The organism is Micromonospora sp. NPDC092111 (assembly GCF_044755745.1).
Classification (GTDB): domain Bacteria; phylum Actinomycetota; class Actinomycetes; order Mycobacteriales; family Micromonosporaceae; genus Micromonospora.
On sequence record NZ_JBIVRQ010000009.1, the window covers coordinates 115,343 to 230,685 of the forward strand.

The following is a 115,343-nucleotide window of genomic DNA, read 5'->3' on the forward strand; positions in this document are numbered from 1 at the left end:
AAGACCGATGGGGCCGCCCGGCGCGGCCGTTGCGGTGCCTACGGCCTGCCGGGCGGCATCAACTGGGGAACTGACCGGGCCCTCGGGGCGGCGGCTACGCCGTCGACGGCGGTCGCCCGAGCGGGCCCGGTCGGCGGGGAGGGGCGATCTCAGAACATCCCGTTGGGCACCCTCGCCCGGTCGGGCACCGGCTGCTCCACGTCCCAGTGCTCGACGATCTTCCCGTTCTCCAGCCGCCACAGGTCCACCACCGCGAGGCCCTCCTCGTCGCCGCCCGGCAGGGTCATCTGGTGGTGCACCGCCACGTAGTCGCCGTCGGCGAGGAGATGCTTGATGGAGCTGGTGCCGCCGGCGAACGGGGCCTCCGCCAGGTGCTCCAGGTATGCCGTGCGCCCCGAGGGCGCGTCCGGGCTGTGCTGGACGAAGTCCTCCGCGATGACCCCGGCCAGGAAGGTCAGGTCCCGCCTCGTGAAGTACGAGTCGTAGCTGTCCTTGATGATCTGCTTGTTCCGGCTGGTCAGGTCGCGTACCGAGTCAGTCATGCCGTTCCCTCCGCTCACCAGGACACCGGAAAAGTCCGGATCCCGTGGAAATCCATTGATTCCTTGAAGTGCAGTTCGTCGACGGGTACGGCCGGCCGTAGCCCGGGCAGCCGTCGGAGCAGTCTCGGCAGCGCCGACGCCAGCGTCTCCCGCGCCACCAGGTGACCGATGCAGTGGTGCGCGCCGGAGCCGAAGGCGAGGTGCTGGTGGGCGTTGCCGCGTCGCAGGTCGAGCGCGTCCGGCCCGGCGAACCGGTCGGGATCGTGATTGGCGGCCGGCAGGCTGAGCACCACTCCCTCACCGGCTCTGATGACCTGCCCGCCGACGGCGATGTCGGCCGTCGCCACCCGGGCCACCCCGAGCTGGATGATGCTGTGGAAGCGCAGCAACTCGTCGACCGCGGCCCGGTCCAGCACCCCGCCGGTGGCCAACCGGTGCCGTTCCCGCTCGTCACCGAGCAGGCTGAGCGCGCCCAGGCCCAGCATGCTCGCCGAGGTGTCGTGCCCGGCGCCGAGCAACAGCGCGAGGTTGTCCACGGCCTCCCGTTCGGTCAGGTCGCCGGTCGCCACGTGACCCACCATCAGCCTGCTGACCAGGTCGTCGCGCGGGTCCGCGGCCCGGTCGCGGGCCAGGTCCCGCAGCATGGTGGTGACCGCGACGGCGGCCCGCCGCTTCTCCGCTGCCCCCTGTCTCCCGTCGGTCAGCACCTCGGTCAGGTGCTCGAACTCGTCGTGCAGGTCGTACGGCACCCCGAGGACGTGGCAGATCACCCGGGAGGCGACCGGCAGGGCGTACGCGCCGACCAGGTCGGCGGGCCTGGGACCGCGCCCCATCCGGTCGGCGCACTCGTCGGCGATCGCGTCGATCGCGGGCCGCATGCGGCGTACCGCGGCGGCCGAGAACTCGGCCGCGAGCATGCGGCGCAGCCGCGCGTGCGCCGCGCCGTCCAACCCGATGAACGTCCGGTTCAGCGGCTCGGTCTCGACGGCCGCCCCGAACCGCGGGTAGCCGTCGCGGGTGGAGTCGGAGCTCAACCTCGGGTCACGCAGGAGCTGTCGCACGTCCTCGTACCGGGTGACCAGCCAGGCGGGCAGGCCGCTGGGCAGCACGATGGACGTGACCGGCCCTTCCGTGCGCCACCTCGCGTACTCGGCGGGCGGTTGCAGCGGCTCGGCGCGGACCGCCGGGTACGGCCTCAGCATGCCGGCACCGCCGGGACGACCGGCAGGGCCGGTGCCGAGTCGCGGATCAGCTCCACGTCCCGGCCGGTCCGCAGCAGGGCGAAGTCGCGGTACGGGGCGCCGATGAGTTGCAGGCCCACCGGGTCCCCGGCCGCCGTCCGGCCGCACGGCACGGTCAGCGCCGGACAGCCGGCCATCGTGGCCAGCGTCGTCAGCGGCCACTGGGCGGCGACGCCGGCCAGGTCCTCCCCCGCCGGCAGCGGGTCGAGGTCCCGCCGGACCGGCCACGCCGCCTGGCCGAACGTCGGAGTGATCAGCACGTCGTGTTCGGCGAACATGGCCTCGATCCGGCCGGCGAAGCCGGCGCGCACCCGTTCGGCGTCCGCCACCTGCTGCGGGGCGCAGGCCCGGCCGGCCGCCACCTCGGCGCGCAGGGCCGACCCCAGGCGCTCGCCGTACCGGTCGACCCGTGCGCCGTGCAGGACGGCGGCGCGGTACGCGAGCAACGTCAGGCACGCCTCGTGCACCCCGGAGACCGACGGCGCGTACGGCACCACCCGGTAGCCGAGCCCCTCCATCGCCGCCACCGTGCGGGTGCAGATCGCGGCGATCTCCGGGGTGACCGGGACCCGCCCGCCGAGGTCGGCGGTGAAGGCGATCCGCCGCAACGGCCCCGGCTCGACACCCGGCGTCGGCTCACGCGGCACCATCGCCCGCAGGAACAGCGCCGCGTCGGCGACGTCCCGGGCGATCGGCCCGTGCACGGTGAAGCCGGGGACCGGCTCGCCGGTCCCGCCGGCGGTGACCAGCCCGGGTGTCGGGCGCAACCCCACCACACCGCAGAGCGCCGCCGGAATCCTGATCGAGCCGGCGGTGTCCCCGCCGTGGGCACACCAGGAGGTGCCGGTGGCCACCGAGACGGCCGCGCCGCCGCTGGACGCGCCACAGGACACCGTGGGATCCCACGGGTTGCGGGTCCGACCGAACAGGGTGTTGACGGTGTCGGCGCCGGAGAGGAACTCCGGCACGTTGGTCTTGCCGATCACCACCGCGCCGCGTCTCTCCAGACGCCGTACCAGGGGATCCGACCGCTCGGCCACCGCGTCACGACGCAGTGGCGAGCCGTGGGTGGTGGGCAGTCCCGCGACGTCGACGACGTCCTTGACCGTGATCGGCAGCCCGGCGAGGGGTCCGGCCGGTCGCCGCCGGTGGCCGCCGCGCGTCCGCTCCACCACCACCGTGGGTACGGCGTTGACGAGCGGTTCGACCCGCCGCAGCCGGTCCGACACCGCGTTGAGCACACTCGACCGGTCGACCTCGGCGCGTCGGATCGCGGTGACGAGTTCACGGGCGGACAGCTCGATCAGGTCGCTCATGCCGCGTCCCCGGCCGGCGGCCAGCTCGCCCGGGCGGCCAGCCGGTCGAACTGGCGCACCTCGGTACGGAAGCCGTCCGGCCCGAGCCGGACCGAGACGTGCGCCGGAGCATCAAGCTCGACGAACCGGAAGAACTGGACGGACAGCGCCAGCGGCGTGTAGTGCGGGTCACCGGACGCGACCACCACCGCCTGACGCATCGCCTCGGTGAGCAGCATGCCGGGCGCGTGGTCGGTCGGGTTGTCGAAGAAGTTGGGGTGCTCCGGGTCGACCCGCAGGTGGTAGTGGCCGGTGCCGGTGCCCGGTGAGATCACCACGTCGCGTTCCAGCAGCCGGCCGGCCTGCTCGGGCTCCACGCCCGGCCCCATCCCGGCCCGCGAGAGGACGACCTCCTGGGGGTCGCGGCCACGGACCCGCAGATACCGGTCGCCGGGCGGCACGATCGCCTGCCCGTGACCACGCGCGATCAGGTCGTCGCCACGGTACAGCTCCAGGCTGATGCCGGTCTGCAGGATGCTCTGCCGATCGCCGCCCTGCCGTTCGGTGGTCAGCACCGCGGTCACCTCGGTGGGGTCCGCGGTGACCGCCAGCGCGGGCCGGGTGGTGGTGAACTCGACCGACCGCATGATCTGCATGGTGGCGAGCGGGACGTCGTCCACCACGTGCGCGATCAGCAGGGCCGCCTGACGGAAGGTCTCCAGCACCAGCAGCGGATCGTGGGTGCCGTGGTCGAGCAGGGTGTAGTAACCGCCGAGCCGGGACCAGACCGCGCCGGCGGTCAGCCGGTTGCCGCTGGTGTGCCAGTCGGTGATCAGGACGGTGGTGGTGTCCCCGCGGTCGACCAGGGCCCGCGGCACGAGCCGGTCGAACCTGATCTCCGGGGCCGCTAGCTGGGCCAGGTCCATTGCGTCTCCTCCGAGAGGACGGACAAGGCGATGGCCGCGCTTGTCGGGGGGAAGGGTGGGAGGTCGACCTCGCTCGTCTCGGTGACGACCTCGAAGGTGTCGCCGACAGCGCACAGGTAGGCGGCGCCGGCGCGGGGCAGCTCGACCGACACCGACTGGCCGCGTACGGTGCGGCGGACGGTCACGGCGCGGTCGGTGACGTTGAAGGCGAAGATCCCCACCGGCGTGCCGGCGCTGTCCTCGTGCACGAACACCACGCCCGGATCGCTGCCGGGGTGGGCGTAGCGCGGGGCCGGTAGCAGCCGGGGAAGGGTCTCGTGGGCGACCGTCATCGGCACCAGCACGTCGCCGATCTCCGGCCACCCGGGCCGGGCCCGTTCGGCCAGCACGATCACCGTGCCGCCATCGGCGCGGTGCCGGCGCAGCAGGGCGAGCAGCTCGTCGTCGGGTCCCTGCGCGCCGAGCGGGACCAGCCACAGGTCGGTCGGCTGGCTGAGACCCGCGGTCTGCTCGGTGATGACGTCGACGCGGTACTGGTGGTCGGTCATCAGGGTGAAGGCCACGTCGACCGCCCCGCGCAGGATCGTGCCGGCCGGTCCGTCGGTCTCGTTCCAGGCGGCGGCTTCGGCGAGCACCTTGGGCACCAGCAGGGCGACGTCCGCGCCGAACCTGCCACCGTGTGGCGTGTCCGGCCGGCGGAGCAGGTCCCGCAGGGTGTGCAGGGCCCAGAGGTTGGGCCCGGTGCGGCCGTCCTCGTGCAGCGGCGCACCCGGGCAGTAGGGCGGCCCGTAGTCCACCGGGTCCAGGCCCTCCGACCGCAGCCCGGCGGGGTCGAGGTCGATCTCCGGACCCCAGTAGGCGGTGCCGCAGGCGGTGTAGACACTGCAGGTCCGTGAGCCGAGGCCGAGCGCCAGCAGGGCGTGGAACAGGGCGGTGGTGGGCCGGGCGAAGGACTCGTCCGTCCAGGTGAAGCCCCAGTTGTCCTCGACGTTGCTGGAGCGCCGGGCGCGCACACCGAACCAGTGCGAGGCGAATGCCGACCTCGACCGGGTCGCGTTGCCCACCCAGCTCGTGTAGCCCTCGTGCAGCCCCAGCCGGTCGACCTGTGCGGTCCGCAGCAGCCAGGAAGCGGTGCTGCCCGGCGTGTCGAGGTTCGGCAACGGCAGGTTGACCATCGCGACCGCCCGCACCGCCGGGGAGAGCTCGGCGGCCAACTCCTCGTACTGCTCCCGCAGCACGGTGCCGGCGTGCCGGGCCCAGGCCAGGCGCCACGTGCTCGGCCAGCGCCGGGGCGCGATCCGGGCGGCGTCGGCGAGCGCCGGATCGCCGTCGCCCAGCCGGTCGGCGAACGCGCGCACGGCGGGTGGTGAGAAGTCGTGGGCGCTGGCGGGGTGGTTCGCGTCGCTGTAGATCCCCTCGTTGCCCAGTTGCACGGCCACGATCGGGCCGTGCGGGGCGAGGTTCGGCGTGAGCACCTGCTGGTCGACCGCGCGCAGCCAGTGCCGGACCTGTTCCCGGTAGCCGCTGCCGAAGGTGCTGGGCAGCGCCAGCCCCTGCGAGGTGACCGGCTCGCCGGCCGCGTCAAGCACCGGCGGATGGACCGGGTCGATGCTGGGACTGACCCGGTCGGGCAGGCCGCCCAGTTGCACCTCCCCGTGCACGAACGGGCCGGGCTTGAGGACGGCGCGGAGCCCGTGCTCGCCGATCAGTCGCAGCAGGCGTCGCAGGTCCCGCTGGGGACCGGTGGTGCCGGTGAAGTCGTAGCCGTTCGGCGTCTCGTGGAACCGCCACGGCACGTAGCAGGTGACGACGTCGATGCCGGCGTCGGCGAGCGCGGCCAGGTTGCCGTCCCAGTGCTCCGGCAGGGCCCGGTAGTACGGGTACTCGCCGTAGATGACCGGACGGTCGATGCCGTACGGGAAGGAGGTGTCGGTCATGCCTCGGCTCCCGGCGTCAGCACGACCTTCATCCCGGCGTACTCGGCGTCCGGTCCGATGCCGAGCGCGGTCAGCGCCGCGTCGACCTGGTCGAGACGGAAGTGATGGGAGACGATGCCCTCCAGCGGCAGGTGTCGCGCCGTCTGGACGGCCCGGGCGAACAGCAGGCTGTTGTAGTCGCCGGCACCGATGACCCGCAGGCCCCGTTGCAGCAGCTCCAGCGGGCGGATGGTGGCGGTGGCCTGTTCGTCGAAGCCCATCACGACGATCCGGCCCAGGTCGGCGGCGATCGTCAGGGACTCGGTCAGCAGGGAGCCGACGGTGTCGATGACGAGGTCTGCGGAGCGGGCCGGGGCATCCCGGGGTTCGCAGACGGACACCGCGCCGCAGGACAGGTTCCGGAAGAACGCCTCGGCGGTACGCCGGCGGAACGGGTCCCGCTCGATCAGCCGTACGGTGGCCCGGTAGTGATCGGCCAGCAGGGCCGCCACCATGCCGATCGGCCCGGCGCCGAGCACCGCGACCCGCTCGCCGGGACGGGTTCCCGCCGCCTCCAGGTTGTTCATCACGCAGGCCAGCGGCTCCACGAGTACGGCCCGGTCGTACGGCATGTCGTCCGGGATGGCGTACAGGAAGCGTTCCTCCAGCCGCAGGTACTCGGCGAACGCGCCGTCGCGGTCGATGCCGATCTCGGTGCCGGCCTTGTTGACGCAGAAGTTCAGCAGGCCCCGCCGGCAGCGGTCGCACAGACCGCAGTAGAGGGTCGGGTTGACGATGACCCGGTCACCGGGCTTCACCGTCGTGACGCCGGTGCCGATTTCGCGCACCTCGCCCACCGCCTCGTGCCCCATGACGACGCCGGGCTCGGCGGAGAACTTTCCCAGCAGGACCCCCCGGTCGGTGCCGCAGAAGCCGGTCTGTTCCACCTTGAGCACCACGTCGTCGGGTGCGACGCACGAGGGTTCGGGCCGTTCGACCAGGTCGAGGGTGCGGTCGGGGCCGAGTACCAGAGCCTTCATCGATGACCTCCTGTGGTCGCCTGGTTCCGCAGGTCCCAGCGGATGGTGTCGAGCAGCGCGCGGTGCAGGTCGGGCGTCGACGCCGCGACGCAGGAGCGTTGGCTGGCCGGATCGATCGCCAGCAGGGGCATCGGGTCGAGCGGGGCGCCGTACGCGTCGGTGACCACCACGCCGGCCCGGTCGGCGAGGTAGACGCTCGCCGCGATGTCGTACGGGAAGAGGTGCAGGATGCCGCCCCGGCCGGCGCGGCGGAACTCCGCCTCGGTCTGCGGGTGGTCCCGCAGGATCCGGTTGCCGACGTCGACGTACGCGTCGAGTTGTCCGGTGACGATCCGGGTCAGCGAGAAGGACGCGCTGTTGAAGACGAAGACGCCGCCGGTGTTGGCGGAGGCGTCCACCAGGTGTTCGTACGCGTCGGTCATCAGCCGCATCGGGTGCCCGTTGAACTCGATGGACCAGAACATCCGGGTCAGGTCGCGGGTGGTGCTCAGCCGGGGCAGCGGCCAGTCGTAGCCGTGGTGGTGCAGCGGCTCCGGCAGGGTGTCGTCGGCGTACATCCAGCCGCCGCTGCGCAGTTCCAGCACGTGGGCGGCGGTCACGTCGCCGAGCGTGGGCGTCCGCCCGGTGAGCGGGGCGACCGCGATCGAGACGGTGGCCATCTCCAAGGCCGCCGACATGGGCCGGGTGCCGTCGATCGGGTCGACCACGAGCAGCACCTCGGGGTCCGCACCGGTGTGGCGCAGTCCGTGGTGTTCGGTGTAGACGGCCAGCGGCTGGTCGGTGTGCGCGGTGAGGTGGTCCCACACCGCGCGCTCGGCCACCTCGTCGACGTCGAACTGGGCGTCCCCGCCCGGTGAGTCGCCGTGGACCCGCCGCTGTCGGCCCTCCCGGGTGTGTCGCGTCACGGCCGCCCGCACGGCCTGCGCACAGCCCATCACCAGGTCTCGGGTCGCCGGCCCGCTCGTCACCGGGTCACCGCCGCGAGCAGTGCGTCCAGCCGGTCGACGATCTCGTCGGCCTGCGCCAGGGTCAGGATCAGCGGCGGCCGGATCTTCACCACGTTGCCGTGGCCGTAGCGGGAGGTCCGCAGGATGAGGCCGTGGTCCATCGCCCGCCGGGCGATCTCGTTCGTGAGCCCGACGGCCGGGCGGCCGTCCGGTTCCACGATCTCCACCCCGATCATCAGCCCGAGGCCGCGGACGTCCCCGATGCACCCGTACCGGGACTGCAGGTCGGTCAGCCGGTCCAGGATGCGCCGCCCGGTCACCCGCACGTTGGCCAGGAAGTCCGGTTGGTCGATGATCTCGAGGGTGACGTTGGCCGCGGCTGCGGCGAGCACGTTGGCGCCGTACGTGAAGGAGTGGTGGTGTGACGGCAGCCCGGCGAGCCGATCGTTGGTGAGGATCGCCGCGACCTGCGCACCGCTGCCGCCGAGGCCCTTGCCGACCGTGATGGCGTCCGGCTGGACCCCGTAGTGCTGGGCCGCGAACATGTGCCCGGTACGGCCGACACCGGTCTGGATCTCGTCGAGAATGAGTGCGATTCCGTGCCGGTCACAGAATTCCCTCAGCTTCGTCAGGTATCCGTCCGGGGCGACGATGTTGCCACCGTTTCCGGAGATCGGCTCCAGGATCACCGCCGCGACCTGGCCGCCGCTCGCATACTCCATGAAGTCGTCCAGCCGGTCGACGCACATCAGCCCGCAGGTGCTTCGATTCTGACCGTAGAAGCACCGGTAGCAGTACGGGTCGGGCACCTGGATGGAGCCCGGATACAACAGCGGGAACGGCGCCTTCCGGAAGGCGTTGCCTGACATCGACGTCATCATCATGGTCTGCCCGAGATGACTGCGGAACAGTGTTATCACCTCCCGTCGGCCGGTCGCCACCTGCGCCATCTTGATCGCGCCCTCGTTGGCCTCGGACCCGCCTCCGACCTTGAGGTGGACTTTAACCAGGTTGTCCGGGGAACAGGCCACGAGCCTGCGGACGAGCTGCTCCACCGGCTCGCTGCGAAACGACGACGTGAGGTGGATCAGGGATTCCGCCTGCTTCTGCACCGCGCCGACCACGGCGGGGTGCGAATATCCCAGGCTGAGATTGAACGTGGCCGACGCGCAGTCGAGGTACCGCCCACCCGCGTCGTCGTATAGATATACACCCTCACCTCGCACCATTCTTTGATCGCTGATCTCGTAATAGAAGTGTTCCGCGACAGAGGCTTGCATCAAGGCCCTTATTGACGTCGTTCGGTTGACTCCTCCGATGATTGTGCGCATCCACAGAGGAGTCAACATTTCCTACGGTCCGCAAAAGCACGTCCCGCAGGGACGAAAACCTGTACCTGATTCCAGGCTACGGAAGATTGTCAAGATCGATCGTGACCAGCCAATTTCCGGTCGGCCCGGATGACACCGGCCCGGCGGCCCGGCCGACAACGGGCACCGCCGGGATCGACGCGGTCGTCCCACCCCCCGATCGGGGCCCCGGCCTGCCGCTCCACGGCTGCGCCGGCCGGCTCCCGACAGTGGACCGGAACGCCCCGGACGTGAAGACGACCACCGGCTCGTCCGGGCACGTCGTCCGTCCGTGTACCTGCCGGCCCGGATGCGCCGTCGCGGCGTACCCGCAGGTGCCCGTCAACCCGACGAGGCGCGACCGTGACCGGCTCTTCGTGGACCGGCGCCGGTCGTTCGGGTGACTCGGCCATCCGCCGGTCCGCGTGATCTTGACGCAGCCGGCCCAGGACCTGGTGAGGGCGCCGGACGTGAGGCACTATGACTTTCACTCTGCGCAGCTCAAGCCCGGATTGGTACGTGAATCATGCCGCTGTCTCGTCGCGTGGTCATTTCCGCCGTGGTCGCCACGGTCGCCGTCGGCTCGGGGGTGGGGGTGGCCGTCTGGGCGAACCGCGACGATCCGACCTACCGTCCGCCGAGCTCGCACGTGGTGCAGCCGGGGGCACCCGGCCAACCGGGCAGGTCACTGGCCGGCACCGACCTGTCGCAGGTCTCGCCGCCGGGGTTCACCGCGGCCGACAGCCTGTTCATCCAGGGGATGATCCCGCACCATGCGCAGGCCCTGGAGATGACCGCGCTCCTGCCCGGGCGGACCACCAACCCGGACGTGACGCTGCTCGCCAAGCGGATCGACGTGTCGCAGGTTGACGAGGTCGCGCGGATGCAGCGGTGGCTCACCGAGCGGGGCATGCCGAGCACCGGGCCGAACGCCGGCCACACCGGCCACGACAAGCTCATGCCGGGCATGCTCACCGCCGAGCAGCTCGACCAGCTCAGGCAGGCGCGCGGCGCGGCGTTCGACCGGCTGTTCCTCACCTCCATGATCCGCCACCACCAGGGCGCGCTGGCCATGGTGGAGGAGCTGTACGCCTCGGGCGGCGGGCTCGAACCGGCGAGCGACCAGTTCGCCCGGGAGGTCAACGCCGACCAGAGCATCGAGATCCAGCGGATGCAGGAGATGCTGGCCAAGATGGGCTGACGGCCGTGGAACCGGCCACGCCGGGTGCCGGTCCCGGCGTGGCCGGATCCGGGCCGGGCGACCCGCCCGCGGGAGAACGGAAAAGTGCCGGGGCCCGCTCAGCAGTGCTGAGCGGGCCCCTTCATCGATCACCCACCGGTCCACGGACCGGACGGGTCAGCCGCCGATCTGGCCGATCAGCGCCTGGGCGTCCCGGACCAGCAGGGTACGCGCGCCAGCGGCGTTGAGCGTGCCAGCCTGGTTGAGGAAGGCGGTGAGGTGCTCGACCGCCTCCGCCGACTGGCCGCTGGTGGCCGCCGCGCTGGCCTTGCCGAGGCTGGTGGTCAGCTTGTCGGCGTTGCTCGCGGAGACGGTGCCGGCGGACCGGTAGCCGTCGACGAGCGCCCGCAGGTCGGCGAAGGACGTCGTGGTGGTGAAGGCGATGGACTTGGTGGTCGTGTTGCCGGCCTTGTCCTTCGCGGTCACCACGAACGTGTGGCCGCCCAGCGGGAGGCTGGACAGTGCGATCGTCGTTCCCCGGGTGACCCGCTTGCCGTCCAGCAGCCCGCTGTCCGGGTTGATGCCGGGGCCGGAGGCGGCATCGGCGATCGCCCAGTCCACGGTCACCGTGCCGGAGTCACCGTACGACGCCCCGTCGGTCAGCCCGGACACGTCCACGCCAGGCGCGGTCTTGTCGACCTTCAGCCAGAGGCTGCTCTCCTTAGAGGTGTTGCCGGCGCCGTCGATCGCCCGGTACCGCACCGAGCCCTTGACCTCGGAGCTGATCGTCGCGACGCCGTTGCCGGGCACGTCGATCCAGGTGGCCCCCTCGTCGAGGGAGTACTGACCGGTCCACAGACCGGCGATCAGGCCGGTGAAGGTCAGCGTGACGTCGCTGGTGTACCAGCCGTTGCTGCCGGTCGGCTCGGCCGGGCCCACCGTGGCGGAGACCTTCGGGTTGAAGGTGCCCGCCAGGTCCAGGACCGCCGCCTGGAGCTTCTGGTGCGGTGCCGCGTCCAGCCTGTTGGCGATCGCCCGCAACTGCGCCTCAGCGGCGAACCGCTTGCCGCCGGCCGCGAACTCCTCGGCCCGCAGGAGGAACTTGTCGACCTCGGCGGCCAACGGCTGGTCGATGGCGTTGGCCCGGACGAGCTGGTCGTAGTACGCACGGGCAACCGCGAAGGTCGGCGTCCAGGTGATCTTCGGCTGGCCCTGCGCGTTGAACCCGCCCAGCTTCACCTGGCCGGCGGCGGCGATCTCGGCCGCCGACAGGTGCGCGCTCGGGGTCAGCGCGAACACGTCGAACCCGCGGGCGATCTCGTTGCCGTAGAGGTTGCCGTTGTACCAGTACGCCGACCAGAAGCCACCGAGCACGAGCGACGTCGGGTTGACCGGGCCGCGGTCGAAGTACGCGATCTCGCGCGGGTTCTTGGAGTCGGTGAAGTCGAACACCGAGATGCCGCCCTGGTACCAGGCCTGCATCATGATGTCACGACCGGGCACCGGGATCAGCGAACCGTTGTGCGCGACGCAGTTCTCCTGCAACGCCTGGGGCACCGGCAGCTTGTAGTAGCTGGCGAACTTCATCTTCCGGTCGACGATGTCGAAGATCGCGTTGGCACCCCACTCCGGCAGGTCGGTGTCGCGGCAACGGGCACCGCTGCCACCGCCCCACTCGTCGGTGAAGATCACCTTGGTGCCGTCGTTGTTGAACGTCGCCGAGTGCCAGTACGCGAAGTTGGGGTCGGACACCTCGTGGATCCGCTGCGGGTTCGCCGGGTCCGAGATGTCGATCAGGATGCCGTTGCCCTGGCAGGCGCCGGCGGCCAGCCCGATCTCCGGGTACGCGGTGATGTCGTGGCAGGCGTTGGTGTTCGGCGTGGGCGACCAGGTCGCCCCGGACGGGTGCCGGGGCGTCAGCGGCCCGTTCTGCAGACCGTCGATCCGGCCCGTGTTCGGGTCCCTGAACAGCCGCGGCTGGTTCACCACGGCGGCGTCCTGGGGCGCCGCCAGCGGCACCTTGATGACGTCGATCCGCCACCGCGACGGGTTCTCGCCGTCCGCGGCGTTGTTGTTGCACCCCTCCATCGTGGTCACCGGGCGCACCGAGGTCGTGCCCGAGACGTAGACGTAGACGTTGTTGGCGTCGTTGGGGTCGGTCACCACCGTGTGCGTGTGCGAGCCTCGGCAGAGCTGCACGCCCGCGACCTGCACCGGGTTGCGCACGTCGCTGATGTCGAAGACCCGGACGCCCTGGAACCGGGTGCCGACGTTGGGGTTCGTGCCACAGTCGACCCGCCCGCGCGTCTCCTCCACCGACATGAAGAGCAGGTTGCCGTAGACGGAGAGGTCGCCCTGCCCGCCGGGGCACACCACGCTGGTGACCAGCGTCGGGTCGCCGGGGGTGGAGACGTCGAGGATGTTGAAACCGCTGTAGTTGCCCGAGAACGCGTACTTGCCGCCGAACGCGAGGTCCGAGTTGTAGTACGCGCCGTTACCCGGGTTCGCCGGGTCGACGAAGCCCGCCGGCTTGTCCCGGTGTGCCACCTGCTCCAGGTTGCTGATCGCGGACTGTGCGTCGAGCCAACCGGCGCCGAGACCGACGCGCGGGTCGGGCTCCGCCGCCGAGGCCGTACCGGGGATCGTGCCGACCAGGAGCAGCCCTGCGGCTATGAGGCCGAGCGCTTGCCGGCCCCTGCGTACCTTGGTAGTTGGTTGGTGTGTCATGTATCGCCTTCCGATCGAAGGACCTGCGCGACGTCCAGATGCGGGGAGTAACGTGTCGCGTGAGTAAGGACCGTACCGTCGATCAGTCGTTGGTCAAGAAGCCGTTGCGGGGTATGCACTCATTTGCGCAAACGACTTTGAGTCTTTACCTTCGCGTGATCGCAGGTCACGACAGGCGTAGGACCCGCCGGTCCAATCTTTCGCCACTCGTCGGATGCCCGGTCCGCGCGGGACACCGTAGCGTCGATGCCGTTCCCCTCGCCCGGGTTGGTCACCGAACGTCAAGGCTGGGCGAGTGCTACGGGCGTGACCCGGGGCCGACCTGCCGGCCCGGGACCGACGCCGTGGCAGGGTGACCACCGCGCCAGCAACGCCACCGGTCGGAGTCGCCGAGTGGCACCGGATCCACCCGCCCGCCGCCCGCCGCTGTGCGGCACCGGTCCGAACGGCTGTTCGGCGGCTGCGAACAGGGCGAACGCTCCTACGGTGAGCTGATCCTGACGGCAACGACCTGGTCGTCGCCGCTCCCGGACCGGAAAGGCTCCCGATGACCCCACCGATCGGCCCGCGCCACCCCACCTCCGCACGGCAGCTCCGACGGCTGCTCGGCATGGTGCTGGCTGTCCTGCTCGCCAGCACCCTCGCACCCCTCGTCCGCTCCGCGCCGGCCTCCGCCGCGCCGGGCAACCTGATCCTCAACGGCACGTTCGACAACGGCAGCACCGCGCCCTGGTGGACCCGGCTCGCCGCGACCAGCACGACGGTCGACGCGGGGCAGCTACGCATCCGCACCGCCGGACCGGCCAGCAAACCCACCTGGGACGACCTGGTCGGCCACTTCGAGTTCGGGGTGACCGCCGGCCAGCCGTACCGGTTGCAGTTCGACGCCTCCGCCGACGTCAGCCGCACCCTCCGCGCCTCGGTCTCCCGGGTGAACACGCCCTTCACCTCGGCCGTCGACCAGACCGTCGCGCTCACCACCACGATGCGCCGGTTCACCTTCGACTTCACCTCCCCGTTCGGTGACCCGCAGGCGGTGCTCCTGTTCCACCTCGGCGCGCACGCGGCCTCGACCGTCCGGCTGGACAACATCGCGCTCACCCCGCTGCCCATCGACCCGGCCACCGACCCGATCCTGTACTGGAACGGCATCCTGCTCGACACCTACCGGGCGCTGGACCTGCCGCCGACCGCCTCGTCCCGCGAGGCGGCCATCCTGCACGGGGCGATGCACGACGCGGTCGTCTCGGTCACCGGCGTCGGCAACCCCTACCGGGTGCGGGTGCCCGTCAGCTATCCGGGCACCATGGACAACGTCGTGGCGCCGTCGCTGCACGCGGCCGTCGACCGGGCCGCGTTCGACGTGCTGACCGCCCTGTACGCCGACGACGGCCTCTCCTTCGACCAGCCGCTGGCTCGCGCCGGCACCCGCCGACCCTCCGGGGTGAACGCCGCCGAGGTGGCGCGGGGCGAGACGGTCGGCGCCGCGGCCGCCGCCGCCAACCTCCAGGCCCGCGCCAACGACGGATCCGGCGGCGGCGGCCCGTACCTGCCGGACGGGGTGGACGGGTCGTGGCGGCCGACCAACGGAAAGCCGGCGGTCACCCCGCACTGGGGGCTGGTCACCCCGTTCGCGCTGACCACCGGCCGGCAGTTCCGGCCCGGCCCGCCGGCGGGCGCCGCCGACTACGGCAGCCTGCTCGGCAAGCAGGAGTACCGCGACCAGGTCCAGGAGGTACGGGACTACGGTGGCAGGACGTCGTCGCTGCGCACCGCCGACCAGACCCAGATCGCGTTCTTCTGGGCCAACGACCTGAAGGGCACCTACAAGCCGCCAGGGCAACTGTTCGCGCACACCCGAATCGTGGCGGAGCAGCGGAAACTCGACATCCTGGCCAACGCCCGACTCTTCGGGCTCGTCGCGCTGGCCCTCGCCGACGCCGCCATCGCCGCCTGGGACGCCAAGTACCAGACCCCGATCGACCTGTGGCGACCGGAGAGCGCGATCGGCGGCGGTTGGGAGCCGCTGTCGCAGGATGAACTCGGCGTGTCGTTCTCACCGGCCTTCCCGGCCTACATCTCCGGACACGCCACCTTCGCCGGGGCCTGGGCGGCGGTGATGCGCAGGTTCTTCGGCACCGACACGATCAGCTTCGACGCCACCACCGACGATCCCCATGCCAGGGGCGTGGTCCGGCACCTGACCGGCTTCGACCACGCCGCCCGGGAGAACGCGCTGAGCCGGATCTACCTGGGCGTGCACTACCGCTTCGACGCCGACACCGGCCTCGCCACCGGCGATTCCGTGGGTGCGTACGTCTACGCCAACCGACTGCGACCGTAGGTCGTCGCCGGTTGTACGGGGGGCTCCCTGCCCGGTCCACGACCGGGCAGGGAGCAGCGTGGTGCCCTACACCAGCACGCAGCGCCAGTGGTCGAAGTCGCTGGTACGCGACCAGACGTCCCGCGCCGCCCCGATGCTCCAGCCCGGATCCAACGCGGTCCGGCCGTCGACGCCGAGCCGGGACAACTCCATGTCGCTGAACTGGAACAGCCCCCAGCGCCGCGATCCGTCCGCGAGAACCTCGATATGGTACGGGTCCAGCCCGGACAGGCACCGCGCCAACCGCACCGCGCCGGCCGGGTCCTCCGGGAAGGTCTCCCGCAGTCGCTTGCTGATCCGGTCCTCCGACCAACCGGCCGGCACCACCGGATCGCCCGACAGCCCGTCGAGCAACCGCCCGTCCACGGTGCCGCTGACCGGCAGGCCACCGAGCGCCTGGACGGCCATCACCCGGCTGGCGGTGTCGGCGCCGAACCAGCCGTCCACCGGGACGCGCAGCCCGCCGGCCACCAGCCGCTCCTGGAGATCCAGCACGCAGGGGCCGTACATGCCCTGCCGCAGGACCAGCGGGCAGCCCTCGGTCGGCGCGGCGTGCTCGCCGCCACCGGCCACGTACGACAGCAGCGCCCCGGACCCGCCGACGGCCAGCGCGCCCGCCAGCGCGAGCACCGCCAGCCGCAGCCGTTTACGGGCCGGCCGGATGGCGCGGTGCGGCTCGGCCGGTGCCGGCCACGGCTCGACCGGGTCGACGCTCGCGGGCCCCGGCTCGGGAGATGTCGGGTCGGGAGATGTCGGGTCGGCAGAGGTCGGGTCGGCAGAGGTCGGCTCGGGGGGTGTCGGCGGGCCCTCCCAGCGTGCTGGCTCGCTCAGGCGCGCCTCGATGTCGCGCCGCATCCCGATCCACCGCTCGATGTCCGCTGCCGGCGTCCCGCACGCGGTTAGCAGCGCCACGACGGTCCGCTCCCGGGGCAGGGTGGTCCGCCCCAGCATCGTGGCGAGGGTGCTCGGCGGCAGCCAGTGCCCGACCGCCGAGGCCCGCCGGGAAAGCTCCCGGTAGGTCAGGCCGGAACACCGGCGCACCTGCCGGAGCAGCACGACGTACTCCCCCGCCGTGGTGGCCTGCGGCACCGGATCCCGAGCAGCGTCATCCATCGGATCTCCCCGTGTCGTTGATGTGGTCGGGCTCGGCCCGATACCGGACCGAGCCCGTCGGCCGTCCGCCGGCCAGCGGCGCGGCCATCGAAAAACGACGCTAGACAACCGGGTCGGCGAGGACAATCTCCTGGTCGGGCCGAAGCGGTGTCCGGGCAGGTCAGGGCGGCATGTCCGGGTCCTTGTCCGACCATCTCGGACAGTCGCCCGGCGGCGACTTGCCCCGATACCTCGGGTGTCTGGAGAATCGGGCGATGAACACGCGGGACCTTCGACCGGACGAGGCGGCCGACCCGGCCGAGTTCGTCGACCTGCTGCGCCGGCTCAAGGACCGGTCCCGCCTCACCTACCGACAGTTGGAGCAGCGCGCGGCCGCGGCCGGTGACCTGCTGGCCCGCAGCACCGCCGCCGATGTCCTGCGCCGGTCCACCCTGCCGCGACCCGAGGTGCTGGCCGCGTTCGTCCGCGCCTGCGGCGCAGAGGACCAGGTCGAGGTGTGGCTGCGGGCGCGGGACCGGCTCGCCGCCAGCGCATTCGCCCCGTACGAGCCGATCCCGCCCGCACCCGCGCCGGAACCGCCGCCGACCGGTGCCACCACGGGCGACGCGAGCCCGGTGGTACGACGATCCGGCGCGGCCCGGCGGCGCTGGTTCGCGCGACCCGCGCCGCTGGCCCTGCTCCTCGTCGGCATCCTGCTGGCCGCGCTCGCCGTCGGTGCCTGGATCCGCCGCCCCGACGACGGGCAGCCGGCGGCGGCCGGGCGCGCCGGTGCGACCACCTCGGCGAGCGGCAGCGCCCCGGCCGCGCCGAGCGGCGGACGGAGTCAGATCCGCCCCGCCCGATCCCCGCAACTCTGCCTCTCCGAGGGGCGGGACCGCACCGGCCGGTACCGCAGCGAGGTGGCGGTCCAGCGGCCCTGCGTCGGGGCCACCCCACCGGAGACCTACCTACAGCCGGTGGCCGACGGCCTGTACTTCATCAAGTGGGACCACCCGGCGCACGGGCCGGGCTGCCTCACCGTCCGCCGGGGGGATCCCGGCCGGCACCTGATCGAGCCCCGGATGGAGTGCCGCAGCGACTCCTGGGACCAACTGTTCCGCTTCGAGCCGACCGGGTCCACGCCGACCGCGTACCGCCTCCGGCCGGCGGGCAGCGACCTGTGCCTGGGCATCCGGGACGACGACAGCGAGGTGCCGGCCGAGGCGGCGGCCGAGCCGTGCACCGGTGGAGCGGACCAGGTGTTCCTGGTCGATCCGCTGCCCGAACGCTGACGGCCCACCCGGCCCACCACCACCGGGGGGTCAGTCGACGTCGGGTCCGCGCTCGTCGCGTCGCCGGGCCGCGTTCCGCGCCGCCGCCACCGCCGCGTTCACCGAGTCGGCGTCGATCGACCCCTCGTAGCGCAGGTTGTCGATGAAGTACGTCGGTGCCTGGTGCAGGTGCATCGCTTCCGCGTCGACAAGGTCCTCGTCGACCCGCTGGGCCCCGGTCGCGTCGCCCCAGTCACGTTCGAATCGCCGCAGGTTCAACCCGGCGCCGGCGGCAGCTCGGCGGATCTGTCGCTCGCTCTCGATCGGTGCTTCGCGGATGAGTTCGTCGCGCATCTCCCAGAATCGGCCCTGTCGGGCCGCCGCCTCGTTGGCGATGGCGGCGGACCGACCCAGCGGCTGATCGAGCGGGAGATGACGGAACGCGTACACGACCTCGCTGCCGAAGCGGCCTTCCATCTCGCGCCGCATCTCTCCAGCGGCAGGCGAGTACGGTGTGGCGTAGTTGCCGTACTCGACAACTGCCACCACGGCGCCGCCCAGGTCACCCAGCACGGGGTCGCGTGCCGGGTCGAGCGCCCTCACGAGGCGGTTCCGGTGCGGCGAGCGCCGCCGCTCGCGGGCGCTCATGATCGCGAAGGCGACGGCACCGAGGGCGGCGGCCAGCACGGTGGCGGCGATCACGCCGATCTGTCCCCGGCTGACGTCGACGGCGTCGTCGAACGCCAGCTCCGTGACGAAGAGCGAGATGGTGAAGCCCATTCCGGCGAGCATGCTCACGCCGACGATGTGGGACATCCGTACCGCCGGTCCGAGCGCGTCGGGCCGAACCCGGGTGACGATCCAGGTCGACACCGAGATGGCGACGATCTTGCCGACGACCAGACCAGCGATGATGCCCCAGGTGAGCCGTGAGGTGAACGCGTCGGCCAGCGACTCCCCGGTGACTCTCACGCCGGCGTTGGCGAGGGCGAAGATCGGCAGAATCAGCCAGGTGACGTACGGCGTCAGGGCCCGGTGGGCGCGCTCGTTGATCGAGACGGCTCGCGCGAGCGAGTTCTTGGCCGTCCGCGCGTAGCTGGCGGTCGGCGACATCTGGAACGCGCGGACGTGCCCCTGTGCTCTGCGCAGGTCGTCGAATCGGGTGGGGAAGATCGGCAGCAGTAGCGCGATGGCGACGCCGGCCAGGGTGGCGTGCACGCCCGAGAGGAAGAAGCCCACCCAGACGACGATCGACGGCAGCAGGTACAGCGTGCCGCGCCACACCCCGACGTACCGCATTCCGGCGATCATCGCGAGACCGCCCACCGTGATGAGCAACGGCAGCGGGCTGAAGTGGTCGGTGTAGGCAAACGCGATGACCCCGAGCGCACCGACGTCGTCGGCGACGGCGAGCGTGACGAGGAAGATCCGTAGCTGGGGCGGCATCACCCGTCCGATGAGGGCGAGCATGCCCAGCACGAAGGCCGTGTCCGTGGAGACCACGACCCCCCACCCGGCGACCGCGTCGGTGCCCCAGGTGACACCGACGTAGATCAGGGCCGGGACGACGAGGCCGGCGACGGCCGCGATGACCGGGACGCTCGCCCTCCGCCAGTCACGCAACTCACCCAGCTCGAGTTCGCGGCGGACCTCCAGCGTGACCTGCGCGAAGAATACGGCCATCAGCGCGTCGTTGACCCAGTGCCGCAGGTCGAGCTCGAACCTGGCACCCCCGAGTTCGAGGCCGAGCGGCAGATGCCAGAAGGATCCGTAGCTGTCTCCCGGAAGATTCGCCCAGACCAGCGCGACGACGGTGCCGGCGATCAGGATGACGGCGCCGCGCAGGGCCTCCGGGCTGCGCAGCAGACGGGAGATGGGGTCACGACGAGCCACCTCCGGGGAGTCGATCGTCGAGGCGGTCCTGGCCACGTGCGTCACACCGTCTCGGTGGGCAGGAGGAGCACTTCGGCAAGGTTCGCGCTCTGCGGCAGCGCCGCCGCGAGCGCGACCACCGCGGCGATCGCCGCTGGCTTCACCGCGGACGCGGCCCGTGCCTGCTGCTGGTCATGCGCGGGAGCGGACCCGTCGGGCTGCCCGTCGGACCGGTCGACCCCGAAAGCCGGCTCGATGATGTGGACCCGCATGCCCCGTGGCCCGTACTCGCGGCGCAGGGCGCGTGCGAGCTGCTTGATAGCCGCCGACAGGGCGTTGAACACCGCGAAACGCGGGGCGCGGACATCGGTGCTGACGGCGCCGATCAGCACGATGTCGGCGGGCGCCCCACGGTCCGCACTGTGCAGGAGCGGCTCGGCGAACGTCTGGGAGGCGTGCAACAGCCCACGGAGGTTCACGTCGATCATCTCGGCCCAGTCCGCCGGGATGCCCTCGCTGAAGGCGGAGCCGGTGATCACGCCCGAGGACACCACCAGAAGATCGATGTGGCCGAACCGCGTGACCGCCGCCGCCCGCACGTCGTCGACCTCAAGTTGGGAGGTGACGTCGGCGATCCTCGGCAACACTCGATCGCCCCCGCCGAGTTCGCGCTGGAGGGCGTCCAGGCGGTTGGCGTCCCGGCCGACCATGACGATGCTCGCGCCGGCCCGGACCAGTTCGTGGCAGATGGCTCGGCCGATCCATCCGGTCGCGCCGAAGACGACGGCGACCCGACCGGTGAGCAGGCCGGTGGTCGCGCTGCGCTCGCTCATCGGCCGCGTCCCGCGACCGCGAAGCGCAGGAGTCGCTCCCAGTAGAGGGTGGTGAGCTGCTCCCGGTTCGCGGGATCGGTGGCGTCCGCGCTGGGCAATACGACGCGGTCGTCTTCGAGGTAGGAGCCGGACGGGACGTCGGCGACCGTGGCGTAGAAGACCCGGGCCGCGCCCTGCCTGGGCGGACCGCCGATCCGGCCCATCATCGCCGCGCTGAGCGGAGTGTCGTTGAGCCCGGGGCAGAGGGCGACGACACTGACCGGCATCGACCGCAGTTCCTCCGCGAGCAGCGACGACCAGGTCACCATCGCGAGCTTCGCTCGGGCGTACGCGGCCACCGGCGAGTAACCGTGCGCCAGGTCGATGTCGTCGAAGTGGAACCGCTCGACGTGGTGCGCGGACGACCCCACGTTGACGATCCGTGCGCCGTCCGCCAGCGAGGGAACGAGCAGCCGGGTCAGCAGCGCCGGGGCGAGTGCGTTGACCTGTAGCGTCCGCTCGAATCCGTCGGTGGTGACGATCCGCTGGGGCGCGCCCGGGACGCCGGCATCGTTGATCAACAGGTCGATCGTCGACACCAGCGACCGGATCGAGCGGGCTGCCTCGACGACGTCGGAGAGCTGGGTGAAATCGGCGCCGACGTAGTGCACCTCGGCGGGGCCGGCCCCGCGGATCTGCGCGAGAACCCGCCCCACCGCTTCTTCCGGCTCCGGCCCGAGCACGATGAGCGTCTCGGAGATCGCCGCCAGCCGGTGGGCTGTCGCCTCGCCGATGCCGCTGGTGGCGCCGGTGAGCACCACCGTGCCGAACCGGTCGCTGGGCGTCTTCACAGCGCGTAGCCCCCGGCGACCTGGATGTCCTGCCCGGTGATCCACGCGGAGTCGTCCGAGGCGAGGAACGCGATGACCTTGCCGATATCCTCCGGCTCGCCGACCCGACCGAGCGCGGTCTTGGCAGCGATGCCGTCGATGATCTCCGGGTACTTCTCGAACGCGTCGTCGCTGATGCGGGTGCGGGTCGGTCCGGGGGCGATCGAGTTGACCCGGATGCCCCGGGGGCTCAGCTCCTTCGCGAGGAACCGGGTAGCGACCACCAGGCCGCCCTTCATCGCCGCGTATCCCGAGTAGCCGGCCTCGGTGTCACCGGGCCGTACCGAGCTGCTCGACGTGTTGATGATCGAGCCGCCGTCGTGGATCAGTGGCAGCAGCGTCTGGGTGAGGAAGTACGGCCCGCGAAAGAGTACGCGGTAGTACTGGTCGAACAGTTCCTCGCTCATCTCGGCGAACCCGCGGCCACCGCCGAAGCCGGCGTTGTTGACCAGCGAGTGGATCTTGTCGGTGCCCCACTCGTCGCTGAGGAGCCGCGCGAGCTGGCTCTTGAACGCGGGAAAGGTATCGCTCTGTCCGATGTCGAGAGGCAGTGCGACTGCGTGGCCGCCGTTGTCCCGAATGATGGAGACGGTCTGCTCCGCACCCTCGGGGCGGGAGTTGTAGGTCACCACCACTCCCATTCCGCGTGCGGCGATCTCGATTGCGGCGCTGCGTCCGATGCCGGCGCTCGCGCCGGTCACCACTGCTACTGCTGGGTTGGCTGTCTGCGTGTTCACCCCTTCAGACAACCCGATGGCGTTCTGGTGTGTTAGAGAAATTCCCCCGACTTCTTGCCTATTCCTCGCCTCCCACGCCCGCAGCGAAGTTGGCTACTCGGCATACCGGATACTCGTACCACGCGACGGCGGCCAGCGCGACCGCCAGGGGTCGGCGAGGTATCCCTTGGTACCGACGTCGGGGACCGGCGGACGTGGGCGTCCACCGGTCCCCGACGGGGTGGGTCAGAAGGCGCGGAAGCTGAGCCAGCGTCCGGCTTCGTAGTTGCGGAGCGTCCCCACCCCGGTCGCTTGACCGGTGCAGTCCGCAGTGAGGTAGAAGATGACGTCGCGGAAGCCGCTCCAACCGATGTGGCTGTCCGCCGTCGGAGGTAGCGCCGCGCAGGCGATGGGGGCTGGCGGGAAGTTCTTGACCTCGGTGGTGAACGTTCCGCTGTAGAAGGTGAGGCCCGATGACTGGGCCGAAGCGGGCGAAGCGACCAGGCCGAGCCCGGTTGCCGTGATGACGGACACGAGCAGCGTCGCACCGATCCTCATTGACGCTCTGGTCATGGACAACCTCCACTGCATCGACGTCGGACGAAGTGATGCACCACGTTTAGTTGATTGTGCAACCACCCTGACCCTGGAGGTACGGGTGCCGTGCAACGCAGCAGGAATGGGCAAGATACCGCCGCTTCTGGGCAAGGGATTCGCCGCTCGGACCGGCTACCTGTCGCACCCATGGCATCCCGGTGGACGTGGACCGTCACCGGACCGGCCGCCCCGTCGTCGCCGACTCCCAACCGGAGCAGGATCAGGCAAGAGCAGAGGAGTACTTCTATACCAATTCCTGCCACCCGGATGATTTCCTGGTTCTGTCGACAGCTCACGAAGCGCTCAGAACATCACCGCCACGAATGTCACCCGAAGAGTGGGGATCCACCACATGCTTGAGATCTTCGCTGCGCTGGGCGCCCGCCCGAGCGGCGCGCGGGCACTGCGCCTGCGGCAGTCGCCGCACTTTCGCGACGGCGCCTTCCGCAACACCACCCACACCCGTACCCTGCTGCCCCGCGAGGCCGTGGCCGCACTGCGCCGTTTCCTCACGCAACGCCACCAGCGCCGACTGTCCGGCGTGATCCCCGTGGACCGACCACCGACGCTCGGCGCCGCCTCCGATGGGCTGCATCTGACCTGGTACGGACACGCCACGGTGCTGATCGAGCTCGCCGGTCGCCGGGTACTGCTCGACCCGCTGTGGAGCGACCGGGGATCACCGGCCCCCGGCATCGGTCCGAAGCGGCTGCATCCGATGCCGGTGGCCTTGACCGACCTGCCCAGGCTGGACGCGATCGTCATCTCACACGACCACTACGACCACCTCGACATGCCGACGATCCGGGCGCTCGACCGCACCCAGGACGCGATGTTCCTGGTCCCCTTGGGCGTCGGGGCCCACCTGGAACGCTGGGGTGTGTCCGGTGCCCGCATCGTCGAGCTGGACTGGGACGAGAGCGCCGTGGTGGCCGGCCTCCGGTTCACCGCCACCGAGTCGCGCCACTTCTCCGGCCGCACGCTCGTCGGCAGCAACGACACCCTGTGGAGTTCGTGGGTGATCGCCGACGGGCAGCGGCGGGTCTTCTACACCGGCGATTCCGGCTATTTCGACGGTTACACCGACATCGGCGAACGGCACGGCCCCTTCGATGTGACGCTGATGCAGATCGGCGCCTACGACAATGCCTGGCCGGACATCCACCTGCTGCCCGAGCAGGCGGTCGAGGCGCACGTCCGGCTGCGGGGCAGCCTGCTGATCCCCGTACACTGGGGCACTTTCCACCTCGCGCCGCATCCCTGGGCGGAACCGGTCGAGCGGCTGTGGGCCGAAGCCAAGGCGCGGGATGTCGTGATCGCGGTGCCCCGCCCCGGCGAACGGGTCGACGTCGACGCCCCGCCCGAGGTCGACCCCTGGTGGCAGGCCCTGGCCTGACCGGGCAGCCGGGCTCCGGCCCCCGGGAAGACCGCGGCGGCCGGGGTGAGCGCCGGCGGTCAGACGACCGCCGGCACAGCGGCGCGGGTGAAGCCGCGCAGGCGGGCGGCGTCCTGACTGGGAGGCGCGCCGAACTGGCGACGATACTCACGGCTGAACTGCGAGGGGCTCTCGTAGCCGACGCGGATGCCCACCCCGGTGATGTCGTTGGGGTGGGTGGCGAGAAGGAGCCGCGCCTCCTGCAACCGGATCTGCTTCTGGAACTGGATCGGGCTCATCGCGGTCACGGCCTGGAAGTTGCGATAGAACGCCGACACGCTCATCCCGGACAGCCGCGCCAGATTCTCCACCCGGAACGACTGCGCGTAATGGTCGCGGATCCACCGCACCGCCCGGGCGATGTGGCTGAGGCTGCTGTCGCCCAGGCCGAGCTGCCGGACGGCGGCGCCCTGCTCCCCGGTGAGCAGCAGCCACAGGATCTCCCGTTTGATCAGGGGCGCGAGCACCGTCGCGTTCCGGGGCCGGTCCAGCAGCCGAAGCAGGCGGATCACCGCGTCACCGAGTTCGTCGGAAGCGTCGCTGACCACCATCCCCGACGGTGTCCCGCCGGCCAGCGGCGGGAGGTCGCCCGGCGCCGCCTGCAACAGCAACTCCGCGACCGTGGCCGGGTGCAGCACCAGCCCGAACCCCAGCGCTGGCGAGGCGGCACTGGCCTGGGTGAAGCGGCCGGTGACCGGCAGATCGACGGACGCGACAAGGTATTGGCCGGCCCGGTACTCGTACACGCGGTCGCCCAGCGCCATCTGCTTCGCGCCCTGGGCGATGAGTGCCAGCACGGTGCCCGACATCGAGGTGGTCGGCGCGGTCTCCCGCTCGACCTTCGAGATCAGCACCCCGTCGATGGCGGTGCTCATGTCCGGCCGGGCGTGGCGGGCCAGCAACGCCCGCAGCTCGTCAAGGTCCATGGCCCGATTGAAGCACGAAACTGATCCTCCCCACAATAGTAGGATCAGGCAAGTGGATGGGAACATCGATCTACTATTCCTGCTGGTAGCGGTGCTTTGATGGGTTCATCAATTCCCAGCGAGCCCATCACGGCTCGACGAATGAGGAGGCACCCCGATGACTGTCCGCCACGGCTTCCACGCCACCATGACCACCCAGCCGGGTAAGGCCGACGAGCTGATCGACCTGTTGCTCAACGCGCCGTCCCTGCCCCACGAGGACTGCATCGTCTTCCTGGTGTCCCGCTCGGCCTCCGACCGCGACGTCGTCCACGTGATCGAAGGCTGGACCAGCGCCGAGGCGCACAGCACGTTCTTCGCCAGCGAGCAGGCCCAGGCCCTGGTCGCGAAGCTCCAGCCGCTACTGGCCGGCGAGTCGACGTACACCGACGCGGTGCCGGTCGGCGGCAAGGCGACCTTCTGAGCCGACCGCCCCGATCACCCCGACCCGTGTCACCGAAAGGATCCCGATGAACTCCCCCCGACCGGGCATCGACCCCGAACTGCTCGTACCGCTGGCCGAACTGCCGCCCATGCCGCCCCTCGGCCCCGAGGCGATCGAACAGCTACGCCACTACCCACAACCGTCGATCGAGACCCACCTGGAAGGCCGCGCGGTCGAGCGGCGCGAGGTCACCGTCCCCGCCGCCGACGGAACCCCGATCCCGCTGTCCATCCTCAGCCCCACCGACCGTGCCGCCGGGGCGCCCTGCGTCTACTGGATCCACGGCGGCGGGATGATGTGGGGCGACCGCTTCTCGAACATCGACATCCCACTGGAATGGCTCGACCTATTCGGCGCCGTGGTGATCTCCGTGGAGTACCGGCTGGCCCCGGAAGCAACCGGTACGACCCTGGTCGACGACTGCTACCACGGCCTGCTCTGGGTGGCCGAGAACGCCGCGGACCTCGGCATCGACCCCGCCCGCATCGTCGTAGCCGGCGCCAGCGCCGGAGGGGGCCTGGCGGCGGGAGTCACCCTCATGGCTCGCGACCGTGGCACCCCGGCCATCGCCGCCCAGTTGCTGTCGTGCCCCATGCTCGACCACCGCAACACCACCACCTCCAGCCGTCAGTACAGCGGGCTAGACGGCGTGTGGACCCGGGAGATGAACGAATTCGGCTGGCGCAGCGTCCTCGGCGAGCACACCGGGGAGAACGTCTCCGCCTACGTCTCACCCGCGCTGGCGGACGACCTTTCCGACCTGCCGACCACCTACGTCGACGCCGGGACCGCCGAGGTCTTCCGCGACGAGGACGTCAGCTACGCGACCCGGATCTGGGCCGCCGGCGGCCAGGCCGAGTTGCACCTGTGGGCCGGCGGCTTCCACGGATTCGCGGCACTGTTCCCGCACGTCCGCGTCTCGGCCGCCGCCCGACGCACCCAGACCGACTGGCTCGCCCGAGTCCTGAACCCCAGCCCCGACACCAAGGACTGAGCCGGACCCCCGGCCGGCGCCCCACCGGCGTCGCGCCGGCCGAGGGCACCCGCGCCGGTCGCGGCATCCCGTCCGTGACCACTGGGCTGAGATCGCCGCGAACGATGACTGCCGGCCAGCGCGCGTCTCCGGTGCCGCCGCCCGGTAGGCGAGCAGGTTTGTGCAACACATCGCGAGCTTTGGACAACATCTTCGGCGCCGGGCGGTGGTTTCATGATCCTGAGCTGCGGAGGAAGGTCACATGCTGCGCGAGATCTGGCAGTTCGTCGACGCCCACCCCACCTGGCCCGCATCGCGCCCGGGGATCATCTGATGCCGTGGGAGGAGGCGATCGCCTGCGCCGGCGACCTGGACCGCCTGAGCGGCCCGGCCGGTCTCGACCTCGGCGGTGGCTCCGTCGCCGACACCGGTTCCGGGGTGGGACCCGTTCATGTCCCTTGACGAGTTACGCGACCTGCTCGTCCGGCACGCCCGACCGGACGTGCGGACGCCGATCGAGGACGTGCTGGTCTTCAAGGCTGAGCAGCCCTACCCGCCGACGCCGACGACGTACGGCAAGGTGCTGGCGCTGGTCGCCCAGGGGGCCAAACGGTTCGCCCTCGGCGACCAGGTCCACGAGTACCGGGCCGGGCAGTACCTCGTCGCGTCCATCGACCTGCCGGTGGCCAGCCATTTCAGCGAGGCGAGTCCGGACCTGCCGGGACTGGGGGTCGGGCTGACCCTGGACCCGTCCACCGTCGCCGACCTGCTCCTGCATGCGCCTCGGGCCGAGCTGCCGGACATCGGCACCGGGACGCCACCCGGCCTCGCCATCAGCACCGCTTCCCCTGAGCTGCTCGACGCCGTCATCCGGCTCCTGCGGCTGCTCGACACACCCCGCGACATCGCCGTGCTCGCCCCCTTGATCAAACGCGAGATCCTCTGGCGGCTCATCGTCGGCGACCAGGGTGCCGTCGTCCGCCAACTCGGCCTGGCCGACAGCAGCCTGATCCACATCGCCCGGGCCATCCGGTGGATCCGCGACAACTACCGGCAGCCGTTCCGCGTCGAGGTAGCGGCGCAGCTCGCCAGCATGAGCGTCTCGGCCTTCTACCGCAACTTCCAGGCGGTCACCGGGATGAGTCCCATCCAGTACCAGAAGCAGATCCGGCTCCATCAAGCCCGGTTGCTGCTCGCCCACTTCCCCAGCGACATCGCCGGCGTCAGCCGCCGCGTCGGCTACGAGAGCCCGTCACAGTTCAGCCGCGAATACCGTCGCCAGTTCGGCGCGCCGCCCAGCCGGGACGCCGACCGTCTCCACACAGTCTCCACCCTCCCACGCTGACCAGGCCGGGCTCACCAGCGCGCCGGATCGGCGAACCTCATCGCTCGCCGATCCTGCCCTATCGCCACCTGACGGTCCGCTTCCCGTGGGTCCAGGCGCGTAGCACCCCTTCGACGGGGCCGTACCGGAACCGCCGCAGCCACCACGAGCTGGCCAGCATCTGCGTCACGAAGATCAGCAGTGCGATCAGCAGCGTCTGTGCCGGTGCGGTGCGGCCGACCAGGCCCAGCCCGACGCCGGTGAAGACGAGCACGCACACGAGTGACTGGCCAAGATAGTTCGTCAGGGCCATCCGCCCGGCAGGCGCGAACGCGTCCGCGACGCGTGACCATCGCGTGAACAGGCGCAGCAGGGTCGCGGCGTAGGCCGCGGCCAGGAACGGCGCGGTGACGATGCTGACCATCAGCCCGGTCAGGTTCGCCGTGCCACCGCCGACCGCGAACACGATGGCACCGGCCAGACCGACCGGATACCCCACCCGCTCGCACCGACGCAGCAGGGTCCCGTGGGCGGGCACGGCGGCGAGGAGCTGATGCCTGCCGGCGGCGAGACCGACGAGGAACGCGGCGAAGGCGAGCGGCCCCTGCACGGCGAGGCCGCCGAGCATCGCCGGCATCGAGCGCAGGTGCTCCAGGACGACAGCACCGGGGCCGCCGCGCAGGGCAAGCGTCGAACGCGCGCCGTCGGTGAGCGCGGCAGCCTCGTCCGGGACCAGCGTGGCACCGAGGACCGCGGCGAGCCCGACCACGAATGCGATCACGCCCACGATGGCCGCCGCGGCGAGCAGCGCGGTGCGGGTCTCGATCCGCCGGACGGCGAACAGCACGAGACCGAGCAGCGCGTACGTGGTGAGGATGTCGCCGTGGAACAGCAGCACCGCGTGCAGCACGCCGAGGACGAACAACCCGGACAGCCGGCGCAGGAACGCCGGACCGAAGGCCACCCCACGTCGGGCCGCGGAGTCGAGTTGCAGGGTGAAGCTGTAGCCGAACAGGAACGAGAACAGCAGGTACGCCTTCATCGCGAACAACAGCTCCACCAGGCCGGCGACCAGCAGGTCGAGCGCGCCGCGCGCCGGATCGTCGACCAGGTGGAAGTCGAACCCGGAGCTGAAGAACGCGACGTTCACCAGCAGGATGAGCAGCAGCGCGCTCCCCCGCAACGCGTCCACCACGTTGATCCGGGCGCCGTCGGTCCCGGTGTCCTCGGACGACGATCCCGGTCGGCGGTGGCCCTGCCGGTCAGATCGGATCACATTCATGGCGGTAAGCCTCCGACCGCCGCCGTCCGCCGTGAAGTATTTTCGTCACACGTCCTGTCGTGACGAAAATGGCCGGGGGTCCACCATGAGCTGCGCCGAGTGCGGGTCCGACCTGCCCGTCGCCGTCGGCCGAGGACGGCCACGCCGGTACTGTTCACGCCGCTGCCAGGCACGCGCATACCGCAGACGTCGGGACGACGGACCAGCCACCTCCTCCCGTAAGGCCCCGGTGCTTCCCCGGTACGACGGCGTCGGCCTGGTGGCCCTCGCGGTCGACCTCGCCGACGAGCTGGGCCTGGACGCCATCTCCGTCCGGCTCCTCGCCGATCGCGCCGGTATCCCCGTCCATCTTCTGTACCGGCAGGTACGCAACCGCGCCGACCTGCTCGGCGCCATGGCCGAGCAGGTCATCGACGCGCACCGCCCTCGCCACGCCCCACGGCCGGACGGCGCACGGGCCGAGCTGGCACAACTCGCCCGGGACGAGTGGGCCATGTACCGGCGCCACCCGTGGCTGCTGAGGGTGCTCGCCACCGACCGGCCACCCACCGGCCCGGCCGTCCTGGCCATGGTCGACCGCGTCGTGGCGGTACTCGTCGATGCCGGATTCAGTCCCGCCGACGCCTACCGGGCCTACCTCGTCCTCAGCGGCTACGTGCAGGGCATGGCCCTGCTCATCGGACCCGGTTCGGCCGACACCGACTCCCGCGCCTGGCGCTCGGCAACCCGCCGCCGACTGGAACGGACCGGCCGCCTCCAACGGCGGCCATGGCTGACCGCGGCCAGCCAGACCGATCCCGACACCGACCTCGACACCTGGTTCGAGTTCGGGCTCCGCGGAATGCTCGCCGGCCTCCTCCCATCCCCCGGCGGCACACCGCCCGGGTAGCCCCAGACCGGGCACGGCACCCCATACTGCCCAGAACGCCGACGTCGTCGGCCTGGGTCGGGAGGTGTGACCGTGCGGGCTCCGGGGTGTGCCGAGGATCTTGCCGAGCTGCTGCGGGTGGTACGACGGCAGGGGACGCTCGGTGAGGTGCTGCACTGGCTGGGGCGGCGAATCGGGGCAGAGGTCGCCTGGGTCGGTGGCACGTCCACGGTCGAGGCGGCGACGGCCGGGTTCCGCCGGCCCATCCTCGACGCCTTGGACGAGCAGTTGCGGCGGCTGGCTGCGGGACGGTTGGCCGCGGTCACGGCGCAGGTCGCACAGCAGTCTCCCCAGCGGTCTCCCGCCGAACCCGGGCGACACCCCGCAGGCCACGCCGACCCTGGGCGGGCTGCTCCGCACCCGGCCCGCGACGACGTGGGCGGAAACCTTCCTCCGACCCCTCGTTGAGGCGGAGCATCGTGGCCTGCACCGCACCGTGCGGACCTGGATCGAGGCCAACACCGACGCCCAGCGGACCGCCGCGCTGCTGGGCGTGAGCCGGAACACCGTCCGGGCCCGCCTGCGGGTCGCCGAGCGCCTGCTCAACCGCGACCTGCTGACGACCGGGTCGGGCATCCATGACGTCGTCCACGCCCTGCGCGCGGTGAGTGGGCACCGTGCACCACCCGGTGCGGAATCTGCGCATCGTGCACGGTAGCTCCGGCAGGATGTCGCGGCATAGCGTGCTCCTTGTCCGAATGATTATCGAACTGAAGCCAGCGGGTGCAGTTCATCCAGCTCCCCGATCTGGCGCCGGACGACAATCGAGGCACGGAACCAGAAGTGTCCGATAAGGACGCGGGGGAACTCATTTCCTCGCAGTTCGCTGTCTGACCACAAGGCCAGACCGGAGAAGCACGCGAAGGAGCACCATGTTCGAAAAGAACCGGCTCACCCCGTCCACCCTCGGACGCAGAACAGCATCCCGTACCGCGGTGTGCGCTGTCGCTGCCGGTGCCGCGGTCTTCGCCTTCCCGTCGGCGAGCTGGGCCTACGACAACTACTTCGACTGGTGCTCCAGGGGCATCGTCTCGTGTCAGACCGGAGCCGCGGTGGGCACGCCCGGCGACGTGGACAAGTGCGTACAGGAACTCACCCACTACACCGTCGTCTGCATCAAGTACGCGGGCGACATCGTCTATGTCTGGGATGGCAGCAGCGACGGCAACTCGGCAATGGGCTCGGTCTCCACCCCCGATGCGGGCGATGTCTCGGGACGGTGGTGCCGCAACCTCCACGGGGCCGGCACCTGGGCCAAGTGCAATTTCGACTGGGTGGAAGACACCAAGAAGTGGGTCTACGGCGGAGTGCGATACGACTCCAGCTCAGAGTGGCACACTCTGCTGTGGACGTTCTCCAGCAACTAGTGTCGCGGGGCCGTCCGCCGCCGGTCACCCTCGGAGCACGGCGGGGACGTGGTGGTGCTGGCACACCCCGGAGATCACCGTTGCAGGGCGGCGCTGAGCGCGGCCAGGTACGCCCCGGCCTGCGCCCCGTTGACCAGCCGGTGGTCGTAGGCCAACCCGAGGTCCGCCGTCATCCGCTCGCGCACCTCACCGCCGACGTCCAGCACGACCTCGCGGTGCACGTCGGGCACCGACAGGGCACAGGTGACGCCCGGCGGGATGATCGGCTGGGCATAGATCACGCCGGGGGTGTCGTTGAGCGCGACCAGGAAGTTCATCCCGGTCATGTCGTCCTCGCGTAGCCGGTTGCGCAGCGCCTTCATCCGCAACTCGACCACGGTGTCGGCGAGGTCGCCCAGGTTCAGTTTCGCCGCGTCGCGGATCACCGGCAGGAACAACCCGGTGCCGACGTCCACGGTGAGCCCGACCGACGGCTGTGCCGCGTCGAGGACCCGGCCGTCCCCGGTGAGCTGGGCGTAGAGGGCAGGGAACCGCTCGTGCAAGCTGGCCACGGCAGCGATGACCACCTCGGTCAGGCTGACCTCGGCGCCGGACTCGTCGGCGGCCCGGCGCGCGTGGGCGAGGGCGGCGGTCACGTCGACCCGCACGGCGGTGAAGGCGACCGGGATCTCCCGGTGGGAGGTCTCCACCACGTCGACGATGCGGCGTTGCGACGGTGGCAACGGCCGTCCCGGCAGCGCCGGTGGCGTCACCACGGACGGCTCGGCGACCGGGGGCGCCGCAGCAGGGACGGCACCGGCGGACAGGACGTAGCCGATGGTCGAGCCCGGGACGCAGTCGGCCCCGGCGGCGAGGTCCTGGCGCAGGACGCCCGGGTGCGTCGCCGCCAGCTCCTCGATCGCCTTGGAGGTCTCGACCGCCGCGATCGCCTGTCCGATCTCGACGGTGGCACCGGGCGCGACCAGCCACTCCAGCAGCACGTACCGGTCGTCGTTGTTGTTGAGCCTGGGTACGCGCACCGCGACGCCCGGCTCCGCCGCCCGCGCCTGGCGCAACCGGGTCAGCGGCGAACCGGCGCGGGGAGCCGGAGCCGCGCCAGGGCGGGACGGCTCCGTGGCCGCCTCGCCAGCGCGCGCCACCACCGGCGCCTGCGCCGCCACCGCGCCGGGCGTTGCCCGTGACGGCGCGGCCCGATCGCCACTCGCCGGTCCCGACCCGGCGGACCCGCCCGTGACGGATCGCATGATCCGGTCCAGGATCGTGTCCGCGCTGAGCAGGACCGCCCGTTCCAGGTGCGGCGCCGACGGAATGATGCTGGCAGCCGAGCTGACCAGCTCGACCGGCCGACGCAGCAGCGGCCACGCGGCGGCGTGGAGCCGGGTGGCGACCTCGCTGCCCCAGGTGCCGCCAGCCGTGCTCTCCTCGGCGACGATCACGCCGTCCGCACCGTCGAGCAGGCCGAGCACACCGTCGACGTCGAAGGGGTAGAGCCGGGCGGGGACCAGCACCTCGACACTGCGCCCCCGCTCCCCGGCCGTCCGGGCGGCGGCGATCGCCCGGTTGGCGACCCCGCCCGGCGCGATGACCAGCGTCGGCGCGGCGGCGGCAGCCGGGTCGTGGACGCGGGCCCAGTTACGGTCCGCGCCCAGCAGCTCGAAGACAAGGCGGTCGTCGACGCGGTTGTCCAGGTACCGCCGCTGGGTGTAAAGGATCTTGTCCTCGAACAGCATGGCCGGTTCGTCGCGGCGCAGCGCGGCGGCGAGCACGTCGGCCGCGTCGTGCAGCGGCGACAGCTCGAAGAGTGCGAGGTGCGGAATGCCGATGAAGTGCTTCTGCACGCTCTGGCTGTGCGTCGGGCCGTAGCCCCGCCCACCGCCGACCGGGCACCGGATCACGACCCGCATCGGGGTGTGCTCGCCGTACATGGCGACGGACTTGGTGAGGAAGTTGATGATCGGGTCGAAGGCGAGGCCGACGAAGTCGCCGAACATGATCTCGACGATGACCGTGTCACCGCAGAGCGCCAGACCACCCGCGACGCCGGTGATGCCGTTCTCGCTCAACGGCGTCGACAGCACCCGGTCCGGGTAGGCCGTCGACAGGCCCTGGGTGACCCTGAAGGCGCCGCCGTACGGGTCGACGACGTCCTCGCCCAACAACCAGGCCCGCTCGTCGGCGGCGAACAGTTCGTGCAGGGCCCGGTTGAGGTTCTGGCTCATCCGTTCGGCGCGCGTCACACCACGCCTCCGCCCACCAGGGGCCGGGCCAGCGCCGCGGCCGAGACCTCCGCGACCCGCTGCCGGGCTCGCGCGTCGGCGGCCTCGAACTGTGCCGGGTACGCCGCCGCGTACCGCTCCAGCCAGTCGAGGTGGCGCAGCCGGCGGAGCTCGTCGGCCGGGCGGGTGTCGTCGCCCTTGCTGTGCGGGCCGAGCCGGACCGTGTGCTGCACCAGCACGTGCGGCTGCCGGATGGCGCGGACCCGCTCGATGTGCGGCGCGGCGTCGGCCCGCACCTCGTTGAGGTCCAGCGAATCCGACTCGCTGACGGTGATCCCGAACCCGGCGACCCGGCCGGCGATGCTCCCGGCGAGCTGCGCGGTGGTCGGGGTGGACTGGGCGATCCGGTTGTGCTCGACCACGACCAGCAGCGGCACCCGCCACAGCTTCGCCATGTTGAGCGCCTCGTAGACCGCGCCCTCGCCCCAGGTGCCGTCGCCGATGTAGGTCACCACGATCCCGTCCTGCCCGGTGCGGTTGAGGTGCAGCCCCACGCCGACCGCGGCGGGCAGGCTCTCCCCCTGCACGCCGGTGGACAGGAACCGCTCCCGGCGCAGGTGCTGGCTGCCACCGCGCCCACGGCACACCCCGCCCTCCCGGCCGAGCAGCTCCGCGAGCAGGCCGTCCGGGTCGGCGCAGTGGGCCAGGTAGTGCCCGTGCCCCCGGTGGTTGCTGAACACGAAGTCCCCGGTCAGCAGCGGGGCCAGCGCGACCGGAATGTACTCCTGGCCGAGGCAGGTGTGGGTGGTGCCGCTGACGTGGCCGGCCGCGTACAGGCGGAGCAGCTCCTCCTCGAAGCGGCGGATCAGCAGCCCGGTGCCGAGGTCGGCGTCGCCGAGCGGAGACGGCGCGGCGGAGGTCATTCCTCGACGCCCCGCCGCGCGAGCAACTCGCGCAGGTCCGCCACCGACCGGACGGCCCGGATCTCCCGTGGCGTGACCTCGATCCCGTACGCGTCCTCGACCGCCGCGACGATGTGCAGGTGGCGCAGGCTCACCCAGGCCGCGGTGGTCGCCGGACCGGTCTGCGCGTCGACCTGGTCGACCGGCAACTCCAGCACGTGGGCGACGAGCCGCACCAGGCGACTGGACATCCGGTGTCCCTTCCCAGAGCGGATATCGGGCAGCGGTGGCGCGCCGGCAGAACCGATCGGGCGATCGATGCCTACACCTCGACGAGGGTACAGGCCCAGTGCATGCCCCGGCCCAGCGAGATCAGCGCGACCCGGTCGCCCTCGCCGAGCTCACCGGCGGCGAGCAGGCGGCTCAGCCCGAAAAGCTGGTCCGCCGCACCGAGATGCCCGTGCGCGGCCGCCAACTCCCGGTTGGTACGCGCCAGCGGCACCCCGTGCGCCCGCGCCAGGGACGCCATGGCCCGCTCGTTGTCGCTGACCATGATCAGCCGCGCCAGCTCGGCGACCGTGACGTTCGCCCGCTCGCAGGCCCGCTCGGTGACCCGCACGGCCCGCTCGTCGAGGTCCCGGGCGAACTGCGCGAACTGCTCGGCGTCGTAGTCGAAGAACTCCATCACGTCCCACCCGTCGCGTACCGCAGGCAGCTCGGCACCAGGGCCGAAGGGTGCCGCCGCGCCGCCCACGTCGAGCCGGTGGAACGCGGCGTAGCGGCCGTCGGTGGCGGCCTCCGTGGCGAGCCAGCGCAGCCGGGGATGGCCGCGCCGGGCCACCGTGGCGACCGCGCCGTCGGAGAAGACCATCGGCTGCGTGTCCATCCGGTTCCAGTACGCCTCACAGGTCCGGTTCGCGGCCACCACCAGGGCGCTGGCGTAGCGCGGGTGGGTGGCGAACCTCCCCGCGACGGTGTCGAAGCTGAGCACACCCGTGGTGCACGCCTGGGTGAGCAGCACCGCTTCGGCGTTGACCGCGCCGAGCCGGTACGCCAGGTCGGCGGCGGCGTCCCAGTAGAGGTACTCGGTGAGGTCGGTGACGGCCAGCACCAGCAGGTCCACCTCCGCGGCGGCGAGCCCGGCGGCGTCGAGGGCCTGCCGGGCGGCCCGCTCGGCGAGGTCGGTCAGGCCCACCTCCGGCGCGCTGCGGTGCACCTGGCGGTAGCCGTACCCGAGGACCCGGTTCAGGTCGTCGGTGTACTGCCCCACCACGTCCGGCACCGGTACCGGATCGCCGAGCGCCTCGCCGAACGACACCAGCCCGAAGCCCATGTTTTGCCCGTCCCACGCAGATCCTTGGATGCATACCATTGCCGGATGCCCCGAGAGCATCTCACGCCCCTCGCCGGAACCCCGTGGCACGTATGGCGTTCAGCGCTGCTGCGGTCGACCGGGTTCCCGGTGGCCGGGATGCAGCGGTTCGCCGCGCCCGCGCTCGCGGCAGCCGCCGACAGCCACCTCACCGACGCCGCCGACCCGGCCACCTTCGCGGCCGCGTTCGACGCCGCCGCCACGGATCTCGGCCAAGCGGTCTACGACATCGCCTGCGACGACACCTTCCGCACCGCGCTGGCCTGGCAGAACCCGGCCGTCCTACGCGCGGTCGACGCGGTCCGGCGCGACGGCCCGCACGCCCCGCGCAAGCTGCGCCGACGGCACCGCGAGGAGGTCATCGCGAAATACTGGCAGCGTTACTGCCTCAAGAACGACACCGTCGGTTTCTTCGGTCCCATCTGCTGGACGGAACTGGGCGGCCCCGGTCCGGTCGCCACGGTACGCCCGGGTGCGGCGTTGACGCGTACCCGCCGGGTCTTCCTGGAACGGTGGGCGCTGGACGCGGTCGGCGAGGCCCTCGCCCGCACGGAGGGCGTGCGGGACTGGCTGCCGGTGCGGCTGGCGCCCCAGCTCACGCTGCGGGACGGGGTGCTGCTGCACCCGCACCGCGCGCCGCAGCCGCTGCCGGCGGCGACGGCCGCGCTGATCACCCTGGTGGGGCGGCGATCGCGCGTCGCGGACCTCGCCGCCGCGCTGGTCGCCGACCCGGCGAGCGGGTTCCGCCGCGCCGCCGACGTGTACGCGCAGCTCGACGACCTCGCCGAACGCGGCGTGCTGCGGATCGGGTTCGACCTGCCGATCGACCTCACCGCCGAGGACGTGCTGCGGGACCAGCTCACCGCGATCGGCGACGAGCCGGTCCGCGACCGGGTGCTCGGTGAGCTGGCCACCATCAGCGCGCTGCGCGACGCGGTGGCCGCCGCCGACGGCTCGGACGCCCTGGCCGCGGCGATGTCCGCACTGGAGCGGAAGTTCGTCGAGCTGACCGGTCGGGCCGCGCACCAGCACCCCGGCGAGGTGTACGCCGGGCGCACTCTGTGCCACCTGGAAACCGTTCGCGACCTGGACATCAGCTTCGGTGACACGCTGCTGGAACGGCTCGCTCCGCTGGAGCCGCTGCTGCTGTCGGTCCGGTGGCTGACGGCGGCGATCGGCGACGCGTACGCCGCAGCGTTGGCCGCCCTCTACCGCGACCTGTCGGCCGGTTCGGCCCTTGCCGACGTTCCCCTGTCCGACCTGTGGTTCCTGGCGCAGGCGGTGGTGTTCGGGGCGGACCCGCCCGGCGGCGCCGAGACCGCCGACTTCCTGGCCCGGTGGTCGACGGTGCTCGGCCTGGCCGACGCCGACGCCGACGCCCGGGAGCTGCGGTTCGGCGCCGCCGAGCTGACCGAGCGGGTCGCCACGGCGTTCCCGGCCACCGCGCCCGGCTGGGCCGCCGCCCGGATTCACAGCCCCGACCTGCACCTGTGCGCCCCGGACGAGGCGGCCCTGCTGCGGGGAGACTTCACCGTCGTACTCGGCGAACTGCACGTGGCCCTGGCCGCGTTCGACACGCACTTCTTCGCCCACGGGCACCCGGAACCGCAGCGGCTGCGGGACGGCATGCGGGCCGACCTGCCCGAGGGCCGGGTCCGGCTGTTGGCCCCGGTGGACTGGCCCCGGCACACCGCCCGCATCGCGGAATGGCTGCACGGGCCCGCCGACGCGCAGCTCGGCTTCGTCAGCGCCCCCGGTGCCGACCCGGACCGGCTGGTGCCGATCACCGGCCTCACCGTGCGACCCGACGCCGACGGCAGCCTGCGGGTGCACGCGGACGACGGACGGCACTGGCCGCTGCTGGAGGTGTTCGCGCAGCTCTTCGACTACCAGGTGCTCGACACGTGGAAGCTGGCCGGGAACGTCGGGCACACCCCGCGGATCACCGTCGACGACCTCGTGCTGGTCCGCGAGACCTGGCGCAGCACGGTCGGCGACACCGGGCTGCACAAGGTGAAGGGCGAGCGGGAACGCTATCTCGCGGTGCGGCGTTGGCGGCTCGCCCTCGGCCTGCCCGAACAGATCTTCGTCCGGGTCGACACCGAGCTCAAACCCAGCTTCGTCGACCTGACCAGCGGCGTCTACACCCGGCTGCTGTGCACCCTGTTGCGCGGCGCGCACGCCAAGGGCGGTGACGGGGTCGGGCTGACCATCACCGAGCTGCTGCCCGGCCCGGGCGACGCCTGGCTGACCGACGCGGCCGGCCAGGCGTACGCCTCGGAGCTGCGGCTACAGATCGTCGACCCGGCGGCGGCGCAGGTGCGGTAGCCACTCGGTCGCGTCCGCCGGAGCGTCGGGGGTCTCGGTGTCGAACAGGCGCAACCGGCGCTGACCGTAGGCGCCCAGCGACACCACGGCCAGGACCAGCCCGGACACCACGAACGCGAACCCGAGCCCGCGGCCGGCGCCGGTCCCGATCAGGGCACCGACGCTGTCGGCCAGCGCGCCGCCCGGCGCGAACATCGGCTCCAGCACCGACCCGCCCAGCGGCACCAGTACGGCGAAGCCCAGCGGCAACGTCGCCCAGGTCAGCGTCTGGATGATCGCCAGCACCCGGCCGTGGAACCGCTGCGGCACCTTCACCTGGATGATCGACAGGTAGATGCCGTTGTGCAGGCCCAGGCCCAGGCCCACACCGAAGCTGCCGAGCGCCACCAGCGCAAGGTTCGGGCGTACCCCGCTGAGCACCAGGCTGACCGCGACCCCGAACGCGATCGCGATCAGGGCCGGCATCCGACGCCTGGTCGGGCCACCCCAGACCGCGATCACGAGTCCGCCCAGGACCGCGCCCAGCGCCTCGGCGAACGCGACCGTGCCGACCTGGCCCATCGTGCCGAACGCGAGCACCATCGGCGGCACCAGCAGCAGGCTGGCCAGGCAGAGGTTGTAGAGCGAGAAGAAGCCCAGCATGGCCCGGAACCCCGGCTCCGCCCACGTCATCCGCACCCCGCCGAGCAGCTCGGCGAGGAACGGCTCCTTGCGCCGGCGGCCGAGCAGCTTGGGGAACCTCACCACCGCGAGCACGGTCATCGCGACCGCGTAGCTCACGATGTCGATCAGCAGGACGCCGGTCAGGTCGATCACCGCGAGCAGGCCCGCCGCCAGCAGCGGCACCGCCAGCGAGCTGAGCCCCACGGCGAGCTGGGCGATACCGTTGGCGTGCCCCAGGTAGCGCTTCGGCATGACCTGCGGAATCGCGGCCAGGTAGGTGATCCGCTGGAACACCGACGCCGCGCCGAGCACACAGACCAGGGTGTAGACGGCGGCCAGCCCGAGCTGATCGGTCCACAGCAGCGTGGCCAGCAGCGCCTCCGCCGTGACCGCGGTCGCGCACGCGGCGAGCAGCACCCTGCGCCGGTCGAACCGGTCCGCGACGGCGCCCGCGACCGGCAGCGTCAGCAGTGCCGGGAGGTAGGCGATCACCCCGGACAGGCCGAACCACAGCATCGACCCGGTGGTCAGGTAGACCCAGACGGGTACGGCCCACTGGGTCAGCGCCGACCCGGTGGCCGAGATGAGCTGGCTGGCGGTCAACGCCAGGAACCGGCGTACGCCGGGCTGCACGTCGGCGTCGGCGGTGCCGGAGTCGGCGCTGGTGGCGGCGAGTTCCCAGCCGTCACCGGCGGGCCGGCCCGTGGTGGCCGGCGCGGCGGCGGGTTCGGCCAGGTGGAGATGGGTCTGGGTGACCACCTCGGCGAGCGCCTTGGCCCGCTGCTTGACGAAGTAGTGCCCGGCCTGGTCGAGGACCACCAGCCCGGTGGATTCGCCGAGGAAGCTCCACTCGCGGTAGCGCTCCTCGTAGTACTCGGTGAGCATGTCGTGGGTACCCACGACGGAGATCACCGGCGCGGCCACCTGGACCGGCTCAGCGGCCAGCCACTCGGTGAACCTCTCCTGCGCCTCGGCGGCCTCCCGCCGTACGTGGTAGACGAACCGGTCGACCTGCGCCTGGTCCAGATCGGCCAGTTCGGCGCCGATCGAGCGCAGGAACGTCTCGTAACGCCGGTCCGCGCCCCGGGAATCGACCCAGTCGACCAGGCGGCCGAGCATGTTGTCCGGCCGGGCCGTCGGGAACACGCCGCCCGCGTAGATCGCCTCGATCGGACGGCCCTGCTCGTGCAGCCGTCGGGCGATGCCGGTCAGCAGGGCGCCGCCGACGCAGTGGCCGTACAGGACCAGCGGGCCGTCCACCCGGTCCTGGATCTCGGCCACGCACCGGTCGACCAGCTCACCGAACGGCAGCTCCGGGTCGCTGACCCCGACGTCGTGTCCCGGGACCGCCACCGAGAACAGGGTGTGCCCGGCCGGCAACTCGTCGGCGAGCGGCTGGTAGATGCTGGCCAGCCCGCCACCGTAGGGTACGCACACGTAGGACCGCACCCGCTGTGCCGCCGGGACCGGCCTGGTCAGTTCGTAGAGCAGCGGCCGCCGGCGGTCCCGGTCCGCCGGGCGGTCGATCAGCGCGGCCAGCCCGCCCACCGTGGAGTGCTGGAACACGTCCATCACACCGACGTCGATGTGCCCGTACGCGTCGCGCAGCAGGGCCAGCATCCGGATCGCCAGCAGCGAGTGCCCGCCCAGGTCGAAGAAGTCGTCGTCGAGCCCGACGTCCGTGACCCCCAGCACGTCCTGCCAGGTCGCCGCGATGGTCTGCTCGACCGGGGTGACCGGTGGCCGGTGCCCGGCGGCGGGGCCGTCGGACCCGGGCGCGGGCAGCGCGGCGGTGTCCAGCTTCCCGTTGGGTGACAGGGGCAGCGCGTCCAGCGGCACGAACGCCGACGGCACCATGTATTCCGGCAGCCGCCGCTTCAGCGCCTCCCGCAGGGCCGCCTGGTCCGGGGCCTCGGCCCCCGCCGCCGGCGTCAGGTACGCCACCAGGCGCTGCTCGGCGGGGGTGGCACCGCGTACGGTCACGGCGGCGGTGCCGATGCCCGGCTGCTCGCGCAGCACGGCGACGATCTCCCCCAGCTCGATCCGCAGGCCGCGCAGTTTCACCTGGTCATCGGTGCGGCCGAGGAATTCCAGCGTGCCGTCGGCCCGCCAGCGGGCCTGGTCACCCGTGGCGTAGAGCCGTCCGCCGGGGTGGCCGAACGGGTCGGCGACGAAGGTGCGGGCGGTGAGTTCGGGGCGGTGCAGGTAGCCCCGGGCCACCTGCACCCCGCCGAGGTAGAGCTGCCCGGCGACGCCGACCGGCACCGGCCGCAGGGCCCGGTCGAGCACATAGGTACGGACGTTACGGATGGGCCCGCCGATCGGCACCCGGGTGACCCCGGCCAGCGCGCTGGGCGTGGCCGCCCAGGCGGTGACGTCGATGGCGGCCTCGGTCGGCCCGTAGAGGTTGTGCAGCGCGGCGGCCGGGAGGGCGGCCACGGTCCGGCGGGCGAGGTCGAGCGGCAGCTCCTCGCCGCTGCACACGATCCGCCGCAGCGACCCGCACCGGGTGAGGTCGGCGGGGTCGGCCGTGGCCAGGAAGGCGTCCAGCATCGACGGGACGAAGTGGACGGTGGTGATCCGCTCACGCTCGATCAGATCCCGCAGGTACGCCGGGTCGCGGTGCCCGCCCGGCTGGGCCAGCACCAGCCGGGCACCCACGGTGAGCGGCCAGAACACCTCCCACACCGACACGTCGAAACCGATCGGCGTCTTGTGCAGCACGGCGTCGTCCGGTCCGAGCCCGAAGGTGTCCTGCATCCAGTCGAGCCGGTTGACGATGCCGGCGTGCTCGTTCACCACGCCCTTCGGTCGCCCGGTGGACCCTGACGTGTAGATCAGGTACGCCGCGTTGCCCGGCCCGGCGGCCGTGCCCACGGCGGTCTCCGGCTGGTCCGGACCGGTCAGCGGCAGCACCACACCCGGTGCCGTCAGCCCCGGCGGCACCTCGTCGGCCAGCAGCACCCCGGCACCGGCATCCGCGAGCATGTAGGCCAGCCGCTGCGGCGGATAGTCCGGATCCAACGGCAGGTACGCCGCACCGGCCCGGTGAATGCCGAGCAGCCCGGCGACCAGGCGGCTGGAGCGGGGCTCGTGGATGGCGACGACCGACTCGGGGCCCACGCCGTGCGCGATCAGCCGCCGGGCCACCTGCTCCACGGCGGCGGACAACTCGGCGTAGGTCAGCCGGGTGTCGCCGTCGACCAGCGCGACCGCGTCCGGCGTCCGCCGGGCCTGGCCGTCGAACAGCTCCGCCAGGGTGGTCTGGCGCACCGGGGCACCGGTGGCGTTCCAGCCGGTCACCACCTGGGCGCGCTCGGCGTCCGACATGATCGGCAGCGCGCCGACCCGGGTCCGTGGCGCCGTGACAGCGGCGGCGAGCAGCAGCAGGTAGCGGTCCGCGAACGCCTCCATGGTGGCGGTCTCGAACAGGGCGGTGTTGTACTCCAGCCGCAGTTCGTCCCCGGCGATCTCCAGCGACAGGTCGTCCATCGCGCCGCCGAACGCCGCACCACGGCCGGTCGGCAGATGGTGGAAGGTGACCTGGTACACCGGCGGTACGCCGGGGTCGCGCCGCACCGCCAGCTCCTCGACGAGCTTCTGGAACGGCATGTCCTGGTGGTCCCAGGCGTCGAGCACGACGCGGCGCACCCGGCGGACCAGGGTCAGGAACGGCGGATCACCGGAGACGTCGACCCGCAGCGTCAGCATGTTCATGAACATGCCCAGCAGCGGTGCCAACTCGGCACGGTCGCGGCCCACCACCGGCATGCCGACCACGATGTCGTCGCTGCCCGACAGCCGGTGCAGCAGCGCGACATAGGCCGCGAGCTGCACCATGAACGGGGTCGCGGCGGCCTGCTGGGACAGCTCGGGTAACGCCGGCCCCACCCCTTCGGGCAGGGTGCGGCGTACGTCGCCGCCGCCGAACGTGCGGGTCAGCGGGCGCGGCCGGTCGGTGGTCAACGCGTGCACGGCGGGCAGGCCGGTCAGCGTCTCCCGCCAGTAGTCGCGCAGCTCACCCCACCGGGGGCCGGCGAGGCGATCGCGTTCCCAGGCGGCGTAGTCGGCGTACTGGATGGGCAGGTCGGGCAGGTCCGGCGCCCGGCCCGCGACGGCGGCGGCGCACAGCTCGGTCAGCTCGGCGCGCAGGTGGAGCAGTGCGGTGCCGTCAAGGATGACGTGGTGCCCGGCGAACAGCAGCCACCAGGTGTCCGCGCCGAGGCGCAGCAGCCGCGCCCGCCACAGCGGTGCGCTGTCCATCGGCAGGTCGAGGCGGGCGTACTCGGCGACGATCTCCGCACGGGCGCGGTCCCGGTCCGGCTCGGTCAGCCCGGACAGGTCGGTCACCGGCAACTCGATCGGCACCGTGGGGTGGATGTCCTGGTGCAGCTCGCCGTCGGTCAGGCGCAGCGTGGTCCGGATGGCCTCGTGCCGCTCGGTGACCGCCCGCAGCGCGGCGAGCGCCTGCTCCGGCCCCGCGCCCGGTGGCAGGGTGATCGCGTCGGTCATCGTGAACAGCGGCTGCCCGGGGCTGAGCTGGGCGGTGAACCAGACCCGCTGCTGAGCGTAGGAGGCGGGAACGGTGTAGACACCGTCCACCGCCGTGAGGTCCTGCCGCGACTCGGTCATGCCGGCTGCCCCGGCCTGCGGAGTCGCGGGATGGGGGCCTCCGCGCCGGCGGCCGGTGGGGCCCCGCGCAGCGACTCGATCCGGGCGGCCATCGCGGCGACGGTCGGCGCGTCGAACAGCACCCGCATGGACAGCCGGGCGCCGACGGCCTGGCGGATGCGCAGCACCAGGTGCGCCGCCACCAGCGAGGTGCCGCCCAGGCGGAAGAAGTTGTCGTGCGGGCTGACCTCGGCGACACCGAGGACGTCAGCCCAGATCCGGGCGACGGTGGCGGTCAGGTCGCCGTCAGCGGCGGCCACGGTGGCGGTCACCGTGGCGGCGGCCGAGCCGAGTCGCCGCTCGTGGCCCGCGACGGCGGCCACCGGATAGGCGCCGATCGCCACCGAGCCGGTGCGGCCCTCGGCGAGGACCCGCTGCCCCGCGGCGACCGCCGCCGCGGGGGCCAGCCCGTCGTGGTCGGGCACCCCGTCCTCCTGCCACGCGCCCCAGGCCAGCGACACGAGGCGGGTCGGCCAGCCGTGCGGGCTGCGCGCGTACCCGTCGAGGAATGCGTTGGCGGCCGTGTCGTCGGCCCGGCCCAGGCCACCCGCGAGCGCGGTCACCGACGAGGTCAGCGCCACGAAGTCGAGCGGCAGGTCACCGAAGACCTCGCGCAGCACCAGCGTGCCGGTCACCTTCGGCCGCAGTTCCGCCGCCGCCTCGGCCAGCCGCGACCCGGCGGACAGGCCGGTGTCGGGCCGCTTCGCGGCGTGGATGATGCCGTCGAGGCCGCCGAGGTCACGCAGGATCTCGGCGCGTACCGCCCGCATGGCGGCCACGTCGGCCACGTCGGCGGTGAGGTGACGCACCTGGGCGCCCGCCTGCTCCAGCGCCTCGATCGTGGCCGGCGGCGGCTGCGCGGTGCGGCTCACCAGCACCAGCCGCGCGCCACGCCGGGCCAGTTCGGCGGCGAACGCGCCGCCGACCCGGCCCAGTCCGCCGGTGATCAGGTAACGCCCGCCGTCGCGGATCCCCCACCCCGGGGTGGTACGGCCAGCCGGCCGGACCGCGACGAACTCGCGGGTCCAGCGGCGCCCGCCCAGCCGCAGCGCGACCGCCTCGACCCGCTCGGTGCCGAGCAGTTCGTCCACCACCGCGTCCACGCCGGGGTCGCCCGGGTCGGCGTCGACCCAGTGGCAGCGCACCTGCGGGCGTTCCAGCGGCACCGAGCGCACCACCCCGGCCACCGTGGCGTGCTCCGGGCGCACCAGGTCGGTTCCGGTCACGTCGGCCACTCCGGCGGTGACCACCGCCAGCTCCACGCCGGTGGCCGGCAACGCGTCCAGCAACGTCAGCAGCGCGTAGTAGCCGTGCTCCTGGGCCGCCGACCCGGCAGCCGCGTCGGCGCCGACCGGGTCGCCGTCCAGCGCCCAGGCGTGCACGATCCGGGCGGCCCGACCGTCGTCGGCGCACTCGTCGAGCAGCCGCCGATAGTCGGCGGTGTCGGTCGCCCGGAGCTGGTAGCCGTCCGGGCGGACGGCGAAGGCGGCCCCCGGGCGGACCACGGTGACGTCGGTGCCGCGCTCACGCAGCCCGGCGGCGAGGGCCGTGCCACGCGCGCCGGCCGCGAAGAGCAGCAGCCCACCGGGCGCGTCGGCGGGTGTGGTGGTGGGCAGTTGGTGCCAGACCGGCACCTCGACGACCCCGTCGTCGTGGCGGCGGTCGGCGGCCGGTGCGGCCGGTGCGGCCACCGGCGCCGGGTCGATCCAGTACCGGGTCCGCTGGTACGGGTACCCGGGCAGGGGCACCAGGCGGGGCGTGGCGGGCGCCGGCAGGCGTACGGGGACCCCGGCCGTCCACAACCGGCCCGCCGCCTCGTACGCGGTCTGCCGGTCGGTCAGCTTCTCCCCCGGCGCGGGCAGCGTACGCAGCGGCGCCCTGGCCCCCGACGGCAGGTTGAGCCGGGCGAGCCCGGCGAGTTGCCGGCCGGGACCACACTCCAGCAGCAGCCAGTCGTCGGCGGCACCCGTCGCGGCGAGCCCGGCCACCGTGGCCCCGAACCGCACCGGCCGGCACAACTGCTCCCCCCAGTACGCCGGATCGGTGATCTCCCCGTCGGTGAACGGTGCGGCGGTCGCGGCCGACCACACCGGCAGGCTCGGCACCTGGCGTGGCACCGCCGCCACCAGCGCCGCGAACTCGTCGCGCACCGGGTCCAGCAGCGGCACGTGCATCGCGTACGGCGACCGCAGCAGCGTGCAGCCGACGCCGCGTGCGCGCAGCGTGTCGGCGAACGCGGTCACCGGCCCTGGCGCGCCCGCCAGCACGCAGGTGTGGGGCCCGTTGCTGATCGCCACGGCCACCCCGGCGGGCAGCAGCGGCGAGATCTCGTCGGCGCCACGCTGCACGGCCAGCATCCGGCCCTCCGGCGCGGCCTGGACCAGCCGGCCCCGGGCGGCCGCGAGCCGCAGCGCGTCGGGCAGGTCGAAGACGCCGGCCACGGTCGCCGCCACCAGCTCACCGATGGAGTGGCCGATCATCGCGGCGGGCGGGACACCCCAGTGCCGCCACACCATCGCGGTGGCGTACCCGACGGTGAACAGGGCGGGTTGCAGCACCCCGGGTTCGGCCAGCCGCTCGTCGGCACCGGGCTCCGTACTGAAGATCAGCTCGTCCGGGTCCCAGCCGAGGACCCGGCCGCATTCGGCCACGGTGGCCGCGAACAGCGGCTCGGACCCGGCGAGGCGCGCGCCCATGCCGGGGTACTGCGAGCCCTGGCCGGAGAAGAGCAGACCCACCCGGGGCACCGTCGCGGCGTCCCCGCTGGCCCGACGCTTCGGGTCGGTCAGCGCCGCAGCCGCCTGCGCCCGGTCCACCGCGACGACGGCGGCCCGGTGCTGGTGGACCGGCCGGCCAGCCCGCAACGTGTACGCCACATCGCGCAGCTCCAGCTCCGGCCGGTCGGTGAGCCGGGTGGCCACCTGGGCGCACGCCGCCGCCAGCGCGGCCGGGGTCGCGGCGGACACCTGGATCAGCTCGCCACCACCGTCACCCGGTGCCGTGCCGGCTGCGCGCGGCGGTGCCTCCTGGAGCAACAGGTGCGCGTTGGTGCCGCCGAGGCCGAGCGAGCTCACCCCGGCCCGCAGTGGCCGCTGCTCCTCGGGCTCCCACTTGGTCAGCGTCGACACCACGTAGAACGGGCTCGCCGCGAAGTCGATCTCCGGGTGCGGCCGGTCGTAGTTGATGCTGGGCGGGATGAGCCGGTGCTGCATCGACAACACGGTCTTGATCAGGCCGATCACGCCACCGGCCACACTGAGGTGGCCGATGTTGGCCTTGGTCGAGCCGACCCCACACCAGCCCCGCTCGGTGGCCCGCCGCCCGTAGGCCGCCGTCAACGCCGCGATCTCGATCGAGTCGCCGAGGACCGTACCGGTGCCGTGCGCCTCCACGTAGCTGACCGAACGCGGGGCGACGCCGGCGACCGCGAGGGCCTGCACGACGACCTCCAACTGGCCGCTGACGCTGGGCGCGGTGAAGCTCGCCTTGGTCATGCCGTCGTTGTTGACCGCGTTGCCGATGATCAGCGCCCGGATGTCGTCCCCGTCGGCCAGCGCGTCGGACAGCCGCTTGAGCACGACGACGCCGACCCCGCTGCCGTAGACCGTGCCGTCGGCCCGCGCGTCGAACGGCCGGCAGTGCCCGTCGGCGGACGTGTACCCGTCGTCGGCGACGTACCCGACGGCGTGCGGCAGCTCCACGCACACCCCGCCGGCCAGCGCCGTGTCGCACTCGCCGTTGCGCAGCGCCTCGCTGGCCAGGTGTATCGCCACCAGCGACGACGAGCAGGCGGTCTGCACGGTCATCGCCGGGCCGCGCAGGTTGAGCCGGTACGACACGGTGCTGGCCAGGTAGTCGGGCTTGTTGCCCAGCGACACCCGCAGCTCACCCGCGCCCGCCAGCGCCTGCGGGTTCCGCCGGACGTTGAGCCACTGGTAGAGGTCGGCGTTGCCGCCCGCGTAGACGCCGATCTCGCCGTCGTAGCGGGTCGGGTCGCAGCCCGCGTCGACCAGCGCGGCGTGCGCGTGCTCCAGGAACAGCCGCTGCTGCGGATCGGCCAGCTCCGCGTCGCGCGGGCTCATCCCGAACAGGCCCGCGTCGAAATGGTCGAACTGGTCGAGCACGGCGGCCACCGGCACGTACCCCGGATCGTCGAGTTCGTCCTCGCTGACCCCACGCGCCAGCAGCTCAGCCCGGCTGAACCGGGTGACCGACTCGGTGCCCTCGACCAGGTTGCGCCAGAACTCCTCCGCCGACGACGCCCCCGGTACGCGCAGGCTGAGCCCGACGATCGCGATCGGCTCCACTGTCTCGTTGGTCACGGCATCCCCTCCGGCTCGGCCGCATCGCTGATGTGCAGGCGCAGCTCGCTGACATAGTGGCGACCCTGGCTGTCGGGCAGCCACGCCTGCGGCAACCCGGGCAGCAGCTCCGACACCGTCACCGGCACGTCGCCGCCGCCCGCCTGGTGTGCCGCCCGCAGCAGCAGGCAGAGCCGGTTGGCGTAGAGCGGGCTGGTCAGGTCGACGTAGGTGGGTTTGAGCTCGGTGGCCACCCGGACGAAGACCCGCTCCGGCAGGCCCAGCGCGGCCCGCCACCGGCGTACCGCGAGGTAGCGCTGCGCCTGGTCGATGGCGCTGGTCAGGCCGGTCCGCCCGACCGTGGTGCGCCACGTCTCCCGGGCCAGCACCAGGTTGTCCACGGTGACCCGGGGGCTGTGCGGGCGGTCGGTCATCAGCTTGAACGCGTCGCCGGCGTGCACCGCGATCAGGTCGGAGAACACCTCGACCAGCGGCCAACGGGTGCCGTCCGGCCCGGTCGCCACCACGACGCCGGCCACCTCGGACACCAGCGCGGCGTTGCCCGGCACGAGCCGGTCCCGGCCGGCGCCCGGCGCGTCGGCGAACGCGAACCGGTAGTCGCCCGGCCCGAACAGCGACGCCGACAACCGGCCGCCGACCCGGGGGAAGCCGACCGGGTAGATCGGGCGCAGCCGTCCCGACCCCAGGTCCGCCGCGTACGCGCGCCGCAGCCGGTCCAGGTCGGGGTGGCAGTGCGTGAACAGCTCGGCGTTGAACGTCGCGTACGCCGCGTGCAGCTCACCGAGCACCGCCCCGAACTCGCCGTCGGCCAGCGCCTGCGGCGACGCCGCGAAGATCTGCAGGTCCGGGCTGTGTACCCGGCCCGCACTCCAGCCGGGACGGGTCGCCGGGAACTGCTCGGCCACCCGGGGTGCCAGCTCGGCCGAGCTGACCGCCAGCCGTGCGGCGTCGGCGGGCAGGTCGGCGAGCCCGAGCACCCGTTCCCAGCGGGAGGCGAATTCACCCGCGACCCGATCGACGGGCCGGTCGTTGGGCCCGAACAGCGGACCCTGGGCGAAGAACCACAGGTCGCCGAGCCGGACCGGTCCGTCGTCGCTCAACTCGACGTACAGCTCGCGCAGCGCGTCGCCGTACGCGGTGGCCAGTTCGGCGGTGAGCCAACGCGCCGCCTGCAACGGCAGGGCCAGGGCCGGGGCCAGGGCGTCGAGCAGGCCGGTGCCGACGGTGAACGTCACGTCGCGGACGGTCTCCTCGTGGCACAACGCCCGCCCGGCGTAGTTCTGCCCGGCCCGGCGGCGCGGCGGCAACCCGGTCAGCTCGGTGAACTCCGCGTCCAACGCGGACACCGCGTCGGCCAACGCGGTGGGGTCCCCGGCGGCGTCGGCGACCCGGGTCCGGGCTGCGGTCAACCGGTGCAGCCCGGCCAGGGCGTTTCCCCGCACCGCCGGATCGCCGATGGCGTCGATCCGCTCGCGCAGCCGCGCCGCCGCGGCGAAGCCCTGCGGCAGGTCGAAGTCCCAGCGCAGCAGGCCCCGTTCGGCCAGGTGCGTCAGCAGCAGGAACCCCTCCTCGGCGCGGCGTACGCCGGCCTGCTCGTCGCGAACCAGGTCGTCGACGATCTCCCTTGCGGGGCGGCTGCCGTCGCACCATGTCAGCGCGATCGACTCGGTCAGCGACACCGGCGTCGGGCGCTGGGCGGGCCGGTGCACGACCCGCCCGTCCAGGTGGGCGTGCGGGGCCAGGGCCGGGGCCAGCCACGCCCGTACCAGCGGGTCGGCCGCCAGCCGGTCCGCGTACCCGGACAGGGCCCAGTATTCGAGGTGGACGGCGCGCTGGCGGAGCAGGCCGGGGCCGGGCCGGGCGGTGATGGTGGCCGGGCCGGGTTCGACGGTGCCCCAGCACACCGGCCCGAAGAAGCCGATGGTTTCGCACTTGGCGACATAGCGCTGCCAGTACCCGGCGACGACGTTCTCCCGGCCCCGGCGGCGGACGTTGCGTGGCCCGTCCGGGCCGTCCCCGACCAGCCCGTCGAGCGCCACCAGGACGTTCGGGTTCTGCCAGGTCACGGCCTCCCGGAACAGCGGGTCGGCGGCGATCTCGCACACCGCCGCCGAGGATGCCCGGGTGGCGGCGGCGTACGCGGCCGTGAACGTCGACGCGTCGAGGTCACCGGCGAGGTGACGGTCGGCGGCGGCGGCGCAGTCCGGTGCGGCGAAGCGGTCCAGGCCGTCGGCGGGGAACCCGGCGCTGCGCAGCAGCGCGTCACGCCAGACCGACCAGCCGGTGTCGCCGAGGGGGACCAGGTGCGTCACGCCGGATCATCCTCCACGGCCGGCTCACCGGTCGACCGGCGTCGGACGCGCTGGAGCCGGGTGGCACCGCGCCGCGCGGCCCGTTCCACCGCCGCGTCCTCGGCGCTTCCACCAGGCGACCCGGTGGCCGCCCGGATGCCGTCCAGGTACGTGGCGAGCGTGCGGACGGTCGGATGGCGGAACAGGTCCACCACCCGCAGGTTCGTGCCGAGCAGCCGGTTGAGCTGCCGCTGCACGACGGCGACGGCCAGGGAGCCACCGCCGACGTCAAAGAAGCTGTCCGTCGCCGCCACCGCCGGCATACCCAGCACGTTGCACCAGACCGACGCGATCTGCCGTTCGGTGGCGGTGGCCGGGCGCTCGCTGATCGCGCCCGACCGGCCCACGGCCCGGGTGACCCGGGCGGCCCGGGTCACGTCGTCCGGCCGCCCGGCCGGGATGGCCGGCCAGCCGGGTAGCTGTGACACCGGTTGCCGCGGATCGGCGGCCCCGGCCCGTAGCACCTGCTCGACCTCGCCGAGCACGGCCGCCATCAGGCCGGTGCCGTAGACATCCGGGTTGAAGACGATCTCCACCCGCAGGTGCCCGTCCCGGGTCACCCCGTAGAGGGTGAGGTCGAACGGCGACCCGGGCGCGGCCACCGGCACCGGCTCGCTGCCGAGCCCGGCCAGGTCCAGCGTCGGCTCGTCGAACGTGTACATGTTGAACAGCACCTGCACCAGTGGGCTGCGGTCCAGCAGGCCGCCGAGGCCGAACCCGCCGACGACGCGTTCCACCGGCGCTTCCGGGTGCGCGAGCGCGGCGAGGAGTTCCTCCCACGCGGCGCGCACCTGCTCGGCGAAGCCCGCCTCGGGGGCCGGCCGCAGCCGCAGCGGTGCGATCTCGATGAAGAACCCGACCATCGGCTCGAAGTCGGCGGCCCGCCGGTCCACCGTGGGGGTGCCGATGACCAGGTCCGGGTGGCCGGTGCGCCGGGCCAGCACCAGCGCGAACGCGGCCAGCACGGCGGCGGCCGGGGTCGCGCCGAGCCCGGCGGCGAGGTCGGTGAGGGCGGCCGTCGCGGCCCGGTCCAGCCGGGTGGTCACGGTGGCGCTGGTGAAGGTCTGTTCGGTGGGCCGGTCTCGTCCCCCGGGCAACTCCACCACGACCGGTACGCCGGTCAGGTGCTCCAGCCACCAGTCCAGGTCCTGCTCGGCGCGTCGCCGGGAGCGGTCGGCCCGCCACGCGACATAGTCGCCGTAGGTGGCGGGCAGCGGCGGCAGCGGCGGCCCGTCGCCGAGCGCGGCACGGTAGGCGGTGGCGAGGTCGGCGTAGAACAGCGACTGGGACCAGCCGTCGAACACGGCGTGGTGGGCGTAGACGGCCAGCACGTGCTCGTCGGCGTCGGTCCGGATCAGTTCGGCCCGCCACAACGGGCCGGTGGCCAGCGTGAACGGAGCCGCCGCACCCGCCGCGAGGTGGGTGGCGAGGTCGGCGCCCGGGGCCAGTTCGCGCACGGGCAACGGCACCGGCGCGGACGGGTCGGCCACGGCGTACGGGACGCCGTCGGTGTCCGGGATGCGCCAGCGCAGGATCTGCTGCCGGTCCGCGACGGCGGTGAGCGCCGTGGCCAGGGCCGCGATGTCGAGCGGACCGGTGAGCCGTTCGGCGAAGGCGACGTTGTAGGCCGACGCGGCGGCGAGGAAGTAGCGGTCGAGGAACCACAGCCGCTGCTGCGCCGGGGACAGCGCCGGTGGACGGCCCCGGGTGACGCTGGCCGGGCCGGTCTCGGCGGCGGCGTCGACGCGGGCGGCGATGCCGCGCAGCGTACGGCCGGTCAGCACGTCCTCGATCGCGATGTCCCGGCCCAGCCGCTCGCGCAGGTCGGCGACCAGCCGCATCGCGGTGATCGAGTGCCCACCGTGGTCGAAGAAGTCGGCGTCGCGGCCGGCGGCCGGCTCGTCCAGCAGCACCGCCCAGGACTGCGCGACCAGGCGCTCGGTGTCGGTGGCCGGTGCCTCGCCCGACGGTGCCGGGGCGGGTTCGGCGGCGGTGAGTGCGGCCAGCCGCTCGATGTCGATCTTGCCGTTGATGGTGATCGGCAACTCGGCCATGGTGAACATCCGCGCCGGTACGGCCGCGGGCGGCAGCAGCCGCGCGCAGTAGGCGCGCAGGTCCGCCACGTCCAGGCCGGTCGCCACGTACGCGACGAGTTCCTGGCCGCCGGGGCCGCCGCGCGCCTGGACGCTGGCGTTGCCCACCTCGGGGTGGCGGCGCAGCACCGCCTCCACCTCGCCGAGTTCGATCCGCTGTCCCCGGATCTTGACCTGCCGGTCGGCCCGGCCGAGGAATGCCAGGCTCCCGTCCGGCAGCCAGCGGGCCAGATCACCGGTGCGGTAGAGCCGCTGCCCCGGCTGCTCGCTGAACGGATCCGGGACGAACCGCTCCGCCGTCCGCGCGGCGTCGAACAGGTACCCGCGGCCGAGCCCCGGCCCACCGGCCAGCACCTCGCCGATCGCACCGGGACCGACCTCGCGCAGGCTGTCGTCGACGAGGTGGATGCGGTGGTTCGCGGCGGGCCTGCCGATCGGGATGGGCCCGGTCCAGACGCCGCTGCCCTCGAACCAGGTCACCAGCACCGTCGCCTCGGTCGGGCCGTAGACGCTGACGAACCGGCGACCCCCCGCGGTCCACCGGCCGACCTGCTCCGGGCCGGTCGCCTCCCCGCCGGTCATCACCAGCCGTACGCCGGGCAGCCGGGCCGGGTCCAGCAACGACAGGATCGGCGGCGGCAGCACGACCACGTCGACATCCTGCTCGGCGCACACCCGGTAGAGCCGGGTCGGGTCGGCCCGCTCGGCGTCGCCGGCCAGCACCACCGTGCCCCCGGCGGCGAGCGGGGCGAGCAGGTCGGCCACCGACGCGTCGAACCCGATCGAGGCGAAGGCCAGGCACCGGGTCGCCGCGCCGAAGTCGGCGAAGTCGGCGATGTTGACGACCTTCTCGGTCAGCGCCCGGTGCTCGATCACCGCACCCTTGGGCTGCCCGGTCGACCCCGAGGTGAACATCGCGTACGCCGTGGTGGAGAGCGTCGCGGGCGTCGGCTGCCAGGGCGCCGTTCCGGCTGGTACGCCCAGCACGGTCCGGTCGCCGAAGACGTCGGGCGCGGCGCCGGGCGCACCCACGATGACGGGCAGGCGGGCCTCGGCGGACAGTTCGCGCAACCGCTGCGGCGGCAGCGCCGGGTCGAGCGGGACGTACCCCGCGCCCGCCGCCTGCACGCCGAGCAGGGCGACCACCAGGTCCGGACGGCGATCCACGCAGACACCGACGAGGTCGTCCGGGGCGATGCCGTGGGCGCGCAGCGCCGCGGCGAGGGCGCCGGCCCGGCCGACGAGGTCACCGTAGCTCAGGGTCAGGTCGCCCTGCACGACCGCGGGCGCGTGGGGACGCCGCCGGGCGTGCCCGGCGACCAGGTCGGGCAGGCACAGCTCGGGATAGGGCAGGTGGGGGCCGGTCATCGCACTGCCTCGATCCAGTGTCGGGTCCGCTGGAACGGATAGCCGGGCAGCGGAACCCGCCGCCCCGCCGCCACCGGCGGGTCGGCACCGTCCAGCCAGGAGCGCGTCGCGGCGTCGTCGGCCACCGGCCCACCCTGCGCGAGCGCGGTCAGCCGCCCCGCCGCCTCCGCGGCGTCGGCACACCCGACCGCACCCCGGTACGCCAGCCGCCGCCGTCCCACCGCCAGCGTGTGCGCCACGTCCGCCACGGCGAGGTCACCCACGGCCAGCCGGTCGGCCAGCCGCCGGGCCAGTTCCCGCAGCGCCGCCGGGCTGCCCGCCGACAGCCCCAGCACCACCCGATCGGGGCCTTCCCGTCCACGCTCGCCGCCGGCACCGCCCGGCCCGTCCTGGTCGTTCGCACCGGGCGCCTGCTCCACCAGCACGTGCGCGTTGGTGCCGCCGAGGCCGAACGAGCTGACCCCGGCCCGCCGCTCCCCGGCCCACGGCCGGGTCCGCGCGCCGACCTCCGCCCCGGCCGCAGCCAGGTCGACGTCGCCGTGCGCGCCGGTGAAGTGCGCCGTCCCCGGCACCTGCCCGGTGTGGACGGCGTACACGGCCTTGATCAGGGAGATCACGCCGGCGGCGGCGTCCAGGTTGCCGAGGTTGCCCTTCACCGAGCCGAGCAGCAGCGGGCTGCGGCTGCCCCGGCGTACCCGGGTCAGGGCGTCGACCTCGATCGCGTCGCCCACCGAGGTGCCGGTGCCGTGGCCCTCCAGATAGCCCACCTCGGCCGGGCCCCAGCCCACCGACGCCAGCGCCTCCGCCAGCACCGCCGCCTGCCCCGCCACGCTCGGCACGGTGAAGCTGGGCCGGTCGGCGCCGTCGTTGTTGACGGCCCAGCCCGGCAGGACGGCGTAGACGTGGTCGCCGTCGGCACACGCCTCGGCGAGCCGCTTGAGCACCACCGCACCGGCGCCGTTGCCGAACACCTGCCCGGTCGCCGCCGCGTCGTAGGGACGGCACACCCCGTCCGTGGCCAGCAGGCCGCCCGGCCGCACGCGGTAACCGGCCTGCCGGGTCGAGACCACCGCCGCGCCACCCGCGATCGCCACGTCGCAGCGGTAGTCCAGCAGGCTCTGGGCCGCCTGGCACACCGCGACCAGCGACGTCGAGCAGGCGGTCTGGATCGCCACCGCCGGTCCCGCCAGCCCCAACGCGTACGCGGTGCGGGTCGGCAGGTAGTCGCAGCCCGAGCCGGTCAGCGCGTCGTCCCAGTCCTCGGCCAGGCCACCGAGGCCGGGCCGCACGGCGGGATTGCCCAGCAGGTGATGGTGCAGGTAGCGGTTGGGGCCGCACCCGGCGAACACGCCGACCTGGGCCGGGTCGCGGTCGGGATCGATCCCGGCGTCCTCCAGGGCACGCCAGGCGACCTCAAGGAACAGCCGGTGCTGCGGATCGAGCAGCGCCGCCAGCTCGGCGGGATAGCCGAACAGGTCCGCGTCGAAACCGTCCAGGTCGTCGAGCCGCCCGAACACCGGCACCCAGTCGGGGTCGGTGCGCGCACCCTCGGCGGCGGTCAACCGACGTACCGAGTCCACCCCGGACAGCAGGTTCCGCCACATGGCGGACGCGTCGTCCGCGCCGGGCACCCGGCAGGCCAGGCCCACCACCGCGATCTGGTCGCCCTCGCTCACCGCTCACCCTCCCCGCCGCCACCGCCGCGGGCGGCTCTGCGCCGCGCCATCCGGTGTCCGACCGCCGCCAACCGACCATCCGCCGGTACGCCATCGGCGCCCGCCGCCACCGCCAGGTGCGCCGCCAGCGCCGCCACCGTCGGGAACTCCACCAGCCGGGCCAGCGGCACCCGCCGGTCGAGGCGTTCCTCCAGGTGCCGCTGCACCAGGGCGAGTTGGAGCGAATGCCCGCCCAGGTCGAAGAAGCTCACCTGACGGTCCACCGTGGGCAGTCCCAGCACCGCGCACCAGCCCGCCGCGATGGTCTCCTCGACCGGCCCCGACGGCGGCCCGCCGGCCGCCGCGCCGGTTCGCCCGACCTCGGCATCCGGATCGGGCAGGGCGGCCTGGTCGAGCTTGCCGGTCGGGCCGATCGGCAGCTCCGCCACCGCCACCACGGCCCGGGGCACCATGAAGTCCGGCAGCACCGCCGCCAACTGCTCCCGCAGCCGTCCCGGCTCGATGCCCGCCCCCACGGTCGGCACCGCGTACCCGATGATCTCGTGCTCGCCGGTGCCGGCCGCGCCGCGCCGGGTCACCACGGCCGCCCGGCCCACCCCGGGCAGCCCGGCCAGGTGGGCTTCGATCTCGCCCAGCTCCACCCGGTAGCCGCGGATCTTCACCATCCGGTCGCGGCGACTCAGGTAGACCAGCGTCCCGTCGGGCAGCCGCCGCGCGAGGTCCCCGGTCCGGTACGCCCGCACCCCACCCTGCTCGACGAACCGGTCCGCCGTCAGCTCCGGCAGACCCAGGTACCCCAGCGCGACGTGCGGTGTCCGCACGATCACCTCGCCGGTCAGGCAGGTCGGACGGCCGGCCGGGTCGGCCAGCACCACCTCGATGCCCGGCAGCGGATGTCCGATCGGCACGACGGCCTGCTCCAGCTCCGCGCCGGGCGGCAGGTGGTGCTGCGCGGCGAAGCTGATCTCGGTGGTGCCGTACCCGTTGACGAACACCACACCGGGCGCGAACGACCGCCGGGCCAGCGCGACGTCGTGCCTGGTCACCTCCTCGCCGCCGAGCACGACGGCGCGGATCGACGGCAGCCGCCCGCCGCCCAGACTCGCCACCAGGTACCGGTAGACGGTCGGGGTGGAGTGGTAGATCGTGACGCCCCGGTCGGCGAGGGCGCTGGTCAGGTGGCCGAGGCCGTGTGCGCGAACGTCGACGGGAACAGCGGCGGCGCCGGACAGCAGGGCGCCGAACGTGTCGGTGACCGCCATGTCGTAGCCGAACGAGGTGAGCACACTGGTGCGGTCGTCCGGCCGGATGGCAAAGTTGCGCACGTGGTTGCGGACGCCGAACAGCACGTTGCGGTGGCTCTGCACCACGCCCTTCGGCAGCCCGGTCGACCCCGAGGTGTACAGCACGTACGCCGGGTCGTCCGGCCGCGCGAGCCGCCCCAGCGCCGACAGGTCGGCCGGGGCGGTGCCCGGCTGGAGGTGCACGATCGGCAGCTCCGGCAGCCCGGCCCCGGCGGCCAGCGTGCCGGCGAGCCGCGCGTGCTCGGGGTCCGTGACGATGGCCCGTACCCCGGCGTCGCGCAGCATCCCGGCCAGCCGGACCGCCGGGAACACGGTGTCCAGCGGCACGTACGCGGACCCCGAGGCCAGCACCGCCAGGAGGCCGGTGATCGTGGCGACGCCATGGCGGCACAGCACCCCGACCGGCGCGGGCGGCACCGCGCCGTCGCCCCGATCGGCCAGCGCCACGGCGGTCGCGGCCACCGCGGCACCAAGTTCGCGGTAGGTCACGGTCGCGTCGTCGGCCAGCACCGCCACCCGCTGCGGGTACGCGGCAACGACCGACGCGAACGCCGCCGGGATCGTGTCACCGCGTACGCCGTCGGCCTCGGTGCCGTCGCCACCGTGCAGCCGGGCCAGCCGTGGTGCCGGGCGCCGCTCGTAGCGGGCCGACGCCAACACGTCGGCCGACGACGCGGCCGGGTCCAACGCGGACAGGAACTCGGCCAGGTCGGCGCACAGGTCGGCGGCGTAGTCACCGGGCAGCCCCGACAGGGCACCTTCGCCGAGGTCAGGGCCCCACACGACGGTGGCGTCGGCGGCGGCACCCGGCGGTGCCGGGCGCACCGACCGCCACAGCTCCCGGATCGGGGCGTCGGCGGTCAGGTCCACCGCCACCAGGTCGTCGCCGTGCCGCAGCGTCACGACCTGGGCGCCGGTGTACCGGCGTACCAGCAGGGCGGTCGCGGTGAGCACCACCGCGGCCGGGGCGACCCCGGCGGCGTGGGCCTGCCCGGCAAGCCAGGCAGCCCGCTCGGGTGACAGGCCGAGCGGGCGGTCGGGGTACGCCGGGCTCACCATCGGTGCAGGACGGCGGCCACGACGTCGGCGACCGTGGACACCTCGGCGTCCGCGTCGGCGACGGTGAAGTCGTCGGCGTAGCTCCCGGTGCCGTGCACCACGATGTCGTGCCCGGCCGGCACCAGGCCACGGTCGACGGCGTTGCAGACGCCGGTCAGCGCCATCACGATCGACCACTCCCGCAGCTTCTCCGGGTCGGCGGGCAGCTTGAGCCCGGCGTTGGCCAGCCAGTCCCGGGCCACCGGGTAACGCTGGGCGCACTCGCGCCGCGACACCACGATGCCGTCGCCGCCGTGCCGCTCGATCAACGCGTTCATCGCCGGGGAGGTCACCGGGCGGTGGGTGTAGAAGGTCGGGTCGAGCACCTCGGCCGGATCGTCGGTGACGGCCGGGAAGTGCGCGTCGCTGTCCTGCGTCCAGGTGCCCCCGCCCTGATCCCGCGTGTAGGCCGGGCAGTTGTCCCGCTCGAACGAACCGTGCCGCAGGCTGAGCACCATGTCGGGCGTACCGAGGTGCTGCACGAGCAGGAAGCCGGGGCGGTCGGCGGCGCTGGCCCTGCCCGCCGCTTCGAGCACGTCGCGGCCCAGGTTGTAGCCGAGCAGGCCGAAAGCGCTGGAGACGGCGTGTGCGTGCCAGCGCGGGCGGGCGGCGCCGGCCGGGGCCACATCAGCCTCGAAGGCCGCCCGGGCGGCGTCCGCGACCAGGTAGTTCTTCAGGTCCAGGGTGTACCACAGCGTGACGCCGTGCGTGTCGTGCAGCGGGGCGGCGTACTCGTCGACGAACGCGCGGCCGAGCGCCTTCACCCCCTCCGCGTCGCCGCCGGTGTAGCGCAGCAGCGGGTTGGCCCGCCGCCACCGCGGGTCGGCGGCCAGCGGGTCGTGGCGGAACTTGTGCCGGGTCGACTGCGGTGCCAGCACCACAATGGACAACTGCTCCGGTGTCGCCAGCCCGGCCGCGTAGGCACGGGCCACCGCGTCGCGCAGGGCGACACCCTTGTTGCCGGAGGTCGGCGTGAACAGGCACAGCCGGGTCCCGGTGCGCCGGACGTACTCCACCGCGCGGGCGACGATCACCATCGACGCGAACGTCTTGGTGGTCTGGGTGCCCGGGTTCGCGGTCAGGTCGAGTAGCTGGAGGTGGTGCCCGCCGTATTCGCCCAACGGGGACCAGCTCGCGGTGGCGGCGGCGTAGTACTCGCGCACCGCCGGGGTCAGCTCGGGCAGGTCGAAGCCGGGCGCGAAACCGGGCGTCCCGGCCGGGCCGCCGGGGACGGCACCGCACCGGTCCACCGCCGACGCGATGACGTCGTAGTAGTCGGTGATCAGGTTGCGGGTGGTCGGGGCGGTCACGGACATCGGGATTCCTCCAACACACGAGGGGCCTGCGCCGGCGCCGGTGACACCGTTCGCAGCTGGTCGCGCAGGGCGATGAACCGGGCGAAGACCGCAGGCAGTTCGGCCACCCGCCAGCCGTCGGCCAACTCCGGCAGGTACGCCGACAGCGCCGCCCGGGCCCGCTCCGGATAGCGCACGTCGCCGTCGCCGACCTCGACGCCGTCCCGGTGCCCGGCGGCGGTGTTCCAGGCGACCGCCTGCGCCGCGCTGACCCCGGGCGGCAACCGCAGCTCGGCCCGGCCGTCGCTGAGCCGGACCGGATAGCCGCCCGGCAGCCCCAGCGGCCCGGGCAGGCTCGCCACGACCTCACCCGCGTCGGCGACGAGCCCCGCCACCAGCCCGGCGGCGGCATGCCCGGCCAGCGCGTTCAGCTCCGGCCGGGGCAGCGCACGGTAGCCGGCCAGCAGCCCGGTGACGTCCGGGACGGGCCGCCCGTCCAGCCAGGCACGCACCTCGGCGGTGTCGTCCCCGGTGCTGTCCGGGCCGGGCGCGGCGAGGTGGGCGTGGTGGCCGAGCACGGCCAGCCGCGTCGGCCCGGGCCGGCCCAGCGCGGCGTCCAGACACCCGGCCAGGGTGGCCACGTTGCCGATGCCGCACAGCACGGGCAGCTTCAGCGCCGCCAGCAGCGGGTTGACCGCGTCCGGGAAGCAGCCGTTGACCAGCAACGCGTCCGGCGCGCCGCCGGCCAGCGCGGCGGCCAGCCGGGACACCAGCTCGGCCTGCAACGCCAGCGTCACCCCGAAGCCGGCCGTGGCGACCAGCTCCGTCCAGGCCGACGGCGCGTGCACCCGCTCGTACGGCGACTGGGCCGACGCGGCGCAGACCAGCACGTCGGGGCGGAGCCGGGCCATCGACCCGGCGTCGGCGGCGTACCAGTCGCCGGGGTCGGTGGACGGTTCGGCGGTGAACGGCCGGGCGGTGAAGCTGACCCCGGTCCCGGCCACCGTGGCGCGCACCTGCGCGCCCCGGGCCGCCCCGGCCGCGGCGGTGAGGTCGCGGGCCAGCACGGTGACGCGTACCCGCTGGGGGGTGTGCGTCGAGGCCAGGGAATCGCACAGCGAACGGGCGAGCTGGCCGCTGCCCACCACGACGACGTGCCGCGACGCGTTACCGGGGAGGGCTGACATCGCGTCTCACGGCCGTGACCCGGGCCAGCCAGTCGGCGAACGACCCGGCGCGCAGGCAGCTCGCCGGGGACACCTCCAGGTCGGCCATCTCGCGCACCCGGTGCGCCACCCGCAGCGCGGTCAGCGAGTGCCCGCCGAGGGCGAGGAAGTTGTCGTCGTCCTGGACGGCATCGACGCCGAGCGTGACCCGCCACGCCTCGCGCAGCCGGTCGGCGAGGGCGCCACCCCGCTCCGGGGCCGCTTCCGCGGGCCGCCGGGGTGGCGGCGGCAGCTCCAGCCGGGCCACCTTGCCGTTGGGCAGGCGGGGCAGGCGGTCGACGAGGACGAGTTGGTCCGGGTGCATCGCGGGCGGCAGCACCGACGTCAGGTATCCGTGGAGCAGCCCGGTCGTCAGTAGCTGGTCGGCGGGCTCGTCCCAGGGCGAGGCCGCCGGCGGCTGGTCCTGCGGTCGCCGCGCGTAGAGGTAGCTGACATCGGCGTCCGCGCCGACGTTCCAGTCACCGATCTCGTGCACCTCGAACCCGGCCGCCGACAGCAGCTCGCGCACCTGCGGCGCGGTCACGCTGCTGCGCTCGACCTCCAGGCACACCTGGCCGATGCGGGGCCAGTGCTCCGGGCGCAGGCCGCGCAGCACACTCAGCTCGGCGCCCTCGGTGTTGACCTTCAGCAGGTCGACCCGGTCCAGCCCGAACCGGTCCAGCAGCTCGGACAGGGTCACCGTCGGCACCAGGTGCGCCACCGGGGTCAGGCGTCGGTGCGCGTCGGCGAGCAGTGCGGCCTGCTCGGCCTCGTCGGCGTCGCCGCCACCCTGCCGGTAGTGCGACCGGACCAGGTCCGACGCCGCTTCGGCCCGGTCGGCGCCCAGGCCGGACAGGTAGCTCAGCTCGGGAAACGAGATCAGCTCGGCGGTGCCCGCCGCATCGGTCACCGCGGCCTCCACGATGGCCGCGGACCCGGCGTAGAGGCTGAGGTTGGCCCGGAGGTACGGCAGCGTGTCCGGGTTCGGCTCGACCGCGATCAGCCGCACGTCGCGCGCCTGCCGGGTCGCCCACAGCGAGAACAGGCCGATGTTGGCGCCCACGTCGACCACGACCGCGCCGTCGCCGAGACGGACGCCGAACCGCGAGTACTCCGCCTGGTCGAAGATCTGCCGGTAGAGGAAGACCGCCTCGTCCGGCGACGCCGCCGTCACCGCCATGCCGTTGGGCAGCCGGAACCGGGGCAGGCCGCCGATCGCCGGGGCCCGCCGGGGCTGCGGCACCACGTACCCGACCAGGCGCGGCCCGGAATTCTCGTCCGGCACGGCCACGACCACCGCGTCGTGCACGGCGGGGTGCCTGCGCAGCACCGCGGCGACCTCGCCCGGCTCCACCCGGATGCCCCGGATCTTGACCTGGTCGTCCACCCGGCCCCGGAACTCCAGGAAGCCCTCCGGCGCGACCCGCACCAGGTCACCGGTGCGGTAGAGCCGGGCACCCGGCCGCGCCGGATCGGGCCGGAAACGTTCCGCGGTCCGCTCGTCGTCGCGCAGGTAGCCCAGGCCGACGGCGACCCCGCCGATCCACAGCTCACCGGTCTCGCCGTCGGCGACCGGCCGGAACTCCTCGTCCAGCACCCGCGCCGACACCCCGTCGATGATCCGGCCCACCGGGGCGATGCCGCCCGCGTACGGCTCCGCGCAGTCCCAGTAGGACACGTTGATCGAGGTCTCGCTCGGGCCGTACCCGTTGAACAGCCCGCACGGCAGCGCCGCACGAAACCGCCGGACCAGCGACATGTCCAGCGCCTCACCACCGCACAGCACCCGCCGCAACGTGCCGCAGCCGGCGAGTTCCGGCTCGTCGAGCACGTGCCGCAGCATGGTCGGCACGAAGTGCGCGGTGGTGACGGCTTCCCGCTGGATCAGCCGGACCAGGCCGAGACTGTCGAACTGCAGGCCCGGCCCCGCGATGACCACGGTGCCACCCGCGATGAGCGGGGAGAATATCTCGTGCACCGACGCGTCGAACCCGATCGACGCCTTGTGCAGCACCCGGTCGTCGGCGGCGAATCCGAACCGGTCGTGGCCCCAGGCCAGCCGGTTGACCAGCCCGGCGTGGTGCAGCACGACCCCCTTCGGCTGGCCGGTGGAACCCGAGGTGAACAACACCAGCGCGGCCTGCTCCGCCGGCGGCAGCCAGCCCGCGCGATCCCGCAGCCCGGCCCCCGGCACCACCGTGGCGGTACGCACATCGCGCCAGCCCGTGCCCGCCGGCGCGGCGACGGTGGCGGGCCGGTCCGCGTACAGGACGAGCCGGGGTGCGGCCATGGCGAGCAACTGCTCGGCCCGGCCGGACGGCAGCTCGGGATCGACCGGCACCGCGACCGCACCCACGGCGAGGGTCGCCAGCAGCGACGTCACGTAGTCGGCGGACCGGTGCAGGTGGAGGCCGACCAGGTCACCCGGCCTGATCCCGGCCCGGCGCAGCAGTTCGGCGGTCGCGTCGATCCGCTCCCACAGCTTCGCGTAGCTCAGCTCACCGTCGGGGGCGACGATCGCGGGCCGGTCGGCGTCGACGCCCGACGGCCGGTGTACCAGATCGAGCAGGTAGCGCGGGCTGGACATCACCGTCATGCCGTCCTGGTCGCGACCGCGACGATCGCCATCCGGGGCACCTCGGCGACGAACTGCCCGTCCGCCCGGTAGACCACCGGCCGCACCGGGATGCCGTCGCGGCCACCGAGCGCGGCCAGGTAGCCGGTGTGGTCGAAGTGGTGCGTCAGCAACCGCCACACCTCGTCATCGCTCAGCGTCGCGAAGAACTCCCGTACCCCGTACATGTCGCCGACGTAGTCACGGACCCGGGCGGACGCGGACTGCGCGGTGTCGGCGCGCACGATCAGCGGGTCGTAGAGGTCGACGATGCGTACCGGCAGATCGGCCTGGGCGAACAGGTCGACCAGTTCCGCCCGGCTGAAATGCCGGTAGTCGTGGCCACCGGAGGCGTGCGCATGCACCACCGCACCGAAGAATCCGGCCATCGGGCTCGACTCGTCGAAGTCGTGCAGCACGATCCGGCCACCGGGGCGGACCACCCGGGCCGCCTCCGCCACCGCCAGCGGGCGCTGGTGGGCCGGGATGTGGTGGGTTCCGTAGGCGAGCAGCACCGCGTCCAGGCTGGCGTCGCGCAGAAACAGGAAGTGCGCGGCCTGGCGTACGGCGGGCAGGCCGTGTGCGAGCGCCCTGTCGACCATGTGGCCGGACAGGTCGCCGGTGATGAACGCCAGCTTGGACTCGAAGCAGGCGGACTGGCTGCTCGCCGCGCGGGCCACCGTGCCGTCGCCGCCGAGCACGTCCAGGATGCGGGTGACCGGCTCGGATCCGGCCGGAGTGGCCAGCTCCAGCAGTTGCCGCATTCCGGTCCAGCGCACCAGGGTGTCGCGTTGGGCCCGGCGGTAGGAGTCGCCCCGGCCGGTGGAGTCGGTGTCGAACTCGTTCACCGTGGCGGCCAGCTCCGCCAGCGCCGCAGCCGCACCCGGGCGCTCGAAGTCAAGCACCTCGCGCAGCTCGGGGTGGACGGTCGCCACCGTATGCAGGTACTCGCGCAAGACCAAGGACGGCAAGTACGACGGGCTCATGAGCACCTCGACGCACGCAACGGTGTGCCGCCTCGTCAGCGACGTCCCTTCGACGAACGGATGGCGAACTGTAGCACCGCGTCTCGGCGGCCCGCCAGGTCGAACACCCGACACCAGGGAAGCCCTGGTGGGGGCGGGAGTCCTTACCCGTCCACCGTCGACGATCAGGCCACAGCGGTGTGGTTGGCGACGATGCGGCGCATCAGGTCCAGGATCTCCGGCTGGTGGTCGGTCAGGAAGAAGTGTCCACCGGCGAACACCTGTCGCCGCGGCGGGGCCACGCATTCCAGCGCCCACCCGGCCGCCCGGTCCAGGTCCACGTGCTCGTCCCCGTCGCCGAGCAGCACGTGCACCGGCAGCTCCAGCGGCGGCTCGGCACGGTAGGCGTACCGCTCGGACAGGGCGAAGTCGGCCCGGATACCCGGCAGGATCAGCTCCATCATCTCCCGGTCCGCCAGCAAGCCCGCCGGGGTGGCCCCGAAGTCGCGCAACGCCTCGATCAGGCTGGTGTCGTCGAGTTCGTGACAGCGCCGCGTGATCAGCCGGGTCTGCGGCCCCTCCGCCCCACTGACCAGCAGCGCCAGCGGATCGGGCGCGCCCCGGCGGCGCAACTCCCGGGTCACCTCGAACGCCACCAGCGCGCCCAGGCTGTGCCCGAACAGCAGGAACGGCCCCGACGCCCGCTCGACGACCGCCGTCGCCAGCTCACCCACCAGCTCCGTGACGTCGTCGACGGGCGGCTCGTGCAGCCGGATCCCCCGGGCCGGCATCAGCGCGACCTGCAACGACAGCTCCGGCCCCGCCATCGCCTGCCACTCCATGAACGACGCGGCGATGCCACCGGCATGCGGGAAGACGAAGACCTGCGCATCGCCGGTGGACTGCGCCACCGACCCGAACCAGCGGCTCGCGCCGCCCGCACTCACCAGGGGCATGACCGCGAGCATAGGTCAACCCGGAAGCGACCCCGCCCGGCCCGGATGCGCCGCACCGCGTCGGCGTCTGCCCGCGCACGCCTGCCATGCCGGGCGTCCAGGAGGGTCCATCGTGACACCGGGATTAGCCGCCGATGAACACTAGATCGAAGGCTATCGCCGTCCATGGTCACGTGCGTACCCTGCGGTCACCGCCACCTCGACAGGAGACGACGCGTGACCGTTCGACGACCGCTCATCGTATCGGCGCTGTGCGCCCTGCTGCTCGCCAGCACGCTGCCGTTCATCGGCACACCGGCGCAGGCCGCGCCGACCGACGCGGATCTGGCCTACCGGTGGGCCCCGGTGCACTACCAGGACACCGCCACGTCGAACTACATCGGCGACTATCTCGCGCCGGTCGACTACGACGGCGACTGGAACACCCGCAACAACTGGGAGAACCTCGGGGCCTACCAGCGTGGTCTGGTCGGCACCGTCTACTACTCGGTCGTCGAATCCCCGACGCACTGGTTCATCAGCTACGGCTACTTCCACGCCCAGGACTGGAAGACGTTCTTCCCCCACGAGAACGACATGGAGGGCCTGCTGCTCACCGTCCGTAAGGACGGCACCGAGTACGGTGCCGCCGAGGCGATGGTGACCCTCGCCCACGACAACTTCTACTCCTACGTTCCCGCCGGCGGCGCGTACCGCGACGGTCGGGAGAACATCGACGGCACCCTGCTGATGCAGGTCCACGACGGCGCGGCACACCCGACCAGCTTCCAGGAGACGAAGGGGCACGGCTGCTACAACTGGAACGGCAGTTCGTTCCCTGGCGGCGACGGGATCGTCTACTACCCGAGCCGCTCCGGAGGCAAGGTACCGACCGGCGGAAACGACCGCGCCGCGTCGTACCAGCTCGTCGACGTCTTCGCGGCCGGCGGGCTCTGGGCGCGGCGCTCCGACCCGCAGACGTTCGGCGGATGGGGGTCCTTCGCCGGCGACACCGGGACGACGAACGCCGCCCGCGCCCCCTGGTACTGGGATGACCGCACCGACGGCAGCGACCTCCAGGCCGGCGCCATCAACACCAATCCGGCCTACCTGATCTCGGTCTACTTCAGCAACATCGGCGCGTTCAGCCTCGACTACCTGCGTAACCCGTACCGGGCCTGAATCCGCGGTCACCACCACCCCAGCCGGACGGCGAGACCGTAGGCGTCACCCTCCTCCTGACGGTGCCGCCGTCACTCAGCAGGGAGGGCAGGACCGGCCCTGCGCTCAGCGGACCCGCCCGGCCGCACCGGGGTCGTCGGCGAGCGATGCCGGGCAGCGCATCCGCCAGGCGTCGGTGACGAGTTCGTCAAGACGATCGACGTCCACCTGCGCGAGCCGCACCATGACCAGGGGCAGTCCGTCGTACCCGGGCGTGGTGAAGAAGACCTCGGGCTCACCGAGGAGCAGCGCCTGCTTCTCGGCCTCGTCGCCGACGTAGAGCACCGCGATGTCGGTGCGGATGACGCCGGGCTTGCCAGGCCGGCGCTCGGGGTAGGACCAGACGAATCCCTTGTCGGCCACCCGGAAGTCGAACCCGTCGCTGTCGATCTCCACCACGTGTGGCAACGCCAGGGCCAGACGACGGACGTCGTCGGCGTCAGCCACCGGAACCCCTCAGCGTCGTTGCCTGCTGCATGCGGACAGGCTAGCGGCCGGGTCCGACATCACACCTGCCGGCCGCGTACGTGACGGCCGGCCGAGACGCGCTCGCCGGGCAGGCTCCGCTCGCCCTCCGCCGCCTCGGTCGGACTCGTAGCCCTCGCTGCCGTTGCCTGTTGGCAGACGCTGGGCGGCCGAGCGCGGCAGAGCCTCTGGCAGGCAAATCGCGACCGAGACCATCGCGCACCGGCATGACTGTGCGCCACCCGCTGGTCAAAACCCGGCGCTCCGCGTAACCGCTCGATGACCTGCCGCTGTGCTCCGGTCTGCGGCAGGTGCGGATATGCCCCGGACCAGCGGCACGGCCCGCACCGGTGGGCACTGGGGTTGAACCGTCTTCCCTACGGCGCGGGCTCCAGTACGACGACTGGGATCTGGCGGGTGGTCTTTCGCTCGTAGTCGGCGAAGCCTGGATACGCGGCCTTCTGCGCGCTCCAGATCCGCTCCCGCTCGTCCCCGACGGCGACTCTGGCGACCAACTCGACCGTGTCCGTACCGACCTCCGCCTGGACCTGCGGATGGGCGAGCAGGTTGTGGTACCAGTCGGGATTGGTGGGCGCACCGGCCTTGGACGCGAACACGGCGTAGCCGCCGTCCACCTTCTGGAACATCATCGGGTTCACCCGAGGCTGGCCGCTCTTGGCGCCGACGGTGTGCAACAGCAGCAGTGGGGCGCCCGCGAACTGGCCGCCCACCTGTCCACCGTTGGCGCGGAACTCAACAATGATCTTTTCGTTCCAGTCGCTCATGACCACTCCTCGCCCGCCCCAACGGTTCCTCGAAGCCTATCCTGACAGTTCCGGCCTCGGCATGACACTACGACGCGACCAGGTACCAACGAGCCCGGCGGTGACAATGCGTAGCGCTCGGTTCTCCGCCTGGGAGTGAGCCGCCGCGACGCGGGGAGTGGCCGTCAAACATCACGACACCGGCAAGCACCAGTGGCATGTCATTGCCCAATCTCCCACGTTCGGACAAAGCAGCGCCGAACGCGCGGCCACCGGCAGATCCGGACGGTTCAGCCGGTGGCTGTCACTGCGGCTTGCAGGTGCTTCCGGGTCTCTTCGTCGAATACGACGAGTCGTACCCGTTGCACGTTCGTCGGGGTGGACCTGATCGTTGCTACGGCGATCCGGGCGGCCTGGTCGGGTGGGAAGCCGTACACGCCGGTGGCGATGGCGGGGAAGGCGACGGTCCGGGCGTCGAGTGCGTCGGCGATCTGCAGGCTCCTGCGGTAGCAGGAGGCCAGGACGTCGGCTTCACCGTGGCCGCCGCCTTCCCAGACCGGGCCGACGGTGTGGATGATGTGCCGCACTGGTGGGTCGAGGTCGAACGCCGGGGTCGGCATCGCGTCGCCCGGCTCGCAGGGGCCGATCGCACCGCCGGCCTGGGCCAGGCGAGGTCCGGCAGCGCGGTGGACCGCGCCGTCGACACCGCCGCCACCCAGAAGAGACTCATTCGCGGCGGTGACGATGGCGTCCACGTTCTCCCGGGTGATGTCACCCATGACGACCTCGATCACTGCCACAGCAGAATCCTGGCACATCAGGCAAAGGCTTGTCGGGCCACCGTCTGCCACCGGCAGGGGGAACTGTCGTAGTCGGCATTTAGGCTCACGCGGTGAGCATGAACGGCAACTGGCTGCGCGTCTCCCCGGACGAACTGGAGCAGGCCAGGACCGACCTCGGCTGGGCCTACGAACTCGCCATGACGGAACGGGACGACACCTCCGAACGCTGGACCGCCACCGACAAGGCATGGAACGGACTCGATTTCCTGCTCGACCGGCTCGGCTTCGAGATTCCGCTGGTCCTGGGCGCGGAGGTTTTCGTGGAGTTGCCAGACGTCGAACCCGACAGCGAGGAGATGTGTGATTTCCTGGAGAACCTCGAAGATGACTGGGGCTACGGGCCGCCCTCCTATCTGACACCGGTGCAGGTAGCGGCTGCTGCCTCGCGACTGGCCGCGCTCACCGAAGACGACCTCATCGGCGACGTCGACCCGCAGGAGTTGAACCGGGCCGAGGTCTACCCCGGAACCTGGGAAAGACCCGGCGAGCTTGCATGGGTGGCCCACTATCTGCCGGACGTCCGGAGCTTCTTCGCGGCAGCCGCGACGGATGGCGACGCGGTGATCTGCTGGCTTGACTGAGCGACGGCTCAGCCGCCGGAGCACCCGGGTGGATTGGGCGGCGTTCACGTCCAGCTACGTCGGAGGGGCATCGTGTGCCGGCTCCGCCGGGTGATCGAAGGCCACCCTAGAACCCCACGGACGGTGATTCTCGGACGTCACTGGCTTGCTCCGGAAGGAATGCGCTGCGGCCGAATGAGCGCCGCAGCAGCGCCGCTTCATGGTTGACCTGCTGCGGCGCCGGGGGTCCGGCCGGCGGCGGTCCTGGTGAGGCGGCGGGCCAAGTGATCGAAGGCGTCGACGAGTTCGGCGGGGCCGACGACGTCGATCTCGGTGTCGAACCGGGCGATGGCGGCGGCGAGGCTGGGCCAGGACCAGGAGCCGAGAGTGAGCCGGCAGCGGTCCGGGCCGACTGCCTCGACGATTCCGTCGCGCGGGTAGAGGGCCACGGTGGCGGCCGGCAGGTCGAGGATCGCGGTGCCCTGGCAGGGCCAGCCGGTGGCGCCGTCGTCAGCGCCGCGGAACCTGCCGTCAGGGTGATGCCGTTCTCGCGGCGGGTGGAGGGCACCGGCGCGATGCCGGCTCTGGCCTGGCTGGGCACGTCGCCGAGACCGCCCCGCACCTGCTCACCCACCTCATCCTGGAAGACGTCACGGCACCCCGTCCAGGCGCGCTGAAGCGTCCTCCGCTGACCCCACCGGAGGTGCCCACGCCGTTCGACTTCGCCGCCGTTAACGCCATCCGCGCGCAGATCAGCGACCCGGACCCGGCGTGGTGGGACCGCATCGGGACGGTCGGCGTGCCGACTCTGATCATCGGTGGTGCGAACAGCACCATCCCGCAGCATCTGCTCACCGAGACTGTCGAGCGGATGCCTGACGCCCGCCTGGTCACCCTCGACGCCGGCCACTACGTTCACCGCGATCGGCCGACGGAGTTCCTCGCCGCGGTTGAGACCTTCCTGGCCGCGCACGTCAAGAATTGACGGGCACCGGTTGGCATACGCTCACATGGCCGGTGTCGAGCAGCGGCCCACCGGTCGAGTCACGATGCGTGACCCGTGGACCGCGACATGTGCGGGCATCCCTGCTTCCGAGCCGCACGTACCACGCTTGACGGCCGGCCTGTCGACGCGTGGCGCCGGTACCGCGCGTCACTGAACCCGGCCCCGCCCAGTTCGTGATGATCACGTCTCGGACCGGCCTGGTCCCGCTGTGGCGGCCTGGAACAGCGTCGCTGTCGACCTGAGGTGGGCGGCCAGCTCCGCCGGGCCGCTGACCTCGAACGGCAGCCCGATCGACGCCAGCCGGAGCGCATGCCATTCGCCGGTGTCCGGCGGCGCGAGCCACCGGCAGGTCCCGTCCGGCTGGTCGGTCAGGGTACCCGGCGGCGGCCCGCCAAGGCGGTCCACCACGTGGGCGGCCGGTGCGTGGATCACCACGTCGGCCGGGTACGTCGGAGCCATCTGCATCGCCCGGCTGGCGAGGAAGGCGGCGATGTCCCCGCCGGGTACCTGCCTCGGGGCAGCCCGGGCGCCGGTCGCGGCGAGCTGGGTGACCCGATCCAGTCGGAAGGTCCGCCAGTCGTCGCGGTCGAGGTCGAAGGCGAGTAGGTACCAGCGCCGCCCGGCCGTCACCAGGGCGCGCGGCTCGACGTGCCGGCCCTCGCCGCGGTACCGGAACCGCAGCCGCTCGTGGTCGGCGATCGTCGCGGCGGTGACGATCAGCGCGTCGGGATCCACCGGCTCCGCAGCCAGGAAGAAGGGGTGGGCCACCGTGGCGGCGGCCAGGGCGTCGACCCTGCGACGCAGCCGGGCCGGCAGAACCTGGAGCAGCTTGCGCAGCGCCCGCACCGCCGCCTCGTCCACCCCCGCCACCGCCTGCGCCGCCGCCGTGCGCAGCCCGATGGCCACAGCGACAGCCTCGTCGTCTCCGAGCAGCAGCGGCGGCATCGCCGCGCCGGCCGTCAGCCGGTAGCCGCCCAGCCCGCCCTGGTCGGCGTGCACCGGGTAACCCAGCTCGCGCAGCCGGTCGATGTCGCGCCGCACCGTCCGGCCGGACACCCCGAGCCGCTGCGCCAGCTCGCTGCCCGGCCACAGCCGAGGGGTCTGCAACAGCGACAGCAGGGACAGCAACCGGGCACGCGCGTCGGACACAGCGGTCATTGTGCCGCTCGACTAGGACGAAAAATGACCTATACGACACCTACCGTGGGAGCGCACGTCTGCTATGACACGAGGGAGATTCACCATGAGCAGCACCCCACCGGCCGGTTACACGACCGTCGCGCCGTGGATCGTCACGCCGGACACCGGGCAGTTGCTGGACTTCATCACCGCAGTGTTCGACGGCGTCGAGCTGGGCCGGGTACGGCTGGAGGACGGAATCATCGGGCACGCCGAGATCCGCGTCGGCGACACCGTCCTACTCGCCTTCGACCGGCTACCGGACTGGCCGGCCATGCCCTCGCTACTGCGGGTCTTCGTCGCCGACGCCGACGCGGCGATCGAACGCGCGGTCGCCGCCGGAGCCCGCATGGTCACCGCACCGGCCACCCAGGCATTCGGTCAGCGGGGCGGCCGGGTACGTGACCCGTTCGGCAACATCTGGTGGATCAGCACCGTGGTCGAGGACGTCGCACCCGAGGTAGGAATGCGGCGGCTCGCCGAACCGCGGTACGCCGAGGCGATGCGCGACGCGCAGGAGACCCTGGACCGGGAACTGAGCGGCCGCACCGACAGCGTCGTCAGCCCTCCGCTGATCGGCTGAGCCCGTACCCGTCCACGACGCCGCATACGGCGACGCCGAGAAGAAGCACGCCACTGCGGAGACGGCAGCATCGGCTCGACGTTCTCCCCCTCGGCGTCGGTCAGGATGGGATGGGCACCGCCGCACTCGATCGGTGCCCATCCCATCGAACGAGCCGGGCCCATCGATCGGGCCCACCGCGCGACCCACCCGATCGGCCCACATCCAGAACGCGCTCCTCAGAGCACCATCACCACTCCCGCCACGGCCGTCGCCACGAGCACGACGGTCACCAGGGCGTTGACCATCGTGTCCCGCTCCCTCAAGCGGCGTTCGGCCGCGCGGTCCAGCGTGAACTCGGCGGGGTCGGCGGCGGTGTAGTGGACCGTGACGTCACGGCCGTACGCGCCGGCGGGATCCGGCAGGTTCGCGGTGCAGTGGGCCGTGACGGCCGTGCCCTCGTGGGTGGTGAACGACACGACCGGGGTGATGGTGGTCGAGGTGTAGCCGTCGTCCTGGTCGACGCGGACGTCCCTCAGGACCGCGACGACCTGTCCCTGCACGGTGTCCATCGCGGCCAGTCTCTCGATGCGACGGTTCTTGGCGCGTATCTCCCCGGGCAGATGAACGGCGGCGATGATCGCCCACGGCCCGCCGAGGCCGATCAGCGCCCACGGCCACCCCCAGTGGACCGCGGCCAGGACTACCAGCCCGACGTAGACCAGGAAGAGCGCGAAACCTGGCCAGCCCAGCCCCCGACTGGGCTGCTGCGGAGTATTGGAGAACCGGTAGGCGTGCGGTCTGCCTCGCGGGTGGTTGACGCCGATCTCCCGGCCCTCCCACGCGCAGGTGATCATCTCGCCCCGTTCACCGTCGTTCGTGACGGTGACCTCCTGACCCGAGGCCGGGTCGCGGTAGGAGACAACGACCGATATCCCGCCAGTGCGGGACCCGCCGTGCCGGGGCTCCCGCACCCGCTCGATCCGCCCGGTGAGCCGGACGGTCCGCTGCGCCTTGGTCACTCCGGCCAGCGACATGCCGTACCCGACCAGTGCCGCCACACCCCACACCGCACACCGCAGCAGCAGAAACTCGTCCCATCCCATGTGCTCTCCTCCTGCCGGGCCGGTCAACCGCCGCTACGCCGCAGTACTCTGCCCTGTCCGTCCGCCTCCAGCATCCCCGTGCCGCCGCCGCCAGTGACCACGACCCTGAGCGTGAGGGAGCCGGTGACGCCGTTGGCCGTGAGCTGCCAGTTCTGTGGGGAATCGACGCCGAGGGTGGTCCTGGCCTCCTCGACCAGGCCGGGGACGCGGTCGTAGGGCAGGGACCCCGGGTCGAACCCGGCGCTCTTCCCACCGTCGGGCGAGAAGACGACCGTCAGCAGGCGGTCCTGCACGACCACGGTGAGCGCCTGACGTTTGTCCGTGCCCTGCGTCAACGACTGGACGGCCTTGCGCAGTTCGCCCTCGTCGAGCATCGACTGGCCAGCGCCGAGGGTGACCATGCCCGTCGTCGACGTCACGGTGGTCGTGGACGACGAGGAGGAGACGGACGGTTCGGCGGCGCCGCCGTCGACCTCGCGGGAGTCGAACAGGTCGGCCCGGAACAGCAGGAGCACGGCGGCGGCGCCGAGCAGCAGCCCGAGGAGAGTGAGGAGCCCACCGAGACAGCCCGCTGAGGTCTCGCTCTTCATGGCCGGACCGGGCACCGAGTTCACCTGGGCCACGGCCGCCCGCTCCTCCCACTCCGGCGTCGGCCGCTTCACGATCCGCGTCTGCCACGGCCGGTCCGGCGGATACTGCACCACCACGACCCCACCCGGTCGGTATGCGGGCAGTTCGACGAGGTTGATGTCCTGCCGCATCTCGACCCGGAACGCGGGTGCGTCGTCCGGCACGACGGACAGCTCGAACCGCACCGGCACATCGCTGGTCTCACCCCCGACGGCCTTCGAACTCTCGATCACCGCGAGTGCCGTACGGGGCACGGCCGCCGCCTCCCGGGCACGACGCGGCAGCGTGGCGAGGAGGAAGAGAAGCCCGTAGACCGCGGGCAGGACCAGCCCCGTGACGATCAGTGGCACCCTCCCGACGACGCAGCCACCGATGAAGGCGGTCAGCGACGCTCCGATCACCCCACCCGTCAGGAACCCCCGAGCGAGGTCGGCAGGCGCGTTGCGGGTGGGCGGCGCGCCGGCGGTAATCGTCATGTGGCCGATTGTGCCCGTCACAGGTAAACGGCCGACAGACCTGTGGATGGGCCCGGCGTGCCATCCCTGACCCAGGGTGCGAACAACGGGCTCGACAACGGAACCATGGTGGCGCTGACATTGATTACGGCCCGGTGGTGGCCGCCCCATCCTTGCGGGAGCGCTGACTCCGGTGAAGGGTCACCGGGGTGCTGTCGCCCGGCGATGGGCTGGGACCGACACACTGCACGCACGAGTACCGGTGAGTGTGGGTGACTCGTCAATAAGGACTCGGCTCCATACCCTGCGACCCGCGTCGGGTGAGTGTCTCGCCCTCCTGGCGGTACCTCACCCATCCGGGCCCTTTCCAGCAGTCGCGGTAGTTCTTACCGGACGGACGAGGGGTGGCGGCGAACTCGACGAGGTCGAGGCGGCCGTGGTTGTGGGCGTAGCGGGTGAGGGATGTGTTGGTGATCGGGGTGGTGGCGAGGATCGCGTCGAGGTCGGCGAACGACAGCCCTTCCAGGATGTGACGGACGGCCACGACCACGGCATCATGGGCCACCACCCACACCCGGCTGCCGGCGTGGTGGCTGTTCAGGTCGGCCAGGACCGCGCGGACACGGGCGGCGACGTCGTCGTACGTCTCACCGCCCGGCGGCCGGTAGGCGTAGAGGCCAACCTCGGCGAGCCGGGCCGCCTCAGCGGGAAACCGATCGGCGATCATCAGGGGGGTCAACAGCTCCAGGTCGCCCATGAGCCGGTCACCCAGCCGGACATCGACCTCGCCCGGCGGACAGGGGACGCCGAGAGCGCCGGCGGTCTCGGCGACCCGGGTCCAGGTCTGCCGGGCCCGCAGGTACGGAGAACAGACGACGCGGTCGGGACGCTCGTCGGCGGACCGGGCCGCGAGCCAGTGGCCGAGCTGGGTGGCCTGCTGCCAGCCCAGCGGCGACAGCTCGACGTCGGCGTCACGGCCGGTGAGCTCATGCCCGGCGACACCGCGTGCATGGGCGTCGGCGAAGGCGACGTTCGCGACGCTCTGCCCGTGGCGGACGATGGTCAACCCCGCGACAGCATCCACGGAACCACTATCCACCATGGGACGTCTGAAGCTCGGCAAGATCGTCGATACGTTCAGTTACAGAAGATCGATCTGTCAAGAACCTGGAGCGATGATCATCGAAAGTTCGCACAGAACCCGTGGCGCAGTAGATTTCTAGCGCCCCAGGTCAAGCCGTCTGCTCCCCGCGCATGCGGGGGTGATCCCACCCACCCCTATGCCCACCGCGTGGAAAGCCGCTGCTCCCCGCACATGCGGGGGCGGGGTGACGCCGAACGGCCCGGTAGGACAACCGCTGCCCCCCTGCACATGCGGGCGTGGTCCTCCTGCGTACCACGATCGCCGCCCGCCCGACCCCTGCTCCTCGCGCAGGCGGGGTTACGGGATTGACCGGGCCCGGGTTCCGGTGGCGGAGCTGGCTCGGTGAGAATCGGCTCATGGATGGCGACGGGTCGTTCGCGGTGGTGTTGCGGGCCGCCCGTCACGGCGCCGGTCTGACGTTGGAGGAGCTGGCCGAAGCATCCGGAGTCAGCGTCCGAGCGCTGAGTGACATGGAACGCGGGCGGGCGTTGGGGCCGCAGCGCCGCACGGTCGTGTCGATCGCGGACGCGTTGACGTTGGCTGGGGCGGCCCGGGATCAGTTCGTCGCGTTGGCCAGGGCGGGCCGTGCCCGGCCGGCATATCTGGCGGCGGCTCCCGGGCTGTGTGAGCTGCCCGGGTCGATCGGAGACTTCACGGGCCGCCACGCCGAGCTGGCATGGATCTTCGAGCTGGTCGACCAACGGGCCGAGGCCGCCGGTCGAACAGGGGTGGCGGTCATCTCCGGCGGTGCCGGGTTGGGCAAGACCACTCTCGCCGTGCGAGCGGCACACCGATTGCGGGACCGGTTCCCCGGAGGTGTGCACTTCGTCGAGGCGCTGGGCATGAGCGGACATCCCATCGACAGCGGGGAGATCCTGGCCCGGGTCCTACGGGCACTCGGTGCGCGTGGCCCGCAGATACCCGAAGTCCTTGCCGAACGGGCCGGGCGTTACCGGCAACTCCTGCGGGAGCGGCGCGTCCTGGTCGTGATCGATGACGCCGCGTCCGAGGCACAGGTACGGCCGCTGGTACCGGGTGACGGCGACAGCCAGCTGCTGGTCACCAGCCGGCGGATGCTGGCGGGGCTTTCGGGCGTGCAGCGCCTGCACCTCGGTCCGATGCCCGCCCTCGACGCGCACGACCTGCTGGACCGCATCGTCGCCGAGCGGGTCGGCGCGACCGCCGCCGAGGACCTGGGCGACCTGGTCGACCTGTTGGGCGGCCTGCCGCTGGCACTGCGGATCGCGGGTAACCGTCTCGTCTCGCGACCACAGTGGGGCGTCGCGGACCTGCTGCGCCGGCTGTCGATCGCCGAGCGGCGGCTGGACCAGCTCAGCGCGGGCGACCTGAAAGTCGCCGCGGCGTTCGAAATGTCCTACGGGCAGCTACCCGACTCCGCCCGCGCACTGTTCCGGCGGATGGCGGTGGTGCCTGGGTCGGACTTCAGCGCCGAGTTGGCCCGGGTGATCGCGGCGGTCCCGCTGCCGGTCGCCGAGGACGAACTCGACGAACTCGTCGACCTCAGCCTGCTGGAGACCGCGGACGGCGGCCGATACCGGCTCCACGACCTCGTCCGGCTCTACGCCAACCGGTGCCTGCAGCACGAGGAACACCCCGACGACGTCACGGCCGTACAGCGGCGAATGGTCGACTGGCTGCTGACCACCCTCGCCGACGCCGGCACGTGGTTCGGACCGAACCCGCCGGACGCGGCCGACTCCGCGTTCGAGACCGCCGAGGACGCCGAGGCGTGGATCCGCACGGAGGCCGACCACTGGTACCCGGCACTCACGGCTGCCGCCGGCGGCGGCGACCACCAAGCCGTGGTCGACACCGTCAGCACCCTAGGCTGGGTCCTCGACCGGTGGGCGCACTGGCCGCACTGGCCGGCGTTGTACATGCGGGCTCACGACTCGGCGGCAGCCCTCGGGGCACCAGATCGGCAAGCCGAGTTCCTGACCGCGCTCGCGTGGACGTACACCCAGCCCGGCCGTGACTTCCAACCGGCCCTGGCATACGGCGAACGCGCGCTGGCCCTGGCCCGGGGCGTCGGCGACCTCGGGCGGGAAGGCCGGGCCTGGCTGGTCGTCGCCCGCGCCCAGAGCATGCTGGGCGACCTGCACGCCGCCCGAGACGCGGTCCAAGCCGCGGCCGACAGGTTCGAGCAGATCGGCAACGCCGACGACTACTGCCAGGCCCTGATCGGGCATGGGGCGATCACCATGGCCCTGGGCGAACTCGACGAGTCTGTCAGCAGCTTCCGGCAGGCTCTCGCCATGGCCGACAACCCGGCGGCGTCCGGTATGACGGCGTCGAACGCGGAGGCGACGCTGCCGTTCGTCCTCGGCCACCTGGCCCGAGCCCTCGGCCGGGCCGGCCGCCCCGGCGAGGGCGTGCCGCTGGCCGAACGCGGCGTGGCGACCTCCGCGCAGATGCGCAACGCCGACGCGGAGGCGGCTATCCTGCTCATCCTCGCCGAAGAACTCTACGACGACACCCAGACTACGAAGGCACGGACGAGCCTGCTGCGGGCGGCGAACATCTACGAGTCGATCGGGCAACACGACGAAGCCGCCCGCCGTCGAGAACAAGCCGCAGCACGGACACCCGCCGGCAGCTAAACAGTTCTGCATGGTGTTCCGCCTGGGCCGGGGCGCCGGCAACGACTTGCATGGAGGGCAGGCGGCGGGCGCGGTGTCCGCCCTGGGCGGTCCAGGAGAATTCCATGAGCACGCAGATCCGCAACGTCGTCCTGGTCCACGGCGGGTTCGTCGACGGCTCCGGCTGGCAGGCCGTGCACCGACTGCTGACCGCCGACGGGTTCAACGTCACCGCGGTACAGAACCCCACCCTGTCCCTCGACGGCGACGTCGAGGCGACCCGGTTCATCCTTGACGACCTTGACGGCCCGGCCGTGCTGGTCGGCCACTCCTACGGCGGCGCGGTCATCACCGAGGCGGGTACCCACGACAACGTCGCCGCGCTGGTCTACGTCGCCGCGTTCGCCCCCGACGCGGGCGAGTCGGTCAACACCCTGATTGGCGGGTTCCCGACCGACGGCCCGCAGCCGCCGATCCTGCCGCCCCGCGACGGCTGGCTGTTCCTCGACCGCTCGAGGTTCGCCGGCTCGTTCGCCGCCGACCTGCCCGCCGCCGACGCCGCCTTCCTCGCCGACTCGCAGGTCCCGTGGAACGTCGCCGCCCTCGGCGGCGTCGTGACCGAGCCGGCGTGGCGGTCCAAGCCCGCGTTCTACCTTGTCGCCACCGACGATTACATGATCCCGCCGCCGGCCCAGCGGTCGATGGCCGCCCGCGTCGGCGCGGTCACCACCGAGGCGATCGGCAGCCACGCCGTCTACGTCTCCCAGCCGGGCGCGGTCGCCGACCTCATCCGCCTGGCCGCGAACACCGACCGCTGACCCCTCCCACACCCAGTTTGCCCGACAGACGTTGACGTAGCGGGTGCGTTCATCCGCTGTTGCCGTTCCCACAAACGAAGCACGGCTCGCAGGAATGAGGAGATCACGTTGGATGCGCATGTTTCACGCCGCAACCTGTTGGCCACCGGCGTGGCGGTGGCCGGAGCCGCAGCGGTGATGGCCGCTCCGTTCGGTACGGACACCGCGGCCGCGGCCACGGCTGGCCGGTCCAACCCGAAGGTCAAGCCGACGATCGTGTTGGTGCACGGCGGGTATGCCGATTCGTCGTGCTGGAACCAGACCCTGGCCTACCTCCAGGGCGAGGGCTACCCCACGATCTGCGGGGCGAACCCGCTGCGAGGGATCCCGACCGATGCCCCGTACATCGCGAGTCTGCTGGACTCCATCCCCGGGCCGGTCGTGCTGGTCGGCCACTCCATGGGTGGCACCGTCATCACCAACGCCGCGGCCGGTAAGAGCAACGTCAAGGCGCTGGTCTACATCGCCGCGTTCGTGCCCGACGTCGGCGAGACGCAGGCTGACCTGATCAACAAGTTCCCCGGCAGCGAGGTCCTGCCCGTCAGCGTGCCGGTCCCGTACACGAAGGCCGACGGCACCACCGGAACCGACCTGTACCTGAGCCCGAACGGCCAGGCCGCGTTCGCCGCGGACATTTCCAAGCACGCCTTCCAGCTTCTGCAGGCCACCCAGCGACCGTTCGACGCGGACTCCTTCATCTACCCGACGACGGCCGCCGCGTGGCACACGATCCCGGTGTGGGGGCTGGTCGCCGGTCGGGACAAGGCCATTCCGCCTGCGGCTGAACGTTGGATGTACAGCCGCGCCAACGCCCGCAAGGTCGTCGAGGTGCCGAACTCGTCCCACTGCGCGATGCTCAGCCACCCGCAGGTCGTCGCGGACCTCATCCACCAGGCCGCCAAGGCGACGAGCTGACTCGAAGGCACCGAGCCCGGCGGCCATCCCGCCGGGACATGGCCAGCCCTGGCCTACGGACCGCAGGCCAGGGCTGGTCTATCTGATGCCCGCTGCGGGTTCCTCGGATCTCGCCCAGAGGCGCGACAGACGGTCACGCCAGTTCTCACTCATGCGGCGCCCAGCGGGTTCGCCCGGTGGAACCGCTCACTGAGCCGGTCACGCAGGTCCCTGGTGGCCGGTGTCCGCGGTGGTAATGGCGATGCGGTGGAGCCTGCTGGTGCGACACACTCGCTCGCATGATCACCTCTGCGAACAGCGTCGCCGAGCTGACCAGCGCGGTGCGTGCGGGTGCCCGGGTGAGGTTCCTGTTCTTCTGGGGCCACCAGCCGCAGCGCGACGGCAGCATCGGGGCCGGTTGTTTGAGCCAGTGGTGGCCGGCACCGTTCGTCCTCGACGACCTACGCTTCGCCACCGCCGAGCACTACATGATGTGGCGCAAGGCCACCCTGTTCGGCGACCACGCCACGGCCAGCAAGATTCTCACGGCGGCGCACCCGCACACGGCGAAGTACCTCGGCCGGCAGATCACCGGCTTCGACCAGCAGACATGGGAACAGCACCGCGACGACATCGTGGTGACCGGCAACACGGCCAAGTTCGACCAGCATCCGACGCTGCGCACCTATCTGCTCGGCACCAGCGCGCGGGTGCTCGTGGAGGCCAGCCCACTCGACCGGGTCTGGGGCATCGGCTTGGCCGCCGACCACCCACACGCCACCGACCCCGCACGCTGGCGCGGGCTGAACCTGCTCGGCTTCGCCCTCATGCAGGCCCGCACGATCCTGCGGGAGCAGGAACCGACCGGTGGGTAAGCCGCCGGACCTGGTTGCCGCCGAGTACGTGCTGGGCAGCGTCAATGTCGAGCGGGTGCCCTGGTACGCGGCGGACTGGCTCGCCGCCGGACACGACGGAACGGCGCTGAGTGAACTCGCCGGGCTCGACGGCACCGACACCCGGCTGATCGGCGAACTGCTACCCGACGCCCCGGTGGTCACCGCGCCGAAGCCGAGTCACACGACGCAGCCGCCCTCACCGAGGTGGGCGTGCGTGTTCCGTCCGCAGCGGATGCAGCGGACGCCTGGTTGGCCACGCTGGCGCAACGGCTGATCGACGGTGAGGTCGACGAACGAACAGTCAGCGAGCACGTCTCGGCCTTCGTCTCCTGGCACCTCGACCTCGACGAGATCCGGCGCAGCCCGTTCACCGACCTGCACGTGCTGGTCGACGAGTGGGACCAGGGCTGGGGGCGCGGCAACCAGGAACTGGCGGCGACGGTCCGTCAGCTATGCCGTGATCACCTCTCCCGCGTGCCGGCGTTGCCGTGGTGTGACCTCACGAGCCTCGCGCACGGCAGCGCAGAGCAGCGAACGGGCGGCCTTCGCCGGCTGCTCAACGCCTGGGACTTCATCGGCGTCCACGACCCGCGGGTCAACGTCGACGAGTACGACTGCCTGATCGCACCGCTGCTGAAGAGACTGACCAGCGGCGCCGGCGCGGGCGATCTCAGCGAGTACCTGTCGGCTGAGATCCGTGGCCACTTCGGGATGACCATCAGCGACGCCAAGATCCGGGCCTTCGCGCGACGTCTGCTCGCCTGGTGGGGCACCGAGCAGAGGACCCGGTGAACGCTGCGGATGGCACCCACGGTGGGCCCGCTGCGGGGGTCTCCCATCGTGGCGCGATGCTGGCCAGCGAGGTCGCCGCAGGGCCGATCACAGGTCGAGCGGAAGAGCGGTGAACTCGTCGCGCACGGTGGCGCGGGCGGGTGTGGACGGCCGTCCGCCCCTGGACGTGGATCTGACTCGCCCACGGCAGTGCCGTGGTATGCGTGCGAGCGGGTGCACCAGGTCCCGCAGTCGAGCGCCCCCGGCGGTCAGCTCTGCTGGTAGTTCACCGCGGCGAACCCGCACGGCTGGTGCAGGTGCAGGTAGTAGGCGCCCTCGCCGTAGTCGTCCAGGTCCGCGCCGCCGATCAGACCCACGTAGTCCATCGCTTGGTGGCAACCGGGGCAGTCGGCGTGCTCGGCGTCCTGGATCCAGTCGGGCCGGCCGCCCAGTGTCGAGCCGCCCCGATCCCACCCGCTGGCCTGGTAGGGGCTCTGCCGGGCCTCACCGGGCACCGGCGCCAGCGCGGGCGGATCCTCCGCCTCGGCGGAGCCGAGGTACCCAGGGCGGGTGTTGCCGGTCCACCAGGCGGTGGCGCCGGCCGGCGTGACTCGGCTGTACAGCGTCGTGTAGCAGGCGCAAAAATGACACGTTTCGATCACCAGCCGGCCGGACCAGCCCGTGTGCTCCAGCGCGGTGCCGACGGCAGGGTCCGCGGTGTCGAGGTCCGCGGCGGTCCACAACGGCGATGCGCACCACGGGCAGGTGGGACCGTCCGCGCGTCGCGGTGTCTCGCGCATGACCCATCGGTACGCGGTGCTGCCGCACAGGTCCCGCCGGCGGCCCTCCGGGCCGACCGTCCAGCCGCCCTCACGTGCGTAGGTCAGCGCGCCGACGTACAGCTTGTCCGCGCCGGCTGGCGGTCGGGCCGACCAGCGACGCATAGCGCTCTCGGCCATCGGGTGGGCGGTGTGCGCCAGGATGACCAGTAGCTGGTTGAGCTGGTCCGGCGCCCGGCCGCCGTCGATACGCTCGACGATCCGGCGGACCACGTCGGCGTCCGCCGCCCGGTACAACTTCCCCGGCCACAACACGTCCCGGTCGAGCAAGGAGCTGAGGTACGGCGTCAGCCTCCCCGGATCGGTGTCCGCGATCGTGGACAGCTCCTCGATCGCGTCGTCTTCCCCGACGGACACCTTGCTGATCAACTCCTCGATCACCCGGCGATGCTAACCGCGTCGACAACCGGGTCGCGCGACGGACCGGGCGGAGAAGCGTCACCCGGTACACGGGCAGGCAGGTCGCCATCTCCGACGCGGTGTCCTCCACCAGTTCGCTGGCCACCCCACCGCTGCATACGATCTCGACATGCAGCGGCTGGCGCTCTTTGATCTGGACGACACGCTCGTCAACCGCAGCGCGGCCTTCCGCGCATGGGCTCAGGAGTTCGTCACCACCCACCGCCTCGACGCCGTCGCGTTGACCTGGCTCCTGGAAACCGACGCCCGGACCTCCGGCACGAAAGGCCCCTTCTTCCACGCCGTCCGCGAGGCATTTCGTCTCGACCATGCTGCCGACGACCTCTGGCAGCAATACCGCCAGCGCATGCCTGAACTGGTCACCTGCCGGTCGCAAGACCTTGAGGCGTTACGCCTGCTGCGTGCGGCCGGCTGGCGGCTCGGGATCGTCACCAACGGCATGACCGACAACCAACACGGCAAGATCCACCGCGCCGGCCTCAACACGCTGGTCGACGGTTGGTGCATCTCGGACGAGGTCGGCATCCGCAAGCCCGAGCCGGCGATCTTCAACATCATCGCGCAGCGCTGCGGAGCATCGACAACGCACGGCGGCTGGATGATCGGCGACGACCCGATCCTCGACGTCGCCGGCGGACGCGGCGCGGGATTGCGCACCATCTGGCTGCGAAGCGGGTCGGCGTCGTGGCCCGAGGACCAACCAGGACCCGACAACGCCGTCGCCACCGTCGCCGACGCCGTCGAAGTTCTCCTTCAGGCCGGATGACCCGATGCCCGCCATGAGAGATTGACGGCCTACGGCAGGATCGTCATCCATGATCGATGATTTCGCGAAGGAGTACCTGCACAGCGATCTGCGAGACATTCGCGAGGTGATGCTGTGGAAACTCGACGGGCTTTCCGAGTACGACATCCGCCGTCCCCTGACCTCGACCGGAACCAACCTTCTCGGCCTGGTCAAGCACCTATCGATGACGGAGGCCAGATACTTCGGCGACATCTTCGAACGGCCGTTCCCCGAACCCCTGCCCCGGTGGGACGACGCCGACGCGGGCGACGCGGCCATGTGGGCGACCGAGTACGAGACGCGCGAGGAGATCATCGACCGGTATCGTCGCGTGTGGGAGCACTCTGACGCGACGATCGCCGCTCTGGCGATCGACTCGCCCGGCTACGTGCCCTGGTGGCGACGCCCCCACGTGAAGCTGTTCAACATCCTGGTCCACGTCCTCACCGAGACCAGCCGGCACGCCGGACACGCCGATATCCTGCGCGAACAGCTCGACGGTTCGACCGGGTTCATGGCCGAGTACGCGGACGCGCAGCCCGACGCGGCCTTCTGGGAAGCGCGGCGCGCGAAGATCGAACGGGCCGCCAAAGCAGCCGCCACCAAGCCCGATCACGCTCCGGGAATACCGCACCGACCCGCTCCGATCGAGTCTTGACCGGGAAGCCGCGAAGTAAGTCCGGACACTTCGGTCCACCAACGTCCGGATTCACTTCGCAGGCCGCCGGTCTGCATTTTGATCATCCGCAATCTTCGACTGGACGCGACAAGCGTCCTGTTCACTCGAACGCTTCGGAGTCCGGACCTACATCTCGGATGATCTTGCGGGGCCTGGCCCGCGCTGCTCCCGAAGGTCGGCACGCCTGGGCAAGAGCACCCACCCGGATCACCCGTGCGCGGGCCTCGGCGACCTCCGGCAACTCCGAACGATCATCGTCCTGCGCGTCGACGTCAAGAGGTGAGAGGCGGTAGCTCTGTTTGGCCCTCGGATACCGGCGGCGAAGTCCGGGGTCTCGACCCTGGCGGGTGGCCGCGCCTGGCGGGATGGCGTCAACAACCGGGGCAAGACGTGGACCCCAGAGACTACGTCCGCGTCGCCATCATCATCGCCGCCTTCGCCCTGCTGGTCGCCGCCCTCACCTGAGCCCGCGGGCCCACCCGTCCAGTGATCCCTGGACGCCACGCCCGAGGCGGACGAACTGCACCTGCTCCCCGCGCAGGCGGGGGTGATCCCCCGGTCGCCGGGCCGACCCGGTCCGCCGCGTTCTGCTCTCCCGGCGCAGGCGGTGGCGAGGTCTGCCAATGCCTGGAACGGGACCACGACGCCGTGAACGCCGCGCTCACGCTTCCCTACAGCAGCGACCCCACCGAAGGCGTCAACACCAAGACCAAACGAAACGGCGAGAACCGAGCCTTTCCCTGCGAAATCAGCGGTTTCGCCCTGCCAGGTCAACGACACCGCGCGCCGCTGGCAGCGGACCGGCTCACCTGCCGGAGCGCGGCTTGGCAACCTCGCCGTGCAACTTGGCCTTGGTTGCATCGGGAATCAACCGCCCGCCGGCCGGCCATCTGGACCTTGTTCATCAGTGAGGCGGCGATAATCTTCGCCTCGCCCTTCATCATGCCTGCGGCAGGCTGTGATCGGTCGACCGCATTCGGTAGAGTGCGGGCATTGATCGTCGGTGATGGCCGAAGGTCGGAGGGGTGCCACGATGACTCGACGGGGCGGGCGGTGGACGCGGGTCGCGTTGCGCCTCGGGCTCCTACTCGGCGTGGTCGTAGTGGCGTGGGGTGCCCACGAGAGCACCACCACGACGGCCGCCTACGCTGCCGACCGCCCACCGGCCGCGCCGGTGGACGCCGCCGTCGACCTGCTCACCGGTGTCCTCCTCCCGATCCTCGACACGGCTATACCACCGCCGGCATCGGAAGTGCCTGCCGACGAGACGGCCCTCGGCGCCCTGCCGCGCGGAGCCGTCCCCCGTCCAGCGGGCCGTCCGCCGGCCCGGCCCGGCCAGGTCGGCACGCCGAAGCCGGCCGCTGGGGGCGCGAGCCGACCGGCCACCCGGCCGCGCGGCGGGGAGTTGCTGGCACCGGTGGGTGCTGTTCTCCGTCCGGTCACGGAGCCGGTCCGGGCCGGGTTGCTCACCCCTGTGAGCGAGGTGCTCGGCCCTGTCACCGACCCGGTGCGCACCGGGACCTTGGCGCCCGTGGCCGAGGTCCTCAGCCCGGTGACCCGGCCGCTCGCCCCGATCCTCTCCCCCGTCTGGCGGGAGTTGGAGCCGGTGCTTGAGCCGCTGGACCCAGTGCTCGATCCCTTCGAACCGGTGACGGGCATCCTGAGCCCGCCCACCGGCTCGCCGGCCACGCCACCACCAACCACGCCATCACCAACCGCGCCGCCGCTACCCGCGCTGCCGCAGAACGGCCCGGGCTGCTGCATCAGGCCCGGCACTGGACCGCTCGGCGAACCGGCCGGACCCGTTTCGGGTGCCGCCCCCACGAGCCCCTCGTCGCACTGGCAGACGACGACCGAACTCTCGTCCCCGCCGCACCTCGCCCGGCCGGACGGGCCGCACCCGCCCCGGCCGGACGCCGACTCCGCGCCAGCCACGCCCGCCCCCGGCGCCAGTGGATCCGGTTCGTCCGGCGCCGTCCACGGGAGCCCGGCCGACGCCCCCACGTCGGTATGGACGCCGCCCAGCCTGGCAGGACGCCGCTGCCACCCGACCGGTGGCGACGCTCTCCCGTCCCGCTCGCCCCGCCCGGGCACCCGGCCCGCCTGACCGGCGGGCCGTTGCGTGCCGTCCGCGCGGCACCGGCGGCCTCTGCGCACCCGAATGCCTGACGGCCCCTGGTGGCCCGCGCCGGCCCGCGGCGGTCCCGCGACGACGCCGGCATCCTTCCCCGAGGTACCCGATCACGATGGTGACCAGGAGTTACCCATGAACGTGACCCAGCCCGTCGTCCGGGCCCGGTGGTGCGACATCGGCCGAATCGCCGATCTCGTCACCGAGGCCCTCTCTCCCACCGCCCTCGGCGCCTGGCTCGTCCCCGATGAGCGACGCCGGCCGACCATCCTCGCCGCTGCGGCACGCATCTGGATCGAACACGCGCTGCTCTTCGGCGACGCGTTCCTACTCCCCGACGGCACCGCCGCGACCGTCTGGTTCCACCGCTACCGGCCGATCCCACCCCCCGCCCGGTACGCCGACCGGCTCGCCGACGCGTGCGGTGAACAACTGGACCGGTTCCGCCAGTTCGACCAGGCTCTCGCCGCGCGGCGGCCCACCGAGGCACACAACCACCTGGCACTGCTCGCCGCGCCAGGCCCGGCAGAGTCCGGCCGCGCCGCAGCCGTCCTCACCGGAGCACAGCGCTGGATGGACACGCTCAGCATGCCCACCTACGCGGAGGCCTTCACCGACGCCGAGCGCGAACTACTCCAGCAGCACGGCTACACCCAGCAGGACACCTACCCGCTCGGCAGAAGCACGACCGCGCATTCAATGTGGCGGTCGCCGTTCTGGAGCGGCCGGTCCAGCCGCAACACCCACTCACCGGCGCGGCGTCCGCTCGTCCTGACCCACAACAGCCCGTCAACCCGGTGGACGCTGCGCTGACCACCCCACCTGATCGGGGCGGCCCCCGCCGCCCCGATCAGCGTGCATGTCGTCGTGGCTACCGCTGCCCAGCCCGGCCTCCCGACGGGGCGGCCTCCCAGTCCTGCCGCCTCGGGTATAAGGCCGTGCGGCGCTCGTCGACGTTAGCTTCCTGCACGACGTTGGATTTACCGACTGCTAGGTCTTCCACAACGGTCCGATCTGCGCCTTCAGGTATCTGCCCGCTAGTCATGGGGTCACCACCTTCTTCCTCTGCGGGGCGCCGCTCAGAGTGATCCCGCCTACGAGGGGGCTACCTGAAGTGACCGGTGGACAATCCGATGCTCGCCGAGCGGGCCGACATCGAGGCCACGCGCGCGGCAGCTGGTCAGGATCGCGGGCAGCGCCCCGACGGTGGCCTCCCATGAGCGGGGGGCGGCACAGTGGTCGCTGTCATGCAGCAGGACTGTGGCGCCGCCGGTGAGTCCGCGCCGCACCGTGCGGAAAACTGAGTCGGGAGTGGCCCGCCGGGTCCAGTCGCGGCCCCAGCAGCTCCACAACACAGGGGTGAGGCCGAGGTGCCGGGCAGCCCTGACCGCAGCGGTGCTGGCGATCCCGTAGGGTGGCCGCCACCAACGTGGCGTCATCCCGGTCAACTCCGAGATGACCGCCGTGGCGCGGGCCAGGTCGACGTGAGTTTCGGTGGGGCGCCGCGTGAGCAGGAGGCGGTGCTCGTATCCGTGCACGGCGATCTCGTGTCCGGCGGCGGCGATGGCTCGGGTGATGGACGGGTGCTGTTCGGCCATCTCGCCGAGCAGGAAGAACGTCGCCCGTGTCCCGGTGCTGTCGAGCAGCCGCAGCAGTTCGGGGGTCGCCTGCGGGTGCGGGCCGTCGTCGAAGGTGAGGGCCACGTGTGCAGGGTCGCCGATGCCCGCCGTGGCTGGCAAGAAGCACCGGCGCAGCGGCCCGACGGCGGCCAGTGCCGGCCCGGCATGGGCAACTGTCAGTCCTGTGGCCACCGCCGCAAGCACCCGGGCCGCCGTACTGGGGACCCTCATGGCGCCATGCTTCTGGCGGCGGCCGGGGCTGCGAGTCCGGCGAGTCCGGCGACTACCTCGGCCGCGTCGGCGCTCGCCGCCGCAGCGGTCAGCGCCGCCCGCTGCCGGAGGATCGCGCTGCCGTCCAAGGCCAGGCTCAGCTCGGCGGCGAGTTCGTGGCGGGTGTGCGGCCAGGGCGACAGGTTCGCCGCAGCGAGCACGGTGGCATTGGCGGTGCCGTGCCCGGGCAGGCAGCGGTAGCTGATCAGCGGTACGCCGCTGGCCATCGCCTCCACGCTTGACAGTCCACCGGCGTTGTGGACGACGACGTCGGCGGCGCGCAGCAGCTCCGGCATGGTGCCGATCCAGCCCAGCGCGATCGCGTCGCCCGATCGGCCAAGCCGGCGACGCAGAGAGTCATTGCGTCCGCAGACCACTACCGGGATGGCGGTGCCGCTGGAGGCGGTGTCCCGCGCGGTCGACTCGACATCGCCGACCCCCCACGAGCCGGCGACGACCGCCGCGAGGCGCTCGTCGGCCGGCAGCCCGAGCCGGCGGCGGGTCGCCGCCTTCTCGGCGCTGTCGTGGACCGGCCGGAACGCCGGGTCGACGATCGGGGAGACCGCGACCGCCGGGAAGCCGTGCTTCTGTACCTGCGCGGCAGTCGGGAGCCCCGGTGCCAGGTGTACGTCGATGCCCGGTGCCACACACAGAGGGTGCACGGACGGATCGGTCATCACCGCGGCCGTGGGTGCGGTGATCCGGCCGCGGCGGCGGAGTCCTCCGAGGACCTGAGTGGCCAGCGGGTAGGTCGATACGACCACGGCCGCAGCCGGGTCGATCGCCGCCAGCATCCGCGTTGCGGCGGCGCCGGTCGACAGCGCGGCGGCTCGCGCCGACATCCGTGGGCCGGCAACCGCCCGCAACAGCCACCCCCATGTCGTCGGCGCGGTGCGCAACTGCCGGGCGTAGGTGCTGCGGAGCGCGCTGCCGAGGCCGGGCGGCAGCAGGTCGAGGAAGTCGTGCCGGAGCACCGGGAACCCCAGCCTGGTCAGCCGGCGGGTGAGCTCCCGGGCCGCGCCGTCGTGCCCGGCGCCGATGCTGGCCGAGATGACCACGACCGGCCGGGTCACCACGACCCGGTCCGAGCCCGGTCCGTGTGCGCGCCCCGTGCCGGCTGGTCGCGCTTGGAGACGCTGAGGTACGCGACGACGGCCAGGATCGTGACGAGGAAGACGAGGCTGGTGACGACGGTGCCGAAGCCGAGGCCGCCCTCGTCGCCGGGTTGGGCGAGCAGGTCGCCCAGCGAGGCGCCGAGCGGCCGGGTCAGGACGTAGGCGATCCAGAACGCGACGACGGCGCCGAGCCCGATGAACCGGTGCGCGACCCAGACGGCGGCGATGAGGGCGGCGAAGACAGCCGCGGCGACGCCGTACCCGAGTCCCAGCGCCTCGGCGGCCAGATCGCCTGCGGCGGTGCCCAGCGCGAAGGTGAACAGGATCGCGAGCCAGTAGAACGCCTCCCGGCGCGGGGTGTCGATCGTGTGGATCGACAGGGTCTTCTCGGCCGCGTACCAGACGGCGAAGGTGGCGCCGAGCAGCACGGCGAAGACGACGGTGGTGACCTCGAGCGGAACCCCGACGTTGTCGACGAGGTTGTCGGTGATCAGCGTGCCCACGATGCTGATCAGCACCACGACGAGCCAGTACAGCGCGGGCACGTAACGGACGGTGCGGAACTGCAGGACGAGGACGATCGCGAGCAGGACACTCACCACTACGGTGGTCAGCGTCAGGCCGAGCCCGGCGGTGATGTTCAGGAAGTCGGCGAAGGTCTCACCGACGGTGGTCGCCAGGATCTTGATGATCCAGAAGAAGACGGTGACCTCCGGCACCTTGCTCAGGAAGCGCCGGAGCGGACGGTCGAGATCAGGCTGCGCGGCATGGGTCATGGGGGAAGGCTGACAGCGGCGTGCTAAGAAACCGCTGAAGGACGCTCAGCAGGCAGTTCAGCGAAATCTCAGGTTCCGGCCGACTCCTCGTGAAGTATCCGCCGCACTCGCTCCACGCCGACGCCTGCTCGCACCGCCCACGACCGGTGGCCGCCGATCCGGCGCGGACCGTGACCGGCCGGATTCGACAGGCCCGCGGTCGGCTCCGGCCGGTTACGTGACGAGCGGACGGGGCAGATGTCCCTCACGCGTCGCCCTCGGTCGCCAGGCGGTAACCCATCCCCCGGACGGTCTCGATCGCGGCCCGGCCGAACGGGTGGTCGATCTTCTTGCGCAGGTAGCCGACGTACACCTCGACGATGTTCGGGTCGCCGTTGAAATGGGCGTCCCAGACGTTTTCGATGATCGCGGTCTTGGTGACGACCTGGCCGCGGTGGCGTAGCAGGAACTCCAGCAGCGCGAACTCGCGTGGGGTCAGTGGGATCGGGGTGTCCCCCCGGGCGACGCGGCGTTCGGCCGGATCGAGGCTCAGGTCGCCCGCGGTCAACACCGCGGGGCGTTCCGGAGCGCCGCGGCGGATCAGGGCGCGTAGGTGGGCGATCAGGACGACGAAGGAGAACGGTTTGGTCAGGTAGTCGTCCGCGCCGAGGTCGAGGGCGTCCGCGTGGTCGTACTCACCGTCCTTGGCAGTCAGCATCAGCACCGGGGTCCAGATGCCGCGCCCCCGCAACTGACGGCACACCTCGTAGCCGCTGAGCCGGGGCAGCATGATGTCCAGCACGATGGCGTCGTACGCGCCGTGCGGCGCCTCGGTGGCGGTCCACAGACCCTCGGACCCATCGTGGACGAGGTCGACGGTGAAACCCTCCTGGGTGAGCCCGTCACGGATCGTCTCCGCCAGACCCACCTCGTCCTCGACAACGAGCACCCGCATCCGCAACCTCCCAGCTCTAGACTGCCCGAACCGGCTGAGAAAGCGCTGAACCGTCGCTTTCAGCGTGTCCTCAGCGAGTCGCGGTTAGCGTGACGGCCATGCGAGCACCCCACCTCGTGCGACGACTGAGGCTGACGCTGGCACGGCGCCTGGGCGTACGGCTGCGCTCCGCGCTCGCCGCGGGCCTCGTCGTCGCCGCCGCGTCGGTGCTGGCAGGCGGCATCCTGCTCGTCACCGCCCGCGGCATCCTGCTCGACAACGTGACCACATCGGCGAACGACCGGGCCACGCAGGTGACGGCAGCGCTGACCGGAGGCGACTCGACGGCCCTCGCTGCGGCGCTGCGGCCGTCCACCCCGCAACGGTCCGTGGTCCAGGTGCTGGACCCAACCGGTCGGGTCGTCGCGGCGTCGAACGCGGTCTCCACCGTGTCGCCGATATCCGCCCTGCGGCCAGCGGTCGGACAACGTGAGTGGGAATCCCGCCGGCTTGAGTTTGAGCACGACGCGCCGTTCCGGATCGGAGCGAGCGGGGTGAGCACCCCTGCGGGCTCGCGGATCGTGCTGGTGGCGGAGTCGATGGACACGGTTGACGACGGCACCGAGGCGATCATCGCGGCGCTGGCGGTCGGGCTGCCACTGCTCGCGGTCGTGGTGAGCGTCGCGACGTTCCTGTTCGTCGGCCGCACCCTGCACCCGGTGGAGGCGATGCGGCGGCAGGCGGCCACGATCACCGCGCGCAACCTGCACGCCCGGCTGCCCGTGCCGGCGGCCGACGACGAGATCGCGGCGCTCGCGGCGACCATGAACACGATGCTGGACCGGATCGAGGCCGCCTCGGCGGCGCAGCGCCGGTTCGTCGCCGACGCCAGCCACGAGCTGCGCAGCCCGCTGGCGACGATCCACGCCAACGCCGACCTGCTCGACGCGGCAGAGCTGGCCGAGACCCCGGCTCGTTCGGTGCGTCGCATCCATGCCGAGAGCGCCCGGATGGCGCGGCTGGTCGACGATCTGCTGGTGCTCGCCCGGGTCGACGACCAGGCATTGCGGCTGCGCCGCGACGAGGTCGACCTCGACGATCTGGTCTACGCCGAGCGGGAACGAGTCGCCGTCGAGCATCCCGACCTGCGCATCGAGGGCGGCGTCGAGCCGGTGCGGGTGATCGGGGATCCCGATCAGTTGCACCGTGCGCTACGCAACCTGGTCGACAACGCCCGGCACGCCGTCGTCGTCAGCCTCGCCGCCGACGACGGCCATGCTCAGGTGGTCGTCGGCAACGACGGGCCCGCTATCGCCGCTGGCGACCGCGAACGCGTCTTCGACCGGTTCGTGCGGCTCGACGACAGCCGGTCCCGGCAGGGTGGCGGTGCCGGGTTGGGGCTGCCGATCGCCCGCGACATCGTCGTCGCGCACAGCGGGACCGTGACCGTGGACGCGCTGACCGACGGTGCCGCGCTGCGGGTTCGGCTGCCGATCCCCCATCCATAAACCTACAACGTGTAGGTTTAACGGCACGCCATCGAGGAGAAAGTCGTGCAGATGCTGGCCGCACCTAACACCCTTGCGCTGGGCCCGTCGTTCCTGGACCCGGAGTGGCTCATCTCCACCTTCGGGCTGATCGGCATCCTGGCCATCGTCTTCGCCGAGTCCGGCCTGCTGATCGGCTTCTTCCTGCCCGGCGACTCGCTGCTGTTCACGGCCGGCCTGCTCGTGGCCGACGGCACCTACCTGCACCAGCCGCTGTGGCTGATGTGCCTGCTGGTGTCCATCGCGGCGGTCGCGGGTGACCAGTTCGGTTACCTCTTCGGCCGACGCCTCGGCCCCACGCTGTTCCGGCGACCCGACTCCCGGTTGTTCAAGCAGGAGAACCTGACCAGGGCCCAGGACTTCTTCGGGAAGTACGGCGCCCGCTCGATCGTGCTGGCCCGGTTCGTACCGATCGTGCGGACGTTCACGCCGATCGTGGCCGGAGCGAGCCACATGCACTACCGCACGTTCCTGGTCTACAACGTCCTCGGCGGCATCCTGTGGGGGTGCGGGGTCACCATCCTCGGTTACTTCCTGGGCCAGGTGACGTTCGTCAAGAACAACATCGAGTTCATCCTGATCGGCATCGTGGTCGTCTCGGTGCTCCCGATCGGCGTCGAGCTGCTGCGTGCACGCCTGCGTGGTCGTCGCTCCGAGGCGGGGTCGCGCTGAGCCGTACGCCGCCGGTGAGCAGCGCGAAGCCACTCGGCTGCCGGTCCTGGTCGCGCTGCTGGCCGTCGAGACGATCGCCGTCGCCGTGACCGTTGAACTGGTCTCCAGCGGGCTACTACGCCGTCCGACCCCGTACGGATGACCGTTTTCAGCGATTTCTTACCATCGGCTCGGCAGGATGAACGCGTGAACTATCGATTGTTCGAACTGATCAATGGTCCGGCCGGGCGGATCGACGCCGTCGATGACGTGATGGAGTTCGCCGCGACCTGGCTGGTGTATCTGATCTTCGCGGCCTCCACGGTCCCGGTTGCGGTGGCGCTGTACCGCCGACGGATACCTCCGGTGCTCGAACTCGGCGTCGCCCTGGTCCTCGCCTTCGCCGCGGCTACCGTCCTGGCACACCTGAACGGCCAGCTACGCCCGTTCCAGAGCCATCAGGTCCACCAGCTGATTGCCCATGATCCGGGGGTTTCACTGCCCAGCGACCATGCCACCGCAGCGTTCACGCTGGCCTTCGGTATCTACACCTTCCTGAACCACCGCTGGGGTGTGATCCTGGGAGTGTCTGCGCTGGCCGTCGGTATCGCAAGGGTATGGGTCGGCGTGCACTATCCAGGCGATATCGCCGCCGCGGCAGCCATCGCCAGCCTCGCCGTCGCGGCAGTGGCGCTCGGGCGCCACCAGCAACGCAACCGCACCCGCCTTCGCTCCGCTCGACCGCGCTGACGCTGGGCAAACGGTCCTCGCGTGCTCCGCGACTGGCACTCCTCGCGAGCTGTGTCGTACTGACAGCCGCCACCCTGCCGGTGGTGGGCGACACCCTGCTCGGCGGCATCGCGCTGGCCTGACCGTCGGGTAGATGATCGGAAGCCGGCCGCTTGGGATCCCCAGGCGGCCGGCTTGGGTGTAGGCGCCGATCCCACGCCGCTGCGGCACGGCGAGCAGCCGCGTACCCGGATCATTCCCCGCCGAGTTCACGGCCGGGCCGGGCACCGTGATCTGCGCGGACGAGGCGGTCGCCGAGCTGGCCGCGACCGGGACGCACGTGGTGCCGGTGTCGGCGGTCCGTGGCCTGGAGTTCGACGAGGTGCTGGTGGTCGACCCCGACCGGATCGTCGCGGCCCGGCCGAGTGGCCGCCGCGACCTCTACCTGGCACTCACCCGCGCCACGCACCGGCTCACCCTGCGCCGGGCAGTGGCACTACCCGGAACTGAGGCTCCACTGGTCGAGATAGCCGGTATCCCCCGCGACGACGTCCTGCACACGCAACCGCCAGGTCCCGTTCGCCGGTTCGGCGGAGGCGTTCACCTGATAGGTGGCCACGACGTCGTCCGCGTTGTCGCTCGCGCTGGAGTCCTTCAAGCGGAACTGCCGTCCGGAGGGGCTGATCAGATCGATGACCAGGTCGCCTCGGTACGTGTGCCGGATGGTGACCCCGACCCGGAGCGCTGCGGGCGCGTTCCCCGCCATCCCGGACACGACGATCGAGCTCTCTACCGTGGCTCGGTCTGGGATGGCCACGTCATTCGTGTTGGTGAACGACCAGCCCGGTGCGGGCTGGCAGTCTGCCATGATCGCTTGGATATCAGGGGCGGTCGCGGCCCGGCCCAGCGCGCGAGCGTCGTCGATCGCGCCCGGCCAGTGGTCGACCAGACCGCCGTTCCACTGCGCGCCGCCCAACCGGGTCGCACCGACCGCGTTCCAGGTGGCGCTCACCGCAGTCGCCGTGGAGGACACGCCGTTGACGTAGAGCCGCATCTGGTGGGTTGTGGCGTCGTACACCCCCGCCAGGTGGGTCCAGGTGCCGGACTGGGCCGGAGTCGCGGAGAACGCCACCACGTCTTCCGGATTCGACGAGTCGGCGGTGGGCAGGATGAACCACCACTTGTTGAGCCTGACGTTGTATCCGAGGTAGAAGCTGCTCGCGAGCTGACCGTCCTGACTCATCGCGGCCGCGTCAGCTCCGGTCCGATCCAGGCGTACCCACGCCGTCACGGTGAAACTCTGATCGGTCCGCAGCACCGGGCCGGGTGCGGTGGCCTGGCCGGTGCCCCCGTCCAGCAGCAGGCCGTTACCGCAACGACCGGCAGTCCAGGACGCGTTGCCCGCCAGCGCGAGCGGGTAGCCGTTGCCGGACCCGTCCCGGGCACCGGTGCCAGCCGTCTCATCGAGTGGCCACCAGGCGCCGGGGCCGAGCGTGGTGGACACCAGCAACGCGCGAACCTCTTCCGGCGCCATCGGAAAGTCCACCACCCGCGCCTCGTCGACCGCCCCCGGCCACCAGTCCCGCGCTGCGCCGTCGAGCTTGCCGCGACCGATCAGCAGCGGGCCGGCGGCGTCCCAACTGCTCGAGTGCGGCGTCGTACCAACGAGTTCTCCGTCGACGTACAGCTTGATCTCATGTTTCTTGTCGTCGTACGTCCCGGCGAGGTGGGTCCAGGTCGACGCCGGCACGGTCTTCGTCGAGCGGACCGTGGTGGTCGAGCCGAGGCCGTCGGTGCGGTCTTCTCTGCTCATCGCGAACGTCCACTGCTTTGTGCTGAGGTCGTAGCCGAGAGTGAAGCCGCTGTCGGCGAGGCCGTCCTGGCTGACCGCCGTTGCCGACCTGTCCAGCCGGTCCGGACGTACCCAGGCGGCGACGGTGAAACTCTTGTTCGTGTGCGCGACCGGTCCGGCGGTGTAGGCGACCGCGCCAGCGGTGCTGTCGAGTTGCAGGGCGCTGCCGCGCTTGCCGGTGGTCGTCGTACCGCCGGTCGTGACGAACAGGGTGTGCCCGTTGCCGGTCGCGTCCCGACGGGTGCTGCCGACCGGGTCGTCGAGGTCCCAGGTGGCCTGGGGCGCGAACGAGAGGTCGCTGGCCATCCAGTCCTTGATCTGGCCGGCGTTCACCGTCATGCCGGTGACGCGTACGTCGTCGAGAGCACCGGGCCAGAAGTGGCTCCAGCCACCGTTGCTGTCGTAGCCCCTGCCGAGCACAAGTGAACCGGTGGCGTCCCAGGTGCTCTCGTGCGGGCTTGTGGCGGCCAGCCGTCCGTTGACATAGAGCAGGAGCTGCTGCCTGGCCTTGTCGTACACGCCGGCGAGGTGGGTCCAGACACCAAGCTGGACCGGGGCGGCGTAGGCGGCGCTGTCGACCGGCACGGTCGGGCCGGCGGCGTCCGCGCGCCTCTTGGTGAAGGCCCAGCCGACGTCCTTGAGATAGCCGAGGCCGAAGCCGCTCGCGAGCCGACCGTCCTGGCTGACCGCGATCGCGGTGTCGGTGGCGCGATCCAGCCGCACCCAGGCGGCCACGGAGAAGCTGCCATCGGTGTGGACGACCGGGTTCGCCGTATAGGCGCTGCCGGTGCTGCCGTTGAGGCTCAGCGCGTCCAAGCCCTGTCGGCGGGTGGTCCACGAGGTGCCGCCGATTCGCGCCAGGGTGTGCTGTCCGTTCGTCGAGTCGGCGTCGGTGCTGTCCAGCGTCCACCAGGCCGTGGGGCCCCACCGGCCGACCGCTTTCATGGCCTCGAAGATCTTCCGGTCGGAGGCGGCGAACGAGTAGACCTGGATGTCATCGAGCAGACCCTGCCAGCGCGACGGGGCGAATCCGTAGTAGTTTCGGTAGCCGATTCCGAACGTCCCCGTGGCATCCCAGGTGCTGCGGTGTGGCGTCCGGCCAGCGAGCCGGCCGTCGACGTAGATCCGCAGCTCGCCCGCCTCGTGGTCGTACACGCCGGCGAGGTGCGTCCAGACCCCCGCCTGGGCCAGGGTGTTCGACTGGGCGGTGTTTTCCGCCGCCCCGTCGGCGTCGGATGCCCGCATGACGAACGCCCATCTGCGGGTGGGCATCTCGTACCGCAGTTCGAAGCCGTTGTACGCCGATCCGGCCTGGCCCAGCGCGACCCGCCAGTCCCCGGTGTCGTCCAGCCGCACCCAGGCCATCGCGGTGAAGCTGGCGTTGGTGTGCAGCACAGGGCCGTCGGTGTGCCCGCCGGTCGACGGGTCACCGTCCAGACCGACGGCGTCCCCGCCGTCCTGACCGGTCTGCCAGGAGTAGCCGCCGTAGAGCCTGATCGGGTTCGTTCCTCGCGTGTCGGCCAGTACCGCAGGGGTGTCCAGGTTGACCGGCCAGAGCGCCGCGGCGGGCGGTAACCCCTTCGCGATGATCAGGAGTTTGTAGGACAGACCGACGTTGCCGGCACGATCAACGCCGTACACCTGCAAGGTGGCGGTGACCGAGGTCGGGGTGATCGTCGCGGTCGCCTTGCCGTTGACTGCGGGGATGGTGAGCGCTGGAGCTGTACCCAGTGTGTACATGAAGGAGGAGATGTCCGCGTCGCCTCTCGCGTCGAACAGGAACTGCGCGGGCTGGTCGACCTGGTACCCCGGGCAGGTGGGCGAGCAGACGCGGGTCACCCCCGGCTGCGTGGCGGGCGGCGAGGTGTCCACCGCGAAGCGGCACCAGGCGGTGAAGGGGCCCACGTCGATGTCCGTCACCGTGTTCTCGTTGTACGCCCGGGCGCGCCACTCGTAGGTCCGGCCCGCCGTCAGGTCGGTCGGCACCGTCACCGTCACCTCGTCGCCGGGTACCCGGGACGCCGAGTCCAGGGTTCGGCTCGTGGTCGTGCCGACCTCCCGCCACTCGACGGTGGCCCGGATCGGCTGGCCGGTGTCCGCGTCCTCCAGCCGGACCCGCAACTCGGGCCGGGTCTGTTTGACATGAACCGCCGCGGTGTCGGAACACCCCGCTACACCGGCGGTGCTGATCTGCACGGGCGCGAAGGGCACCGTGTTGTATTCGATGTCGATGAACGGGTTGTTGTCGAAGACCTTCCCGCCGTTGGCGGTCGCGGATTCGTCCGATGCCAGGGCGACTGCGATCTCGGGCCAGTGTCCCGCCGCGGCGTCCGACAACAGCGACCTGACATCGAACTCGGCGAGTTCGAATACGCCGCAGTCCGTGCTGCTTCGCGGCGTGGTGACCGAGCCGAGTCGCTGGAGCAGCGACGGGCTGGTGCTCCAGGTCTGATTCGACGTGATCGGCGCGCTGCGCCACAGGTAGACAGGCTCGGGCATGCACGAGTAGCGCCACTTCTCGGCAAAGGTGAAGATTCCCTTCTTGATCAGCTTGTCGGCCAGGAACGACGTGTCCATCTGGAAGTACGACCGGAAACGGTCCGTCGCGGAGTCGTCGGGGTCGCGGCCGACCCGGGTGTCGTACGCCGAGTCCCACCATCCGTAGTTGGGCAGGTCCTGCGCGAGCATCAGCCAGTGCTGCCGTCCGGCGGGCCACTGCGGGTCGAGATAGACCGGGAAGGTGGTGCGCGGATCGCGCAGTAGTGCGTGGTCCGGCACGATGGTCAACCCGTCGCGCTCGACCACGAGGCCCATCCGGCGGCGGAGGTCACCCGGGGCGGGCTCCCGGTCACGGGGCACGGCGGTGAGGCCGTCGGGTCCACGCGGTTCCGTTCCGCCCGAGGAGTCCCACATCCAGGCCGTGCCGAGGGTCACCACCGCGTGGCCCCGCTCATCGACGGCGGCGGTCGTGCCTGACGTGTCGGTGCGCATGGTCAGCCCGGTGCTGCTCAGGCCGAACCGCACTCGCGACAGCGCCGGCTGGCGTGCCGCGGCTGCTGACTTGACGACCAGGACCTCGGAGAAGCCGGTCGGCGTCGCGTGCGCCACCAGGTCCACTCCCGGCAGCACGTCAGGATAGGTGGCCGAGCTTCCGGCGAGTACCGGCGCGGGCAGCGGTCGTGGCCATCGCAGCGCCAGTTCCTTTCCGTCGAGCCTGAACCGGACCAGCGGGTCGCCGCCCCCGCCGGAGAGTTCGAGATCGCCCGGCACGGCCACCGGTGCCACCCGCCCGTCCGGCCGCGCCCGCAACGTCGTGTCGAGGGGAACCCAGCCGGCGCCCTTGCGGGTGCGTACCGGCCGGGCGTGGACCCGGGCGGTATACGTGCCGTGGGGATTGGCGAAGACCTGCCTGGTCTCCGAACCGAGCGCGATGTCCTCCACCGGCTGGCCGGTCCGGCGGGCCCGCGCCATCGCCGTGTCGTCCGACCTCGACGGCTGCCCCGAGACCGCCGGCGGCGTCGGAAGGGAGGAAGAGTCCGACGGTACGACGAGCAGGCCGGCGACGACCGCCAGCACACCGAACTTGCGCATCGAACGCATCCTCTTCAGCTCCCTTCCGACGCCGGTCACGATCAGCCCAGGTAGTAGGTGCCGCCGCTGCCGCTGCGGCCCCCGCCGGAGCCGGTCGGGCTCCCGCCGGGGCGGCCCGAGCCCAGCAGCCGCGACAGCCAGCCGCTGTTGGTGGCCGCTGGCGCGTCGTCGTACGTCTCGAACGGCACCCATTCGTAGGGGCGCGGACTGATGCACTGGTTCCAGCCCACGCAGTCGCGCTCCATCAACTGGTACGTCACCTTCGGCACGAGGGGATCCTGGCGGTAGCCGCAGGCGATCGCCGGCGCAGGATCGCCGTCGTAGCAGGAGCCGACCCTGCTGTCCCGTACGTCCCGTCCGTAGTTGCGCGGGTAGACGTCGAAGTACGGGTAGACGTCCGGCCAGTTGTCCGACTCCCGGGGGGCCCGACTCTGGTTGTCCACCTGCTTGGTGGGCTCCGTCGGCGAGAGCTTCAGCGGGACCAGCCGCAGGATGGGCATCAGCTCCGCCAGCTTCCCGCGCAGCCGGTCCAGGTCGGAGCCGTAGGCCGCCGGGATCTGCACCCGCCGCCCGTCGGCGTCGAGGAACGTGGTCGGGTTGTTGCTGGCGTAGGCGTAGCCGTTCACCTGCTGCCGGTCCTGGTGGTCGACGACCGGGTCGGCGGAGACGAACCGGCCCGCGCCGGGGTCGTAGTCCCGGGCGCCCAGGTGGGTCAGCCCGGTGGTGTCCGCGGTGCCGCCGACGAACCCCCGGTCACCCGGCCAACCTGTCACAGCCGGGCCCCTGGCCTTGCCGAACGGCAGATCGTACCGGCGGGTCTCGACGAGTGCCGTGGCGTCCACCGCCAGGTTGGCGGTGCCGTGGGCGTCGGGCACCAGCCAGGCGAGCTTGCCGGCGGTACGCACCGCCACGACCTCTCCGTTGTGCTGGTAGTAGCGGGTGCCCTTCGCCACCCCGCCGACGATCCGCAGCTCCGTGTCGCCGAGGTACAGGGTGGTGGCCGTCGGGTCCCGGCGGATCAGCCGGTTGCCGTCGGCGTCGTAGAGGTAGGAGGTCGCGCTCCCGCCCTCGGTCGCCGAGGCCAGGTGCCCCTCGGCGTCCCACCCCAGTGACTGGGTTGCTCCGGCCGCCCCCGGCCGGGTCGTGGTGTTACCCGAGCCGTCGTAGCCGTAACTGTCCGTGCGGGAGCCGCCCGGCCCGGCTGTCGTCACCGACCGCAGGGTGTGCGGCTGCGCGGCGCCCGCCGCCGGGTAGCTGTAGGTCCGCGTGGTGTCGCCACCGGCCGCGTGCTGGACCTCGCTGGTCCGGTTACCGGTCGGGTCGTAGCGGTACGAGTGCCAGTACGGTGCCGGGCCGGCGAGCGCCGCGACGCTCGGCGCAGCCGAGCATTCGTCGCTGCCGGTCCACGCCTCGGTCACCCGACGCAGGTGGTCGTACCGGATGCACTGGTCGTCGCCCATTTGCAGATCGTTCATCCTGGTCACGTTGCCGGCCGGGTCGTACTCGTAGCTGACGGTCGCCAACGGGGTTTCGGTCGAGGTCGTGGCGGTGGCCACGGACAGGTTGCGGGTGCCCTGCTCGTAGTTGAAGTCCCGGATCACCTGCTTACCGGCGGGACCGAGGACGTACTGCTCGGGCTCACCGAGCGCGGTGTAGGTGGTGCGGTACGCGTACCTCGTCGACGCGGAGGTCAGGGTGTCGGGTAGGCCGGCACTGTCGTAGGTGTACTGCAACGTCTCGGCCGGCACGTCGGCCACGGCGGGCAGTCCGACGGATGTCACCTGGTCGCTTTCGTTGTAGGTGTGGGTCATCGGATACGTCCCGGCCAGCCCGGTCTCCCCGCTGGGCACCACGACTGCGGTGGCGAGCCGCCGTCCCCGCACGTCGTAGCCCGTGATCCGGTTCTCGTACGCCCGGCCGCCGGAGTGACGGATGGACGACGCGGGAAGCCCCTTGCCGAGGGTGGCCGTGTCGTAGGTCCACTCGGCGAGCTTCGCCCCGGTGGTGGAGCCGTCGTACATCCCGGTCTTGCGGTTGAGCGCGTCGTAGCTGTAGGCGAGAGTCCTGCCACGGGCGTCCGTGGTGGTCGAGACGTTGCCCTGCGCGTCGTAGCCGGTGGTCGTCGTGCCGGTGTCCGGGGCCTGCGCCTGGGTTTGCCGGCCACGAAGGTCGTACGAGTAGCGCCAGACGTTGCCGACCGGGTCGGTGACCGCGGCCAGCTTGCCCGCCTTCGTGTACGTGTAGCGGGTCTCGTCGTACGCCCCGGTCGGGGTGCCACCGGTGTACTGGCGCAGGGTCACCACCCGGCCACGCCCGTCGGTGATCTCCGTTCGCGCGGTGTCGCCGGCCGGCGGGGTGACCGACGCCCGGTCTCCTCCGTACGTCGTGGTGGTCCGCCACTTGTTCACCGGCTCGCCGACGACCAGGAAGATGCTCGCGGTTTCCCGGCCCGCCCCGTCGTACTCGTGCGTGGTCTGGGCGACGACGACAGCCGGGGCCGGCGCCAACGTGGTCGCGACGGAGCCGGGGTCCGGTCGCGGTTCGAGCACCGCCGCGACCCGACCGTAGGCGTCGTAGTAGGTGTCGGTGACGATCCGACCGCCCTGGGGGGACACCTGCTGGGTCTGCCGGGGCCGCAGGAACCCGTCGGACAGCTCGACGCTGGCCCGGTAGGTGTCGCCGGTCAACAGGGTGCGGGTCAGCACGGCGTTCGGGCCGGCGGCGCCGATCGTGTAGCTGTGCTCCACGTTCGGCGGGCTGCTCGTCGGCCGCCCCGGCTGCCACACCTTGGTCAGTCGACCCAGTGGGTCGTAGGCCATCGTGGTGGTGCCGCCGTTGGCGTTGACGGCCGTCAGCGCGCTGCCGCGCAGCGGTTCGTGGGTGGTGGTGTTCGTGAATCCGGCGGCATCGGTGACGACGGTCCGGGTCACCGGACCACCAACGGCCGGAGTGTAGGCGGTCTGGGTCAGGTGGTTCAACGCGTCGTACCGCCTGACCGGTCGTCCGTGCCCGTCGACCTCCACGCGGCTGGTGGTCGCGTAGACCGGACCGCCGGACCAGGACGTCGCCTCCTCGACCCTGGTGACGTCACCGGCGCTCGGCGCGGCACCCCAGGCCGCCTGTCCGTCGTGGTAGTAGCGCCGATCGGAGATGAGGTCGGCCGGGTAGGACGGGGTGGCGTCGCAGGCGACCCCGAGGGTGAGCTGCCGCGCCACCGCGTTGATGACCCAGTCCGTGGTGTTCTCGGCGTACGTGCGCTGCTCGCAGGTGTCATCGCCCGGGTCGGCCAGATCCCCGCGGTCATGCGTCCCGGTCAGCCGGCCCCGGGCGTCGTACGCGTAGTCCAGCTTCGTCGTCCGGGTGCCGCCGGCGGCGAGCGCCGTCTCGGTCCGCTCCCATTCGACATCGGTCAGGTGCGCCTCCAGCATGCCGGGCGTTCCGCCGGTCCGCGGTCGCTGCGCGGTCAACCCGAGGTTCTTCGGCTGGGACACGGTCCGGCTGACCATCGGGCCGCCGTCGCCGTCGTATACGGTCACCATCCTGCTGAAACCGCGCCACATCGGCTCGTCGACTTCACCGTCGACGGAGACCTGGTCCACCGTCCCGTCCTTGTTGACGTCGCCGTTCATCCCCCGCATGAACAGGTGCTCGGTCAGCGTCCTGGGCGCGCCCGCCTCGCCGGTACGTACCCGCACCCGCTGGTAGCCGCGCCACTGGCCCCAGCTCTTGCGGCCGTCCTGCAGCAGTTCGGCATCGTCGTGATGCCAGCCCGGCCCGCCGAACACGTACTCGTACGAGGTGGTCTTGGCCGGGTTGCCGCCGACCAGGTCGGTCTCGACGACCTGCCCGACGACGTACTTGTGGAACCAGTCCTCTCGCGGGCTGGCCCCCCAGATGGCCGGGAAGCAGCGCGCCTGGTTGTGGTCCACCGCGGGCATTGCCCCGGACTGGCACTCGGTCGGCTGGTAGGTGACCGAGATCTGTCCACCGGTCTCGGTGTAGATCGTGCCGATCCGTCGCTTGTACATCGCCGACAGGGCGTCGGCGCTGTCCACCCGGTTCTTCCAGGCACTCCCGTCGAACGTCACCGCGGGTAGCGTCGCGTTGCCCCCCACCAGCCCGCCGTGCGTGATCGAGTCCAGCCACAACGCCGCCGGGGTGTGGTCACCGGGCACCGGATACGACTGGGCCAACGTCCACGAGTCCACGTCCCGGGGCGCGCCGTTGCTGACGACCTGCGTGGTGATCTTCGCCAACCGTTTGGTGGTCCAGAAGGTCGGCGACAGGATCTGGCAGGAGGTCGCGTCACACCACTGGTCATAGGGCACATCCGGCCAGTTCTGCGGCTGGGACCGCACACAACTGGTACCCGGGATGCACCGGTCGGCGGGGGCGAACACGACCCGTCCGGCGGCCGGCGCGGTGTAGACGGCACCGACCCGCTGGCCGTACTCGATCCGGGACAACTGTCCGCCCCGCACGTACGGCGTGGGCAGCTCCGTCCGCCCGTTACGGCCGTAGTAGTTGGTCTCCGGGGCGTACCAGTACGACATCGCGTCACCGTGCCGGTCGATCACGAAGTCGAGATTCCACCGGTACGCCTGCTGGCACCACGACGCGTCGAACGTCGTTCCGTGGCACGGCTCGCCGCTGTCGTCGCCGAAGACCGGCACGGTCCAGGTCGAGTTCGTCTGCGGGCTGCTGCCGGTCCCCTCCGGCAGCCGATCGCGGCCGAAGAAGTACTGCGTTCCGTCGGGAGAGGTCAACCGCCAGTACTCCCCGTTGCGGGCACCGTTCGACCCGCCGCCCGGCGGCTCCAGCCGCTCCACCCGCCAGCCGCTGTCCTGCTCGGCGCGCCACTGGCCGGTGGCGGCATCGCGTACCAGCTCGCTGGTCAGCCCCGGCAACACCACGGTGGCGTTGTCCGACGCCCAGCAGAGGTCCCCGATCGTGGCGGCCTGACCGTCCTCACTGCACCGGCGGTACGACCGCTCGACGAAGCCGGGCTGGTAGTCGAAGCCCTCCCCGATCCAGGACGGCTGGTTGTTGGTCGACGCCACCCGGCCGTCCACCGACCCGGAGTTGTACGACAGGTCGATCTGCGGCACCTGGCCGGGCAGCGTCGGCACCGGCACCGGGTAGGACCAGGTGAAGTCACCCGACTGCAGGCCCACCTGCCAGGTCGCCGAGGGCGACAGCGAGGTCGGCCGGTAGCTGCCCGCGCTGCCCTCCGAGTCCGCCGTCACCGCGTACAGGCCGTCGGTCACCTCGGCCCGCAGCAGCCCGGCGGTGATCGCGTTGCGGGTGGGCACCCGGGCACCCGCACCACAGCCCCTGCGCGCCGGGGCGGTCAGGGCGCACTCCGGCAGGCGTACGAGGGTCAGGCGCGAGCCGTAGTCTCCGCCGTACGCCTGCCGGAACCCGGAGTAGTCGACCTCCACCGCCATCCGACGCTCGACCCGGTCCGTGTGGCCGAACCGCAGCAACAATCCACGGACACCGGCGCGGGCCGTGGCGGCCCGGTCGAAAACCTCGACCCGGGCCATGCCCGGTCCGATGTCCGATGCGGCTGCCGCCGGACCGACCCGGACCGGCATCTTCCCTGCCCGGACCAGCCCCGGATCGCCCGCCTCCTTGGCCGTCTTACGTGGTACAACCACCTCGGCCGCCCCGGCCGCCGGCCAGGCCACCGGCGGCGCCTTGCGCAGTGCGACAGCCGCCTCCGGGTCCGCCCCGCGGCGCTGGACGGGCAACCGCTTGTCGGGCTTGCCTGACCAGTTCGGACCGGACGCCTTCTGCTCTGGTCCGTTCGGACCGGCAGGCGCGGCGATCCCCGGTAGCGACGACGCCACCAATGTCGTAGTGGCCACCGTCACTGTGAACAACAATGCACGCCGTACGCGCATTACGACCTCCATGTGAGCAATCCGGGTCTGCCGAGGGCACGCCGGGCGGACGAGCACCTACTTGCCGCCGGGGCGCGTCCGTATATCCAGCCACCTCTCGAATGGCTTTCGCACGGCGAAGGGGATTACGCCGTCGAAATCCCCGATCAAGAACTCGGCTGTCGCGTCGAGGCAACTACCGTCGCCGTTGACACAGGTGTCGGCGGTAATGACGGCTCCCGCAGCAATCTTGACCGTTCCACCGAATCTCGCCACCGACGCGCCCGCTAGAGAACAGGGCTTGTAGATGTAGAAGCAACCGGCAGCCACTCCTAACCCGACTTTGGTGATCAGATCACCCACCCAATGAGCTTTGTCTGCAATCGGCCGCAGATCCTTGAGTGCCTTCTTGGGCTGCAACCCCCCACCCTGAGGAGCGGTCGGCCTCTTCACGCAGAAGACAGCCCTACAGTTCGACGTCCTCGCCTTGCCGGCCGGGCCACAACCGTTATGGCCCACGCAGCCACTTTCCTTACGGCACTTGGCGTCACACGCCGCCGCCTTCGTCTTCGGCTTGCCGACTCCGCCTCGCTTGTCGCGCTTGTCGAGTTGCTTGTCCTTGTCCAACAGGCGGTCACGAGCCGACCTAGCCTTCGGCGCGGGCCGCGCCTTGGGCTTGGGCTTCACCTTCGGCTTGGGCTTCTTGACGTACTTCTTTCCGTTGTACGTGTGGCTCTTGTTGAAATTGGCGCATGCCTTGGTGCTGCCGCAGTCAGGACGAAGGCCGTCGGGGTCGGTGTAGGTGACGGGGCTGTTGTTGGAGTAGGCGTAGCCGTGCATCTGCTGCGGGTCGAAGACATCGATGATCGGGTCGACCGAGATGAACCGGCCGGTGGCCGCGTCGTACTCTCGGGCGCCGAGCTGGGTGAGCCCGATGCCCGCGTCGATCGTGCCGCCGACGAAGCCCTTCTGCCCCGGCCAGCCGGTCGGTGCCGTGCCGCGCGATCCGCCGTACGGCGAGCTGTAGCGGTGGGTGACAGCCCGGGTGGCCGCGTCGATGGAGGCGGTTGCGGTGCCGTGATGATCGGCGACCAGCCAGTTCAGCCGGTTGCCGGCGGAACGCACGGCCACCGTCTCGCCGTTGTGGCTGTAGTAGCGGGTGCCGAGCGTGCCCCCGCTGGTGGGCCGGAACAGTTCGGCGCCGCCGAGGTAGAACGTCGTGCCCGTGCTGTCGCGTCGAGCGATCCGGTTGCCGTTGGCGTCGTAGCCGAACGACGTGGTGTTCGCTCCCTCGGTGACCGAGGCCAGGTTTCCTTCGGCGTCCCAGGTCAGCGACTGGTTCTTGCCGGCGACCGCCCGGCTGGTGGTGTTGCCGTCCTGGTCGTAGGCGAAGGTGTCGGTACGCGGACCGCCCGGCCCGGTCGTCGCCACCGACCGCAACGTGTGCGGCTGCGCCGCGCCCGCCGCCGGGTAGGTGTAGGTGCGGGTGGTGTCGCCGCCGGCCGCGTGCTGCACCTCGGCGGTCCGGTTGCCGACCTTGTCGAAGGTGTACGAGTGCCAGTAGGCCGCGGGGCCGCCGAGCACGGACAGACTCGGTGCTCCGGAGCAGGCGTCGGTGGTGGTCCACGCCTCGGTCAGCCGGCGCAGGTGGTCGTACCGGAAGCACTGGGTGTCGTCCACGGCCGCGTCCGCGATCCGGGTGATGTTGCCGGCCGGGTCGTAGGTGTAGCTCACGTCGGCTGCGGTGGTGGGGTCGGCATCGGGATCCAGCACTATCGCCTGCGCCGTGCTCAGTCGCCGGGTCCCGACCTCGTAGCCGAAGATCCGAAACACCTCGGATCCGACGTCACCGAGTTGGTACTGGTCGACGTCGCCGAGGGCGTCGTACACGGTGTCGGCGACGTACGTCGTTGTCGTCGCGCTCATCGTCGCCGGCAGACCGACGCCGTTGTAGGTGTACCGCAGCGACTCCGCGCCCAGGCTGCCGACCGCCGGCAGGTTGGCCGAGGTGACATTTCCGGCGAGGTCGTAGCCGACCGTCGTCGCGTACCGCTCGGTCTGGCCGACGGCGGCTCCGGGGATGGTGACCGCCGAGCCGGTGGGTCGACCGGCGGCGTCGTATCCGAGGGTTTCGGTGACATACCGGTCGGCGCCGGCATAGCGGGTCGACGCGGTCGCCAGGCCCCTGCCGCCGGGCAGTGTGTCGTACGTCCAGTCGGCCAGTTTGGTGCCCGAGGTCGACCCGTCGAACATTCCGGTCTTCCGGCCCACCGCGTCGTAGCGGTAGGCCACGGTGCGACCACGGCCGTCGGTGGTGGACAGCAGGCGGTCCTCGTCGTCGTAGGCGTACGTCGCCGTGCCCGCGTCCGGGTCCTCCGACCGGATCTTCCGGCCCCGCAGGTCGTAGGAGTAGCGCCATCGGTTGCCGGCCGGATCGGTCACCGTGGCCAGGTCACCGGCCTTGGTGTAGGTGTAGCGGGTCTCGTCGTACGCTCCGGTCGGCGTCGCGCCGGTGTACTGCCGCAGGGCGACCACATGGTCGTCCGCGTCGGTGATGCTCATCGTCGCCGTACCGCCCGCGGGTGGAGTCTCGGAGGTCCAGTCACCGCCGTACGCGGTGCTGGTCCGCCACTGCTCCACGCCGTTGGACAGGAAGACCTCCGCGATCTCGCGGTCGGCGCCGTCGTACACGTACCGCGTTTCAGCGGGTACCGTCCCGGTGGGCCCGTAGAGCACGGCGCTCGGGGCGTTCGCCGAGTCCCAGTAGGCGGCGTAGTTCTTGTCGACCCGACCGTGGCTGTCGTAGAACGTGTCGGTGACCAGCCGGCCGCCCGACGGCGAACTCCGCTGAGTCTGCCGGGGGCGCAGGAACCCGTCGTAGAGGACGTGTTCCGACAGGTAGCTGCCGTTGCCGAGAAGAGCGGCGGTGACGACGGCGGTAGGGGCGTCCGCCCGGACCAGGTAGTCGAATGTGCTGCTCGGGCTCTCGGTCGCCTTGGCCCGGCCCGGCAGCCACACCTTGGTGAGGCGGCCCAGCGGATCGTAGGTGAGATCGGTCCGTCGGCTGTTGGCGTCCACGTTGGCCAGCGCGGCGCCGAGCAGCGGATCGAGGGTGGTGGTGCTGGTGTGCCCGACGGCGTTCGTCGTGGCCACCTGGGTCACCGGTCCACCGGTCGCCGGGGTGTACGCGGTGCTGGTCTTGTTGCCCAGCACGTCGTACTCCTCCGTCGCCCGGCCATGTGCGTCGACGACGATCGAGCCGGTGGACGCGTAGACCGGACCACCGGACCAGGACGCGGCCTCGTCGCTGTGGGTCACGTCGCCTGCGGTCGGCGCGGCGCCCCAGGTGGCCTGCCCGTCGTAGTAGCTGCGCTCGTCGGAGATGAGATCCACCGGGTACGAGGGGGTCGCGGAACAGGTGACACCGACCGTTTCCTCGCGGGACTCGGTATCCATGATCCACTTCGCGGCGTTGCGGGTGTACCAGGTACGCGTACAGGTGTCGTCGTCCGGTGTGGCGACGTCGCCCCGGTCGTCCACCTCGGTCACCGTGCCGTACGTCGGGTCGTAGGTGTAGGTCACCTCGGTCGTCCGCGTGGCACCGCCGGCGAGGGCCGTCCGGGTCTGCTCGGACTTCTGCGCGGTCAGGTGCGCCTCCAACGGCTGCAACCCGGGGCGTACGCGGACGGCGGTCGTCCTGATGTCCTCCGGCGCCGAGATCGTCTTCTCCACCCAGGGTCCGCCGTCGCCGTCGTAGGTGGTGGTCATCCGGGCGAAACCGCTCCACTGCGGATCGTCCGGGATGCCGTCGACGGTGACGTTCGTGTCTGCCGGTCCGGACTTGTTGATGTCGCCGTTCATGCCGCGCATGAAGACGTGCTCGGTCAGCGACCGCGCGCCGCCCACGACCCCGGTGCGTTCCCGCACGGTGAGGAATCCCCGCCACTGACCCCAGGTCTTGCGGGAAGCGGGCACCAACTCGGCGTCCTCGTGGTGCCAGGCGTGCCCACCGATGTCGTACTCGTACGCGGTGACCTCGGTCGGATTGCCGCCGACCAGGTCCTCTTCGGTGACCTCGGACACCACGTACTTGTGGAACCAGTCGAGCATCGGGGTGTCTCCGGCGCCCCAGTAGACCGGGAAACAGCGCTTGGCGTTGTTGTCCTCGGCCGGCACCGTCACCCGTGCGCACTCCGTTGGCTGATAGGTGATGCTGATCCTTCCGCCGGTTTCGGTGTAGATGGTGTTCAGGCGCCGCTTGTAGAGAGCTGCCAGGTAATCCGGTGCGTCCACTCGGTTTACCGACCACTGAAGGCTGTCGAAGGTGACCGCGGGCAGCACCACCGTGCCACCGACGTGACCGGTCTGGACGATCGAGTCCAGCCACAGGATCGCGCTCGTCTGGTCCGGCGGGGCGGGGTACGAGTGGGTGAGCGTCCACGAGGTCACGTCCCGGTAGACACCACCGCTGTAGACCTGCGTGGCGATCCTCGCCAGTCGTTTCGTGGACCAGAACGTCGGCGAGAGGTTCTGACACGATCCGCTCGCCGCACACGCCTGGTCCCACGGCACGTCGGGCCAGTTCTGCGGCTGCGACTGCACACAACTCGCCCCCGGGATGCACCGGTCGCCGGGGGTGAACACGACCCGGGCGGAGGCGGGCGTGGTGTAGAGCGACCCGGCCCGCTGCCCGTACTCGATCCGAGCCAGGGTGCCGCCCCTGGTGTAGGGAGTGGGCAGGCTGACGGTGCCGTTGCGGCCGTAGTAGTTGGTCTCCGGTGCATAGAAGTACGACATCGCATCGCCGTGCGGGTCGACGACGTAGTCCAGGTTCCATCGGTAGGCCTGCTGGCACCATGCGCCGGCGAAGCTGGCGTTGTAGCACGGCTCGCCGGTCTGGTTACCGAAGACCGGTACCGTCCACGTCGAGTTGGTCTCCGGCTTGCCGGCCGCCCAGCCGGGCAGGTGGTTGAGGCCGAAGTAGTACTCCGTCCCGTCCGGCGAGGTCAGCCGCCAGTACTCGCCCTGGTCCCCGGCACCACCGGCGTCGCCGTTGGCCGCTCCGGTGAGCTGTTCCACCCGCCAGCCCTCATCGTCACTGATTCGCCACTGGCCCGTCGTGTCGTCCCGTACCAGCTCACCCGTCGCCCCGGGCAGGGCGACGACCGCGTTGTTGCTGCCCCAGCAGAGGTCCCCGATCGTCGCCGGCTGACCGTCCTGACTACATGCCTTGTAGGAGCGCTCGATGAAGCCGGATTGCAGATCGAAACCCTCCCCTGCCCAGGAGGGCTGATTGTTGGTCGACGCGACCCGGCCGTCGACCGCACCGGACGAGTACCCGAGCCCGAGCTGCGGCTCCATCCCGGGAACCTCGGGCGTGTGAATCGGATAGGACCAGTTGAAGTCGCCTGACTGCAGGCCCACCTGCCACATCGCCGACGGCGACAACGACGTCGGCTGAAAGCTGCCCGAACTCCCGGACGGGGTCGCCGTCACCGCGTAGAGCCCGTCCGCGAGTCGGGCGCTCACCCGGCCCGTACGCGCGTTGTTGCGCGAGGCAACCGGAACGCCCTTGCCGCAGCCGGGAGCGGAGGGCGTGGTCAGCGCGCAGTCGGGCAGGCGAACGAGGCCGAGCCGGGACCCGTAGTCGCCCCCGTAGGCATTACGGAAGCCGGAGTAATCGACGTCGACCGCCGTCGTGCGGCCGGCGCCGTCCGTGCGTGTGAGTCGTAGGAGAAGGCCGGCGATCCGCGCCTGGCGCGCAGTCACCTGATCCAGGACATCGACGCGGATCGTCGCGGGGCCGCCTGGTGATCCCACCCAGACGGGTAGGTCACCTGCCCGGTGGATGGGAAGTTCGGGATCCGTGGCGCCCGGTGCCGCGGCCGGGACGCGCACGTGCGCGCTTCCTGCCGCCGGCCATGCGGCTCTGGATGCCGCGCGTAGGGCGATTGGCGCTTCCGGATCGGCCTGACGGGCCTGCGTCGGCACGGACCTGCCGGGCACCGACACGACGGCTGGCCGCTTCGCCGGCCTACTCGTCGGTCCGGCCACCTCGGCTCTCGCCGGGACGGCGACCAGGCTGACCGCCAGCGTCACCGCGAGGACGCTGGCAAGACCATGTGACGTGCGATTTCGGATACGAAGGCTGGTGACCACCGGCTCCCCCGCTGTGTGAGCGATCGATGGTCAGATCGTGCTGACCGCAGATACACAGCGCATACACGGAGCAGTTCGGCTCGTTCGGCGGCTTCGCCGGCCAGCTTTCGACGGCGGCCAAGAGCGTCGAGAGCTCCGGCTGGGGTCCCCAGCAGTGTGCCGGCGCGACGCCGCGTTCAAGCGCGCCACTCGTAGTCGGCGGCCGACGACCGGCGTTCGCCGTACTGAAGCCCGTCGCTGGTCAGCTTCGGGTGGCGCGGTGCACCTCGGCATGCTCCGCCTGGACGGCCGTGCGGATGCGGGTGTCGTCCGACGTGGCCACGATCTCGACCGCCCGGTCGATGCACTCCACAGCCTTGTTCATGGTGCCGAGCGAGCGCCAGGCCCGAGCCAGGTCGACCAGGGCCCAGGCTTCGCCTGGGCGTAGGCCCACCGCGCTCGCCCGGTGGGCGGTTCGCACCAGCACCTCAATCGCCTGCTGGAACCGCCCGAGATCGATATAGGTCCGCCCCAACTCCTGCAATGCGGCGCAGATGAGGTAATCGTCGCCGGACTTTTCGAACCACGCCGACGAGTCACTGAGGACACTGACGGCCTCGTCCAGCCGACCGAGCCGACGATATACCTTGCCGAGGCCGAGGGCCGCGAAGCGCTCGCCGATCTCGGCACCGATGTCCCGAGCCACCTCACGCTGCTGTTCCAGGTATGGAATGGCCTCTTCCGGAAGCCCCTGGGTCAGTAGATTGGTGCCAAGGTTGCCCAGCGCTCGTTGCTCGCCGAATCGATCGCCTATCGCCCGGCAGATGGATAGTTCGGCCGCATAATGGGCGCGGGACTCGTCCAAGCGCCCGGCCAACAGGAAAGCGTGTGCCAGGCTGTCGTGCGCATACGCCTCCGCCCGCCGTTCCTTCAGCAGCGAAGCGCTGCGGATCACGTCCTGGTAGACGCGGATCGCGTCGTGTGGATAGCCGGCGTGGACAAAGAACCAGTGCAGGGCTAGGCCCAGCCCGACACCGAGGCGAACGTGTTCGTCCGGGCCGCGCAGGGCCTGCCGGACCACCCCCAGCATGTTCACGCGTTCCCGTTCGAGCCACCGCCGTGCCTCCTCCGGGCCGTCGAGTGGCGTCGGCGTCTCATCGTCATCGATGGTGAAGTGGTGGGTGCGGTGCGGGTAGGCAAGATTAGCCGCGCGGCGGGCGGTGGTCAGGTAGTAGCTGACCCCTCTGGTGACCGCCGCGGTGAGGTCGTCGGGCGGTACGGTGTCGGCGGCCAACTCGCCGGCGAACAGCCGGACGAGGTCGTGCATGTAGTACCGCCCTGGTTCAATCGCCTCGATCAGGTGCGCGTCCATCAGGCGTTCGATAGCCCGGTCCGTGTCGAGCGGTGGGATGTCGAGCAGGGCCGACGCGACACCGAGCTCGATCTCGGTCACGCGTAGCAGACCAAGGAGGTGAAATGCCTGCGCCGCCGCCTGTTCGGCGGGGTCGGCGCTACTGCGCAGCGAGGCACAACTGACGCCGAGGCTGGTTCGCACCGCCAGGTCGCCGCTGACCAATTCCGTGAGGCGCTGCCGTTCGTCGGTGAGGCGGTCCACCAGGTGTTGAACGGACCATCGGTCCCGTGTCCGGAGCCGGGAGGCCGCGATGTGCAACCCCAGTGGGAGGTGGTCACAGAGCGCTGCGAGCCGTCGTGTCGCTCCAGGGTCGGCAGCGGTTCTGGCCTCTCCGATCAGCTCTTGCAGCATCGCGTACGAGACGTCCGGGCTGAGTGGGCCAAGGTGCAGGTACGTCGCACCGTCTAGTCCGGCCAGCCTGGCTCGGCTGGTGACGATCACGGCGGACCCGACGCCAGCGGGCAACAGCGGACGTAGCTGGGCGGTGGTGGCGGCGTTGTCCAGCACAATCAGCATTCGGCGATCGGCCATCACCGTGCGGAACAGTGACGCCGCCTCCTCGACGTCATGCGGCACGTCCGTCGAGCCAACTCCCACCGCACGGAGGAGTCGGCCCAGGCCCTCGGCCGGGGACATCGGCGCAAGATCCGGTGCAAAGCCGTGAAGATTAAGAAAAATCTGCCCATCCGGAAAATCTGCCATGCAGAGTTTCGCGGCACGCACAGCGAACGTCGACTTTCCAGCACCGGGCGCGCCGTGGATGACGATGACCGGTATCTGGGGCTCACCGCCATCTCCTTTCAGCAGACCCCGGAATGTGGCCAGTTCGCTGTCGCGCCCGACAAACGTCGCCACGTCGAGAGGTAGCTGGCGCGGCGGGCGACTGGCGGCCACAGGCGCTACGGAAGGCGTGACGTCTGGCGTTGTCAGAGTCGGATCGGCGACGAGGATTCGGTTGTGCAGCTCCTGCAACTGCGGGCTCGGTTCCACCCCCACCTCTTCGACAAGACGGCTACGCAGGCTCTGGTAGGCGGCAAGCGCCTCCGCCTGGCGACGGTCGCGGTATAGAGCCAGCATCAACTGCTCCCACAGCCGCTCTCGCAAAGGGTACTGAGCTACCCGGGCATGGAGCTCACCCACAACCTCCGCGTACTGACCACATGCGATGCGGGCATCGATGAGATTTTCCGCCGCCGTGAGGCGTTGCTCCTCCAATCGATGGGCAGTGTTTGCGAGCGCGTCCGTGGCGAGGAAGACATCCTCGAAAGCAGACCCACGCCACAAGGACAGCGCTTCCTCCAGATGCCTGATGGCGTGGGCGAAGTCGCCGTTCCGGCGCGCCTCACCGCCGGCAACGAGCAGCCGCTCGAAGACCAGCACGTCCACGGACGTCGGCGGCACGTGGATCGAGTATCCCCGCGAGGTGGTAACAATCGGTGCACGCTCGGGGTGAGCCGGGGACAGCAACTGACGTAGCGCCCGCACGTAAGTCCTGAGATTCGCGACCGCCGAGCGGGGCGACTGGTGCCCCCACAGGCTCTCCACCAGTTTGTCGGCGGAAACCACACGATCGGCATCCACAAGCAGAACAGCAAGGAGAAGCCGGAGCTTCGATCGGCCAATGCGGATGTTGTCTCCCGCGTCAGTCGTCACCGACAACGGCCCCAACAGTCCGAACTGCATCGAACCTCCCCGCCGTCCCCGTACAAAGGCCCCGCCCATCGGACGCCTCGGCCCAGCGAAATTGGCAGACCACAATACCAGCAGGAGATGACCTACTCCGGCCGGACACACCTTACCTGAAGGGACTGCGTAGATTTGGCTCTATGACTGAGCCTTTGCCGGGTCATCCGGGGTGGCATCGTGCTTCGCAAACCTGGAAAAGACATGGAGAAGCGCCCTCCCCGGGACAGGGGCGCTGGGGACCCTTGACGGAATCGGCACGGACGCGGTTCGGCCAGACGGCCACCGGCCGCTACTATCGCACCGGCGACCTGGGACGGGCCCGACCTGATGGGCTCATCGAGTTTCACGGCCGGACGGATGACCAGGTCAAGGTCCGCAGCGGGTTTCGGGTGGAGCCGGGGGAGGTCGCCCCTGCACTGTTGACGCATCCCGGCGTCGCCCAGGGGGTGACCAGGGCACCTGAACGGGAGTGTTCGACCTGATCGTGACCCGGACCTCGTCTGGTTCCTCGCGACGGCGTTTTCGGCCGAAGTGATTGTCTGCAAGGGCTATCCCGGGCGGCGTCCCCATGCCGAGATCAGCGGCGCGAGGGTGAGGTCGAGCTCGCCGGCATCGATGGCGGCCAGGTGCGCGTCGATCTCGGCGTCGTTGGCCAACCCTGCGGCGAGCAACTCGGCGCGGACCATGCGCACCGTCGCCGCCTCCAGCCGGTCGCAGGCTACCCCGCCGACCGGGAAGCAGCCGGCCGCCGTGACCTCGACCAGGCCGGCCGCACGCAACGCCCGCGGCAGCGTACGGCCGTAGCGCAGGTCGGCGCCGCGGCGGGTCATCAACTCCCGGACGGCGCGCCGCAGCCGGTTGGCGCGCTGCTGTGCCGGGCCAACCTCATCGAGGCAGGCCAGCGGCTGCAACTCGGTATCGGCGTCCTCGACCAGTAGCCAACCGCCGGGCCGCAGCGCCGCCACCATCGTCGCCAACGCCCGGGCACGGTCGGGCACGTGGACGAGCACGAGCCGGGCGTGTACCAGGTCGAACGTGCCTGGCTGCGGCGGCGGGTCCCCGACGATGTCGTGCCGGAGCACCTCGTACCCGCCATGCGGGTCCAACCACGCCGGATTGATGTCCGTGGCCAGCACGTGACCGGTTGATCCGACGGCCGTGGCGAGCGCCTCGGGAATGCTGGGGCCTCCGGCGCCGACTTCCCAGCAGCGCCAGCCCGCCTGCACTCCGAGCCGGCCGAAGTGCCCCCGTGTGACACCGTCGAACAGCTCGGCCAGCCAGGTGAACCGCTCGCCCGCCTCCACCCGGGCGTTGTCGAGCAGGTAGCGGCGATCCGGGGCAGACCCAGGGGTGTACGGCGATGGAGGGCCGGACCCCGCGCCTGCGATATTCACCGGCCCGCCCGCGGTCGGGTCCGGCCCGGACCCGGGGTCGGCGAGGGGCTGCGACGAACTCA

General features: G+C 71.7%; 78 protein-coding genes and 1 pseudogene (1 of these 79 cut by a window edge). 29 read left to right on the top strand and 50 right to left on the bottom strand.

The genetic code is table 11. The features are described from left to right. Positions 1-149: 149 nt before the first annotated feature. Genes ACIQG9_RS19040 through ACIQG9_RS19075 form a run of 8 tightly spaced genes read right to left on the bottom strand, consistent with a single transcriptional unit; the run spans position 150 to position 9,136 of the window. Complete coding sequence (locus ACIQG9_RS19040; RefSeq protein WP_400403998.1) at positions 150-542, bottom strand: nuclear transport factor 2 family protein; 393 nt, start codon at positions 540-542, stop codon at positions 150-152. A gap of 14 nt (positions 543-556) precedes the next feature. Beyond that, positions 557-1,744: a cytochrome P450 gene (locus tag ACIQG9_RS19045; protein WP_400404001.1), complete on the bottom strand. Its 1,188-nt coding sequence runs from the start codon at positions 1,742-1,744 to the stop codon at positions 557-559. Then, positions 1,738-3,099, bottom strand: a complete 1,362-nt coding sequence (locus ACIQG9_RS19050) for an amidase (protein ID WP_400404004.1) — start codon at positions 3,097-3,099, stop codon at positions 1,738-1,740. The genes ACIQG9_RS19045 and ACIQG9_RS19050 overlap by 7 nt, the downstream gene beginning before the upstream one ends. Beyond that, positions 3,096-4,004 (bottom strand): ScbA/BarX family gamma-butyrolactone biosynthesis protein, encoded by a 909-nt coding sequence (locus ACIQG9_RS19055; RefSeq protein WP_400404007.1) that lies wholly within the window; start codon positions 4,002-4,004, stop codon positions 3,096-3,098. Before ACIQG9_RS19055 ends, ACIQG9_RS19050 begins: the two co-directional genes overlap by 4 nt. Beyond that, on the bottom strand, positions 3,986-5,941 hold the full coding sequence (locus ACIQG9_RS19060; RefSeq protein WP_400404010.1) for a beta-galactosidase: 1,956 nt from the start codon (positions 5,939-5,941) through the stop codon (positions 3,986-3,988). Before ACIQG9_RS19060 ends, ACIQG9_RS19055 begins: the two co-directional genes overlap by 19 nt. Next, positions 5,938-6,960, bottom strand: coding sequence for a zinc-binding dehydrogenase (locus tag ACIQG9_RS19065; protein WP_400404013.1), 1,023 nt, complete (start codon positions 6,958-6,960; stop codon positions 5,938-5,940). Before ACIQG9_RS19065 ends, ACIQG9_RS19060 begins: the two co-directional genes overlap by 4 nt. Next, positions 6,957-7,928, bottom strand: coding sequence for an inositol monophosphatase family protein (locus ACIQG9_RS19070; RefSeq protein ID WP_400404016.1), 972 nt, complete (start codon positions 7,926-7,928; stop codon positions 6,957-6,959). The genes ACIQG9_RS19065 and ACIQG9_RS19070 overlap by 4 nt, the downstream gene beginning before the upstream one ends. Then, positions 7,925-9,136 carry an aspartate aminotransferase family protein gene (locus ACIQG9_RS19075; protein WP_400404018.1) on the bottom strand — a complete coding sequence of 404 codons (1,212 nt, stop codon included), beginning with the start codon at positions 9,134-9,136 and terminating at the stop codon, positions 7,925-7,927. The genes ACIQG9_RS19070 and ACIQG9_RS19075 overlap by 4 nt, the downstream gene beginning before the upstream one ends. Positions 9,137-9,800: 664 nt before the next feature. Here ACIQG9_RS19075 and ACIQG9_RS19080 point away from each other — a divergent pair. Continuing rightward, a complete protein-coding gene (locus ACIQG9_RS19080; RefSeq protein ID WP_400404020.1) occupies positions 9,801-10,457 on the top strand; it encodes a DUF305 domain-containing protein in 657 nt (218 codons plus the stop codon). Between the two features lie 156 nt (positions 10,458-10,613). Here the strand turns inward: ACIQG9_RS19080 and ACIQG9_RS19085 are convergent, their stop codons facing one another. Next, a complete protein-coding gene (locus ACIQG9_RS19085) occupies positions 10,614-13,163 on the bottom strand; it encodes an LVIVD repeat-containing protein (RefSeq protein WP_400404022.1) in 2,550 nt (849 codons plus the stop codon). Positions 13,164-13,710: 547 nt separating this feature from the next. Here ACIQG9_RS19085 and ACIQG9_RS19090 point away from each other — a divergent pair. Further along, a complete protein-coding gene (locus ACIQG9_RS19090) occupies positions 13,711-15,507 on the top strand; it encodes a carbohydrate binding domain-containing protein (RefSeq protein WP_400404024.1) in 1,797 nt (598 codons plus the stop codon). Between the two features lie 66 nt (positions 15,508-15,573). Here ACIQG9_RS19090 and ACIQG9_RS19095 read toward each other — a convergent pair whose 3' ends face one another. Next, the gene (locus ACIQG9_RS19095; RefSeq protein ID WP_400404026.1) at positions 15,574-16,659 is read right to left on the bottom strand and encodes a peptidoglycan-binding protein; all 1,086 of its coding nucleotides are present in this window, start codon (positions 16,657-16,659) and stop codon (positions 15,574-15,576) included. A 254-nt stretch (positions 16,660-16,913) separates the two neighbouring features. On the opposite strand from ACIQG9_RS19095, the gene ACIQG9_RS19100 reads away from it, so the two are divergent. Continuing rightward, complete coding sequence (locus tag ACIQG9_RS19100; RefSeq protein WP_400404028.1) at positions 16,914-17,930, top strand: RICIN domain-containing protein; 1,017 nt, start codon at positions 16,914-16,916, stop codon at positions 17,928-17,930. A gap of 30 nt (positions 17,931-17,960) precedes the next feature. Here ACIQG9_RS19100 and nhaA read toward each other — a convergent pair whose 3' ends face one another. From nhaA to ACIQG9_RS19125, 5 genes are all read right to left on the bottom strand, one after another. Continuing rightward, a complete protein-coding gene (gene nhaA / locus ACIQG9_RS19105) occupies positions 17,961-19,838 on the bottom strand; it encodes a Na+/H+ antiporter NhaA (protein ID WP_400404030.1) in 1,878 nt (625 codons plus the stop codon). A 5-nt stretch (positions 19,839-19,843) separates the two neighbouring features. Beyond that, positions 19,844-20,614 (bottom strand): SDR family oxidoreductase, encoded by a 771-nt coding sequence (locus ACIQG9_RS19110; RefSeq protein ID WP_400404032.1) that lies wholly within the window; start codon positions 20,612-20,614, stop codon positions 19,844-19,846. Next, positions 20,611-21,444 carry an SDR family NAD(P)-dependent oxidoreductase gene (locus ACIQG9_RS19115; RefSeq protein WP_400404034.1) on the bottom strand — a complete coding sequence of 278 codons (834 nt, stop codon included), beginning with the start codon at positions 21,442-21,444 and terminating at the stop codon, positions 20,611-20,613. The genes ACIQG9_RS19110 and ACIQG9_RS19115 overlap by 4 nt, the downstream gene beginning before the upstream one ends. Beyond that, positions 21,441-22,220 carry an SDR family NAD(P)-dependent oxidoreductase gene (locus tag ACIQG9_RS19120; protein ID WP_400404036.1) on the bottom strand — a complete coding sequence of 260 codons (780 nt, stop codon included), beginning with the start codon at positions 22,218-22,220 and terminating at the stop codon, positions 21,441-21,443. The genes ACIQG9_RS19115 and ACIQG9_RS19120 overlap by 4 nt, the downstream gene beginning before the upstream one ends. Before the next feature lie 225 nt (positions 22,221-22,445). Beyond that, complete coding sequence (locus ACIQG9_RS19125; protein WP_400404038.1) at positions 22,446-22,772, bottom strand: hypothetical protein; 327 nt, start codon at positions 22,770-22,772, stop codon at positions 22,446-22,448. Between the two features lie 376 nt (positions 22,773-23,148). Here ACIQG9_RS19125 and ACIQG9_RS19130 point away from each other — a divergent pair, with 376 nt between their 5' ends. Continuing rightward, positions 23,149-24,192: an MBL fold metallo-hydrolase gene (locus tag ACIQG9_RS19130; protein ID WP_400404040.1), complete on the top strand. Its 1,044-nt coding sequence runs from the start codon at positions 23,149-23,151 to the stop codon at positions 24,190-24,192. Positions 24,193-24,251: 59 nt separating this feature from the next. Here ACIQG9_RS19130 and ACIQG9_RS19135 read toward each other — a convergent pair whose 3' ends face one another. After that, a complete protein-coding gene (locus ACIQG9_RS19135) occupies positions 24,252-25,157 on the bottom strand; it encodes an AraC family transcriptional regulator N-terminal domain-containing protein (protein WP_400404042.1) in 906 nt (301 codons plus the stop codon). Between the two features lie 157 nt (positions 25,158-25,314). Here ACIQG9_RS19135 and ACIQG9_RS19140 point away from each other — a divergent pair, with 157 nt between their 5' ends. From ACIQG9_RS19140 to ACIQG9_RS19150, 3 genes are all read left to right on the top strand, one after another. Then, complete coding sequence (locus ACIQG9_RS19140; RefSeq protein WP_400404044.1) at positions 25,315-25,620, top strand: putative quinol monooxygenase; 306 nt, start codon at positions 25,315-25,317, stop codon at positions 25,618-25,620. Between the two features lie 46 nt (positions 25,621-25,666). Beyond that, positions 25,667-26,635: an alpha/beta hydrolase gene (locus ACIQG9_RS19145; RefSeq protein ID WP_400404046.1), complete on the top strand. Its 969-nt coding sequence runs from the start codon at positions 25,667-25,669 to the stop codon at positions 26,633-26,635. A gap of 430 nt (positions 26,636-27,065) precedes the next feature. Next, complete coding sequence (locus ACIQG9_RS19150; RefSeq protein ID WP_400404049.1) at positions 27,066-27,959, top strand: AraC family transcriptional regulator N-terminal domain-containing protein; 894 nt, start codon at positions 27,066-27,068, stop codon at positions 27,957-27,959. 58 nt (positions 27,960-28,017) lie between these two features. On the opposite strand, the gene ACIQG9_RS19155 is transcribed toward ACIQG9_RS19150, so the two are convergent. Next, on the bottom strand, positions 28,018-29,220 hold the full coding sequence (locus tag ACIQG9_RS19155; protein WP_400404052.1) for a DUF418 domain-containing protein: 1,203 nt from the start codon (positions 29,218-29,220) through the stop codon (positions 28,018-28,020). Between the two features lie 229 nt (positions 29,221-29,449). Here ACIQG9_RS19155 and ACIQG9_RS19160 point away from each other — a divergent pair, with 229 nt between their 5' ends. From ACIQG9_RS19160 to ACIQG9_RS19175, 4 genes are all read left to right on the top strand, one after another. After that, the gene (locus ACIQG9_RS19160) at positions 29,450-30,109 is read left to right on the top strand and encodes a TetR/AcrR family transcriptional regulator C-terminal domain-containing protein (RefSeq protein WP_400404054.1); all 660 of its coding nucleotides are present in this window, start codon (positions 29,450-29,452) and stop codon (positions 30,107-30,109) included. A gap of 72 nt (positions 30,110-30,181) precedes the next feature. After that, positions 30,182-30,556, top strand: a complete 375-nt coding sequence (locus ACIQG9_RS19165; RefSeq protein WP_400404057.1) for a hypothetical protein — start codon at positions 30,182-30,184, stop codon at positions 30,554-30,556. 28 nt (positions 30,557-30,584) lie between these two features. Beyond that, on the top strand, positions 30,585-30,806 hold the full coding sequence (locus ACIQG9_RS19170; RefSeq protein WP_400404059.1) for a helix-turn-helix domain-containing protein: 222 nt from the start codon (positions 30,585-30,587) through the stop codon (positions 30,804-30,806). Positions 30,807-31,020: 214 nt separating this feature from the next. Further along, positions 31,021-31,515, top strand: coding sequence for a hypothetical protein (locus tag ACIQG9_RS19175; RefSeq protein WP_400404062.1), 495 nt, complete (start codon positions 31,021-31,023; stop codon positions 31,513-31,515). A 74-nt stretch (positions 31,516-31,589) separates the two neighbouring features. Here ACIQG9_RS19175 and ACIQG9_RS19180 read toward each other — a convergent pair whose 3' ends face one another. The 4 genes from ACIQG9_RS19180 to ACIQG9_RS19195 form a co-directional block, all read right to left on the bottom strand. Further along, positions 31,590-33,752, bottom strand: coding sequence for a 2-oxo acid dehydrogenase subunit E2 (locus tag ACIQG9_RS19180; protein ID WP_400404065.1), 2,163 nt, complete (start codon positions 33,750-33,752; stop codon positions 31,590-31,592). Then, a complete protein-coding gene (locus tag ACIQG9_RS19185; RefSeq protein ID WP_400404068.1) occupies positions 33,749-34,654 on the bottom strand; it encodes a thiamine pyrophosphate-dependent dehydrogenase E1 component subunit alpha in 906 nt (301 codons plus the stop codon). The genes ACIQG9_RS19180 and ACIQG9_RS19185 overlap by 4 nt, the downstream gene beginning before the upstream one ends. Beyond that, positions 34,651-34,884, bottom strand: a complete 234-nt coding sequence (locus ACIQG9_RS19190; protein ID WP_400404071.1) for an acyl carrier protein — start codon at positions 34,882-34,884, stop codon at positions 34,651-34,653. Before ACIQG9_RS19190 ends, ACIQG9_RS19185 begins: the two co-directional genes overlap by 4 nt. 71 nt (positions 34,885-34,955) lie before the next feature. Continuing rightward, positions 34,956-35,966: a 3-oxoacyl-[acyl-carrier-protein] synthase III C-terminal domain-containing protein gene (locus ACIQG9_RS19195; protein ID WP_400404074.1), complete on the bottom strand. Its 1,011-nt coding sequence runs from the start codon at positions 35,964-35,966 to the stop codon at positions 34,956-34,958. Positions 35,967-36,011: 45 nt separating this feature from the next. Here ACIQG9_RS19195 and ACIQG9_RS19200 point away from each other — a divergent pair, with 45 nt between their 5' ends. Next, positions 36,012-38,333 carry a lantibiotic dehydratase gene (locus ACIQG9_RS19200; RefSeq protein WP_400404076.1) on the top strand — a complete coding sequence of 774 codons (2,322 nt, stop codon included), beginning with the start codon at positions 36,012-36,014 and terminating at the stop codon, positions 38,331-38,333. Here ACIQG9_RS19200 and ACIQG9_RS19205 read toward each other — a convergent pair. From ACIQG9_RS19205 to ACIQG9_RS19255, 11 genes are all read right to left on the bottom strand, one after another. Next, the gene (locus ACIQG9_RS19205) at positions 38,295-43,628 is read right to left on the bottom strand and encodes an amino acid adenylation domain-containing protein (protein ID WP_400404079.1); all 5,334 of its coding nucleotides are present in this window, start codon (positions 43,626-43,628) and stop codon (positions 38,295-38,297) included. The two genes, ACIQG9_RS19200 and ACIQG9_RS19205, sit on opposite strands and share 39 nt — an antisense overlap. After that, positions 43,625-47,989 carry an SDR family NAD(P)-dependent oxidoreductase gene (locus ACIQG9_RS19210; RefSeq protein WP_400404081.1) on the bottom strand — a complete coding sequence of 1,455 codons (4,365 nt, stop codon included), beginning with the start codon at positions 47,987-47,989 and terminating at the stop codon, positions 43,625-43,627. Before ACIQG9_RS19210 ends, ACIQG9_RS19205 begins: the two co-directional genes overlap by 4 nt. Further along, a complete protein-coding gene (locus ACIQG9_RS19215) occupies positions 47,986-50,301 on the bottom strand; it encodes a lantibiotic dehydratase (protein ID WP_400404084.1) in 2,316 nt (771 codons plus the stop codon). Before ACIQG9_RS19215 ends, ACIQG9_RS19210 begins: the two co-directional genes overlap by 4 nt. Beyond that, positions 50,298-53,801: an amino acid adenylation domain-containing protein gene (locus ACIQG9_RS19220; RefSeq protein WP_400404087.1), complete on the bottom strand. Its 3,504-nt coding sequence runs from the start codon at positions 53,799-53,801 to the stop codon at positions 50,298-50,300. The genes ACIQG9_RS19215 and ACIQG9_RS19220 overlap by 4 nt, the downstream gene beginning before the upstream one ends. After that, positions 53,798-55,477 carry a beta-ketoacyl synthase N-terminal-like domain-containing protein gene (locus tag ACIQG9_RS19225; protein ID WP_400404089.1) on the bottom strand — a complete coding sequence of 560 codons (1,680 nt, stop codon included), beginning with the start codon at positions 55,475-55,477 and terminating at the stop codon, positions 53,798-53,800. Before ACIQG9_RS19225 ends, ACIQG9_RS19220 begins: the two co-directional genes overlap by 4 nt. Next, positions 55,474-57,840: a non-ribosomal peptide synthetase gene (locus ACIQG9_RS19230; protein ID WP_400404091.1), complete on the bottom strand. Its 2,367-nt coding sequence runs from the start codon at positions 57,838-57,840 to the stop codon at positions 55,474-55,476. Before ACIQG9_RS19230 ends, ACIQG9_RS19225 begins: the two co-directional genes overlap by 4 nt. Continuing rightward, entirely contained in the window at positions 57,834-59,195 is a 1,362-nt protein-coding gene (locus ACIQG9_RS19235; protein ID WP_400404093.1) for a DUF6002 family protein, read from the bottom strand. The genes ACIQG9_RS19230 and ACIQG9_RS19235 overlap by 7 nt, the downstream gene beginning before the upstream one ends. Then, complete coding sequence (locus tag ACIQG9_RS19240; protein ID WP_400404095.1) at positions 59,186-60,361, bottom strand: potassium transporter TrkA; 1,176 nt, start codon at positions 60,359-60,361, stop codon at positions 59,186-59,188. Before ACIQG9_RS19240 ends, ACIQG9_RS19235 begins: the two co-directional genes overlap by 10 nt. Continuing rightward, positions 60,342-62,975 carry an amino acid adenylation domain-containing protein gene (locus tag ACIQG9_RS19245; RefSeq protein WP_400404097.1) on the bottom strand — a complete coding sequence of 878 codons (2,634 nt, stop codon included), beginning with the start codon at positions 62,973-62,975 and terminating at the stop codon, positions 60,342-60,344. The genes ACIQG9_RS19240 and ACIQG9_RS19245 overlap by 20 nt, the downstream gene beginning before the upstream one ends. Then, positions 62,972-63,949 (bottom strand): class I SAM-dependent methyltransferase, encoded by a 978-nt coding sequence (locus tag ACIQG9_RS19250; RefSeq protein ID WP_400404099.1) that lies wholly within the window; start codon positions 63,947-63,949, stop codon positions 62,972-62,974. The genes ACIQG9_RS19245 and ACIQG9_RS19250 overlap by 4 nt, the downstream gene beginning before the upstream one ends. Before the next feature lie 194 nt (positions 63,950-64,143). Further along, positions 64,144-64,914, bottom strand: coding sequence for a thioesterase II family protein (locus ACIQG9_RS19255; RefSeq protein WP_400404101.1), 771 nt, complete (start codon positions 64,912-64,914; stop codon positions 64,144-64,146). A gap of 216 nt (positions 64,915-65,130) precedes the next feature. Here ACIQG9_RS19255 and ACIQG9_RS19260 point away from each other — a divergent pair, with 216 nt between their 5' ends. Next, a complete protein-coding gene (locus ACIQG9_RS19260) occupies positions 65,131-66,075 on the top strand; it encodes a hypothetical protein (RefSeq protein WP_400404103.1) in 945 nt (314 codons plus the stop codon). Positions 66,076-66,180: 105 nt separating this feature from the next. Here ACIQG9_RS19260 and ACIQG9_RS19265 read toward each other — a convergent pair whose 3' ends face one another. The 3 genes from ACIQG9_RS19265 to ACIQG9_RS19275 all read right to left on the bottom strand — a co-directional run bounded on the left by ACIQG9_RS19265 (position 66,181) and on the right by ACIQG9_RS19275 (position 68,143). Beyond that, complete coding sequence (locus tag ACIQG9_RS19265; RefSeq protein WP_400404105.1) at positions 66,181-66,561, bottom strand: MmcQ/YjbR family DNA-binding protein; 381 nt, start codon at positions 66,559-66,561, stop codon at positions 66,181-66,183. 395 nt (positions 66,562-66,956) lie between these two features. Further along, positions 66,957-67,364, bottom strand: a complete 408-nt coding sequence (locus ACIQG9_RS19270) for a nitroreductase family deazaflavin-dependent oxidoreductase (protein WP_400404107.1) — start codon at positions 67,362-67,364, stop codon at positions 66,957-66,959. A 269-nt stretch (positions 67,365-67,633) separates the two neighbouring features. After that, complete coding sequence (locus ACIQG9_RS19275) at positions 67,634-68,143, bottom strand: O-acetyl-ADP-ribose deacetylase (RefSeq protein ID WP_400404109.1); 510 nt, start codon at positions 68,141-68,143, stop codon at positions 67,634-67,636. Positions 68,144-68,241: 98 nt separating this feature from the next. Here ACIQG9_RS19275 and ACIQG9_RS19280 point away from each other — a divergent pair, with 98 nt between their 5' ends. Beyond that, a complete protein-coding gene (locus ACIQG9_RS19280) occupies positions 68,242-68,766 on the top strand; it encodes a DUF1877 family protein (RefSeq protein WP_400404230.1) in 525 nt (174 codons plus the stop codon). A 197-nt stretch (positions 68,767-68,963) separates the two neighbouring features. Here the strand turns inward: ACIQG9_RS19280 and ACIQG9_RS19285 are convergent, their stop codons facing one another. After that, positions 68,964-69,194, bottom strand: coding sequence for a hypothetical protein (locus ACIQG9_RS19285; protein WP_400404111.1), 231 nt, complete (start codon positions 69,192-69,194; stop codon positions 68,964-68,966). 254 nt (positions 69,195-69,448) lie between these two features. On the opposite strand from ACIQG9_RS19285, the gene ACIQG9_RS19290 reads away from it, so the two are divergent. Then, the gene (locus ACIQG9_RS19290; protein WP_400404113.1) at positions 69,449-69,730 is read left to right on the top strand and encodes an alpha/beta fold hydrolase; all 282 of its coding nucleotides are present in this window, start codon (positions 69,449-69,451) and stop codon (positions 69,728-69,730) included. Between the two features lie 201 nt (positions 69,731-69,931). On the opposite strand, the gene ACIQG9_RS19295 is transcribed toward ACIQG9_RS19290, so the two are convergent. Beyond that, positions 69,932-70,900 (bottom strand): helix-turn-helix transcriptional regulator, encoded by a 969-nt coding sequence (locus ACIQG9_RS19295; protein WP_400404116.1) that lies wholly within the window; start codon positions 70,898-70,900, stop codon positions 69,932-69,934. Positions 70,901-70,994: 94 nt separating this feature from the next. On the opposite strand from ACIQG9_RS19295, the gene ACIQG9_RS19300 reads away from it, so the two are divergent. Next, positions 70,995-71,513, top strand: a complete 519-nt coding sequence (locus ACIQG9_RS19300; RefSeq protein WP_400404119.1) for a VOC family protein — start codon at positions 70,995-70,997, stop codon at positions 71,511-71,513. Between the two features lie 218 nt (positions 71,514-71,731). Here the strand turns inward: ACIQG9_RS19300 and ACIQG9_RS19305 are convergent, their stop codons facing one another. From ACIQG9_RS19305 to ACIQG9_RS19315, 3 genes are all read right to left on the bottom strand, one after another. Next, positions 71,732-72,598, bottom strand: coding sequence for a DUF3592 domain-containing protein (locus ACIQG9_RS19305; protein WP_400404122.1), 867 nt, complete (start codon positions 72,596-72,598; stop codon positions 71,732-71,734). A 23-nt stretch (positions 72,599-72,621) separates the two neighbouring features. Further along, positions 72,622-73,704 carry a DUF3592 domain-containing protein gene (locus ACIQG9_RS19310; protein ID WP_400404124.1) on the bottom strand — a complete coding sequence of 361 codons (1,083 nt, stop codon included), beginning with the start codon at positions 73,702-73,704 and terminating at the stop codon, positions 72,622-72,624. A gap of 259 nt (positions 73,705-73,963) precedes the next feature. Further along, a complete protein-coding gene (locus ACIQG9_RS19315; protein ID WP_400404127.1) occupies positions 73,964-74,767 on the bottom strand; it encodes a histidine phosphatase family protein in 804 nt (267 codons plus the stop codon). A gap of 416 nt (positions 74,768-75,183) precedes the next feature. On the opposite strand from ACIQG9_RS19315, the gene ACIQG9_RS19320 reads away from it, so the two are divergent. The 6 genes from ACIQG9_RS19320 (at position 75,184) to ACIQG9_RS19345 (ending at position 80,866) form a co-directional block, all read left to right on the top strand. Continuing rightward, positions 75,184-77,448, top strand: a complete 2,265-nt coding sequence (locus tag ACIQG9_RS19320) for an ATP-binding protein (protein ID WP_400404129.1) — start codon at positions 75,184-75,186, stop codon at positions 77,446-77,448. Between the two features lie 104 nt (positions 77,449-77,552). Then, positions 77,553-78,245, top strand: coding sequence for an alpha/beta fold hydrolase (locus ACIQG9_RS19325; protein ID WP_400404132.1), 693 nt, complete (start codon positions 77,553-77,555; stop codon positions 78,243-78,245). Positions 78,246-78,353: 108 nt separating this feature from the next. Continuing rightward, complete coding sequence (locus ACIQG9_RS19330; protein ID WP_400404134.1) at positions 78,354-79,199, top strand: alpha/beta fold hydrolase; 846 nt, start codon at positions 78,354-78,356, stop codon at positions 79,197-79,199. Positions 79,200-79,477: 278 nt separating this feature from the next. Then, entirely contained in the window at positions 79,478-80,053 is a 576-nt protein-coding gene (locus ACIQG9_RS19335) for an NADAR family protein (protein WP_400404136.1), read from the top strand. Continuing rightward, positions 80,046-80,348 (top strand): hypothetical protein, encoded by a 303-nt coding sequence (locus tag ACIQG9_RS19340; RefSeq protein WP_400404139.1) that lies wholly within the window; start codon positions 80,046-80,048, stop codon positions 80,346-80,348. Before ACIQG9_RS19335 ends, ACIQG9_RS19340 begins: the two co-directional genes overlap by 8 nt. Further along, on the top strand, positions 80,324-80,866 hold the full coding sequence (locus tag ACIQG9_RS19345) for a hypothetical protein (protein ID WP_400404142.1): 543 nt from the start codon (positions 80,324-80,326) through the stop codon (positions 80,864-80,866). The genes ACIQG9_RS19340 and ACIQG9_RS19345 overlap by 25 nt, the downstream gene beginning before the upstream one ends. A gap of 248 nt (positions 80,867-81,114) precedes the next feature. Here ACIQG9_RS19345 and ACIQG9_RS19350 read toward each other — a convergent pair whose 3' ends face one another. Further along, complete coding sequence (locus tag ACIQG9_RS19350; RefSeq protein ID WP_400404144.1) at positions 81,115-82,065, bottom strand: hypothetical protein; 951 nt, start codon at positions 82,063-82,065, stop codon at positions 81,115-81,117. 148 nt (positions 82,066-82,213) lie between these two features. Between ACIQG9_RS19350 and ACIQG9_RS19355 the strand changes: the two genes are divergently transcribed. The 3 genes from ACIQG9_RS19355 to ACIQG9_RS19365 all read left to right on the top strand — a co-directional run bounded on the left by ACIQG9_RS19355 (position 82,214) and on the right by ACIQG9_RS19365 (position 86,514). Next, positions 82,214-82,870 carry an HAD family hydrolase gene (locus ACIQG9_RS19355; protein WP_400404147.1) on the top strand — a complete coding sequence of 219 codons (657 nt, stop codon included), beginning with the start codon at positions 82,214-82,216 and terminating at the stop codon, positions 82,868-82,870. 49 nt (positions 82,871-82,919) lie between these two features. Continuing rightward, a complete protein-coding gene (locus tag ACIQG9_RS19360; protein WP_400404150.1) occupies positions 82,920-83,549 on the top strand; it encodes a DinB family protein in 630 nt (209 codons plus the stop codon). A gap of 2,287 nt (positions 83,550-85,836) precedes the next feature. Beyond that, complete coding sequence (locus tag ACIQG9_RS19365; RefSeq protein WP_400404153.1) at positions 85,837-86,514, top strand: hypothetical protein; 678 nt, start codon at positions 85,837-85,839, stop codon at positions 86,512-86,514. Between the two features lie 281 nt (positions 86,515-86,795). Here ACIQG9_RS19365 and ACIQG9_RS19370 read toward each other — a convergent pair whose 3' ends face one another. From ACIQG9_RS19370 to ACIQG9_RS19385, 4 genes are all read right to left on the bottom strand, one after another. Further along, positions 86,796-87,404, bottom strand: coding sequence for a polysaccharide deacetylase family protein (locus tag ACIQG9_RS19370; protein WP_400404155.1), 609 nt, complete (start codon positions 87,402-87,404; stop codon positions 86,796-86,798). Positions 87,405-87,547: 143 nt separating this feature from the next. Next, a complete protein-coding gene (locus ACIQG9_RS19375) occupies positions 87,548-88,663 on the bottom strand; it encodes a glycosyltransferase (RefSeq protein ID WP_400404157.1) in 1,116 nt (371 codons plus the stop codon). After that, the gene (locus tag ACIQG9_RS19380; RefSeq protein ID WP_400404159.1) at positions 88,660-89,481 is read right to left on the bottom strand and encodes a hypothetical protein; all 822 of its coding nucleotides are present in this window, start codon (positions 89,479-89,481) and stop codon (positions 88,660-88,662) included. Before ACIQG9_RS19380 ends, ACIQG9_RS19375 begins: the two co-directional genes overlap by 4 nt. Positions 89,482-89,725: 244 nt before the next feature. After that, complete coding sequence (locus tag ACIQG9_RS19385; RefSeq protein WP_400404161.1) at positions 89,726-90,415, bottom strand: response regulator transcription factor; 690 nt, start codon at positions 90,413-90,415, stop codon at positions 89,726-89,728. 98 nt (positions 90,416-90,513) lie between these two features. On the opposite strand from ACIQG9_RS19385, the gene ACIQG9_RS19390 reads away from it, so the two are divergent. The 4 genes and pseudogenes from ACIQG9_RS19390 to ACIQG9_RS19405 form a co-directional block, all read left to right on the top strand. Continuing rightward, complete coding sequence (locus ACIQG9_RS19390; RefSeq protein ID WP_400404163.1) at positions 90,514-91,902, top strand: sensor histidine kinase; 1,389 nt, start codon at positions 90,514-90,516, stop codon at positions 91,900-91,902. A 51-nt stretch (positions 91,903-91,953) separates the two neighbouring features. Beyond that, a complete protein-coding gene (locus ACIQG9_RS19395) occupies positions 91,954-92,613 on the top strand; it encodes a DedA family protein (protein ID WP_400404165.1) in 660 nt (219 codons plus the stop codon). Positions 92,614-92,751: 138 nt separating this feature from the next. Then, positions 92,752-93,342 carry a phosphatase PAP2 family protein gene (locus ACIQG9_RS19400; RefSeq protein WP_400404167.1) on the top strand — a complete coding sequence of 197 codons (591 nt, stop codon included), beginning with the start codon at positions 92,752-92,754 and terminating at the stop codon, positions 93,340-93,342. Between the two features lie 193 nt (positions 93,343-93,535). Next, positions 93,536-93,808 (top strand): annotated as a pseudogene (locus tag ACIQG9_RS19405) (ATP-binding domain-containing protein); the annotation flags it as partial. Positions 93,809-93,817: 9 nt separating this feature from the next. On the opposite strand, the gene ACIQG9_RS19410 reads toward ACIQG9_RS19405, so the two are convergent. The 5 genes from ACIQG9_RS19410 to ACIQG9_RS19430 form a co-directional block, all read right to left on the bottom strand. Beyond that, the gene (locus ACIQG9_RS19410) at positions 93,818-98,764 is read right to left on the bottom strand and encodes a LamG-like jellyroll fold domain-containing protein (RefSeq protein ID WP_400404169.1); all 4,947 of its coding nucleotides are present in this window, start codon (positions 98,762-98,764) and stop codon (positions 93,818-93,820) included. 41 nt (positions 98,765-98,805) lie between these two features. Further along, positions 98,806-104,424 (bottom strand): RHS repeat domain-containing protein, encoded by a 5,619-nt coding sequence (locus ACIQG9_RS19415; RefSeq protein WP_400404171.1) that lies wholly within the window; start codon positions 104,422-104,424, stop codon positions 98,806-98,808. A 303-nt stretch (positions 104,425-104,727) separates the two neighbouring features. Next, entirely contained in the window at positions 104,728-110,010 is a 5,283-nt protein-coding gene (locus ACIQG9_RS19420) for an RHS repeat domain-containing protein (RefSeq protein ID WP_400404173.1), read from the bottom strand. A 1,039-nt stretch (positions 110,011-111,049) separates the two neighbouring features. After that, entirely contained in the window at positions 111,050-113,884 is a 2,835-nt protein-coding gene (locus ACIQG9_RS19425) for a BTAD domain-containing putative transcriptional regulator (RefSeq protein ID WP_400404175.1), read from the bottom strand. A gap of 551 nt (positions 113,885-114,435) precedes the next feature. Continuing rightward, positions 114,436-115,343: the 3' portion of a methyltransferase domain-containing protein gene (locus tag ACIQG9_RS19430; protein ID WP_400404177.1), read on the bottom strand. Its footprint extends 1 nt past the window's final position; only the last 908 of its 909 coding nucleotides appear in the window; the start codon is cut by the window's right edge — 2 of its three bases fall inside, at positions 115,342-115,343; it ends in the stop codon at positions 114,436-114,438.

What these genes read in the sequence shown, in the direction of transcription:
- ACIQG9_RS19040 (WP_400403998.1), bottom strand. Translation starts at nt 542, where the DNA reads ATGACTGACTCGGTACGCGACCTGACCAGCCGGAACAAGCAGATCATC.
- ACIQG9_RS19045 (WP_400404001.1), bottom strand. Translation starts at nt 1,744, where the DNA reads ATGCTGAGGCCGTACCCGGCGGTCCGCGCCGAGCCGCTGCAACCGCCC.
- ACIQG9_RS19050 (WP_400404004.1), bottom strand. Translation starts at nt 3,099, where the DNA reads ATGAGCGACCTGATCGAGCTGTCCGCCCGTGAACTCGTCACCGCGATC.
- ACIQG9_RS19055 (WP_400404007.1), bottom strand. Translation starts at nt 4,004, where the DNA reads ATGGACCTGGCCCAGCTAGCGGCCCCGGAGATCAGGTTCGACCGGCTC.
- ACIQG9_RS19060 (WP_400404010.1), bottom strand. Translation starts at nt 5,941, where the DNA reads ATGACCGACACCTCCTTCCCGTACGGCATCGACCGTCCGGTCATCTAC.
- ACIQG9_RS19065 (WP_400404013.1), bottom strand. Translation starts at nt 6,960, where the DNA reads ATGAAGGCTCTGGTACTCGGCCCCGACCGCACCCTCGACCTGGTCGAA.
- ACIQG9_RS19075 (WP_400404018.1), bottom strand. Translation starts at nt 9,136, where the DNA reads ATGGTGCGAGGTGAGGGTGTATATCTATACGACGACGCGGGTGGGCGG.
- ACIQG9_RS19085 (WP_400404022.1), bottom strand. Translation starts at nt 13,163, where the DNA reads ATGACACACCAACCAACTACCAAGGTACGCAGGGGCCGGCAAGCGCTC.
- ACIQG9_RS19090 (WP_400404024.1), top strand. Translation starts at nt 13,711, where the DNA reads ATGACCCCACCGATCGGCCCGCGCCACCCCACCTCCGCACGGCAGCTC.
- ACIQG9_RS19095 (WP_400404026.1), bottom strand. Translation starts at nt 16,659, where the DNA reads ATGGATGACGCTGCTCGGGATCCGGTGCCGCAGGCCACCACGGCGGGG.
- ACIQG9_RS19100 (WP_400404028.1), top strand. Translation starts at nt 16,914, where the DNA reads ATGAACACGCGGGACCTTCGACCGGACGAGGCGGCCGACCCGGCCGAG.
- ACIQG9_RS19110 (WP_400404032.1), bottom strand. Translation starts at nt 20,614, where the DNA reads ATGAGCGAGCGCAGCGCGACCACCGGCCTGCTCACCGGTCGGGTCGCC.
- ACIQG9_RS19125 (WP_400404038.1), bottom strand. Translation starts at nt 22,772, where the DNA reads ATGACCAGAGCGTCAATGAGGATCGGTGCGACGCTGCTCGTGTCCGTC.
- ACIQG9_RS19130 (WP_400404040.1), top strand. Translation starts at nt 23,149, where the DNA reads ATGCTTGAGATCTTCGCTGCGCTGGGCGCCCGCCCGAGCGGCGCGCGG.
- ACIQG9_RS19135 (WP_400404042.1), bottom strand. Translation starts at nt 25,157, where the DNA reads ATGGACCTTGACGAGCTGCGGGCGTTGCTGGCCCGCCACGCCCGGCCG.
- ACIQG9_RS19140 (WP_400404044.1), top strand. Translation starts at nt 25,315, where the DNA reads ATGACTGTCCGCCACGGCTTCCACGCCACCATGACCACCCAGCCGGGT.
- ACIQG9_RS19145 (WP_400404046.1), top strand. Translation starts at nt 25,667, where the DNA reads ATGAACTCCCCCCGACCGGGCATCGACCCCGAACTGCTCGTACCGCTG.
- ACIQG9_RS19150 (WP_400404049.1), top strand. Translation starts at nt 27,066, where the DNA reads ATGTCCCTTGACGAGTTACGCGACCTGCTCGTCCGGCACGCCCGACCG.
- ACIQG9_RS19155 (WP_400404052.1), bottom strand. Translation starts at nt 29,220, where the DNA reads ATGAATGTGATCCGATCTGACCGGCAGGGCCACCGCCGACCGGGATCG.
- ACIQG9_RS19175 (WP_400404062.1), top strand. Translation starts at nt 31,021, where the DNA reads ATGTTCGAAAAGAACCGGCTCACCCCGTCCACCCTCGGACGCAGAACA.
- ACIQG9_RS19185 (WP_400404068.1), bottom strand. Translation starts at nt 34,654, where the DNA reads ATGACCTCCGCCGCGCCGTCTCCGCTCGGCGACGCCGACCTCGGCACC.
- ACIQG9_RS19190 (WP_400404071.1), bottom strand. Translation starts at nt 34,884, where the DNA reads ATGTCCAGTCGCCTGGTGCGGCTCGTCGCCCACGTGCTGGAGTTGCCG.
- ACIQG9_RS19195 (WP_400404074.1), bottom strand. Translation starts at nt 35,966, where the DNA reads ATGGGCTTCGGGCTGGTGTCGTTCGGCGAGGCGCTCGGCGATCCGGTA.
- ACIQG9_RS19200 (WP_400404076.1), top strand. Translation starts at nt 36,012, where the DNA reads ATGCCCCGAGAGCATCTCACGCCCCTCGCCGGAACCCCGTGGCACGTA.
- ACIQG9_RS19205 (WP_400404079.1), bottom strand. Translation starts at nt 43,628, where the DNA reads ATGACCGAGTCGCGGCAGGACCTCACGGCGGTGGACGGTGTCTACACC.
- ACIQG9_RS19220 (WP_400404087.1), bottom strand. Translation starts at nt 53,801, where the DNA reads ATGACCGGCCCCCACCTGCCCTATCCCGAGCTGTGCCTGCCCGACCTG.
- ACIQG9_RS19230 (WP_400404091.1), bottom strand. Translation starts at nt 57,840, where the DNA reads ATGGTGAGCCCGGCGTACCCCGACCGCCCGCTCGGCCTGTCACCCGAG.
- ACIQG9_RS19235 (WP_400404093.1), bottom strand. Translation starts at nt 59,195, where the DNA reads ATGTCCGTGACCGCCCCGACCACCCGCAACCTGATCACCGACTACTAC.
- ACIQG9_RS19240 (WP_400404095.1), bottom strand. Translation starts at nt 60,361, where the DNA reads ATGTCAGCCCTCCCCGGTAACGCGTCGCGGCACGTCGTCGTGGTGGGC.
- ACIQG9_RS19245 (WP_400404097.1), bottom strand. Translation starts at nt 62,975, where the DNA reads ATGACGGTGATGTCCAGCCCGCGCTACCTGCTCGATCTGGTACACCGG.
- ACIQG9_RS19255 (WP_400404101.1), bottom strand. Translation starts at nt 64,914, where the DNA reads ATGCCCCTGGTGAGTGCGGGCGGCGCGAGCCGCTGGTTCGGGTCGGTG.
- ACIQG9_RS19270 (WP_400404107.1), bottom strand. Translation starts at nt 67,364, where the DNA reads ATGAGCGACTGGAACGAAAAGATCATTGTTGAGTTCCGCGCCAACGGT.
- ACIQG9_RS19280 (WP_400404230.1), top strand. Translation starts at nt 68,242, where the DNA reads ATGAACGGCAACTGGCTGCGCGTCTCCCCGGACGAACTGGAGCAGGCC.
- ACIQG9_RS19300 (WP_400404119.1), top strand. Translation starts at nt 70,995, where the DNA reads ATGAGCAGCACCCCACCGGCCGGTTACACGACCGTCGCGCCGTGGATC.
- ACIQG9_RS19305 (WP_400404122.1), bottom strand. Translation starts at nt 72,598, where the DNA reads ATGGGATGGGACGAGTTTCTGCTGCTGCGGTGTGCGGTGTGGGGTGTG.
- ACIQG9_RS19310 (WP_400404124.1), bottom strand. Translation starts at nt 73,704, where the DNA reads ATGACGATTACCGCCGGCGCGCCGCCCACCCGCAACGCGCCTGCCGAC.
- ACIQG9_RS19320 (WP_400404129.1), top strand. Translation starts at nt 75,184, where the DNA reads ATGGATGGCGACGGGTCGTTCGCGGTGGTGTTGCGGGCCGCCCGTCAC.
- ACIQG9_RS19325 (WP_400404132.1), top strand. Translation starts at nt 77,553, where the DNA reads ATGAGCACGCAGATCCGCAACGTCGTCCTGGTCCACGGCGGGTTCGTC.
- ACIQG9_RS19335 (WP_400404136.1), top strand. Translation starts at nt 79,478, where the DNA reads ATGATCACCTCTGCGAACAGCGTCGCCGAGCTGACCAGCGCGGTGCGT.
- ACIQG9_RS19355 (WP_400404147.1), top strand. Translation starts at nt 82,214, where the DNA reads ATGCAGCGGCTGGCGCTCTTTGATCTGGACGACACGCTCGTCAACCGC.
- ACIQG9_RS19360 (WP_400404150.1), top strand. Translation starts at nt 82,920, where the DNA reads ATGATCGATGATTTCGCGAAGGAGTACCTGCACAGCGATCTGCGAGAC.
- ACIQG9_RS19365 (WP_400404153.1), top strand. Translation starts at nt 85,837, where the DNA reads ATGAACGTGACCCAGCCCGTCGTCCGGGCCCGGTGGTGCGACATCGGC.
- ACIQG9_RS19380 (WP_400404159.1), bottom strand. Translation starts at nt 89,481, where the DNA reads ATGACCCATGCCGCGCAGCCTGATCTCGACCGTCCGCTCCGGCGCTTC.
- ACIQG9_RS19385 (WP_400404161.1), bottom strand. Translation starts at nt 90,415, where the DNA reads ATGCGGGTGCTCGTTGTCGAGGACGAGGTGGGTCTGGCGGAGACGATC.
- ACIQG9_RS19390 (WP_400404163.1), top strand. Translation starts at nt 90,514, where the DNA reads ATGCGAGCACCCCACCTCGTGCGACGACTGAGGCTGACGCTGGCACGG.
- ACIQG9_RS19395 (WP_400404165.1), top strand. Translation starts at nt 91,954, where the DNA reads ATGCTGGCCGCACCTAACACCCTTGCGCTGGGCCCGTCGTTCCTGGAC.
- ACIQG9_RS19400 (WP_400404167.1), top strand. Translation starts at nt 92,752, where the DNA reads ATGACCGTTTTCAGCGATTTCTTACCATCGGCTCGGCAGGATGAACGC.
- ACIQG9_RS19410 (WP_400404169.1), bottom strand. Translation starts at nt 98,764, where the DNA reads ATGCGCAAGTTCGGTGTGCTGGCGGTCGTCGCCGGCCTGCTCGTCGTA.
- ACIQG9_RS19420 (WP_400404173.1), bottom strand. Translation starts at nt 110,010, where the DNA reads ATGGAGCCGCAGCTCGGGCTCGGGTACTCGTCCGGTGCGGTCGACGGC.
- ACIQG9_RS19425 (WP_400404175.1), bottom strand. Translation starts at nt 113,884, where the DNA reads ATGCAGTTCGGACTGTTGGGGCCGTTGTCGGTGACGACTGACGCGGGA.